This window comes from Bradyrhizobium sp. HKCCYLRH2015, from assembly GCF_051168215.1.
Taxonomy (GTDB): Bacteria; Pseudomonadota; Alphaproteobacteria; order Rhizobiales; family Xanthobacteraceae; genus Bradyrhizobium.
Genome location: NZ_JBNPUO010000003.1, coordinates 568,170 through 682,263 on the forward strand (window position 1 = coordinate 568,170; position 114,094 = coordinate 682,263).

General features: G+C 66.6%; 99 protein-coding genes and 1 tRNA gene (2 of these 100 only partly in view). 46 read left to right on the forward strand and 54 right to left on the reverse strand.

Going from position 1 to position 114,094, the window contains the following annotated elements; translation table 11 throughout:
• On the reverse strand, positions 1-625 hold the 5' portion of the coding sequence (locus ACQR1H_RS10590; RefSeq protein ID WP_434892651.1) for a methyl-accepting chemotaxis protein. Its footprint begins 806 nt before the window's first position; the window shows 625 of its 1,431 coding nt (coding positions 1-625); the start codon lies at positions 623-625; its stop codon lies beyond the left edge, outside the window.
• 45 nt (positions 626-670) lie between these two features.
• Positions 671-2,419 (reverse strand): methyl-accepting chemotaxis protein, encoded by a 1,749-nt coding sequence (locus ACQR1H_RS10595; RefSeq protein WP_434886750.1) that lies wholly within the window; start codon positions 2,417-2,419, stop codon positions 671-673.
• A gap of 220 nt (positions 2,420-2,639) precedes the next feature.
• Here ACQR1H_RS10595 and ACQR1H_RS10600 point away from each other — a divergent pair, with 220 nt between their 5' ends.
• The 7 genes from ACQR1H_RS10600 to ybgC all read left to right on the forward strand — a co-directional run bounded on the left by ACQR1H_RS10600 (position 2,640) and on the right by ybgC (position 7,626).
• On the forward strand, positions 2,640-3,386 hold the full coding sequence (locus ACQR1H_RS10600) for a YebC/PmpR family DNA-binding transcriptional regulator (RefSeq protein WP_315804796.1): 747 nt from the start codon (positions 2,640-2,642) through the stop codon (positions 3,384-3,386).
• Between the two features lie 74 nt (positions 3,387-3,460).
• Positions 3,461-3,988 carry a crossover junction endodeoxyribonuclease RuvC gene (gene ruvC, locus ACQR1H_RS10605; RefSeq protein ID WP_012046730.1) on the forward strand — a complete coding sequence of 176 codons (528 nt, stop codon included), beginning with the start codon at positions 3,461-3,463 and terminating at the stop codon, positions 3,986-3,988.
• Positions 3,985-4,602 (forward strand): Holliday junction branch migration protein RuvA, encoded by a 618-nt coding sequence (gene ruvA, locus ACQR1H_RS10610; RefSeq protein WP_315804797.1) that lies wholly within the window; start codon positions 3,985-3,987, stop codon positions 4,600-4,602. The genes ruvC and ruvA overlap by 4 nt, the downstream gene beginning before the upstream one ends.
• A 40-nt stretch (positions 4,603-4,642) precedes the next feature.
• Positions 4,643-5,062, forward strand: a complete 420-nt coding sequence (locus ACQR1H_RS10615) for a cytidine deaminase (protein ID WP_015664393.1) — start codon at positions 4,643-4,645, stop codon at positions 5,060-5,062.
• Positions 5,059-6,105: a Holliday junction branch migration DNA helicase RuvB gene (ruvB, locus tag ACQR1H_RS10620; RefSeq protein WP_315804799.1), complete on the forward strand. Its 1,047-nt coding sequence runs from the start codon at positions 5,059-5,061 to the stop codon at positions 6,103-6,105. Before ACQR1H_RS10615 ends, ruvB begins: the two co-directional genes overlap by 4 nt.
• Positions 6,106-6,189: 84 nt before the next feature.
• The gene (locus tag ACQR1H_RS10625) at positions 6,190-7,110 is read left to right on the forward strand and encodes a metallophosphoesterase (RefSeq protein ID WP_434873338.1); all 921 of its coding nucleotides are present in this window, start codon (positions 6,190-6,192) and stop codon (positions 7,108-7,110) included.
• Between the two features lie 66 nt (positions 7,111-7,176).
• On the forward strand, positions 7,177-7,626 hold the full coding sequence (gene ybgC / locus ACQR1H_RS10630) for a tol-pal system-associated acyl-CoA thioesterase (RefSeq protein ID WP_316216520.1): 450 nt from the start codon (positions 7,177-7,179) through the stop codon (positions 7,624-7,626).
• A 304-nt stretch (positions 7,627-7,930) separates the two neighbouring features.
• On the opposite strand, the gene ACQR1H_RS10635 is transcribed toward ybgC, so the two are convergent.
• Positions 7,931-8,233, reverse strand: a complete 303-nt coding sequence (locus ACQR1H_RS10635) for a hypothetical protein (RefSeq protein ID WP_316238127.1) — start codon at positions 8,231-8,233, stop codon at positions 7,931-7,933.
• A 334-nt stretch (positions 8,234-8,567) separates the two neighbouring features.
• Positions 8,568-9,095, reverse strand: coding sequence for a ParB N-terminal domain-containing protein (locus ACQR1H_RS10640; RefSeq protein ID WP_315804803.1), 528 nt, complete (start codon positions 9,093-9,095; stop codon positions 8,568-8,570).
• A 276-nt stretch (positions 9,096-9,371) separates the two neighbouring features.
• On the opposite strand from ACQR1H_RS10640, the gene ACQR1H_RS10645 reads away from it, so the two are divergent.
• Positions 9,372-10,352 (forward strand): catalase family peroxidase, encoded by a 981-nt coding sequence (locus ACQR1H_RS10645; protein ID WP_434907518.1) that lies wholly within the window; start codon positions 9,372-9,374, stop codon positions 10,350-10,352.
• Positions 10,353-11,166: 814 nt separating this feature from the next.
• A complete protein-coding gene (locus tag ACQR1H_RS10650) occupies positions 11,167-12,705 on the forward strand; it encodes an outer membrane protein (RefSeq protein ID WP_434886745.1) in 1,539 nt (512 codons plus the stop codon).
• Between the two features lie 84 nt (positions 12,706-12,789).
• Here the strand turns inward: ACQR1H_RS10650 and ACQR1H_RS10655 are convergent, their stop codons facing one another.
• The gene (locus ACQR1H_RS10655) at positions 12,790-14,979 is read right to left on the reverse strand and encodes a methyl-accepting chemotaxis protein (protein WP_434873336.1); all 2,190 of its coding nucleotides are present in this window, start codon (positions 14,977-14,979) and stop codon (positions 12,790-12,792) included.
• Between the two features lie 325 nt (positions 14,980-15,304).
• On the opposite strand from ACQR1H_RS10655, the gene ACQR1H_RS10660 reads away from it, so the two are divergent.
• The 4 genes from ACQR1H_RS10660 to ACQR1H_RS10675 all read left to right on the forward strand — a co-directional run bounded on the left by ACQR1H_RS10660 (position 15,305) and on the right by ACQR1H_RS10675 (position 20,236).
• The gene (locus ACQR1H_RS10660; protein WP_434907519.1) at positions 15,305-16,318 is read left to right on the forward strand and encodes a helix-turn-helix domain-containing protein; all 1,014 of its coding nucleotides are present in this window, start codon (positions 15,305-15,307) and stop codon (positions 16,316-16,318) included.
• A 147-nt stretch (positions 16,319-16,465) separates the two neighbouring features.
• A complete protein-coding gene (gene adh / locus ACQR1H_RS10665; RefSeq protein WP_315804808.1) occupies positions 16,466-17,983 on the forward strand; it encodes an aldehyde dehydrogenase in 1,518 nt (505 codons plus the stop codon).
• Between the two features lie 443 nt (positions 17,984-18,426).
• The gene (locus ACQR1H_RS10670; RefSeq protein ID WP_434907520.1) at positions 18,427-18,948 is read left to right on the forward strand and encodes a PAS domain-containing protein; all 522 of its coding nucleotides are present in this window, start codon (positions 18,427-18,429) and stop codon (positions 18,946-18,948) included.
• A complete protein-coding gene (locus tag ACQR1H_RS10675; RefSeq protein WP_434907521.1) occupies positions 18,926-20,236 on the forward strand; it encodes a methyl-accepting chemotaxis protein in 1,311 nt (436 codons plus the stop codon). Before ACQR1H_RS10670 ends, ACQR1H_RS10675 begins: the two co-directional genes overlap by 23 nt.
• 66 nt (positions 20,237-20,302) lie before the next feature.
• Here the strand turns inward: ACQR1H_RS10675 and ACQR1H_RS10680 are convergent, their stop codons facing one another.
• The 9 genes from ACQR1H_RS10680 to ACQR1H_RS10720 form a co-directional block, all read right to left on the reverse strand.
• Positions 20,303-20,641 carry a Rieske 2Fe-2S domain-containing protein gene (locus ACQR1H_RS10680; protein WP_434907522.1) on the reverse strand — a complete coding sequence of 113 codons (339 nt, stop codon included), beginning with the start codon at positions 20,639-20,641 and terminating at the stop codon, positions 20,303-20,305.
• A gap of 118 nt (positions 20,642-20,759) precedes the next feature.
• Positions 20,760-22,637, reverse strand: coding sequence for a DNA translocase FtsK (locus ACQR1H_RS10685; protein ID WP_434907523.1), 1,878 nt, complete (start codon positions 22,635-22,637; stop codon positions 20,760-20,762).
• Positions 22,619-24,736, reverse strand: coding sequence for a hypothetical protein (locus ACQR1H_RS10690; protein WP_434907524.1), 2,118 nt, complete (start codon positions 24,734-24,736; stop codon positions 22,619-22,621). The genes ACQR1H_RS10685 and ACQR1H_RS10690 overlap by 19 nt, the downstream gene beginning before the upstream one ends.
• The gene (locus tag ACQR1H_RS10695) at positions 24,733-25,497 is read right to left on the reverse strand and encodes a hypothetical protein (RefSeq protein ID WP_434907525.1); all 765 of its coding nucleotides are present in this window, start codon (positions 25,495-25,497) and stop codon (positions 24,733-24,735) included. The genes ACQR1H_RS10690 and ACQR1H_RS10695 overlap by 4 nt, the downstream gene beginning before the upstream one ends.
• 238 nt (positions 25,498-25,735) lie before the next feature.
• Entirely contained in the window at positions 25,736-26,683 is a 948-nt protein-coding gene (locus ACQR1H_RS10700; RefSeq protein WP_316177367.1) for an ABC transporter substrate-binding protein, read from the reverse strand.
• A 100-nt stretch (positions 26,684-26,783) separates the two neighbouring features.
• Positions 26,784-27,824, reverse strand: a complete 1,041-nt coding sequence (locus ACQR1H_RS10705) for an ABC transporter permease subunit (protein ID WP_315804813.1) — start codon at positions 27,822-27,824, stop codon at positions 26,784-26,786.
• Entirely contained in the window at positions 27,817-29,340 is a 1,524-nt protein-coding gene (locus ACQR1H_RS10710; protein ID WP_434838623.1) for a sugar ABC transporter ATP-binding protein, read from the reverse strand. Before ACQR1H_RS10710 ends, ACQR1H_RS10705 begins: the two co-directional genes overlap by 8 nt.
• A 149-nt stretch (positions 29,341-29,489) precedes the next feature.
• On the reverse strand, positions 29,490-30,935 hold the full coding sequence (xylB, locus tag ACQR1H_RS10715) for a xylulokinase (protein WP_316216529.1): 1,446 nt from the start codon (positions 30,933-30,935) through the stop codon (positions 29,490-29,492).
• 243 nt (positions 30,936-31,178) lie between these two features.
• Complete coding sequence (locus ACQR1H_RS10720) at positions 31,179-31,640, reverse strand: hypothetical protein (RefSeq protein ID WP_316216530.1); 462 nt, start codon at positions 31,638-31,640, stop codon at positions 31,179-31,181.
• A 333-nt stretch (positions 31,641-31,973) separates the two neighbouring features.
• On the opposite strand from ACQR1H_RS10720, the gene ACQR1H_RS10725 reads away from it, so the two are divergent.
• The 4 genes from ACQR1H_RS10725 to ACQR1H_RS10740 all read left to right on the forward strand — a co-directional run bounded on the left by ACQR1H_RS10725 (position 31,974) and on the right by ACQR1H_RS10740 (position 37,160).
• Entirely contained in the window at positions 31,974-32,786 is an 813-nt protein-coding gene (locus ACQR1H_RS10725; RefSeq protein WP_434873332.1) for an SDR family oxidoreductase, read from the forward strand.
• A gap of 172 nt (positions 32,787-32,958) precedes the next feature.
• Entirely contained in the window at positions 32,959-34,095 is a 1,137-nt protein-coding gene (locus ACQR1H_RS10730; protein ID WP_434873331.1) for a diguanylate cyclase domain-containing protein, read from the forward strand.
• 94 nt (positions 34,096-34,189) lie between these two features.
• A complete protein-coding gene (locus ACQR1H_RS10735) occupies positions 34,190-35,524 on the forward strand; it encodes an acyclic terpene utilization AtuA family protein (RefSeq protein ID WP_434873330.1) in 1,335 nt (444 codons plus the stop codon).
• A gap of 85 nt (positions 35,525-35,609) precedes the next feature.
• On the forward strand, positions 35,610-37,160 hold the full coding sequence (locus ACQR1H_RS10740) for a GMC family oxidoreductase (protein ID WP_434907526.1): 1,551 nt from the start codon (positions 35,610-35,612) through the stop codon (positions 37,158-37,160).
• A gap of 3 nt (positions 37,161-37,163) precedes the next feature.
• Here the strand turns inward: ACQR1H_RS10740 and ggt are convergent, their stop codons facing one another.
• Positions 37,164-38,837, reverse strand: a complete 1,674-nt coding sequence (gene ggt, locus ACQR1H_RS10745; RefSeq protein WP_434907527.1) for a gamma-glutamyltransferase — start codon at positions 38,835-38,837, stop codon at positions 37,164-37,166.
• 217 nt (positions 38,838-39,054) lie between these two features.
• On the opposite strand from ggt, the gene ACQR1H_RS10750 reads away from it, so the two are divergent.
• Together ACQR1H_RS10750 and ACQR1H_RS10755 are read left to right on the forward strand one after the other, a co-directional pair.
• Complete coding sequence (locus tag ACQR1H_RS10750; protein ID WP_434907528.1) at positions 39,055-40,548, forward strand: amidohydrolase family protein; 1,494 nt, start codon at positions 39,055-39,057, stop codon at positions 40,546-40,548.
• Complete coding sequence (locus ACQR1H_RS10755; protein ID WP_434873327.1) at positions 40,545-41,474, forward strand: CobW family GTP-binding protein; 930 nt, start codon at positions 40,545-40,547, stop codon at positions 41,472-41,474. Before ACQR1H_RS10750 ends, ACQR1H_RS10755 begins: the two co-directional genes overlap by 4 nt.
• A 16-nt stretch (positions 41,475-41,490) precedes the next feature.
• On the opposite strand, the gene ACQR1H_RS10760 is transcribed toward ACQR1H_RS10755, so the two are convergent.
• Positions 41,491-42,627 (reverse strand): GGDEF domain-containing protein, encoded by a 1,137-nt coding sequence (locus ACQR1H_RS10760; RefSeq protein WP_316238115.1) that lies wholly within the window; start codon positions 42,625-42,627, stop codon positions 41,491-41,493.
• Positions 42,628-42,720: 93 nt separating this feature from the next.
• Positions 42,721-43,785: a J domain-containing protein gene (locus ACQR1H_RS10765; RefSeq protein WP_315804822.1), complete on the reverse strand. Its 1,065-nt coding sequence runs from the start codon at positions 43,783-43,785 to the stop codon at positions 42,721-42,723.
• Between the two features lie 129 nt (positions 43,786-43,914).
• Here ACQR1H_RS10765 and ACQR1H_RS10770 point away from each other — a divergent pair, with 129 nt between their 5' ends.
• From ACQR1H_RS10770 to ACQR1H_RS10780, 3 genes are all read left to right on the forward strand, one after another.
• A complete protein-coding gene (locus tag ACQR1H_RS10770; RefSeq protein WP_315804823.1) occupies positions 43,915-44,082 on the forward strand; it encodes a hypothetical protein in 168 nt (55 codons plus the stop codon).
• A 183-nt stretch (positions 44,083-44,265) separates the two neighbouring features.
• Positions 44,266-45,141 carry a dihydrodipicolinate synthase family protein gene (locus tag ACQR1H_RS10775; protein WP_434907529.1) on the forward strand — a complete coding sequence of 292 codons (876 nt, stop codon included), beginning with the start codon at positions 44,266-44,268 and terminating at the stop codon, positions 45,139-45,141.
• 216 nt (positions 45,142-45,357) lie between these two features.
• Positions 45,358-47,691: a xanthine dehydrogenase family protein molybdopterin-binding subunit gene (locus tag ACQR1H_RS10780; protein ID WP_434907530.1), complete on the forward strand. Its 2,334-nt coding sequence runs from the start codon at positions 45,358-45,360 to the stop codon at positions 47,689-47,691.
• Positions 47,692-47,777: 86 nt separating this feature from the next.
• Here the strand turns inward: ACQR1H_RS10780 and ACQR1H_RS10785 are convergent, their stop codons facing one another.
• The 4 genes from ACQR1H_RS10785 to ACQR1H_RS10800 all read right to left on the reverse strand — a co-directional run bounded on the left by ACQR1H_RS10785 (position 47,778) and on the right by ACQR1H_RS10800 (position 52,136).
• The gene (locus ACQR1H_RS10785) at positions 47,778-48,863 is read right to left on the reverse strand and encodes a tetratricopeptide repeat protein (RefSeq protein ID WP_434907531.1); all 1,086 of its coding nucleotides are present in this window, start codon (positions 48,861-48,863) and stop codon (positions 47,778-47,780) included.
• A gap of 8 nt (positions 48,864-48,871) precedes the next feature.
• On the reverse strand, positions 48,872-50,044 hold the full coding sequence (locus ACQR1H_RS10790; RefSeq protein ID WP_315804827.1) for a tetratricopeptide repeat protein: 1,173 nt from the start codon (positions 50,042-50,044) through the stop codon (positions 48,872-48,874).
• 72 nt (positions 50,045-50,116) lie between these two features.
• Complete coding sequence (locus tag ACQR1H_RS10795; protein ID WP_434907532.1) at positions 50,117-51,496, reverse strand: sensor histidine kinase; 1,380 nt, start codon at positions 51,494-51,496, stop codon at positions 50,117-50,119.
• Entirely contained in the window at positions 51,471-52,136 is a 666-nt protein-coding gene (locus ACQR1H_RS10800) for a response regulator transcription factor (protein WP_315713962.1), read from the reverse strand. Before ACQR1H_RS10800 ends, ACQR1H_RS10795 begins: the two co-directional genes overlap by 26 nt.
• Positions 52,137-52,255: 119 nt before the next feature.
• Here ACQR1H_RS10800 and ACQR1H_RS10805 point away from each other — a divergent pair, with 119 nt between their 5' ends.
• The 6 genes from ACQR1H_RS10805 to ACQR1H_RS10830 all read left to right on the forward strand — a co-directional run bounded on the left by ACQR1H_RS10805 (position 52,256) and on the right by ACQR1H_RS10830 (position 57,193).
• Positions 52,256-53,035 carry an ABC transporter ATP-binding protein gene (locus ACQR1H_RS10805; RefSeq protein ID WP_316177392.1) on the forward strand — a complete coding sequence of 260 codons (780 nt, stop codon included), beginning with the start codon at positions 52,256-52,258 and terminating at the stop codon, positions 53,033-53,035.
• A 16-nt stretch (positions 53,036-53,051) separates the two neighbouring features.
• Positions 53,052-53,918, forward strand: coding sequence for an ABC transporter permease (locus ACQR1H_RS10810; RefSeq protein ID WP_315804830.1), 867 nt, complete (start codon positions 53,052-53,054; stop codon positions 53,916-53,918).
• A 40-nt stretch (positions 53,919-53,958) separates the two neighbouring features.
• Entirely contained in the window at positions 53,959-54,972 is a 1,014-nt protein-coding gene (locus ACQR1H_RS10815; RefSeq protein ID WP_434907533.1) for an ABC transporter substrate-binding protein, read from the forward strand.
• A 178-nt stretch (positions 54,973-55,150) separates the two neighbouring features.
• Positions 55,151-55,762 carry a LemA family protein gene (locus ACQR1H_RS10820; protein ID WP_434890368.1) on the forward strand — a complete coding sequence of 204 codons (612 nt, stop codon included), beginning with the start codon at positions 55,151-55,153 and terminating at the stop codon, positions 55,760-55,762.
• A gap of 16 nt (positions 55,763-55,778) precedes the next feature.
• On the forward strand, positions 55,779-56,678 hold the full coding sequence (locus tag ACQR1H_RS10825; protein WP_434907534.1) for a TPM domain-containing protein: 900 nt from the start codon (positions 55,779-55,781) through the stop codon (positions 56,676-56,678).
• Between the two features lie 17 nt (positions 56,679-56,695).
• On the forward strand, positions 56,696-57,193 hold the full coding sequence (locus tag ACQR1H_RS10830; RefSeq protein ID WP_434907553.1) for a TPM domain-containing protein: 498 nt from the start codon (positions 56,696-56,698) through the stop codon (positions 57,191-57,193).
• 241 nt (positions 57,194-57,434) lie between these two features.
• On the opposite strand, the gene ACQR1H_RS10835 is transcribed toward ACQR1H_RS10830, so the two are convergent.
• Positions 57,435-58,418, reverse strand: a complete 984-nt coding sequence (locus ACQR1H_RS10835) for a helix-turn-helix transcriptional regulator (RefSeq protein WP_434907535.1) — start codon at positions 58,416-58,418, stop codon at positions 57,435-57,437.
• 87 nt (positions 58,419-58,505) lie between these two features.
• On the opposite strand from ACQR1H_RS10835, the gene ACQR1H_RS10840 reads away from it, so the two are divergent.
• Positions 58,506-59,150, forward strand: a complete 645-nt coding sequence (locus ACQR1H_RS10840) for a glutathione S-transferase family protein (protein ID WP_434907536.1) — start codon at positions 58,506-58,508, stop codon at positions 59,148-59,150.
• A 117-nt stretch (positions 59,151-59,267) separates the two neighbouring features.
• On the opposite strand, the gene ACQR1H_RS10845 is transcribed toward ACQR1H_RS10840, so the two are convergent.
• Positions 59,268-60,128, reverse strand: coding sequence for a hypothetical protein (locus tag ACQR1H_RS10845; protein ID WP_434882904.1), 861 nt, complete (start codon positions 60,126-60,128; stop codon positions 59,268-59,270).
• Between the two features lie 206 nt (positions 60,129-60,334).
• Between ACQR1H_RS10845 and ACQR1H_RS10850 the strand changes: the two genes are divergently transcribed.
• Positions 60,335-60,553, forward strand: a complete 219-nt coding sequence (locus tag ACQR1H_RS10850; protein ID WP_434882903.1) for a hypothetical protein — start codon at positions 60,335-60,337, stop codon at positions 60,551-60,553.
• 192 nt (positions 60,554-60,745) lie between these two features.
• Here ACQR1H_RS10850 and ACQR1H_RS10855 read toward each other — a convergent pair whose 3' ends face one another.
• Both ACQR1H_RS10855 and ACQR1H_RS10860 read right to left on the reverse strand, forming a co-directional pair.
• Complete coding sequence (locus tag ACQR1H_RS10855) at positions 60,746-61,687, reverse strand: HNH endonuclease (protein ID WP_434882902.1); 942 nt, start codon at positions 61,685-61,687, stop codon at positions 60,746-60,748.
• A 40-nt stretch (positions 61,688-61,727) separates the two neighbouring features.
• Positions 61,728-61,967: a hypothetical protein gene (locus ACQR1H_RS10860; protein WP_434882901.1), complete on the reverse strand. Its 240-nt coding sequence runs from the start codon at positions 61,965-61,967 to the stop codon at positions 61,728-61,730.
• 1,217 nt (positions 61,968-63,184) lie between these two features.
• On the opposite strand from ACQR1H_RS10860, the gene ACQR1H_RS10865 reads away from it, so the two are divergent.
• Entirely contained in the window at positions 63,185-65,158 is a 1,974-nt protein-coding gene (locus tag ACQR1H_RS10865; RefSeq protein WP_434907537.1) for a hypothetical protein, read from the forward strand.
• A 130-nt stretch (positions 65,159-65,288) separates the two neighbouring features.
• The gene (locus ACQR1H_RS10870; RefSeq protein WP_316238103.1) at positions 65,289-66,857 is read left to right on the forward strand and encodes a hypothetical protein; all 1,569 of its coding nucleotides are present in this window, start codon (positions 65,289-65,291) and stop codon (positions 66,855-66,857) included.
• 1 nt (position 66,858) lies between these two features.
• On the opposite strand, the gene ACQR1H_RS10875 is transcribed toward ACQR1H_RS10870, so the two are convergent.
• From ACQR1H_RS10875 to ACQR1H_RS10885, 3 genes are all read right to left on the reverse strand, one after another.
• Positions 66,859-68,067, reverse strand: a complete 1,209-nt coding sequence (locus tag ACQR1H_RS10875) for a CaiB/BaiF CoA transferase family protein (RefSeq protein WP_316177414.1) — start codon at positions 68,065-68,067, stop codon at positions 66,859-66,861.
• Between the two features lie 252 nt (positions 68,068-68,319).
• The gene (locus ACQR1H_RS10880) at positions 68,320-68,520 is read right to left on the reverse strand and encodes a cold-shock protein (RefSeq protein WP_315713975.1); all 201 of its coding nucleotides are present in this window, start codon (positions 68,518-68,520) and stop codon (positions 68,320-68,322) included.
• Positions 68,521-68,772: 252 nt separating this feature from the next.
• The gene (locus ACQR1H_RS10885; RefSeq protein ID WP_315803177.1) at positions 68,773-70,497 is read right to left on the reverse strand and encodes an adenylate/guanylate cyclase domain-containing protein; all 1,725 of its coding nucleotides are present in this window, start codon (positions 70,495-70,497) and stop codon (positions 68,773-68,775) included.
• A gap of 226 nt (positions 70,498-70,723) precedes the next feature.
• Between ACQR1H_RS10885 and ACQR1H_RS10890 the strand changes: the two genes are divergently transcribed.
• Positions 70,724-72,229, forward strand: a complete 1,506-nt coding sequence (locus ACQR1H_RS10890; RefSeq protein ID WP_434907538.1) for a glycosyltransferase family 39 protein — start codon at positions 70,724-70,726, stop codon at positions 72,227-72,229.
• Between the two features lie 3 nt (positions 72,230-72,232).
• Here the strand turns inward: ACQR1H_RS10890 and ACQR1H_RS10895 are convergent, their stop codons facing one another.
• Together ACQR1H_RS10895 and ACQR1H_RS10900 are read right to left on the reverse strand one after the other, a co-directional pair.
• The gene (locus ACQR1H_RS10895) at positions 72,233-73,261 is read right to left on the reverse strand and encodes a YcjF family protein (RefSeq protein ID WP_315803179.1); all 1,029 of its coding nucleotides are present in this window, start codon (positions 73,259-73,261) and stop codon (positions 72,233-72,235) included.
• Positions 73,258-74,721, reverse strand: a complete 1,464-nt coding sequence (locus ACQR1H_RS10900; protein WP_315803180.1) for a YcjX family protein — start codon at positions 74,719-74,721, stop codon at positions 73,258-73,260. Before ACQR1H_RS10900 ends, ACQR1H_RS10895 begins: the two co-directional genes overlap by 4 nt.
• Before the next feature lie 191 nt (positions 74,722-74,912).
• Between ACQR1H_RS10900 and trhA the strand changes: the two genes are divergently transcribed.
• Complete coding sequence (trhA, locus tag ACQR1H_RS10905; RefSeq protein ID WP_315759485.1) at positions 74,913-75,608, forward strand: PAQR family membrane homeostasis protein TrhA; 696 nt, start codon at positions 74,913-74,915, stop codon at positions 75,606-75,608.
• Between the two features lie 24 nt (positions 75,609-75,632).
• On the forward strand, positions 75,633-76,427 hold the full coding sequence (locus tag ACQR1H_RS10910; RefSeq protein ID WP_315803181.1) for an SDR family oxidoreductase: 795 nt from the start codon (positions 75,633-75,635) through the stop codon (positions 76,425-76,427).
• A 530-nt stretch (positions 76,428-76,957) separates the two neighbouring features.
• Here ACQR1H_RS10910 and ACQR1H_RS10915 read toward each other — a convergent pair.
• Complete coding sequence (locus tag ACQR1H_RS10915) at positions 76,958-77,194, reverse strand: hypothetical protein (protein ID WP_315803182.1); 237 nt, start codon at positions 77,192-77,194, stop codon at positions 76,958-76,960.
• The gene (locus tag ACQR1H_RS10920) at positions 77,191-77,664 is read right to left on the reverse strand and encodes a MarR family winged helix-turn-helix transcriptional regulator (protein ID WP_315803183.1); all 474 of its coding nucleotides are present in this window, start codon (positions 77,662-77,664) and stop codon (positions 77,191-77,193) included. Before ACQR1H_RS10920 ends, ACQR1H_RS10915 begins: the two co-directional genes overlap by 4 nt.
• 85 nt (positions 77,665-77,749) lie before the next feature.
• On the opposite strand from ACQR1H_RS10920, the gene ACQR1H_RS10925 reads away from it, so the two are divergent.
• Positions 77,750-78,547: an SDR family NAD(P)-dependent oxidoreductase gene (locus ACQR1H_RS10925; RefSeq protein WP_316238097.1), complete on the forward strand. Its 798-nt coding sequence runs from the start codon at positions 77,750-77,752 to the stop codon at positions 78,545-78,547.
• Between the two features lie 430 nt (positions 78,548-78,977).
• Positions 78,978-80,666, forward strand: coding sequence for an outer membrane beta-barrel protein (locus tag ACQR1H_RS10930; RefSeq protein WP_316238096.1), 1,689 nt, complete (start codon positions 78,978-78,980; stop codon positions 80,664-80,666).
• A gap of 398 nt (positions 80,667-81,064) precedes the next feature.
• Here ACQR1H_RS10930 and ACQR1H_RS10935 read toward each other — a convergent pair whose 3' ends face one another.
• The 7 genes from ACQR1H_RS10935 to ACQR1H_RS10965 all read right to left on the reverse strand — a co-directional run bounded on the left by ACQR1H_RS10935 (position 81,065) and on the right by ACQR1H_RS10965 (position 89,396).
• Entirely contained in the window at positions 81,065-82,906 is a 1,842-nt protein-coding gene (locus ACQR1H_RS10935) for a hypothetical protein (protein WP_434907539.1), read from the reverse strand.
• Between the two features lie 329 nt (positions 82,907-83,235).
• Complete coding sequence (mdlC, locus tag ACQR1H_RS10940; protein WP_434907540.1) at positions 83,236-84,858, reverse strand: benzoylformate decarboxylase; 1,623 nt, start codon at positions 84,856-84,858, stop codon at positions 83,236-83,238.
• Positions 84,859-84,969: 111 nt separating this feature from the next.
• Positions 84,970-85,818 carry an FAS1-like dehydratase domain-containing protein gene (locus ACQR1H_RS10945; protein WP_434846154.1) on the reverse strand — a complete coding sequence of 283 codons (849 nt, stop codon included), beginning with the start codon at positions 85,816-85,818 and terminating at the stop codon, positions 84,970-84,972.
• Between the two features lie 2 nt (positions 85,819-85,820).
• Positions 85,821-86,933, reverse strand: coding sequence for a CaiB/BaiF CoA transferase family protein (locus ACQR1H_RS10950; RefSeq protein WP_434907541.1), 1,113 nt, complete (start codon positions 86,931-86,933; stop codon positions 85,821-85,823).
• Between the two features lie 8 nt (positions 86,934-86,941).
• Positions 86,942-88,108, reverse strand: a complete 1,167-nt coding sequence (locus tag ACQR1H_RS10955; protein WP_316238091.1) for an acyl-CoA dehydrogenase family protein — start codon at positions 88,106-88,108, stop codon at positions 86,942-86,944.
• Between the two features lie 161 nt (positions 88,109-88,269).
• A complete protein-coding gene (locus ACQR1H_RS10960) occupies positions 88,270-88,851 on the reverse strand; it encodes a thiamine pyrophosphate-dependent enzyme (RefSeq protein ID WP_434907542.1) in 582 nt (193 codons plus the stop codon).
• Positions 88,851-89,396 carry a phosphonopyruvate decarboxylase gene (locus tag ACQR1H_RS10965; RefSeq protein WP_434873308.1) on the reverse strand — a complete coding sequence of 182 codons (546 nt, stop codon included), beginning with the start codon at positions 89,394-89,396 and terminating at the stop codon, positions 88,851-88,853. The genes ACQR1H_RS10960 and ACQR1H_RS10965 overlap by 1 nt, the downstream gene beginning before the upstream one ends.
• A gap of 191 nt (positions 89,397-89,587) precedes the next feature.
• Here ACQR1H_RS10965 and ACQR1H_RS10970 point away from each other — a divergent pair, with 191 nt between their 5' ends.
• A complete protein-coding gene (locus tag ACQR1H_RS10970; protein ID WP_316238088.1) occupies positions 89,588-89,842 on the forward strand; it encodes a hypothetical protein in 255 nt (84 codons plus the stop codon).
• Positions 89,843-89,908: 66 nt separating this feature from the next.
• Here the strand turns inward: ACQR1H_RS10970 and ACQR1H_RS10975 are convergent, their stop codons facing one another.
• Both ACQR1H_RS10975 and ACQR1H_RS10980 read right to left on the reverse strand, forming a co-directional pair.
• Entirely contained in the window at positions 89,909-91,180 is a 1,272-nt protein-coding gene (locus ACQR1H_RS10975) for a cytochrome P450 (RefSeq protein WP_434886719.1), read from the reverse strand.
• A gap of 313 nt (positions 91,181-91,493) precedes the next feature.
• Positions 91,494-92,789 carry a cytochrome P450 gene (locus ACQR1H_RS10980; RefSeq protein WP_316216574.1) on the reverse strand — a complete coding sequence of 432 codons (1,296 nt, stop codon included), beginning with the start codon at positions 92,787-92,789 and terminating at the stop codon, positions 91,494-91,496.
• A gap of 224 nt (positions 92,790-93,013) precedes the next feature.
• Between ACQR1H_RS10980 and ACQR1H_RS10985 the strand changes: the two genes are divergently transcribed.
• The 3 genes from ACQR1H_RS10985 to ACQR1H_RS10995 all read left to right on the forward strand — a co-directional run bounded on the left by ACQR1H_RS10985 (position 93,014) and on the right by ACQR1H_RS10995 (position 96,648).
• Positions 93,014-94,186, forward strand: coding sequence for an isovaleryl-CoA dehydrogenase (locus tag ACQR1H_RS10985; protein ID WP_315803196.1), 1,173 nt, complete (start codon positions 93,014-93,016; stop codon positions 94,184-94,186).
• 208 nt (positions 94,187-94,394) lie between these two features.
• The gene (locus tag ACQR1H_RS10990) at positions 94,395-95,528 is read left to right on the forward strand and encodes a DUF898 family protein (RefSeq protein WP_434898607.1); all 1,134 of its coding nucleotides are present in this window, start codon (positions 94,395-94,397) and stop codon (positions 95,526-95,528) included.
• Entirely contained in the window at positions 95,503-96,648 is a 1,146-nt protein-coding gene (locus ACQR1H_RS10995) for a M48 family metallopeptidase (protein WP_315803197.1), read from the forward strand. Before ACQR1H_RS10990 ends, ACQR1H_RS10995 begins: the two co-directional genes overlap by 26 nt.
• A gap of 238 nt (positions 96,649-96,886) precedes the next feature.
• On the opposite strand, the gene ACQR1H_RS11000 is transcribed toward ACQR1H_RS10995, so the two are convergent.
• On the reverse strand, positions 96,887-97,624 hold the full coding sequence (locus ACQR1H_RS11000; protein ID WP_316177662.1) for a DUF2927 domain-containing protein: 738 nt from the start codon (positions 97,622-97,624) through the stop codon (positions 96,887-96,889).
• 120 nt (positions 97,625-97,744) lie between these two features.
• The gene (locus ACQR1H_RS11005; RefSeq protein WP_434883545.1) at positions 97,745-98,317 is read right to left on the reverse strand and encodes a L,D-transpeptidase; all 573 of its coding nucleotides are present in this window, start codon (positions 98,315-98,317) and stop codon (positions 97,745-97,747) included.
• A 278-nt stretch (positions 98,318-98,595) separates the two neighbouring features.
• Between ACQR1H_RS11005 and ACQR1H_RS11010 the strand changes: the two genes are divergently transcribed.
• Together ACQR1H_RS11010 and ACQR1H_RS11015 are read left to right on the forward strand one after the other, a co-directional pair.
• Complete coding sequence (locus ACQR1H_RS11010) at positions 98,596-100,143, forward strand: acetolactate synthase large subunit (RefSeq protein ID WP_316177445.1); 1,548 nt, start codon at positions 98,596-98,598, stop codon at positions 100,141-100,143.
• A gap of 138 nt (positions 100,144-100,281) precedes the next feature.
• The gene (locus ACQR1H_RS11015; protein WP_316177447.1) at positions 100,282-100,797 is read left to right on the forward strand and encodes a hypothetical protein; all 516 of its coding nucleotides are present in this window, start codon (positions 100,282-100,284) and stop codon (positions 100,795-100,797) included.
• 177 nt (positions 100,798-100,974) lie between these two features.
• Here ACQR1H_RS11015 and ACQR1H_RS11020 read toward each other — a convergent pair whose 3' ends face one another.
• The gene (locus ACQR1H_RS11020; protein WP_434890390.1) at positions 100,975-101,175 is read right to left on the reverse strand and encodes a hypothetical protein; all 201 of its coding nucleotides are present in this window, start codon (positions 101,173-101,175) and stop codon (positions 100,975-100,977) included.
• A 429-nt stretch (positions 101,176-101,604) separates the two neighbouring features.
• On the reverse strand, positions 101,605-101,769 hold the full coding sequence (locus tag ACQR1H_RS11025; protein WP_434907543.1) for a hypothetical protein: 165 nt from the start codon (positions 101,767-101,769) through the stop codon (positions 101,605-101,607).
• A gap of 152 nt (positions 101,770-101,921) precedes the next feature.
• Here ACQR1H_RS11025 and ACQR1H_RS11030 point away from each other — a divergent pair, with 152 nt between their 5' ends.
• From ACQR1H_RS11030 to ACQR1H_RS11040, 3 genes are all read left to right on the forward strand, one after another.
• A complete protein-coding gene (locus tag ACQR1H_RS11030; RefSeq protein ID WP_434907544.1) occupies positions 101,922-102,368 on the forward strand; it encodes a GreA/GreB family elongation factor in 447 nt (148 codons plus the stop codon).
• 29 nt (positions 102,369-102,397) lie between these two features.
• On the forward strand, positions 102,398-102,814 hold the full coding sequence (gene rnk, locus ACQR1H_RS11035; protein ID WP_434895038.1) for a nucleoside diphosphate kinase regulator: 417 nt from the start codon (positions 102,398-102,400) through the stop codon (positions 102,812-102,814).
• Between the two features lie 249 nt (positions 102,815-103,063).
• Positions 103,064-104,413: a ferredoxin reductase family protein gene (locus tag ACQR1H_RS11040; protein WP_434873302.1), complete on the forward strand. Its 1,350-nt coding sequence runs from the start codon at positions 103,064-103,066 to the stop codon at positions 104,411-104,413.
• An 86-nt stretch (positions 104,414-104,499) separates the two neighbouring features.
• On the opposite strand, the gene ACQR1H_RS11045 is transcribed toward ACQR1H_RS11040, so the two are convergent.
• From ACQR1H_RS11045 to ACQR1H_RS11085, 9 genes are all read right to left on the reverse strand, one after another.
• Positions 104,500-105,558 (reverse strand): nickel/cobalt efflux transporter, encoded by a 1,059-nt coding sequence (locus tag ACQR1H_RS11045; protein WP_434873301.1) that lies wholly within the window; start codon positions 105,556-105,558, stop codon positions 104,500-104,502.
• Between the two features lie 7 nt (positions 105,559-105,565).
• Positions 105,566-105,844 (reverse strand): metal/formaldehyde-sensitive transcriptional repressor, encoded by a 279-nt coding sequence (locus tag ACQR1H_RS11050; protein WP_315803205.1) that lies wholly within the window; start codon positions 105,842-105,844, stop codon positions 105,566-105,568.
• Positions 105,845-105,950: 106 nt separating this feature from the next.
• Positions 105,951-106,667: a Spy/CpxP family protein refolding chaperone gene (locus ACQR1H_RS11055; protein ID WP_434882945.1), complete on the reverse strand. Its 717-nt coding sequence runs from the start codon at positions 106,665-106,667 to the stop codon at positions 105,951-105,953.
• Between the two features lie 147 nt (positions 106,668-106,814).
• Complete coding sequence (locus ACQR1H_RS11060; RefSeq protein WP_434873299.1) at positions 106,815-109,985, reverse strand: efflux RND transporter permease subunit; 3,171 nt, start codon at positions 109,983-109,985, stop codon at positions 106,815-106,817.
• A complete protein-coding gene (locus tag ACQR1H_RS11065) occupies positions 109,982-111,406 on the reverse strand; it encodes an efflux RND transporter periplasmic adaptor subunit (RefSeq protein ID WP_434873298.1) in 1,425 nt (474 codons plus the stop codon). Before ACQR1H_RS11065 ends, ACQR1H_RS11060 begins: the two co-directional genes overlap by 4 nt.
• Positions 111,407-111,482: 76 nt before the next feature.
• Positions 111,483-111,875: a FixH family protein gene (locus tag ACQR1H_RS11070; protein ID WP_434873297.1), complete on the reverse strand. Its 393-nt coding sequence runs from the start codon at positions 111,873-111,875 to the stop codon at positions 111,483-111,485.
• Between the two features lie 96 nt (positions 111,876-111,971).
• Positions 111,972-112,337 carry a hypothetical protein gene (locus ACQR1H_RS11075; RefSeq protein WP_434873296.1) on the reverse strand — a complete coding sequence of 122 codons (366 nt, stop codon included), beginning with the start codon at positions 112,335-112,337 and terminating at the stop codon, positions 111,972-111,974.
• A 171-nt stretch (positions 112,338-112,508) separates the two neighbouring features.
• A tRNA-Val gene (locus ACQR1H_RS11080) sits at positions 112,509-112,583 on the reverse strand.
• 241 nt (positions 112,584-112,824) lie between these two features.
• Positions 112,825-114,094, reverse strand: partial view of a hypothetical protein gene (locus ACQR1H_RS11085; RefSeq protein WP_434873295.1) — the 3' portion only. Its footprint extends 17 nt past the window's final position; 1,270 of the gene's 1,287 nt are visible here — the last part of the coding sequence; its start codon lies beyond the right edge, outside the window; the stop codon is at positions 112,825-112,827.

The window sequence follows — 114,094 nt, forward strand, 5'->3', positions numbered from 1 at the left end:
ACGAGGCCTGGCCGCTCTCGCCGAGCAGGCTCTTCACCTGCGAGTCGAGCCCACGCAGGGTATCGCCGATCTCCTGGGTGGCTTGGCGGGTCGCCTCGGCGAGCGACTTCACCTCGCTCGCGACGACGGCAAAGCCGCGGCCGGCGCTGCCGGCGCGCGCGGCCTCGATGGTGGCGTTCAGCGCCAGCAGGTTGGTCTGCTTGGCGATCGCCTCGATCGCCACCGAGACCTTGGCGACCTGCGACAGCGCATCGCCGACCGAGCCGAGCCGCTGCTCGATGCGCTCGACGGACTCGACCAGTTCGGCGATGTGCCGCACCGCGGTGTCGACCACGTTGCGCGACTGGGTGATGTCGCCGACCGCGGCGGTCGTGGCCGATTGCACCGCCTGCGAGGCGGTGGCGATGTCGTGATTGGCCGCGACCATGGTCTTGGCTGTGGCCTGCAGATGCCCGAACCGCTGCGACTGGTAGCTGACGCGGTTGGCGACCTCCTGGACGTTGCCGGCGACGTCGGCGAGCTCGACGCCGAGGCCCCCGATGCGGTCGGCGATCTCGTCGATCAGCCGCTCGGCGCCGGTGCGCGCGTCGTGACTTTCCAGAATGGCGCGTTGCGCGACCGACATGTCCAGACTCCCGGGCTTGATAGGATCAGAAAATCGCCGCTTGGCTCACAATTTGTAGGCGGTGCGGAAGCCGCCCCAGTGCCGGCCGCGGACGCGGATCGGTACGTCGATTTCGCGCATCATGATGGTGTTGCCGTTGCCCATGTCGCGCGCGTAGCTCTGGATCAGATAGGGCCGCTGGTTGCGCCCGGCCGCGAGCCCGGCCGGATCGTTGAAGATGCGGCGGTTGCGGCTGTTGGCGGTATTGAAGGCGACATCGCCCGGCCGCTGCGGATGCGAATAGATCTTGTTGTGCACCGGCAGATAGCCGTTGCGGTCGATCGCGACGCAGAACGCCAAGCGCTGATCCTTGGCCAGGAAGGCCTCCTGGAACGCAGGCAGCGCGCGCTCGGCCCAGTCGAGGATCCGGCTGCGATGCTGCTGCGGATTGGTGCCGGGGATCTCGACATAGTTGGTGTCGAACATGTCCTCGATCGTGACCTCGCCGCGCGCGACGGCGCTCTCGAACATCCGGTTCAGCTCGGTGCCGGCTTCCATGGCGCGGGTGACGAACTCGTTGTTCTCCTCGTGCAGCGCCCAGAGCTTGTCCTCGATCTTCTCGCGTAGTTCGGCACTTGGCGCATCGAACCGCGCCTGGGCGCCGGCCTTGACCTGCTCGGTGACGCGCAGGCGGCACGGACCGACGTCCTCCAGCACGGCGTCGAGACGCTCGTTCACGGGCAGGCGGCTGGCATCTGGGCCGGTGATCAGAAGGCCGTCGTTGGAAATCTCATAGACCGGCGCATCGATCGTACGTGCGCCCGACTTGATCTCGAGCTTGAGGTGACAGGGCAGACGCTCGCTGCCGCTGCGCACGGGCCGATCGCCCTGCCGCAGCAGCACGGCGCAGCGCGCCTTCAGCTTCTGGGCGTACATGGTCACGGCGCGCCCGGCGTTCGTGACGCGCTCGCCATAGCTCTCGGCCTGCTGGGTGGCGCTGCCGATGTCGGCGGCGCTGTCGACCACCGAGGATATGAACTGCGAGGCCTGGGCCGCATTGTTCGACATCTCGCCGGTGGTCTGGTTCTGTTCGGCGACGGCGCCGTTGACGTTGGTGAAGACGGGGCGGATCGCCTCGATCGCCTGGGCGATGCGGTGGACGGCGTCGGCCGAGCCGGCGGCGTCCTTCTGCAGTGCCTCGATCTTGCGCGTGATCTCCTCGGTCGCGTTCTGGGTCTGCACGGCGAGGGCCTTGACCTCGGTCGCGACCACCGCGAAGCCGCGGCCGGCCTCGCCGGCGCGGGCGGCCTCGATGGTCGAGTTGAGCGCGAGCAGGGTGGTCTGGCGCGCGATCTGGGAGATCAGGTTGACGACGTTGCCGATCGCCGCCGAGGATTCGCGCAGGCGGTCGACGTTGGCCTGGGCTTCCGTGGCGGCGGCGCTGGCCTGGTCGGCGAGCTGGCCGGCGTCCTGGACCTGGGCACGGATACCGTGGGCGGACTGGGTCACCTTCTCCGCGGCGTGGGCGAACGTCGCCGCCGTTCCTTGCGCGGCGCTGCTGCGCCCGCTCAGCGCATCGGCGCGCTGGCGAATGTCCGTCAGCGTCCCCGCCGTCGCCTCGGCGCCGCTGGCGACCGCATCGGCGGCGCGCTCGAGCTGACGAATCATGCCGCCGAGTTCCAGCTCCAGCAGGTCGAGGATGGCCTTGGCCGAATCGGCATCCGACGACGTCGGCGGCTCCGGCGCGGCCACCGGCTTCGGTTCGGCCACCGGATCGGGCGCAGAGGGTTGTCTTGCAAAGAAACCAAACGCCATGGGGTGGGCCCCGGTGCGGGTGAAAAGGTGCAGAGGGGCGGGATCGTTGCACTTGACTGTGAAGCCATGGTTAACATTGGCTTATGCTGCAGGGCACCCGGCCGGCTTCCCGAAGGGGGCAGCCACCGCAGAATCCACCTCAAATCTTTGATTTTGCCGATTCCCGGCCTATAAGGCCGCGCTTCCCCCATTGATCCCCTACGATTGCAAGAGACCTCGCATGGCCGGCCATTCCCAATTCAAGAACATCATGCATCGCAAGGGCCGGCAGGATGCGATGAAGTCCAAGCTGTTCGGCAAGCTGGCGCGCGAAATCACCGTCGCCGCCAAGCTCGGCACGCCCGACCCGGCGATGAACCCGCGGCTGCGCGCCGCCGTGGTCGCCGCCCGGGCCGAGAACATGCCCAAGGACAATATCGAGCGGGCCATCAAGAAGGCGCTCGGCGGCGAGGGCGACAATTATGCCGAGATCCGCTACGAGGGCTATGGCCCGGGCGGCGTCGCCGTCATCGTCGAGGCGCTGACCGACAACCGCAACCGCGCCGCCTCCGATATTCGCTCCTATTTCACCAAGTCCGGCGGCAATCTCGGCGAAACGGGTTCGGTCTCGTTCATGTTCGACCGCGTCGGGATCATCGAGTTCGACCGCAGCGTCGCCTCTGACGACGCGGTGCTGGACGCCGCGATCGAGGCCGGCGCGGATGACGTGATCTCGGGCGAGGGCGGCCACGAGGTCTATGCCTCGCCGGACAGTTTCCACGAGGTCGCCAAGAACCTCGAGGCCAAGTTCGGCGAGCCGCGCAAGGCGGCGTTGACCTGGAAGCCGCAGAACACGGTGGCGGTCGACGACGAGACCGGCGAGAAGCTGTTGAAGCTGATGGACCTCCTGAACGAGCACGACGACGTCCAGAACGTCTACGCCAATTTCGAGATTTCGGACGCGCTGATGGCGAAGATGGGCGGTTGACGGACGCTTGACCACGTCGTTCGTGCGTTCCGTTTATGTTTCCATCGGTGCGGCGCAAGGCTATCTCTGAACCCATGAAAGCCCAGCCGATTCGCGCAGCCGTCCGCATCATCGGGATCGATCCTGGCCTCCGCCGCACCGGCTGGGGCGTGATCGAGAGCGAGGGCAACCGCCTGATCTATGTCGGCTGCGGCTCGGTCGAGCCGCCCGACGACCTGCCGCTGGCGAACAGACTTCTCGCCATCCACGAGGGTCTCGCCAAGGTCCTGAATGACTTCCAGCCGCTGGAGGCCGCGGTCGAGCAGACCTTCGTCAACAAGGACGGCGTCGCCACCCTGAAGCTCGGCCAGGCTCGCGGCATCGCGATGCTGGCGCCAGCGATGTTCGGAATTTCGGTCGCCGAATACGCCCCCAACCAGGTCAAGAAGACCGTGGTCGGCGCCGGGCACGCCGACAAGGGCCAGATCGCGGTGATGCTGAAGATCCTGCTGCCGAAGGCCGAGCCGCCGTCGGCCGACGCGGCGGACGCGCTCGCGATTGCGATCACCCATGCCCATCACCGCCAGGGCCAGGCGCTGCGCATGAAGGTGGCCGGGCTATGATCGGCAAGCTGAAGGGGCTGATCGACTCCTATGCCGAGGACTTCGTCATCCTCGATGTCGGCGGCGTCGGCTACCAGGTGCACTGCTCGGCGCGCACCTTGCAGGCCTTGCCGTCGCCCGGTGAAGCCGCCACATTGTCGATCGAGACCTATGTGCGCGAGGACCAGATCAAGCTGTTCGGTTTTCGCTCGGATGTCGAACGGGAATGGTTTCGCCTTTTGCAGACCGTGCAGGGCGTCGGCGCCAAGGTCGCGCTCGCCGTCCTCGGCACTCTGCCGCCGGCCGATCTCGCCAACGCCATTGCGCTGCGCGACAAGGCCGCGGTGGCGCGCACGCCGGGCGTCGGTCCGAAGGTCGCCGAGCGCATCGTGACCGAGCTGAAGGACAAGGCGCCGGCGTTCGCCGATGTCGATCCCGGCGTGGTCCGGCTGTCCGGCGCCATCGAGGAGTCCCGCGCGCCGCAGCCGATTGCGGACGCGATTTCGGCGCTCATCAATCTCGGCTACGGCCAGCCGCAGGCGGCCGCCGCCATCGCCGCCGCCTCGCGTACGGCCGGCGACAAGGCCGAGACCGCCCAACTCATCCGCCTCGGCCTCAAGGAGCTGGCGAAGTAGGTCGCCGCACCGGGCGAGCAGAAGGACAACGATCTTCACCATGGTGAGCAAGAAGGACAAGGAGCTGATCGAGGCGGCCGCATCAGCGGTGAAGAGCCGCTATCGCAACGATTGGCAGGAGGTCGGCGCAGCCATGCGCACGCGCGACGGCCGCATCATCACGGGCGTCAACATCGATGCCTATCTCGGCCGCAACGCCGTCTGCGCCGAGGCCATCGCGATCGGCCGCGCCATCACGGAGCACGGCGACCACGGCATCGAGACCATCGTCGCGGTGCGCCATCCCAAGCCCGGCGAGCCCGGCGAGGTCGCCGTGGTCTCGCCCTGCGGCACCTGCCGCGAGCTGATCCACGACTATGATGCCAAGGCGCGCGTCATCGTGCCGTCGAACGGCAAGGGGCCTGCGGCGGTGACCATCGGCGAGCTGCTGCCGAACAAGTACAGGCGCGGCAACGAATGAAGCCGCCTGCGCGCATGGTCAGTCCTGAGCGGCGCTCCGATGATGTCGGCGACACCGCGCTGCGTCCGCAGCAGCTGTCGGAGTTCGTCGGCCAGCAGCAGGCGCGCGCCAATCTGTCGATCTTCATCGAGGCGGCGCGCAAGCGCGGCGAGGCGCTCGACCATGTGCTGTTCGTCGGCCCGCCCGGCCTCGGCAAGACGACCTTGGCGCAGATCGTGGCGCGCGAGCTAGGTGTCGGCTTCCGCGCTACCTCGGGTCCGGTCATCGCCAAGGCCGGCGATCTCGCGGCGCTGCTGACCAATCTCGAAGAGCGCGACGTGCTGTTCATCGACGAGATCCATCGTCTCAGCCCGGCGGTCGAGGAGGTGCTCTATCCCGCGATGGAGGACTTCCAGCTCGACCTCATCATCGGCGAGGGACCGGCCGCGCGGTCGGTGAAGATCGATCTGTCGAAGTTCACCCTGGTCGGCGCCACCACCCGCGCGGGCCTGCTGACTAATCCGTTGCGTGACCGCTTCGGCATCCCGATCCGCCTGAACTTCTACACCGTCGAGGAGCTCGAAGGCATCGTCACGCGCGGTGCCCGCGTGCTCGGAGTCGGCATGACCGCGGACGGCGCCAACGAGATCGCGCGGCGCGCCCGCGGCACCCCGCGCATCGCCGGCCGGCTGCTGCGCCGTGTGCGTGACTTCGCCTCGGCGGCAAACGCGGACGCGATCGATCGCGCCATCGCCGATCACGCGCTGAGCGCGCTGGAGGTCGATGCCGCCGGGTTGGACGCGATGGACCGGCGTTATCTCTCGACCATCGCGCTGAACTACGGCGGCGGCCCGGTCGGCGTCGAGACCATGGCGGCGGCGCTGTCGGAGCCGCGCGACGCGATCGAGGACATCATCGAGCCCTATCTGATCCAATGCGGCTATCTGCAGCGCACGCCGCGCGGCCGGCTGCTGACCACGCACGCGTTCAAGCATCTCGGCCTGGCCGAGCCGAACCGCGATCCCAGCCAGTTCGGCCTGTTCGGCAATGAGGACGATGATTAACGAAACTGCTGACAATCTGCACAGACGCACCCGAAATCGGTTGCAATGATCAGGGAGAAGGGAGCCGCTGCGAGGAGTTTATCGATGCTGTCACGCCGTCGCTTTCTGTCATTCTCAGGCGGTCTTGCCGCGACCGGTTTTTCGACTGCGACCTATGGCGTCGGCGTCGAGCCGCTCCGTCTCGGCGTCACCGACTATCACGTCCATCCGCACAACTGGCCCGCTGGGCTGAGACTGAAGATCGCGGCCATCGCCGATATCCATGCCTGCGATCCTTGGATGTCGCTGGTGCATATCGACGGGATTGTGCAGCGTGCCAACGCGCTGCAGCCGGATCTGATCGTCCTGCTCGGCGACTACGTCGCCGGTCATCGTCATCACATCGGACGCATCGACGCCGCCGCCTGGGCGCCGGTGCTCGGCGGCCTGAAGGCGCCGCTGGGCGTGCACGCCATCCTGGGCAATCATGATTATTGGGATGATCGAACCGTGCAGCGCGACGGCCGCGGCGCGCCGTATGCCCAGAAGGCGCTCGAGGCCGCCGGCATTCCCGTCTACGAGAACGACGTCGTGCGTCTCACGAAGAACGGCCATGCCTTCTGGCTTGCCGGCCTCGGCGATCAGTTGGCCTACATGCCGGCGCGCCGCTTCCGGCCGATGCCGCGGATCGGCATCGATGATCTCGCAGGGACGCTGCGCAAGGTGACGGACAGCGCCCCGCTCATTCTGCTGGCGCACGAGCCCGACGTCGCGCTTCGGGTGCCGCCGCGCGTGGCGCTGCAACTGTCGGGGCATACGCATGGTGGCCAGATCCGCCTGCTCGGCTGGTCGCCGGCCGTTCCCGCGCGCAATGGCGTCAATCTGGCCTACGGCCACATCCGCACCCAATGCGACGTGATCGTCTCCGGCGGCCTCGGCTGCAGCATCATGCCAGTCCGGATCGGCATGCCGCCGGAAATCGTGCTGGTCACCGTCGGCAGGGAACCCGTCGAGGTGACGTCCTAGCCTGCTCTTGCGCTGGCCGTTGAACTGGGCGAAACGATCGCCATTTCCGGCTATCGAGGGCGTCCCTTGACCCATCACCATCTCGACGGCGAGATCCGCGACGGCCGTCACCACATGCAGGTCCGCGTCTACTACGAGGACACGGATTTCTCAGGCATCGTCTACCACGCCAACTACCTTCGTTTCATGGAGCGCGGCCGTACCAATCACCTGAGGCTGATGGGCGCCGAGCAGCACGCGCTGTTCGCGGAGGCGGCAAGCGAAGCCCCGGGTTTCGCCTTCGTGGTGCGCTCGATGACGCTCGACTTCCTGCGGCCGGCCCGTATGGACGACGTGCTCGACGTCGTCACCTGGCCCGTGGCGGTGAAGGGGGCGTCGATCACGCTGGCGCAGGAGGTCAGGCGCGGCGAGGAGGTGCTCGTCAAGGCCGACGTGAGAGTCGCGTTCATCAGCGGCGGCAGGGCGCAGCCGATACCGAAAGCGCTGCGCGACCTGATGAAGGCGGACATCGCCTAAAGGCGTGCTAACGGCGGGGCGGGCGGAGGGATGAAGATGCGCCTGCCGGCGATCGCGACCTCGCCGCCGTCCAGTCGGCCGCGCCATTTGCGCCGCGAACGCGGCGACAGCTCCGAGAATAGGCTCTTTCAGCCGAAGGCGGCTGCGACGGAGGGACGTGGCGGCCAACGTCGCTGCCATTGGCATGCTCGCAGTGCTTGCCGCGCCCGTCGCATCGCGCTGAGTCGGACGGGCGTGATCGGAGTTGCCTAGCCCGTCCAGCACTGTCCTCCGCGGAGCAACGAGCGGGACGGACACGCGGCGCCTACGGGCAGAACCAGGCCGGTCCGATCTGCATGCAGCCCCGGCGGTGATGGTCGTGCGGGCGGAAGCGATAGCGGTGCCAGCCGGCAGGAGGACCGTGACGCCGTCCGTCGTGGCCGCGATAGCCGTGACGTCTTTGCTCGTGCTGCCAGCGACCGTCTCCGTTGCCGTGATCCCGCTGCGCAAGGCGCATCGGAGAAGCAGCCGCTTCGCCCTCATCTGCCGCGACGGCCATCGGCGCCGCCGAGGCTCCGACGGAGCTGACGAGAAGGATGGCGGAGAGTGCAACGATGGTTGCTCGCATCAGGGGCTCCAATTCATTGTCGAGGCTGGGTTGTGCCGGTTGAAGGACGCGGGTCGGCTTGGCTGCACGGCAACGCCGCGCCGGCTTTGCGGATTTCGTTCCCGCGAGTGTCGGCAACGTGCGGCCGCAGGGCGCGTTCCCCACGGATCGCCGCGAGAGGCGCGTCAAACTGCCCCTGCGCGGGCCGGGGTCCAGCGCTGCTGCGCGCATGTGCGGGGATGGACGTGACTGTGCTGAACTGCGACGCGAGGCGGCGGATCACGCTGCGCTGATCCGCCAGACGGACTGCCGCTCAATCAGACCGCGGCCGGGGGGCACTCGCGCGTTGAAACCGTCAGTATCGCCCGCCGCTGCGCTCTTGTTGCTTGATCCAATCCGACAAGGTCCGGGGCGACGATCCTTGTCCGGGGCGCGATGGCTTCGCGGTGGCAGTCCTGTTGCTCCGGTTCGTCGTCTCGGTCGGCCCGCGCGGGCGCGTCGCGGCATGGGCGCCCGAGACGCCTCTCGGGGCCGTTGCGAGCTTCTCCGCTTCCTCCTTCTCCAGCCGCAGCTTGCGCAGCCGCTCCATCTTCTCGCGCTCCGGATCGACCGGCGGCGGTGGCAGCTCGCGCTGGCGGGCTTCCTCGGCGGAGATCAGCAGACCCATGATGGCGCTTTCGCCGAGGGCCTTGCAGGCTTCGAGGCGGTGCAGACCTTCGACCAGGACAAAATGGTCCTTGTCGCGGCGGACGAGGATCGGCTCGCGCTGGCCGGCCTCCAAAATGCTTTCGGCCAGCGCGTCGACCGCGTCCTGCCTCAGCGCCTTGCGCTTCTTGTCGGGGACGTGGATCCTGTCGATGGGGAAGCTTTCCGGTGCGGACACAGTCGAAACTCCGTCGTGGGCGCGCCGTCCGGCGTCAGGGTCGGAGGGGGCACGATCCCCCGATCCGCACCGCGGAGGGAGGCAGACCGGACACGCGCGACTACAATAGAGACATTCGCCATCTCGCCGCAAGGAGCGGGTGACGGGGCGTAATGGCTCCTGTCAGACGGCAAGGTGGATCATGCGGTGAGGGCGCCCATCGGCCGCGCTCGAAAGTCGCTCGCGCGTCAATTCATGCTGCTATGCTGCATCCCTCATACAAGGAGGACGCCGCTCATGACGACACGCACACTCGTTGCCGCGCTGGCCGGGATTGCCCTCGCGTTGCCGGCCGCTGCCCTCGCGCAGGAGCCGCCGGTCGAGGAGCAGCTCGTCAATGCGATGAACAAGGTGTTCGGCGTGCACGCCGGCTTTCGCGCCAATCACGCCAAGGGCGTCGTCGTCGAGGGCAAGTTCAAGCCGTCGGCCGAGGCGGTGACCTTGAGCAAGGCGTCGCTGTTCAGCGGCGGCGAGGTTCCGGTCACGGTGCGGTTCTCGGACTCCACTGGCGTGCCGAACCTGCCGGACGGCTCCGGCGACGCCAATCCGCACGGCATGGCGGTGAAGTTTCATCTCGCCGACGGCAGCGACATGGACCTCGTGATCAACTCGCTGAAATTCTTCCCTGTCTCGACGGGGGCGGAGTTACGCGATTTGTTCCTGGCGATCGCGGACTCCGGACCGAGTGCGGCCAAGCCGACCAGGCTCGAGCAGTTCATCGCCAGCCATCCCTCGGTGCCGGCGGCGCTCGGCACCATCGCGACGCCGGACAGTCTTGCCGACGAGGCCTATTTCGGCGTCAACGCCTTCGTCCTCGTCAACAAGGCCGGCGAGAAGCAGGCGGTGCGCTGGCAGATGCTGCCGGAGAAGGTCGTGCATATCGACAAGGAGGACGCGGCGAAACGCGCGCCGGACTTCCTGATGGCCGAACTGCCGGCGCGGCTGAAGCAGGGGCCGGTGACGTTCCGCTTCAAGGCGCAGCTCGCCGCGGCCGGCGACGACACCAGGGATCCGGCAAAGCCGTGGCCTGACGATCGCAAGCTGGTCGAGCTCGGCGTGCTGACGATCGACAAGGCGGTCGAAGACAGTGACGCCGCGCAGAAGAAGCTGCTGTTCCTGCCGGGCCAGCTCACCGACGGCATCGAGGCCTCCGACGATCCGATGATCGACATCCGCAACGGCGCCTATGCCATCTCGTTCTCGCGGCGCAATCCGTGATGCCTATGGCATGACACGAAATCTGCCGCGCGCCGCCGCGCTACATCCGGCCGCAATCATGGATGTTTCGCGGCGCGCTGCTCCGATGAATTGCCCCGACGTCGACGAAGGTCCGCCTCATTCGGTGCGATCGCGGCGGCCTTTGCCGCTTTCTCTTCCGATCGATGACGTCGCGCGGGCCGCGCAATAGCGGCGAAACCACGGGCAGGACTTGTCGGCGCGCATGGATAGCCGAGCGTCGGCGCGTCGACGGCGAAGGCGACCGCACAGACCAAGTGCCGCCCTCTTCGCTGTAGTGCAATCGGAGCGTGTGGTTGACGTGAAGGCCGACGATCGCGAGGTGCGCGCGATCAGGACGCATGCCGCCGAGCGCGCTCTGCGCCTGCTGTGAGTTCGGTGCGGACGTTCGTCTACTACGAACTCATGAGCCGCTGCGGCATCGCGTGTCGCGCCGTTTGTCGCAATCGTGTCGCGCGCTGCTTCATTTTGCCAGAATCCTGCATCTTGCGTGCAACAGTCAAAGCCGAATTTCGATCGCGTAGGCGTCGCGATCTGCATTCCTTCCGAATGACATTTTTCAATTCAGTTCGCGACACAATCTCACCCTCCTGATGCGGCCGCCGTTTGTTGCGGCACGTGTTCAGGAGTTGTGAGTTCGATGCGTCGCGTATTTGGCGTATGCCTTTGCCTATCTACTTTCGCAGGAAGTACGACATCGGTCTGGGCGACTGATCTCGCCTTGCCTCCCCCGCTCCCGCCGCCCGACGTCTTCGCCTACAGGTGGAGTGGCTGCCATGCCGGCGCGAACGCCGGGATGGCCTGGTCGCGTCAGCAGCAGACGTGGAGCCAGGTCGCCAATGCCGCCGCCGCGCCGGTTCAGCCCGTGCAGCAGCCCGTCGGCAACGCAAACAACCCGCCGGTGGTCAAGCCGCCTGTGGTTGCAAACCCCGCGCCGAACCCGCCGCCGCCGAACAACCCCGGCGGGAACAACGGCGGATGGAAGCCGCCGCCGCATAAGCCGCCGGGCAAGCCTCCGATCTGCGAGCGCAACGACAAGGGCTGGTGGCAGCCCGGCAAGCAGTATCATGGCGACAAGGATCACGGCTGGCCGAACGACAAGCCGTCCTACAAGCCCGATCACGACGGTGGTCATCATTGGCCACAGGTTGGATCGAAAGGCGGCGACAACAAGTCTTCCTGGCCGTCGGCTCCATCCAAGAACAAGGACGACAATTACAACGACGTCAAATATGGCAGCGGCTGGTTCGACAAGCCTCACGACGACGACCATGGCAAGTCGAGCGGCTGGTCGCAGCTGCATTCGAGCGGTTACTCCGACCGATCGGCTTGGCTGCACCGTGATCGGCAGGACGATCACGACAAGCCGGCTTCCGGCTGGGGTGGGAAGAAGGACGACGGCACCGACAAGCCGCTTGGTTTCGGCTGGTCGAAGCAGCCGATGAAGAGCGAGCGTGACAGCTACGCCTGGATGAAGCCGGATGACCGGAACGACGACAAGCATGGCGGCTACGGCTGGGGCGGCAAGCCGCACGACAATGACGACGGCAAGGGCGGCTATGGCGACAAGCAGCCCGACAAGGATCATTGGCAGCAGCAGGGCGGCAACTACCATCATGGCGGATGGCCGCATCATCCGGACAAGCCCTGGCCGCCGAAGAATCCGCCGCCGAACAATGGCGGCGGTCAACCGAACCCGCCGCCCCAGGGCAACAATGGCAATCCGCCGGCGCAGAATCCGCCGCCGGTGGCCGGCGGTGGCAACGTGGCGCCGCTGCCCGTCGCGGCCGTGCAGATTCCGACCGCCATCTCCAGCAATGGCAGCGACGTCGTCGGCGGCCTGCAGCTCGGTTGCGACTACCAAATGGACCGCTTCGTCGTCGGCATCCAGGCGATGGCCGATCTCGGCATCATCAACGCGTCGAGCCAGCTCGGACCGGCGCTGACGATGAACACGCGAACCAGCAACCTCTACACCGCCACGGTGCGTGCAGGCTATCTCGTGACGCCTGAGATCCTGGCCTATGTGCGCGGTGGCGCGGCGTGGACACGGACCAATGTTTCGGTCGTCAACACCGCCACCGGACAGTCCGCCAGCGTGGCGTTCAACCGCAGCGGCTGGACGGTCGGCGCCGGCGTCGAGTGGATGTTCGCGCGCAACTGGTCGGCCTTCGCCGAGTATGATTACGCCGATTTCGGCACGGTGACCGGCACGCTGCCGGGCGCCGCCGCGATCACCGGCGGGCCGAACGTCGTCAGCCAGAAGACCCAGCTCCACACGGCGATGATCGGCGTCAACTACCGCTTCGAGATGCTGTCGCGCGGCGGCCGCTGAGATCAGCGGCGGACGCATCGCATCCAACACGATAAAGGCCGCCTGGATCATCCAGGCGGCCTTTTCGCTTTTGTCGGTCGGCGTTCAGCTGGCACGCACCGAGGTCAGGAACTTGCCGACCTCCTCCCTCAGTCGGCCGCTGTCGCGCGACAGCAGCTTGGCCGCGGACAGCACCTCGGATGACGCCGTCCCGGTGTTGCTGGCGCCGCGCTGCACGTCGGTGATGTTCGACGAGACCTGCTGCGTGCCCTGGGCCGCCTGCTGGACGTTGCGCGAGATCTCCTGCGTCGCCGCGCCCTGTTGCTCGACGGCGGCGGCGATGGTGGCCGAGATCTCCGACAGCCTTTCGATGGTCTCGCTGATCTCGCGGATCGCGCCGACGGACTCCTGAGTGGCGGTCTGGATGCCCGCGATCTGCTGGCCGATGTCCCCGGTCGCCTTCGCGGTCTGCTCGGCGAGCGCCTTGACCTCGGTGGCGACCACGGCGAAGCCGCGTCCGGCATCGCCCGCCCGCGCCGCCTCGATGGTGGCGTTGAGGGCGAGCAGGTTGGTCTGGCCGGCGATGCTGTTGATGAGCTCGACGACGTCGCCGATGCGCGCCGCCGCCTTCGAGAGCTCGCCGACCCGTCCGGTGGTGGAGCGTGCCTGCGTCACGGCTTCGTTGGCCATGCGCGCGGATTGCTGCACCTGGCGGCTGATCTCGGTCACCGAGGAGGCCATCTCCTCGGTGGCGGACGCCACGGACTGCACGTTGGTCGACGCTTGTTCCGAGGCGACAGCGACCGTGGTCGCGAGCGACTGCGCCCGCTCCGCGGTCGCGCTCAACGATCCGGCCGACGTCTCCAGCGTGCCCGAGGCGGCCGACACGGTTTCGACGATGCCGCCGACCGACGCCTCGAACTGATCCGCCATCGCGTTCATCGCGTGGCGCCGCTGGGCGTCGGCGGCCGCCTGGTCCTCGGCGCGCTGCGCGATGCTCTGCTTCAGGTCGCCCTGCATCGCCTTCAGGGAGGTGGCGAGGGCGCCGACCTCATCCGCCTGCTCGATGGTCAGGGTCTGGTTGAAGTCGCCTTTGGCGATGCCATTGGCGAATACGGCGCAATCCCGGATCGGACGGGCAATGCCCCGTGCCGCGACCCAGATGAGGAAGATCGCAAGCGCCGTGATCACCGCTCCGACCCCGAGCTGCCACAGCGTGTTGCTGGTCGAACGGCCGCTGAGCGAGGCGTCGAGCTGCCGTGCCGAGGCGAGTACCACGTCGCGCGGGATCGAGATCACGACCGACCAGGGCGTGTCGGTGAGACCGAACGTGATCGGGGCGTAGATGTCGACATTGGGATTGCTGGGCTCGTCGAGGACGGTGCCCTTGCCGGTGCGGACGATGGCGGCGCTGTCGGTCCAGCGCGAGTCGGCCTCGGCGGCGGGCCTGCCGATGACGTTCTGATTGGCGCTGTCGGCGACGACGAGGCCGGTGTCGTTCAGGATCACGACCTTGCCCTTGCCGTCGAACAGGGAGGTGTTGATCTTGACCGCCAGCCTCTGCACGAAGTCCAGATTGTAGTCGGCGCCCGCAACGCCGCGGAATTTGCCGTCGATCATGACGGGCACCGACATCGTGGCCAGGAACACCGGCTTGCCCTGGACGATGTAGGGCAGCGGCCCGAGAATGTTCTCCTTCCCGGTAGTGCTCGGGTTGATGTACCAGGCGCCCTTCACGAGGCCATTCTGATGGCGCTCGCTGCTGTCGTACTCGACCAGCGGCTGGACGGCGATCGCGCCGCCGGCGCTTCGCGTCCAGTAAGGGAGAAAGCGGCCGGTGTGATCGGAGCCCATCTCCTTGTTGGCCTTGAAGGTGCTATCGTTGCCGTCGAGCGCATCGGGCTCCCAGGCCGAGTAGGTGCCGTTGAAGGCGGGATTGAGCTCCAGGACACGCCGCAGCACGGCGTTGAGCTGCGCGCGGCGTGCGCTCGCGGCGGTCCCGGTCTTGGCATCGGCCAGAACCGCAAAGGACTGCGCCAGCGTGCGCGCCGCGTCGAACCCGACCTCCAGCTCGGCCTTGATGACGTTGGCCTCGGTGGATGCCCGGTTCATCAGGCTCTCCTTGGTCTGGCGATCGACCAGCTGCATGACCTCGTGGTTGACGTACTGGTTCATGCTCTGCGTCGAGAACAGGCCGTAGCCGATCAGGATGACGCAGGTGAGCGCGAGGCAGAAGCCGGCGATCAAGGCAATCTTGGTCTGGATGGAGCGTATTGCCGCAAAGGATAGGCGCATGTTTCCCTCTCGTGGTTGCCTCGCTGGACCGGCAATGACGTTCATCGGTGCGAAGCGCGTGCGGGAACCATCCGGAATTGGGATTAATGCGCTTTAAGGCACTGGCGTCCTTTCAGGGCGGCTGGCCCAGTTCGGCCAACGGAGTGTCGCAGCGTTGCGACACCCCCGTAGTCATCCGGGCATAAGGGCGGAGGCAGTTGCCACACCCAAGGGGAGAGGGCGCTCCAGTCCCCGTTCCTTGACGCCGGTCAAACGGCGGTGCTGTAGTTGCGCTAATCTGATTGTAAGCTGCGCCAATCGCGGCAGGAAAGCCGGGAGGACGGACATGGGGCGTTCGCCCGGGAATGCCCATTCGGATCGCGTCCTGGAGGCCTTGGCCAAGGGGGATGCGAAGGCTGACGCTGACGGCAAGGCCGATCACAGAGCCGACAGAGGCGCGCCGGCGGTCTCGGCGCTCGCGGCCTCATGGCGGCGCTCCGGCCACCTCCATGCGCTCGATCCCGCCACGCCGAAGCTGCCGGCCCGGCTGACGGCCGCCGAGATCGCTGATGCGCGCGCCCGGCTCGGGCGGCTGCTCGCGATCGCGCAAGCGAGCCTCGACCGGCTGTTCCTGGCGGTCGGGGGCGTCGGCTGCTCGGTGCTGTTGGCCGATGCCGAGGGCACCGTGCTCGAGCGCCGCGGCGCGCGCGGCGACGACGCCACCTTCGAATCCTGGGGCCTGTGGACCGGCGCGGTGTGGAGCGAGCGGCACGAGGGCACCAACGCGATCGGCACCTGCCTGGTCGAGAAGCGGCCGCTGACCATCGACCGCGACCAGCACTACCTGTCGCGCAACGCGCGCCTGTTCTGTACCACGGCGCCGATCTTCGACGAGCATGGCCAGCTCAAGGCCGCGCTCGACGTCTCCTCCTGCCGTGCTGATCTGACCGAAGGCTTCAGTCGGCTGATCGCGACCACCGTCGCGGATGCCGCGCGGCTGATCGAGGCGGAGAATTTCCGCCAGGCCTTTCCACACGCCCGCATCGTGCTGACGCCGGACAGCGAGCGCGAGATCAACTCGCTGCTGGCGGTCGATCGCAACGACCTCGTCATCGGTGCCACACGGGCGGCGCGGCGGGCGCTCAACCTGTCTCCGTCCGCGCTGGCGCGCCCGGTGCCGGCCGGCGACCTGATCAAGGACACGACCACCGGTGGCGACGACATCGACGCCGCCGAGCGCGCGGTGCTGAAGCGCGCGCTGGCGCGCGCCGGCGGCAACGTCTCGAAGGCGGCGAAGGAGCTCGACATGTCGCGCGCCACCCTGCACCGGAAGATGAAGCGGCTCGGGCTCGAGCGATGAACGCGCCGCGACTGTCGAATCGCAGCCAACATGTCGCAGAACTGCGACACTTGTTCGGACGCGCTCGTTTCAGCCTCTGGTCTGTCGTGCCGGTTTGATCGAGCCTCCCTGCAACGCCGTGTGCATCGGCGTGAATGGGAGAGAGAGATGACCAAGGTTGACGTCAATGCGGCGCTCAAGCCGCCTTTCGCTGCGCGTTACGACAACTTCATCGGCGGCGCCTGGAAGGCCCCCAACGCCGGCAAATATTTCGACAACATTTCGCCGATCACCGGCCAGCCGGTGTGCCAGATCGCGCGCTCCGATGCGTCCGACATCGAGGCCGCGCTCGACGCCGCGCATGCCGCCAAGGACGGCTGGGCCCGTACCAGCGTGACCGAACGCGCGATGGTCCTCAACAGGATCGCCGACCGCATGGAGGCCAATCTCGACAAGCTCGCGCTCGCCGAGACCTGGGACAACGGCAAGCCGATCCGCGAGACCACCGCCGCCGACATCCCGCTCGCCATCGATCACTTCCGTTATTTCGCCGGCGTGATCCGCGCCCAGGAAGGCTCGATCGCCGAGATCGACCACGACACCATCGCCTATCACTTCCACGAGCCGCTCGGTGTCGTCGGCCAGATCATTCCGTGGAATTTCCCGATCCTGATGGCGGCGTGGAAGCTCGCGCCGGCGCTCGCCGCCGGCAATTGCGTCGTGCTCAAGCCGGCCGAGCAGACGCCGGCCTCGATCCTGGTGCTGATGGAAATCGTCGGCGACCTGCTGCCGCCGGGTGTGCTCAACGTCGTCAACGGCTTCGGCCTCGAAGCCGGCAAGCCGCTGGCGTCGTCGAACCGCATCGCCAAGATCGCCTTCACCGGCGAGACCTCGACGGGGCGCCTGATCATGCAATACGCCTCGCAGAACCTGATCCCGGTGACGCTGGAGCTCGGCGGCAAGTCGCCGAACATCTTCTTCAAGGACGTCTGCGCCGAAGATGACGACTTTCTCGACAAGGCGATCGAAGGCTTCGTGATGTTCGCGCTCAACCAGGGCGAGGTCTGCACCTGCCCGAGCCGCGCGCTCATTCACGAGTCGATCTACGAGCGCTTCATGGAGCGCGCGCTGCAGCGCGTCGGGGCGATCGTGCAGGGCAGCCCGCTCGATCCGGCGACGATGATCGGCGCGCAGGCCTCCTCCGAGCAGATGTCCAAAATCCTGTCCTACATCGACATCGGCAAGCAGGAGGGCGCGCAGCTCCTGATCGGCGGCGAGCGCAATGTGCTCGGCGGCGATCTCGCCGGCGGCTACTACGTCAAGCCGACGGTGTTCAAGGGGCACAACAAGATGCGCGTGTTCCAGGAGGAGATCTTCGGACCCGTGGTCTCGGTCACGACCTTCAAGACCGAGGACGAGGCGCTGGCGATCGCCAACGACACGCTCTACGGCCTGGGTGCCGGCGTGTGGAGCCGCGACGCCAACACCTGCTACCGCTTCGGCCGCAACATCCAGGCGGGGCGCGTCTGGACCAACTGCTATCACGCCTACCCGGCGCATGCGGCATTCGGCGGCTACAAGCAGTCCGGCGTCGGACGCGAGACCCACAAGGTGATGCTCGACCACTACCAGCAGACCAAGAACATGCTGGTCAGCTATAGCCCGAAGAAGCTCGGCTTCTTCTGAGGCAGGGGGCGCCGGGCCGGTCGGGCATGAGCGCCCCGACCGGCCCGTGCGCGTCTCATGAGGTTGCGGGGCGTCACGTACGCACCTCCTGGTCCTTGTGCCACATCTTCCAACAAGGCGACGGCCGACGCGATCCTCCGGCCAGCGGTCCGCACCGATCGCCGGCCATCGAGCCGGCGCGCCCCGTCCCCGCCGCGGGCGCCACCTGTATTCTGGCGGGGGCTCCCAGTTAACGCGATGTTTCACAGTTAACGTCAGATTGAGGCCGGGAGGCGGACAGCCTTCTCCTGGGCCCGGCGAAAGCCGGCCGATGGGGTCCTGGCGACACCTGGCCGCACGCCGGGCGGCGCCGGTTGTGCCCGCGCGTCGACCGGACCGGCCGTACGGGCCGGGCCATCCCGTCTGTCCGCCCCGCATCGTGATGACCGCAAGGAGGACCAGCCATGGCCCACATTGTGAAACCGACCGGCATCGAGCACATGCTCGGCGAAGAAGACCTGATCGTCTCGAAGACCGACCGCAAGGGACGCATCACCTACGCCAACGACGTCTTCGTTCGCATGGCCAGGTACAGCTATGACGAGCTCCTGGGAGCGCCTCACAGCCTGATCCGCCATCCCGAGATGCCGCGATGCGTCTTCAAGCTGCTGTGGGACACGCTGGAGGCCAAGCGCGAGATCTTCGCCTATGTCGTCAACCTGGCCAAGGACGGCAGCCATTATTGGGTGCTCGCCCATGTGACGCCGACGCTGGACGACCAGGGCAATATCATCGGCTACCATTCCAACCGCCGCAGACCCGAGCGTGGGCCGATCGAGAGCCTCAAGCCGATCTACAAGACGTTGTGCGACGAGGAGGCGCGCCACGCCAATGCCAAGGACGGCCTGCGCGCAAGCTTTGACATGATGGTCGCGGCGATCAAACAACAAGGCGTTGAATATGATGAGTTCGTGCTCTCTCTCTAAGGCCCAGATCGCGATCGCGGCCGCGGCGCTGCTGGCACTCGGCGGGCTGGCCTGGCTCGTCGTCGCCGGCGCGACCCCGCCCGCCGCAGGCGGAGCGCTGCTCATCGCTGTTGCGCTGCTGCTCGGCCTTGGCTTGTGGCAACTGCGGGTGGCATCTGCCGTGATCGCGGAGGCGGCCAAGGTCTGTCACAGCGCAGCCAAGGGCAATCTCGAGCCGCGGCTGCTGAGCCGGCGCCAGCACGGCGACATAGGTCTGTTGCAGAAATCGATCAACGACATGCTCGACATCACCGACGCCTTCGTGCGCGAGGCGTCGGCGTCGATGGACTATGCCAGCCGCGGCAAGCATTTCCGCAAGATCATGGTGCGGGGCCTGCCTGGCGCATTCCGCCGCTCGGCGGCGATCATCAACCAGGGCACCGACGGCCTCGGCCGCCGGGTGGTCGACATTGCGGGGCTGGCACGGCAGTTCGGCACGCAACTCGATCAGATCGTCGTCAGCCTGGTCGGCGCGGCGGCGGATCTCGAGTCCGACGCCGGCCACGTCGCGACGGCCGCGACGGAAACCAGCCGCCGCACCGAGGATGTGATCGCGGCTTCGGGGCGCGCGTCGTCCAATGTGCAGACGGCGGCGGGCGCGGCCGATCAGCTCGCGTCCTCGATCGCCGAAATCGGCCGGCAGGTCTCACGCTCCACCGAAAGCGCGGGACGTGCGGTCGGTGAGGCCAACCGTGCCGGCGGCGAGATCCGCGAGCTTGCCGATGCGGCGGTCCGGATCGGTGACGTGGTCAAGCTGATCAGCGAGATCGCTGAACAGACCAATCTGCTGGCGCTGAATGCGTCGATCGAGGCGGCGCGGGCCGGCGATGCCGGGCGCGGCTTTTCCGTCGTTGCGGCCGAGGTCAAGAGTCTCGCCGACCAGACCGCCAAGGCGACCGACGAGATCAGCGCCAAGGTCAACGAGATGCAGCACTCGACCTCGACGTCGGTCGCGGCGGTCGAGGCGATCGCGCGGACGATCGCCGAGATCGACGAGATCGCGTCCACCATCTCGGCCGCGGTCGACCAGCAGGCGGCGGCGACGCAGAACATCGCGCACAACGTTCAGGAAGCCTCGTCCGGCACGGCACGGGTCGCGTCAGACGTCGGCGCGATCAGCAGTGCTGCCGCCGACACCGGCCGGATCGCATCGCGAGTCAACAATGCCTCCGAGCGGGTCCATGGTGAGGTCGAGACGCTGCGTCGCGAGGTTGACCAGTTCATGAAGCGGCTGATGGCGACCGGATAGCCGGCGCTACATGCGGCCAGATGTCTGCCGCGCGACCGTCGAGCGCCCGTGGCCGGTCTTGCCCGATCAGCTTGCGGCGCGTGCCAGCTTCACCGGTCCGACATCCACCAGGATCTCGTCGCCCTCGACTTGCAGCGGGTAGACGTGCAGCGAATTGCGGACGAGGTGGGTGACGCACTTGCCATGGGTGGCGTCGAAGCCCCATTGATGGTGCGGGCAGGTGATCGTCCGGCCGTCGAAGGTCGCTTCCATCAGTGGCACGTCGGCATGCGGGCAGCGGCCGCGATAGGCCTTCAACTCGCCGCCACGGGGCCAGAGCAGCAGCACGCTCTTCTTGCCGACCTGGTACAGACCCATGCCGCCTTCGGTCATGGCGCTTGTCGGACAGACTGCGGTGAATGCCATCAGATCGCCTGCTGATTGATGCCGTCAGGCAGGCTCACGCAAGTTCCGGACCAGCGCAAATCGGGACAAACAGAGGAATCTTGTCGCAAACGCGACAACCACGCTGAATGAGGCGCTCCTATTTCTGGCCGAGCGCGGAGAGGAATTCCTGCTGCGGAATGAACAAGCCCTGCGCGCGCACCAGGCCACGGCCGAGGTCGCATAGCAGGTCGCCCTTGCCGAACAGGCTTTCGGCGCCGGGCTCGTCGAGCACAATCTGCGCGTTGACGGCATTGGCGACCTTGAGGCAGATCTTCAGCGGAAGATTGGATTTGATCAGGCCGGTGACGACGGCGCGGTCGGGGCGCTGGGTCGCCAGCACCAGATGGATGCCGGCGGCGCGGCCCTTGCCGGCAATGCGCGCGACCAGCGCCTCGAATTCCTTCTTGTCGTCCCGTCCGGCCAGGATCAGGTCGGCGAACTCGTCGAAGATCAGCACGAGAAATGGCAGATCGCTCTTGCCGGCCTTGATGTAGTCGCCGAGATTGACGACGCCGGCGGCATTCAGAACCTGATAGCGCGCATCCATTTCCTTGACCGCGTCGCGCAGGATCCTCAGCGCCTCGGCCAGCGTGGTGGCGACCGGGCGCCACAGATAGGGACTGCCGCCGACGCCCGAGAATGTCAGGATCTTGGGATCGATCAGGGCGATCTTCACCTGCTGCGGCGAGCCGCGCAGCAGCATGCTCGCGACCATGGCCTTCAGCCATTCGCTCTTGCCGCTGCCGGTCGATCCCGCGACCAGCGCATGGCAGGTGTTGGGATCGGCGAAGTCGGCCACGACCGGATGGCCTTCGACATCGATGCCGATCGGAAAGCTCACGGTGCTTTTCAGCGCGGAGGCGAGCGGTCCCGCCAGCGCGTCCGTCAGCAGGCAGGGTTTCGGATCGGGCCGCGGCAGGTCGAGGATCACGAAGCCCTTGCCGGCCTTGATCAGCGGCGGCTCGGCGAGGCCGAGCTTCACCTGCAGGTCCGCGGCGCGATTGGCGAGCGAGGACACCTTGACGCCGGGGCCGGGCGTGAGCCGCAGCCGGATCAACTGAGGTCCCTCGATGACATCGGCGCATTCGACAGCGAGATTGAAGCTGCGGAAGGCCTCGGTGACCGCCCGGCCCAACGTGCTCGGGTCTGAGCCCGTGGCGGCGCGGCCATTCTCCTTGGCCGGCATCGTCTTTGTCGCCTTCGGTGCGGCGATCTCAGCCGAGGCGGGCGGCGCGGCTTGCCCGCCGCCGAACATCTCCTGCAGCACCGGCGCGACCATGCCGGTGAAGATGTCTCTCAACTCGTCCGGCGCCACCGCCACTTCCTGGAACGCAGGCAGGTAATATTCCAGCGTGCCGGAGAATTCGCAGCCCGGCCGCCAGATCGGCAGCAGATGCGCATAGATCGCGAGCTGCACGAGGTCGGCCTTCTGCCGCGCGCCCTGGCTCAGCTTGTAGTCCACGACCTCCAGATGCCGTTCCGGATGGATGCGGATGGCATCGACCCGGCCGCGGATTTCCACGATGCTGTCGCCGATCGGCACGGCAACGCGCGCCAAGTCCTGCTCGGCGCCGACGAAGATGTCCTGCCAGTTCTCGAAGCTGCGGGTCTGCTGCCTCAGCCCGATCAGGCGCGCGCAGAAATGGCGCATGCGCTCGGTGAACGCGGCGGCATCCTCGCCGCGCCCGGCCGCGAACAGCTTGTCCGTCAGGTCCTGCAAGGAGGTGGTCCAGACGTGATCGACCAGCGCATCGACCGTATCGATCCGCGCCGCCGCTTTCAGACTGTCACGGGCCGTCAGCCAGCCGACCAGCGCCTCGACCTCCCTGTGAAACTGCACGCCCATCGCCCGCGCCGTCCCCGCCGGAGCGAAGCTCTTGGTCGACGGCTTCTCGCCCCGGAGCCACCTTGCGCGCCATTCCGGATCGAGCACGGCGAAGGTCAGCTCGGTCGCCGTTATGCTGTGATGCGCCATTGCAGGAAGATGGTCTTGGGGCCGGGATGGGCCTTGAGATTGGGATGCGCCTCAACGCTGCGCAAGAGCGGATCGCGCAGCTCCGCGCGCCCGAGCTGGTCGAGGACGACGGAGATGTCGACGATGCGCTGCTCGCGGACGATGTCGAGCACGCGGCGCAGACTGTCGCCGTCGAGGCCGTCGGACGAGGCGTTGGCCTGTCCGGCTTTCGGCGGCTCCTTTGCGGCCGGTCCGCCGGCATCGACGCTGCGGACCTGGATCGGCACTCCCGCGGCGGCGATGTCGGAGAGGAAGGGAGCGAAGCGGGTCTGCAGCCAAGCCAGTGTTGCGCTGCCGGAGAAGGCAATGTTGCCCTGGAGCGCGTTGGAATAGAGCTCGCGTGCGGCGTGGAGCTCGCAGACCTGATCGATCGTCAGTTCGACGATGCGAAAGCCGTGGCTGCCGGCCTGGTCCATGGTCGCCTTCGCAACCGCCCATGACGGCCGCGGCACGCGGGCGAGATCTGGCGTGCGGAACACATAAGCGAGGATGCGGCGCTCACCCTGTGACCTGCTCGGGGGGGTGGCCAGCGCGATGGCTTCGTCGGCAATCGCTTTCCAGCGCCGCCAATGGTCGCCACCCTCGAAGGCGAAATAGACGCTGCGGTCCGGCCAGCGCCATTCGAACGAAAAGTAGCGCCGCCCCGAGGTGCGTCCGACCTTCACGCCGGCCATGGCCTGGCCGACGTCCTTGGCGAACCACATCAGGCAGTCCTGATTGTAGGCCTGCAGCGCCTTCTGGGAGCGGATGCCGTTGAGCTCGACCTGGTAGAGATCGTCGAGCGTCTGCGGCGGAGGTGGTGCGGCATCGGGGCGCGCCAGAGTCCTGAAGCGGTCTTCCGCGCGCATCAGGAGGGCGCGCACGCCAAGCTCGACAAGCGTCGAAAACAGATCGTCGAGCCAGTTGTCGGCGAAGAACCCCGCGACGCCTTTTGCCGGCATCCCGCAACCCTTCAACCGCGCTTCGATCAGTTCGCGGGCGCCCGCCTTGTTGATGCCTTCGAGCGCGATCTCCTGCGAGAAGCGATCGCGATGGGCGGGCTCCAGATGCGGCTTGATGTCGTCGACCCAGTTCCGCTGGTTCGCAGTCACGACCGTCAGGTGATTGCGAAGCTCCGCATAGAGCTGCTCGATACAGTTCCCGAGCGCCTTGATCAGCATCGGATCGCTGGCATAGCACTCGGTCTGGTCGAAGCAGAACACGAATGGACGATAGTACGACGCCAACTGACACAAGCCCTGCAGCCGACGAAAGCTCAGGGCATTGATTTCCTGCGGGCTGGCGTCGCCGCGTCCATCATTGTCGGCCTGGTCCAGTCTTAGTTGTTCGATTTCCTCCAGCTCCAGTGGCTCGGCCCGAAGCCATTTGAGCGCCGCGCGTCGGCGCTCGCCGTCGGCCTCGTCGAACGCACAGGCGACGAGGACCTTGAGCCAAGCCTTTTCGTGCCCGTGCAGATCGATATGCCGCTGTTTCAGCAGCCCGGCCAACCGATTGATCGGGCCGTTGCCGGCAAACAGCGCGCCAAGCCATGCCAGCCGGCCCGGCGTCTCGGTCGCGGGAAGCGTCCCGCTCGCGAGACGCCGCAACGCAGGTACTGCTGCCGTGATCTCGGGGTCTCCGTTCTGGGCGAAGTCCGCGACGATATGTGCCAAGGTTCCAACGGCAAGCGAGCTGAGCTGGCTCGGTGACTCCCGGGTCTCGTCGTCGGGCCGGTCGAGCTCCTGCAAAGTGAGGAGCAGAATGGATTGCCAAGCCTTGTACGGGTCCTGGAAGGGACGGAGATAGACCTTGGTAGCCTTGCGGCCCAGGGCCGTGAACAGTCGGCCCAACAGGTGCGATTTGCCGTAGCCGCGATCGGGCGACACCACGAGCTGGGCCCGGTCGGGTTTCACCGGAGAGCTGCGTGGCAGTTCGCCCCGGTCGAGCGCGGCGAATTTGGTCAGAACACGGTTGAGGGGAGCATCATTGAGGCCGTTGACCGAAAACGACACGTCGCGGGGCTCGCGGACGATGGCATCCTCGAACGGATTGACCTGCATCTCGGTATAGGGGTTCGTCATGGCTCGTTCTTGACGACGACGGTCACGAACGGCTCGGGAAAACCTGCGAGCCTGATGCCCGCGTCGATCTCCTCCCTTGGGAGATCAACAGTCGTCGTGGGGTGGATCGTGACGCGTCCTGCTCTGGTCTCATCGATCAGCAGGCGGTGCAGATTCTCTCTTGTTTGGCCGCTGGCCTTCATGAGATCGAAGATCTTCACCGCCGAAAAGCCGCCTTGTTCCGCCCTGAGCCGGCGGTAGGCAGGCAACAGGTCTTCCAATGTGAGCGTTGCAGCGGTGGCCGGGGTGCCGTCACGCGGCCGCGGCTCCTGACTGGTGGCCTCAAAGCCGAAATAGTCTGCCGCGACGTCGCGATGCAGGAAATATTTCGAGCTGCCGCAGGTCAACTCCACGATCGCTTGGCTCGCCACAGCGTGCTTGAGGCCATCGGGAAAGAACTTCTTGTTCATTCCGGTGACCTTCTTCTCCAACCCTGGCTTTGATAGCAGCTTGACGCCGGATGACGCGATCAGCGTCACGATGGCATGGCTTGCCGTCTCGATCGAAGGACCGTGCCCGGGACCAAAGTAGTAGACCGATCGTCCAGATTTGAAGGGTCCTCGAATTGCGCCGTCTCGGACGAGCGCACTGAGCTTGTCGCGGAGCTCGGCCGCCCGCTCTTTGGCTTTGCCGCCAAATTTCTTGTCGATGTCGCCCTTCTTTAACCCGGCGCTGCCGGCCTTGGTGATCGCGGGCAAGAGGTCGTCGAGCTTGGCTGGCATCGGAATCCATCCCTCGGGAGGACCGCCAGCTCCAATGTCACCAGCGCAGGTTGAATTCCTCCGTCGAGACCGTTGTTTGCCACATCTCTTGTCGGCGCGCGAGTCCGCGGGGCATGGGTCTTTGGAGGCAGGCGACTCAAACGGCTGCGAGACCGCAGATGGTTCCAAGCACAACGCCGCCCCAGAGAGGGCGGCGCTTCTCAATGCTTTCAATCGGATGCGGATCGACGATCGAACGCTATTCCTTCCGCTCCGAGGTCCAGCCCTTGTACTCGCCGACATTGTCGCGCGTGATCAGCTTGGAGGGCAGCAGCTCGACGGTCGAGGCGGGCTTCTGGCCGTTGAGCAGGCCGACGCCGATCTGCACGGCGCGGCGCGCCATGAAGAACGGATCCTGCGAGGCCGAGGCCTGGATCTGCTGCGAGGCCGGATCCTTCAGCGCGGCTTCGATGTCGGGCGCGCCGTCGACCGCGGTGATGACGATGCCGGTGCGCCCCTGCTGACGCGCGGCGAGATCGGTGCCGATCGCCTGCGGATCGTTGATGGCGAAGATCGCGTCGATCTTGGGGAAGCGCGTCAGATAGCCCTGCGTCACCGTGAGGCCGCCCTCGCGCGAACCCTTGCCGTCCTGGTCGCTCGACAGCACCTTGATGCCAGGAGCCTTGGCGAACACGCTCTTGCAGCCGTTGACGCGGTCGATCACGGCCGACACCTGCGGCCCGTTCTCGATGATGACGTCGCCCTTGCCGCCGAGCTTGTCGACGATGTACTGGCACGAGATCTCGCCGGCCTGCACGTTGTTGGTGGTCACGGTGGCGTCGGCGCCCTCGGCCGCGGTGTCGACCGCGACGACGATGATGCCGGCGGCCTGCGCCTTCTTGATCGCAGGACCCACCGCCTTCGGATCACCCGGATTGAGCAGGATCATGTCGACGCCCGCGGCGATGAAGTTGTCGATCTGGGTGACCTGCTTGCCGAGATCGTATTCGAAGCCGACCGCGGTGATCTTGACGTTCGGGTTGGTCTTCTTGGCCTCGAACTCCGCGCCCTTCGACAACGCGACGAAGAACGGATTGCCGAGCGAGCCCAGCGAGACGCCGATCGATTTCAGCTCCTTGGCCGACGACGGCGCGGAGCTCATCACGAGCGCAAGCGCGGCACCGGCAAACAAAACCGACTTCAACATTGGTTTCCTCCCTGGCCCTTCCTGTTCGTCTACGCACGGCGGACCAGTGGCCGTGGAAGAATGCGTTGCGGCGGGCCCCGGTGGAGCCCGCCATGTCGTCTCAGGTGCGGGCCGAGCCCTGCAGCCGGTAGCGGTCGAGCGCGACGGCGCCGATGATCACGAGGCCCTTGATGACGTATTGCCAGATGTCGGACACGCCGACCAGGATGAGCCCGTTCGACAACACCGCGATGATGAGCGCGCCGACCAAGGTGCCCCAGATCGAGCCGATGCCGCCGACGAACGACGTGCCGCCGAGAATGACCGCGGTGATGGCGTCGAGCTCGTAGGACTGGCCGAGCTGCAGGCCGTTCGCCGCATAGAGCCGCGCCGCCTGCATGCCGCCGCCGAGGCCGGCGAGCAGGCCGGACATGCCGTAGACGAAGATCAGCACCGCCCAGACCTTGATGCCGGCGAGCCGCGCCGCGCTCTCATTGCCGCCGACGGCATAGATGTGCACGCCGAGCACGGTCCGGCGCAGGATCAGCCAGGAGCCGAGGATCACGAGCAACGCGATTACCGACAGCCAGGGGATCGAGACGACGCCCGGAATGATCGTCAGCGAGGCGTTGCCGATGAAGGCATAGGGAATGGACGGGTTGAACACGGTGGTGTCGCCACCCATCAGGCGGGCGAGACCGCGCACCGCGGTGAGCGATCCGAGGGTCACGATGAACGGCGGCAGCCGCAACAGCGCGATCAGCGCGCCATTGACGACACCGAAGGCAAGGCCCGTCAGCACCGCGGCCGGCAGCCACAGCGCGCCGAGATCTGGCATCTTCGACAGTGTCAGCCCGGCCATCGCCGCGGCGGCCAGGATCGAGCCGACCGAGAGATCGATGCCGCCGGTCAGGATGACAAAGGTCATCCCGGCGGCGAGCACGGTGTTGACCGCGGCCTGCTGCAGCACGATGCCGAGATTCTGTCCGGTGAAGAAGCGTCCCTCCGACAGCAGGTGGAAGCCGACGCAAAGGATGAGCAGCACCGGCAGCATGCCGGCGGCGCGGATCATCAGCCGCAGCCGCTGCTGCTTGTTGTCCGACGCGGACGGCAGGCCGGATGAAGGCGCGGTCTTGGCTTGCGACGAACTGTTGTCAGGCATCGACGTGCTCCGTCCCGGTGGCCAGCGCCATGATGTCTTCCTGGGTAATGGGTGATGTCGTGCTCTGCTGCAGCTCGCCGGCCAGGTGCCCTTCGCGCATCACCAGCACGCGGTCGCAGATGCCGAGGATCTCCGGCAAATCGGACGAGATCACCAGGATCGCGGTGCCCGACTTGGCGAGATTGTCGATGATCGAATAGATCTCGGACTTGGCGCCGACGTCGACGCCGCGCGTCGGCTCGTCCAGGATCAGGACCTTCGGCGCGGTCGCAAGCAGGCGCGACAGCAGCACCTTCTGCTGATTGCCGCCCGACAGCCCGCCGACGGTGACGCCGGGATTGGGGGCGCGGATGCCGAGCGCGGCGAATGCTTCGTCGGCGCGCGTCTTCGCCTTGTCGCGATCGAGAATGCCGCCGAGCTTCGCGTCGCGTCCGATCACGGCGAGGTTGATGTTGTCGGCGCAGGACATGTCGAGAAACAGGCCCAGCGCCTTCCGGTCCTCGGTCAGATAGGCGATCCCGGCATCGAGCGCATCGCGCGGCGTGTCGATGCTGACTTTCTCGCCGTCGAGCTCGATGTGTCCGGTCGTCTTCGGCGCGGCGCCGATGATGAGATGCGCGAGCTCGGTGCGTCCGGCGCCGATCAGCCCGGCGAGGCCGACCACCTCGCCGGCATGAACGGTCAGCGAGCAGTTCTTGACGCGATGGCCGTCGCCGAGATCGACGGCGCTGAGCACTGCGCGGTCACGCTTGGCGTGCGGGTCGTGATCCTTCTTGTAGAACGACGACACGTCGCGGCCGACCATCATGCGGACGATGCTGTCGGCGCGGATCTCCGGCTTGTCGAGCGAGCCGACCAGCCGGCCGTCGCGGAGCACCGTGACGCGGTCGCCGAGCGCATAGACCTCGTCCATGCGATGCGAGATGTAGATGATGGCGAGCCCCTCGGCGCGCAGCTGGCGGATCAGCGCGAACAGCTTCTCGCTTTCGCCGGCGGACAGGGAGGTCGTCGGCTCGTCCATGATCAGGATCTTGGATCGTGCATGCAGCGCGCGGGCAATCTCCACCAGCTGGCGCTGGCCCATCGACAACTCGGCCACCAGGGTGGAGGCTGTGAAATCGGCGCCGAGCCGGTCCAGGATCGGTCCAGCGCCCTCGTGCATGGTGCTGCGCGCGAGCAGGCCGCTCTGCGACAGCTCGCGCCCGAGATAGATGTTTTCGGCAACCGTCAGGTTCGGCGCCAGCGACAACTCCTGGTAGATGATCGAAATGCCGGCGTTGCGGCCGCCCATCGGTCCCTCAATGCGCACCGGCCGGCCCTCGATGCGGATCTCGCCGCCGGGATCGGGGCGATAGGCGCCGGAGAGAATCTTCATCAGCGTGGATTTGCCGGCACCGTTTTCGCCCATCAGCGCATGGACTTCGCCGGCATAGACGGTGAGGTCGACCTTGTGCAGGGCCTTGATGGTGAAGAATGACTTCGACACCCCTCGCATCTCGAGGATCGGACCGCTCATCGTGCCTCCCAATGCACGTCGTCTTGTCGTCCGCGGCTCGTTGATCGCTGGCGCGGGGTAGCCATTAAACTAGAGGCTGTTGCCGAATACAATATGAAAGAGACGCCGCTGCAACGCGTCGCCGCGACGAATGCCTTTCGGAGATCGGGTTAGCTCGGCCGACGATAGAGCTGTTGCCAGCGCGGCCGCCGCTCGGCATAGGCTGCCGACAGCGCGACGTCCGGCGCGAAGGTCCGCATGCGCGCGGGCGGCGTGCAGACCGCGCCGATGTCCTCGCCGGTAACGGCAAGACGTGCCAGCCGGGCCGCGCCGAAGGCGGCGCCGGTCTCGCCCTCGGCCAGCCGATGAACGGGAATGCCGAGGACATCAGCCAGGATCGCCAGCCAGAGGTCGGAGCGCGATCCGCCGCCGATCGCATCCGCTTCGGCAATCACGAGGCCGGTTTCCCTCAGCGCGTCGCGGCAGTCGGCCAGGGCGAAGGCAACGCCCTCGAGCACCGCCTGGACGATGACGCTGCGATCTGTCGCATGACTCAGGCCGTCGAGCAGGCCGCGGGCATGGGGATCGTCATGCGGCGTCCGCTCGCCCGCGAGATAGGGCAGGAAGCTGACCGGCGACGGCGCGGCGGGCCGTGCGCCCAGCGGGGCAAGCAGCTCCGTTTCGCTCGCGCCAAGCAGCCGCGCGACCCAGGCGAGGCATGAGGCCGCCGACAGCATCGCGCCGGCCTGCAGCCACATCGCAGGGACGGCATGACAGAAGGTGTGAACGACGCGCTCGGGATTGGCCGTGACGGCGTCGACCGGCGTGATCACGGCGCCGGACGTGCCGAGCGTGATGAAAGTGGCGCCCGGCCTGACAGCGCCGATGCCGACGGCACCGGCCGGGTTGTCGCCCGCGCCGCCCGCGAAGGCCGGACGCTTCGTCATGCCCCAGCGTTCCGCGAGGTCGCTGCGCAACCGGCCCGCCGGCGCGCAGCCTTCGACGAGGCGCGGCATCTGCGCACGCGTCAGGCCGGTGGCGGCGAGGCCCTCGTCCGACCAGTCGCGCCCGACGACATCGAGCCAGAGCGAGCCGGACGCATCGGACATGTCCTCGATCACATCGCCCGTCAGCACCAGCCGGACATAGGCCTTTGGCAGCAGAACCAGCCGCGTGGCCGCGAAGATCTCGGGCTCGTGCGCCGCGATCCACATCAGCTTCGGCGCGGCAAAACCAGGCATCGCCTTGTTGCCGGTGATCATGCGCAAGGCGGGCCAGCGCTGCTCCAGCGCGAGGCATTCCCGCTCCGACCGCCCGTCGTTCCAGAGAATGCAGGGCCGCAACGGATTCATCGCGGCATCGAGCAGCACCGGGCCATGCATCTGGCCCGACAGGCCGATGGCGTCCACCGCCGTCAACGCGCCGGGATGATCGGCCTTGAGCGCATCGAGCGTGGCGAACACCGCGGCGATCCAGGCGGCGGGGTCCTGCTCGGCCCAGCCCGGTCGCGGCACGTCCATCGTCAAGGCGCGGCTGCGGCTCGCAACGACGCGCTGCGCGTCATCGACGATGATCGTCTTGACCGCGGATGTTCCAAGATCGATGCCGAGATACATGAAGGACCCGCTTGCCGCTCGTTGGCCCGCGCGCCCGCCACGGGTCTTCGTCGCGAACGTCCGAGGAGTCGTTGTCGACGAAGTGCGGACAAGCAGCGCCGCAGGCGATGTCGACGACCGCCTGCGGGATTGACCGTATCGCGTTGTATCGCGAAGTCCAGCGCGTATGCCTTGGACGGGGTCGTCGGAGGTGAGGCTGCCGCCGCGGCGGGAGCCCGTAACTGAAGATGGGTGGCCTGAACTTCAAGTCTGGATTTTCTGCGCTTGCCAGCGCTGCCGCCCGGACCCATCATCATCCTTGATGAGGTTCACCTGCTTGCCGTCCGAGGTGCAACTCAGATAGACGCGGCCGCCACTGGTCCCACCGACCACGATGATCTGGTAGTATTCGCAGATCGGCGAATCTGCGGGAACGAACCGCCAGCGCTGCCGCCCGCTGAGATCGTCCTCGGCGATCAGGTTGACTGTCTCGCCGTCGGATGTGCAACTCAGATACGTATATTTGGGCTCAGTGCCACCCTGCACCCTGATGTTGTACACGCCGGGAAAATCGGCAACGGGCACCAAGTCCCAGCCTTGGAGCTCACCTGCCTTGCCGTCCTCGCTGGACAAGCTGACGCTGCCGTTGGTCGCGCCGCTCAGCAGCGAATTGGCCGAAGTGAGGCCACGAAGGACTTGGAAATTGTGCAGGCCGGCTTCGATCATAATCGTCCTCCTCAATATCGGATGGTTGGAAACGCAAGGATTGTAGTCCAGTGGCGGCGCGTCGAACCGTGAAGCGGTTCACACATTCAGCAATCTTAGATTGTAGAACCGTTTTGAAGATCGCGGTAACCTTTCCTCAATGGTCACGTGGGCGAAGCCCGAATCGCAGGCACCATTGCGATCCAAGCTCTACTGCACCGATGCTCCCCGTTCGTCCGATGCAGACTGGTCTTGATGGGGCGCATCCGTGTGGATAACAGATGGCCGGAGCAGATGATCGTATGGTGATCCTCGATTGTCGTTTCGAGCGTCAACCGATCCCCGGAGGAACCCATGCAGCAGCCATCGCGTCTCGCCGGACATTACGCGCTGGTGACCGGTGCGGCCCAAGGCATCGGCCGCGCGATCGCGGTGCGCTTTGCCGAGGAGGGCGCGCATGTCGCGATCAATTTCGGCGGTCCGTCGCCATCGGGCGATGAGACCCTGGCGCTGGTGCACGCGGCCTCCGCCGCGCATGGTCACGGCGCGCGCGATCATTTCGCCGTGAAGGCCGACATCGGCGTCGAGGCCGAGATCGCCGAGATGTTCGAGACCGTGCTGACGCGCTGGCCCCGGCTCGACTGCCTGGTCAACAATGCCGGCTTCCAGCGGGAATCGCCGAGCGAGGCGCTCGACGTCGACGCCTATCGCCAGATCCTCGAGGTCAACCTCAACGGCGCGGTGCTGTGCGCGCGTCATGCGCTGGCGCATTTCGTCGCGCGCGGCGGCGGCAACATCATCAATACGTCCAGCGTGCACCAGATCATTCCGAAGCCCGGCTATCTCGCTTATTCGATCAGCAAGAGCGCGATGGCGGGCCTCACCCGGACCCTCGCGCTCGAATTCGCCGGCCGCGGCATCCGCGTCAATTCGGTCGGGCCCGGCGCGGTCGACACGCCGATCAACGCCGCCTGGACCGGAGACCCGGCCAAGCGCGCGGCGGTCGAGTCCCACATTCCGATGGGGCGGGTAGCGAGCCCGGAAGAGATCGCCGGCGTATTCGCCTTTCTCGCCTCGTCCGAGGCGAGCTACATCACCGGACAGACGATCTATGCCTGCGGCGGCATCACGCTGTTCGGCGAGTTCCGCGACAATTGGGCGAGCTGATCCGACGCCCTGTGTCGCTCTGGCGCGTCATGCGCTGACATCATTCGCATTTTCAGGGTTGCGGTGAGCATCTCTTAAGCATCCGCGGCGCATGGCAGCCCTTCGCGGGTGCAGCGAGATTTCGTTAAGGCGTGGGTACGAGAGTGCGCGCAATTGCCGAAACGGAATCGCGATGCATCGATTGGACCCGGACATTCGTCGCGACCTCGCGCACCTGCTGTACAGCTCGATGCCGCTGGTCGGGACGATCGCGGTCGCGGCCGTCGTGATCGGCAGCGTGATGGCCTGGGTGGCGCACGATCCGGGCTACGCCGCGATCACGGTGGCGCTGCTGGTGATCGGCGCGCTGCGCGTGGTCAAGCTGCGGATGTTCGCCGCGCGCTTCGATCGGCTCGATCACGACGCCATCATTCGCTGGGAACGCCTCTACGGCCTCGGCGCCGCCGCCTTCGGTCTGGCCATCGGTGCGCTGTCGGCCCGCGCGTTCCAGATCGGCGACGGGCCCGGGATCTGGATGTGCTTCGGCCTGTCGATGGCGTTCTGTGTCGGCATCGTGTCGCGCGTCAGCCCGTGGATCGTCATGACCTCGTCGGCGGTGCTGCTGATCCCGACCGTCATCGCCTGCCTGATGCAGCCCGAGCCGGTCTACCGGATGGGCGCCGGCATGGTCGTGCTGTTCTGGATCACGCTGCGCGGGACGTCCTATCGGCTGACGGCCGCCTTCACCGAGCGGATCATGGCCGAGCAGGCGCTGGCGCGGCAGGCGCTGCGCGATTTCCTCACCGGCCTGCCGAACCGGGCTGCATTCATCGCCGCGCTCGGCCGGTGCGATCGTCCCGTGGCGATCATTGCGGTCGATCTCGACGGCTTCAAGCTCGTCAATGACCGGTTCGGCCATCAGGCCGGCGACGAGCTGTTGTGCCAGGTCGGCGCACGCCTGCAGGATTGCCTCGGCGAAGCCGGCCTGGCGGCGCGGTTCGGCGGTGACGAGTTCATGCTGCTGCTGCCCGCAGCCGGACGTGACGCTGCGCTCGCGCTCGCGCAAGCCGCGGTGACGGCGCTGTCGCGTCCCTTCACGCTGGCTGGAACGCGCGTGCAGATCGGCGCCAGCGCCGGCGTTCTGGTCGCGGGGGATCGGCGGGCGGATACGGAAGCGCTGCTCGGCCAGGTCGATCGCGCGCTCTATGCCGCCAAGCGCGCCGGCGGCCAGCGATGGTGCTGGGCCGACGAGCACATGGCCGTTGCCGTCGCATGCACGGCGAGCAGCGAGGTCCCGACGCTGGCGCTCGCGGATGAGCAGCATGCCTGATCGTCTGATGCGGACGTTGGCAAGGTCGCACCGCGGCCGCTAATGTGGCCGGCAGAAGCCGACGAACGGCGCATGATGTCAGGAGGAGCGGCCGATGCGAAGCATCAGGATCGGCGCCGGCGCGGGCTATTCCGGCGACCGGATCGAGCCCGCGGTGGAGCTCGCGGCGAAGGGCGGCCTGAACTATCTCGTGTTCGAATGCCTTGCGGAGCGCACGATCGCGCTGGCGCAGCAGACGCGCATGAAGGATCCGGCCGCCGGCTATGATCCGCTGCTGGCGGCGCGCATGCAGGCGGTGCTGCCGATCTGCCGCGCCAACAAGGTCCGTATCGTCACCAACATGGGCGCCGCCAATCCGGTCGCCGCGGCCGAAGCCACCCGCGCCATCGCGCGCCAGCTTGGATTGACGGGGCTGAAGATCGCGGCCGTGACCGGCGACGATGTTCTGGAGCCGTTGAAGACAGCGGATGTCGTGCTCGACACCGGCGACATGATCCATGCCCTCGGCAATCGCGTCGTCTCCGCCAATGCCTATGTCGGCGCGGGCGCGATCGCGGAGGCGCTCGCGGGCGGAGCCGATGTCGTGATCACCGGGCGCGCCGCCGATCCGGCGCTGTTCCTCGGCCCCCTGATTCATGAGTTCGGCTGGGCTTTGGACGATTGGGACCGGCTCGGGCAGGGCACCGTCGTCGGTCATCTGCTCGAATGCGCCGGCCAGATCACCGGCGGCTATTTCGCCGATCCCGGACTCAAGGACGTTCCCGATCTCGCCCGGCTCGGCTTTCCGATCGGTGAGGTGCGCGAGGATGGCGAACTGATCGTGACCAAGGTCGCGGGCTCCGGCGGCTGCGTCACGCCGGCAACGGTGAAGGAGCAGTTGCTCTATGAGATCCACGATCCCGCGCAATATTTCCAGCCCGACGTCGTGGCGGATTTCTCGCAGGTGACCGTCGAGGAGCTCGGTGCGGACCGGGTCAGGGTGGTCGGCGGCCGCGGCCGGCCGAAGACGGGACTGCTGAAGACCTCGGTCGGCTATCTCGATTCCTATGTCGGCGAGGGGCAGATCTCCTATGCCGGTCCCGGTGCCGTCGCGCGCGGCCGCCTCGCGCTCGACATCGTCCGCGAGCGTCTCGCGCTCACCGGCGTGGCGGTGAGCGAGCTGCGCTGCGACCTGATCGGGCTGAATGCGCTGCATGGCGACGAGCGCGCAGAGGGTGCCGAGCCCCATGAGGTGCGCATTCGTGTCGCCGGGCGGACCGAGACGATGGCGGAGGCGATCCGCATCGGCAACGAGGTCGAGACGCTCTACACCAATGGCCCGGCCGGCGGCGGCGGCGCCTGGAAATCGGCGCGCGAGGTGATCGCCGTGGCCTCCTGTCTCGTGGCCGAGGATGCGCCGCAGCTCTGCGTCGGCATGCTGGTGGCCTGAGTTTTCGAGGGCTTCACGGATCGCTCGCGGCAGCGCAAGCTGGCCGTCATGATTGCGATGCCAGAGAACAGCGGGAATTCAGTTCATGCATGACGTCATTGTGGTCGGCGGCGGCTCCGCGGGGGCGGCCGTGGCTGCACGCCTGTCAGAAGACGCCCGGACGCGGGTCCTGCTGCTCGAGGCCGGCGCCGACTGGCGGGCGGACGAGGCGCCGTGGGAGATCGTGACGCCGAACCCGATTCCGATCATCCATGATCGCGCCTTCCAGGAGAAGTGGCAGTGGCCGCAGCTGATGTCCCGCCGCGTCGCCGGGCAGGACATGCGCTTCTACTGGCGCGGCAAGGGGCTGGGCGGCAGCTCGATGATGAACGGCCAGATCGCGATCCGCGGCGTGGCCGATGCGTTCGACGAATGGGCGGCCAATGGCTGCACGGGATGGTCGGCCAAGGACATCATGCCGCTGTTCGCGATGATCGAGGACGATCTCGCGCTCGGTGATCGCGAGGGCCACGGCCGCGGCGGGCCGCTTCCGGTCTACCGCGCACCGCCTGACACATGGGGGACGATCGACCGCGGCCTGCGCGATGCCGCGCTGGCGAGCGGTTATCCCTGGTGCGACGATCTCAACGGACCCGACGGCGAGGGCGTCGCCTGCTATCCGATCAACAGCCGCAATGGCCGGCGCATCTCCACCAACGAGGCCTATCTGGAGCCGGCCCGCGGCCGTTCGAACCTCGAGATCCGCGGGCGGGCGCTGGTCGAGCGGCTGCTGATCAGCGACGGCAGGACGACCGGCGTGCGCGTCCATGTCGAGGGTGAAGGCGTGAAGGACATCGCGGCGCGCGAGGTCGTGCTGTGCGCCGGCGCCATCCATAGTCCGGCGATCCTGCTGCGCTCGGGCATCGGCCCCGCGGCGGATCTTCAGGCGCTCGGCATCGCCGTGCTGCGCGATCTTCCCGTGGGACGGCACTTCTTCGATCATCCGCTGTTCCGCACCACCATTCAATTGCGCGACGCGCTGCGTCCGACCGATCGCGACACCCGCCACACCAATTGCTGCGTCACCTACTCGTCGGGCCTCGCCGGCGGCGGCAAGCGCGACATGATCCTGATCGCGTTCAATCATCGCGGCATCGGTGTGCCCGGCGCGATCGGCGCCGGCCTGTTCAACGCCTTCTCGCGCGGTACGTTGAAGCTCGCCTCGACCGATCCGCGCGTGGATCCGATCGTCGAGGAGAACATGCTGGCCGATCCGCGCGACATCGCGCGGATGCGCGATGCGGTGAAGCGGCTGGCGCCGATCACGGTGCAGCCGGCGCTGCACGACATCGCCGACTGGATTCGCCTCGGCGATACGGAGTTCACCCTGCCGCAGGCGGCTGCGCTGCCCGATGCCGAGCTCGATGCGCTGCTCCGGCAGGTCACCGGCGACATCCAGCACGCCGCCGGGAGCTGCCGCATGAGCGGCTTCGACGACGCCGATGGCGTGGTCGATCCGGACGGCCGCGTGAAGGGCATTGCCGGCCTGCGCGTCGCCGACGCCTCGATCATGCCGTCGGACTGCCGCGCCAACACGCATTTCACCACCGTCGTGATCGGCGAGGCGATCGCGCGGATGATGCGAGAGCGCCTGTAGAGCTCACGCGATGGCGAAGCGGAGCCCGGCGCGGGCGCGCCCGCCGGAGATCGCGATCGGCGTGCCGTCGGCGCGCCAGCACGCGGCACCCGTCAGCGTGCCGTCGTCGCCGAACGCGATCGCGTTCATGCCGCCGGCCACGACCGGCTCGCGCTTGATCTCGTGGCCGCGTCCGGCGAGCTCCCGCGCCACATGGTCGGGGAAAGCCGGCTCCAGCTCGAGCGCGCCGCCCTGCGTCCACAGCCGCGGCGCCTCGACCGCCTCCTGCAACGACATGCCGTGGTCGATCAGGTTGACCAGCGCCTGGAAGGCCGAAGGAAAGATGCGCAAGCCCCCGGGCAGGCCGAGCGCATAGCGCAGGCGGCCGTCGCGCAGCGCCATCATCGGCGCCATCGAGGTGAAGACGCGCTTGCCCGGCTGGATCGACAGCGCGCGGCCCGGATGCGGATCGAAATTGTACATGTAGTTGTTGGCGGTCATGCCGGTGCCCGGGATCTGTACGCAGGCGCCGAACAGGCCGTTGATGGTCTGGGTCGCCGCGACGACGTTGCCCGCGGCATCGGCGACCGTGACATGGGTGGTGTTGGCGGACTCCGTCGGCGCAAGCCCAGGACCGAAGCTCCGTGCCCGGCGCATGTCGATCTCTGCCCGCCGCTCGGCGGCATAGGTCTTGGATGTCAGGCGCGCGACCGGCACGTCGACGAATGCAGGATCGGCGGTGGCGACCGCCCGATCGGCGAAGGCGATCTTCAGCGCTTCGGCGAGCAGATGGGCGCCGTCGGCCGAGCCGAAGCCGAGCCCGCCGACGTCGAAGCCCTCGAGGATGTTCAGCATCTGCACGATGTGCACGCCGCCGGACGAGGGCGGCGGGGGGCCGATGATCTCATGGCCGCGATAGAGCCCGCGGATCGGCGCGCGCTCGATCACCGCGTAGGCGGCGAGGTCGGCCGCATCGATCAGGCCGCCACTTTGGGCCATGTAGTTGGCCAGCGCGATCCCGAGCGGACCGCCGTAGAGAGCGTCCGGACCGTGCTCCGCGATCAGCCGCAGCGAGCGGGCATAGTCGGTCTGGATCACGCGGGCGCCGGGCCTGACCGGCGTGCCGTCCGGCAGGAACAGCGCGGCGAGATGCGGATCGCGCGCGAGGTCGTCCGCGACCAGCCGCACGCAATCGTTGAGATAGGGACTGGCGACGAAGCCGTGCTCGGCGAGCCGGATCGCCGGCGCCATCACCTCGGCCAGCGGCAGCCGGCCGAAGCGCGCCAGGGCCTCGCACCATCCCTTCAGCGCACCGGGCACGGCGACCGCGAGCGCGCCTGCGACATTGCGGCGGCCGCGCGTCTCGCGCGCCAGCGCGATCTCGTCGGAGACCGGATCATACATTCCTGGCGTGGCGCGCCGCGGCGCGGTGCTCAATCCGTCGAGCACGATGTGCCGTCCATCCGCAAGGCGGATGTGCGACAGGCCGCCGCCGAGAATGCCGACCATCATCGGCTCGACCACCGTCAGCGCGAACAGTGCGGCGACCGCGGCATCGATCGCGTTGCCGTCGCGCATCAGCATCTCGGCGCCGGCGCTGGAGGCGAGCGGATGATTGGTGACGACCATCCCGCGCGCGCCGGTCGCCGGCTGCTTCTCGCAGGTGAAGTCGGCGATGCGCCGTGTGGGCGAATCCATTCGGGTCTCCTCTGTCGAACGGCGGATGCCGAGAGGTCGTTTTTCGCAATCCTGACCGATCGCTTGCGCAAGGGGAAGAGCGGGGGCGGCAGGTCGACGAACTGATAAGTGCGCCACGCATGGCTCGGAGAGAATCGATCTCTCCCGCCGCGTTCTCATCGTCGCGCATCTGTGTTAGGGCTTTCAGCAGTTCCACTTCGCGAGCCCAGCTGATTTCATGCCTCACTACGATCTGATCATTCGCGGCGGTCGCGTGCTCGACCCGGAAACGAAGCTCGACGCCACGGCCGATGTCGCCATCAAGGATGGCGCAATTGCTGCCGTGGGCGATGTCGGCGGGGCTGCCGATCAGGTGGTCGATGCGGCCGGCCTCGCCGTCGTACCCGGCTTCATCGATCTGCACGCCCACGGCCAGTCGCTGCCGGCGGACCGCATGCAGGCGTTCGACGGCGTCACCACGACGCTCGAGCTCGAGATCGGCGTGATGCCGGTGGCGCGCTGGTATGACGAGCAGGCGGCGATCGGCCGCCTTCTGAATTACGGCGCAGCGTCGGGCTGGGTGTTCGCGCGCATCGCGACGATGACGACCCAGCAGACCGCGTCCAACATCGCCGGCATGGGCGAGGCGATGCGCGACAAGCGATGGGTCGAGGAGGTCGCGACCGCGGCCGAGACCGCCGAGATCGTCGAGCGCACCCGGCAGGGTCTGGAGCAGGGCGGTCTCGGCATCGCCTTCCCGAATGCCTACGCGCCCGGCACCGGCATGAAGGAGCTGTCGGAGCTGTGCAGCCTGGCGGCCAGGCACGACGTGCCGACCTATACGCACATCGCCTACATGTCGAACGTCGATCCGCGCAGCTCGGTCGATGCCTACACGCGGCTGATCGGGCTGGCCGGCTCGACCCGCGCCCACATGCACATCTGCCATTTCAACAGCACGAGCCTGCAGGATGTCGAGCGCTGCGCCGAGCTGGTGCAGACCGCGCAGAAGCAGGGCCTGAAGGTCACGACCGAAGCCTATCCCTACGGCACCGGCTCGACCGTGGTTGGCGCCGGCTTCTTCGCCGACCCCGCGTTCTGCCAGCGCATGGGCACCGGCTATGACGCGATCGAGATGGTGGCCGAGCGCCACCGGCTCGGCAGCCGCGACGAATTGCTCGCGCGGCAGCAGGACGATCCTGGCGCATTGGTGCTGATCCATTTCCTCGATGTCGCCGTCAACCAGCGCCACCGCGACCTGCTCGACGTCTCCGTGCTGTTTCCGGGCGGCGCCATCGCTTCCGATGCAATGCCGTGGATCCTGTCCAACGGCACCGATTACACCGGCGACGCTTGGCCGCTGCCAGATGACGCGGTGTCGCATCCGCGCTCATCGGCGACGTTCACCAAATTCCTGCGCGAATGGGTGCTGGACCGCAAGGCGGTGCCGCTGATGGAGGGCCTCGCCAAGTGCACGCTGATTCCGGCCCGGATTCTGGAACCGTCGACGCCCGCGATGCGCAAGAAGGGACGGCTGCAGGCCGGCTGCGACGCCGACATCGCGGTGCTCGATCTCGTGGGCCTGCGTGACCGCGCCGACTTCCTCAACATGAACCGGCCGTCCGAGGGCGTGAGGCATCTGCTTGTCAATGGCCGCGCGGTCATCGCCAGTGGCGAGCTCGTTCGCGACGTCAGGCCGGGACAGGCCGTGCGCCGTCCTGTCCTGTCATGAACGTCCCGGTCCTGCTGGTTGCCGGCTCGCTCGGCGCCGGCAAGACGACCCTGCTCAATCATCTGCTCGCCAATCCGGGCGGGCGGCGCATCGCCGCCGTTGTCAACGACTTCGGCGCGGTCGACATCGACGCGCAATTGCTCGGCACTGTCACGGAAGGAGTGATCAGCCTCAAGAACGGCTGCATCTGCTGCTCGCTGCAGGGCGACCTGCTGCGCACGCTGTCCTCCGTCATCAAGCGCGATCCGGCACCCGATGCGATCGTGATCGAAACATCGGGCATCTCCGATCCCGCCGAGATCATCCGCAGCCTGATGGATCCCGTGATCTTCAGGGTCGCGCCGCTGGAGACCGTGGTCACGCTGGTCGATCCGCAGCGGCTGCGCGATGATCCCGGGATCGAGCAGGACGCGCTGTGGCGCTCGCAACTGCGCGCCGCCGATTTCGTGCTGCTGACCAAGGCCGATCTGCTCGACCGCGCCGCGCTCGATGCGGTCCGCGGCGTCGTCGGCGGCATCAAGCCGCAATCGGCGATCTTCGAGATATCGCATGGCGTCGTCGCGCCGGACCTGCTGTTCAGCCGCGACATTCGCGCGCCGCGAGAGCTACCCAAGCAGGTGCCGACGATGTCGCAACCTTTCGCAACCCTCACCTGGACCTCCCGTGCTCCGCTGTCGCTGGCCCGCTTCCAGCAGGTGATCGGAAAGCTCGCGCCGCGCACCCTGCGCATCAAGGGCATCCTGCTGTTCACCGACCATCCGGGACAGCCGATCCTGTTTCAGTCGGTGGCGACGCGTGGCACCTTGGCGCCGTCGCCGGTGTCGCCCGCCGATGGCCTCACGGCGCAGCTCGTGCTGATCGGACGCGAAGGTGAGCTCGACGCCGGGGAGATCGACGCGCTGCTGCGCGAGATGATCCTCGCCTGAGATCGAAGGCCGCGCGTCAGCCCGCCTGCCGCAACGCGCCGTCCGCAGCTTCGGCCCAGGTGCAGCAGCCGCCCCCGGCGCGCTTGGCGGCGTAGAGTGCGCTGTCGACCTGGCGCAGAACCTCGTCCATGGACTCGTCCGTGAGCGGCCGGTCGTTCACCAGCAGGCCGGCGCTGGCGCCGATCACCACGGGAATGTCGGACAGCAGGAACGGCATCGACAGCGAGCGGACCGCCTCGCGCGCGAGCGCCAGCGCCTCGTCGCGTCCGTCCGCGCCGCTCGCCACCGGCTTCAGCAGCATGAACTCATCGCCGCCGAAGCGCGCGGCGAGACCGCCCCGGCCGACACAGCTCGACAGCCGGGCTGCGACCTGACGCAGCAGGTCGTCGCCGGCGTGGTGGCCGTGGCGGTCGTTGACGGGCTTGAAGCCATCGAGATCGATGGCAACGATCGCGACAGTCCCGGTCGTGCGTTCAAGCGCAGCCAGGAAGGCCGCCCGGTTGGGCAGGTCGGTCAGGAAATCATGGTTGGCCTGGCGGGCCAGCGCGTGCTTGGCCTCGAGCCGCTCGATGAACGCGGTGCTGAGATGGCGCGAGGCTTCGCGGATCGAGAACCAGAACAGCACCAGCAGGACGGCCCCGAGCTGATAGGGCAGCTCCGGGCGCATCAACCCGGCGACGAGCGTCGGGGCGAGCAGCACGGCGGTTGTCGTCAGCACGACCCACGGGCGGATCGCCGCGCGCGACACCATGCCGACGCAATAGGACATCGACAGGCCGAAGGCGATCCATGCGCCCGGAGCATCGTTGAGCTGGAACGCGCGGAAGGTGAGAGCGCCGAGCGCAAGGCCGAAGGCGGCGGCGCCCGCGGCGTACACCTTCTCCCACAGGATCACGTCGCGATCGGACAGGCGTCCCGCATATTGTTTGTAGCGCAGCAGGCTGACCACGCGACCGATGGCGTTGACGATGATCGCGAATGAGATCGCGATGTAGCCGGGATCGCCGTGCAGGACCGCAAGCGTGACCGAGCCGGTGATGGCGGCCGCGTTGATCGACATGACCTGCGGCAGAGACGTGTACAGCAGATCGACGAGCTCGCGCCGGATCGCCGGGTTCGGATGGATGAATCTGGAAAGCAGCCCATGTCCCATGGGACCACCATGGGACACCTTTCCTAACAGTTGATGGGCGCGAACGATTCGCGCGACGAAGGTTCGGAGTTACCTTAAATCTTCGTCAATCGCTCAGGGCGCGCGGCTGGGGTCGCTGGTTGGATAGACCGGCGTCGCCGTCGACATCCGCGAGGGCATCGGCGCCGCCGCCGCCATTTTCGGCGCCTCTGCCCTCGGCGTTTCCGCCTTGATGTCGGATTTTGGCGGGTCGAGCTTCAGCGGCCGCAGCGGCTGACGCTTCGCCATCGCGTCGAGCACGGCGCGGTTCGTCTTCTCGATGCGCTTTGCGGCCGCGACGTCGGCAAAGGCCCGGTCGAATTTGCGCATGCGATAGAACACGATGCCGCGGTCGATATAGGCCTCATGGTAGCGGGGATCGAGCTGGATCGCCGCGTCGAGATCGGCCAGCGCCGCCGCGAAATCGCCTTTCTGGAACGCGGCCATGCCGCGATCGTGATGGGCCTGGGCCTCGTTCGAGGCCGTACCCCCGGCGAGCATGGCATCTGCTCCGCATGGTGCGGTGGCGCCTGCCGCACAGGGCGCGCGATCCTGCTCGGCCGAATAGACCACGTCGACCTTGCTGGCCCGCAGCGGCAGTGGCTCGGTGGACGCCGCGTTGTTGCTGCCCGATGCGTTTCCGACCGTTGTGCCGGCAGCCGCCTCGTTGCCTGCGGCCGCGTCGACGGCCGTCGCCGCATCGGTGGGGCCATCGATCGGCTTGGCGGGAACCTCGTTCGGCTTCACCTTGTTGGTGGCAACCACGATCGGCTCGAGCGGCGCGACGGACGCCGAGGACATGTGCGTGAACAGCAGGTAGCCCGTCAGCGCCAAGGCGGACGCCCCGGCCAGCGCCATCACGCCGGACGCGACCGTGTGAACCCTGGCGACGACCGCGAGCTTGGAATCCTGCCGATGCTCGTCCTGCGCGGCGCCGAGCAGCCGGTCATAGGCCGTGCGCTGCTCCTTGTCGCCGAGAATGTCGTTGGCGCGGATGATCTGTCGAAACCGCAGCGCGGCGTCCGGATCGCCGGGATTGACGTCGGGGTGGCTCTCTTTGACCGCTTTGCGGAAGGCCGCCCGGATATCGTCAGCGTCATCGTCCGGAAGAGCTCCGAGTAAATCGTAAAGCGTCTTCATCGCCGTTCTCGCTGCAGGCTTCCCTCGTCTCCGATCGAAATTCCTACGGCGAATTTACGCTGGAGCACTCGTACTAACTGTTTCCGCTTGGCATGATGGTTGGTCAATCCGGCGGAAAAATGACTGAAAATGGCGAAGTTCGTAGCCATTTTTGCCGTGTTTGACGCCACCGCGTTCGCCCTTCCTCGTCATGGTGCGCGCAATCGCAGATTGAATCGCTGCTTTCTCATCGCCTCTGCCGCCGGACCTTCCTCCATGGTGAAGAAGAAGTTTGAAGCTGGGTTTAACGCGAACTGATCGGCAGGTCAGTTGTGAGCGACAACATGCGATTGCTGCAGCAGTGTGACACCGTTGCACCCTCCCGCGCGAGCCAGGTTACGCCCGGACGGACGCGTCGCTGGAAGCACTCAGTGCCGAGGGGGCTGCCCGCGATCATGCGCGTGCTTGCGGAGGCGGCGGCCCGGCCGCTATACCCGCTGCATGACTGAATTTCATGGTGTCTTCCCCTATCTGGCCTCGCCGATCGGCGCGGATGGAACGATCCGGACGGAGGTGCTGGGGCGTCTTTGCGACGATTTGATCCTTGCCGGTGTGCACGGCCTGACGCCGCTCGGCTCCACCGGCGAGTTCGCCTATCTCGATCGTGCCCAGCGCATGACCGTCGTGGAGACAACCATCGATGCCGCCCAGGGCCGCGTTCCCGTGATCGCAGGCGTGGCCTCGACTGCGATCGCTGACGCGGTGGCGCAGGCCAAGGCTTACCAGAAGCGCGGCGCAACCGGCATCCTGGCCGTGCTCGAAGCCTACTTCCCGGTCAACGACGCCGGTATCAAGGCGTACTTCCGGGCGATTGCCGATGCCGTCGACATTCCCGTCGTCATCTACACCAATCCCCAGTTCCAGCGTTCCGACCTGTCGCTCGACGTCATCGCTGATCTCGCCGAGCATCCGCGCATCAACTACATCAAGGACGCGTCCACCAACACCGGCCGGCTGTTGTCGATCATCAATCGCTGCGGCGACGCCATCAAGGTGTTCGCGGCGTCCTCGCACATTCCGGCGGCGGTGATGCTGATCGGCGGCAAGGGCTGGATGGCCGGGCCGGCCTGCATCATTCCGCGCCAGAGCGTCGAACTCTACAATCTCTGCAGGGCGACCTGCTGGGACGATGCGATGCTGCTGCAGAAGAAGCTGTGGCGCGTCAACGAGGCCTTCGCCCGCTTCAACCTCGCGGCATGCATCAAGGCCGGCCTGTCGATCCAGGGGTACGACGTCGGCGATCCCGTGCCGCCGCAGGCCCCGCTCTCGCCCGAGCAGCGCAAGGTCGTCGAAGAGGTGCTGCGCAGCCTGGCGTGACGCTGGTCGGGCTTGACCCGGCCATCCATCCCAAACGGAAACGGGATTGTGGATGCCCGGGCCTTCGCTGGGCCGAAGCGGTTTCGGCTGCGCAGGCGGGCCAAGCCCGGGCATGACAGTGCGGTATGACGCACCAGCACAATCATGGCTTGGCCAGCGGAACATCGATCCGCTAAAACCCCATGCAATTACATTGAACTGACCAAGGATTCCCGAATGAACATTCTTCCCAACAATATGCGGTTTGGTGCGGGGCAGCCCGTCAAGCGTCTGGAGGACCAGCGGCTGCTGACCGGGAAGGGGCAGTTCATCGACGACAAGGCGGAGGACGGCGCGCTGTGGCTCTACGTGCTGCGCTCCCCGCATGCGCATGCCAGGATCCTGTCGATCGACACCGCCGCCGCCCGCGAGATCGCGGGCGTGCAGGCGATCTACACCGGTGCGGACCTCGTCGCCGACGATGTCGGCACCATTCCGACATTGGCGATCTTCAAGCGTCCCGACGGCAAGCCGATGACGGTGCCGCCGCGCCGCCTGCTCGCCCATGAGGTCGTCCGCTTCACCGGCGAGGCGGTCGCGGCCGTGGTCGCGGCGTCGCGCACGATCGCGCAGGAAGCGGCGGAAGCGATCGCCGTCGACTACGAGGTGCTGCCGGCGGTGACCGATCCGGTGAAGGCGCTCGAGCCGGGTGCGCCCGTCGTCTGGGCCGAGGCGCCGGACAATATCGTTGCCGCGATGAGCTATGGCGATGCCGCCAAGGTGGAAGAGGCCTTCTCCAGCGCCGCGCACAAGGTGTCGCTCGACATTGCCAGCCAGCGCCTGGTGCCCTCGGCGATGGAGCCGCGCTCGACCATTGCCGAGATCGAGAAGAAGACCGGCCGGCTGCTGCTGTACGTGCAGTCGCAGACGCCGGCCTCGACCCGTGACGTGCTGGCGGAAGCCGTGCTGAAGCGGCCGAAGGAAAGTGTGCGCGTGCTGGTCGGCGACATCGGCGGCGGCTTCGGCCAGAAGACCAACCTCTATCCTGAGGACGGCATCGTCGCCTATGCCGCGACCAAGCTCGGCAAGAAGATCCGCTGGCGCGCCGAGCGCACCGACGAGTTCGTCGGCGGCACGCATGGCCGCGACCTCACCTCGACCGCCGAGTTCGCTTTGGACGCCAAGGGCAAGGTGCTGGCCTATCGCGTGCGCTCGATCGGCGCCACCGGCGCCTATTCATCGGGTGCGGCCAACATCATTCCACTGGTGCTCGGGCCGTTCGTGCAGACCGGTGTCTATGACCTGCCGCTGGTGCATTTCGAGGTGAAGACCGTGATGACGCATACCGCACCGGTCGGTGCCTATCGCGGCGCCGGGCGTCCCGAGGCGGTGTTCATCGTGGAGCGCCTGTTCGACACGGCCGCGCGCCAGATCGGGATCGATCCGCGCGCGATCCGCAAGGCCAACTACATCAAGCCGGCGCAACTGCCCTACACCAACGCCGTCGGCCAGGTCTATGATTCCGGCGCCTTCGCCCACATGCTGGAGCGCGCGTCCAAGCTTGCGGACTGGGACGGCTTCAATGCGCGCAAGCGCGAAGCGAAGAAGCGCGGCATGCTCTACGGCCGCGGCCTCACCTCCTACATCGAATGGACCGGCGGCCGCGCCCACACCGAGAAGGTGTCGCTGCACGCGACCTCCGAGGGTCGCGTCATCCTGCACTCCGGCACCATGGCGATGGGGCAGGGATTGCAGACCACCTACACCCAGATGATCTCCGACACGCTGGGGATCCCGCTCGACAAGATCGATGTCGTCCAGGGCGACACCGATCTCGCCACCGGCTTCGGCAGCGTCGGCTCGCGCTCGCTGTTCGTCGGCGGCACCGCGGTGGCGGTATCCTCCAACGATCTCATCAGCAAGGCGCGCGAGAAGGCGTCGAACCTCTTGGAGACCGCGGTCGAGGACATCGAGTATCGCGACGGCGTCCTCACCGTCGTCGGCACCGACCGCCGCATCAGCCTGTTCGAAATCGCGCAGAAGGAGCAGGGCGCCAAGCTGTCGGTCGACAGCGAGGGCGAGGTCGACGGTCCGAGCTGGCCGAACGGCACCCATATCTGCGAGGTCGAGATCGATCCGGAGACCGGCATCAGCCGTGTCGTGCGCTACACCACCGTCGACGACGTCGGCGTTGCCGTCAATCCGATGCTGGTGGCCGGCCAGATCCATGGCGGCGTCGCCCAGGGCATCGGCCAGGCGCTGTACGAGAACGTCGCCTACGATGCCGATGGCCAACTCCTGACCGCGACCTATCAGGACTACTGCATTCCGCGCGCCGACGACGTGCCGCCGATCGCCGTCACGCTCGATGATTCCGCGCCCTGCAAGACCAACCCGCTGGGCGCCAAGGGCTGCGGCGAATCCGGCGCCATCGGCGGCCCGCCCTGCGTCACCAATGGCGTGATGGACGCACTGTTCGAGCTGGGCATCACCAATCTGCAGACCCCGCTGACGCCTGAGAAGGTATGGGCGGCGATCCGGGATGCGAAGGCCAAGAAGGCGGCGGCGTAAGCATAACTTCGCTTCTCAGACCGCCGCATCCGTCTGCCGCTTGCCGGCATTGAGGATGCGGCGGTCAGGCCACCGCAGACGAGATGCTACCCGCGGATGGCGATGCCGCGGCCACATGCACTGTTGATGAAGCAGGCGCGCAGCGCGTCGTCGAGCTGGTCGGACCGTTTGCCGTTCAGAGCGAGGTCCGGAAAGCCATGACCCCGCAGGTAGACCTGCATCTGCAGGATCGCGCGATTGCCGCCCAGCGCGACGATGGTTTCGAGGTCCTGCCTGGCATCCGGCTCTCGTCCGGTGCGGGTGAGGATCAAGGCGCGCTGCACGAACATGTTGACGAGGTCGGGTCGGGCCGGGCCGGGAAGCACCCGCTGTCCGGGCGGACCGAGAACCTTGTTCAGGTCGGCAAGCGCTGCGCTGTCGTCTCCCAGCCCGGCCAGTATCGTCGCCCGCATCTGCAGCGCCTGGAGATCAGACCCCGCCGCGAGGATCGCATCGAGATCCTCCTTGGCGCCAGCCGCCTTGCCGGTCTGCAGCCTGATCTCGGCGCGTGTCATGCGGCTTCGCCGATCGTCGGGCTCGATTGCGATGGCCCGATCGAGATCCGCCTCCGACTGCTCCGGCCGGCCGCTTCGGTTTGCAAGGATGGCCCGGATCCAGAGCGCATCGACCGATGGCGGGTTGCGGACGAGGGCGTCGGTGGCCAACTGAAGCGCGGCCTGATCGTCCTGACCGATGAGGATGAAGGCCATGGTCGCCAGCGCGTCGGCATTCTCAGGGGCGGCCTGCAGCGCCGCCTTCACGTCGCGCGTGGCCTCGGTCAGCTGGGCGGGTATCCTTAGGCGGGCGCGGAGCAGCAGCGCCGGCACGTTGCCGGGCTGCTCGGTAATGGCGGTATCAAGCTCGGCGATCGCCTGCGGCAGCCTGGCGATCTCGGTGAGCTGACGCGCGCGAACGACGCGCTGCGGCGAACGGACATCCGCCGGCAGTGTTGCTGAAACTTCCGGCGGATCACATTCGCCGCGGGCTCTCGCCGGATAGGGCAGCTTGCATGTTCCGAAGCCGAAGGAGCGGATCGGGCCCGCCGTTCCAAGCATGTCTTCGGCGAGAGAGGGCGTGCCCAGCAGCCCGGCGATCAGGATGAGCGGGATGGCGGAGCGAATGAGGGATGTCATCGGAGGACTCACTTGCAGAGCTTGTCGAGCATGCAGGCGCGGATCGCGTCCTTGAAGTCGGGCGTCAGTTCGTCAGGCGCCTGGTTCGAGCGCCAATAGCCGGCGGTGCGCAGCGCCAGAACGGTCCGCTTGAGCACCGACTCTTCGATGCTCACGGCCAGCACCATGTCGTCGAACGCCAGATCGGTCTCGTCGAGTTCCCGATGCATCAGTGCACGCATGCGGAACGCCTCGCCGGATGGCGGATCAATCGCCGCGGCACGATCGAATTCGGCGATCGCCTCGCGGAATTGCTGACGCTTGGCGTGGATGAGCCCGAGGTCGAAGAAGGTCTCATATTGCTCGGACCCGAGCGATTTGGCTTCCTGCAGGTCGGCAAACGCCTCCTGCTCTCGTCCGGGTCTGTAGGTGAGCAAGTGGCCCCGTGCCGTGAGCGACAGGGGAATCCGTCGATAGGTTACGGCAGCGTTCAAGTCCTGCTCTGCACGGTCAAACTGGCCGACTGTCCAGTAAATGCGCGCGCGGTTCTTCAGAGCGACGATGTAGAAGTCGAGCCGGTTACCATAGCCGTCGAAATAGGGCTGCAGATTGATCTCGTCGGGACCGAGCGCAACCAGCGCGTCAGCGGTCTTCAGCGCTTCGTCGAAGCGGCGCAAACGCTGATGACTGTCGCTGCTGAGCAGCAGCGCATACTGGTTTCTCGGCGCGATCGCCAAGGCCATGTCATAATAGCGGATCGCGGAGCGGTCGTCGCCGGCGTCTGCATAGGAGGCGCCGACGCGCCAGATCGCATTCGGATTGGACGGATTGAGCGTCAGGACCTTCTCGATGAGTGAGTGGCTCAGTGTGAGATCGCCGAGACGGGACGCCGTCGTCGCGCGGGACAGCAGCAGTTCTTCATCGGTCGGCATCAGCGCGATAGCGGCATCGTAATCCTTCGCTGCAAAGTCCCACCGCTTCGTGTGATAGTAGCCCGAGCCTCGAACCGAGAGGGCGCGGCCACGCTCGGCCGAGGATGTGTTGGGCTCGGCAAGGATTCGGGAGCAGGCCGCAATGACGATCTCGGGGGAGGTCCTGAGCAGGGACTTCGCGCATTCGCCGTCCTGATCCGCGGCGGTTGCCGGTGCGGTGCATGAGAGACTGGCCGCTGCAACAATTCCTAGAACGGCAAGCCGTACCATGGTGGTTCCCCTGATGCTGGGAACGACATACCGTTGATTTCAGAACGGGCGTGTAATGAAACAACTAAAGGTTTAGCCATGGGGCTGGGGTGGTAGTTCCAGGATCACGCTGAAGTCGCCCGCGCTGCCCGCAAACCGCAGGTTTCCGCCGTGGGCCTCCGCGACGTCCTTGGCGATCGCAAGCCCAAGCCCCGATCCATGCGAGCCGTCGCCCTTCTGAAACGGCGCCAGCAGTCCGGTCTGCGCCTCCTCGGCGATCCCCGGCCCATCATCCCAGACGACGATCGCGACATGCGCCGCCGTTCGCTCCACCCTCACCATCAGCCGCGTCCTTGCGCCATGCGCCAGCGCGTTGTGGATGAGGTTGGCAAGCGCCTCGCGCAGGCTGATGGCGTCGGCGGCGACCACCGCGTTCTCCTCCGACGCCACGAAGCTGACCGAGACCTCCCGATCCAGCGTCAGCGGCACGCTTTGCGACAGCACCGATTTCGCCAGCGCATTGATATCGGTCGCCGCGAAGCGCGGCGCCTGGGCGCGGTGCTGGATCATGGCGTGATCGAGCAACTGGCTGGTGAGACGGGCGAGGTCGGCGATGCGGCCGCGCAGCCGGTCGAGCGCCTTCGGGTCCTTGGTCTGATCGCTCAGCAGCTCGACCTCGGCGTCGATGGCCGCGAGCGGCGTGCGCAGCTGGTGCGTGGCGTCGGCGATGAAGCGCTGCATCAGCGCGATGCGCTCGGCGAGGCGCTGCATGAAGCCGTCGATGGCGCCGACCAGCGCGCGCACCTCGCGCGGCGGCGTGATCGCGATCGGGCTGAGATCATCGGGACGCCGCTTGACGATCTCGGCCTCGATCCGCGTCAGCGGCGCGAACACCAGCCGCAGGCACAGCGCGGTCGCGACCAGCGCCAGCAGGCTCATCGCCGCGATCAGGCCGATCGCCTTCGAGGCAAGATCCCAGGTCAGCGCGTCGCGGGCGCGCAGGGTCTGCGCCAGCACGATCTGGCTCCAGCCATCGCCGGGCGCGCCGTCGAGCTTGCGCGCCACCGCGGCGATGCGCACGGCCTGGTCGCGATAGACACCGTCGCGCAGCACCACGCCCTCGCGCAGCGCCCTGGCGGGCACGGTGACGGCGAGGTCGTCATAGCCGGCGATGACGACGCCGCGCGGGTCGGTGACGCGATAGAACACGAGGTCATAGGCCGACAATGTCGCGAACGCTGCCGCCGGCGGATCCAGCGTCACGACGCCGCCCTGCATGTAGATGTTCTCGGCGATCTGCACGGCGCCGCCGGCGAGCAGCTTGTCATAGGCGTCGCGCGCGGCGGTCGCGGCATATTGCCAGGCGGCGAGGCTGAGCACGACGGCGCCCACGGCCAGGATCGCGCCGATCGCGATCAGCAGCCGCGCGCGCAGCGAGGTCCTGAGGTCACGAAGCGTGGAGCTGATAGCCAAGGCCGCGCTCGGTCTTGATTTCGACTGACGTCGCCGCCAGCTTGCGCCTGAGACGTGCGACGAACTGCTCGACCGCGTTCGGGCTCGGGTCCTGGTCGAAGCTGAAGAGCTGCTCGACCAGCTCCTCCTTGGCGACGTAGCGTCCGGGGCGTGCGGCGAGGATTTCCAGCACGGTCAGCTCGCGCCGCGTCAGGTCCAGCGGTTGGCCGGCGACGCTGGCGGTGCGCCCGGCGCGGTCGATCACCAGCGGCCCGAGGGTCAGCAGATTGTCGGACTGGCCGGCCGCACGCCGGAGCAGCGCACGGGCACGCGCTTCGAGCTCGCGATAATCGAACGGCTTGATCAGGTAGTCGTCGGCGCCGAGATCGAGCGCCCCGATCCGGTCGTCGACTGCCGAGCGCGCCGTCAGCACGAGCACCGGCGTGCGCAGGCCGCGCTTGCGCAGATGCTTGAGCACGGCAAAGCCGTCCATGTTCGGCAGCATCACGTCGAGCACGATGAGGTCATAGGTCTGCACCTCGATCAGCTCGCTCGCGGTGCGGCCGTCCTTCTCCCAGTCGACGGCATAGCCGATCCGCTCGAACCGGCTGGTCACGGCGGCGCCGATCTCGGGCGTGTCTTCCACCAGCAGGATGCGCAAGGTCTCGTTGTCCGCCTCGGAGTCAGGTTCGCGTCAGTCTCCTCCTCTATCACTTCGAATAAGGGCGCCGAAGTGCACCAGGCGAAATTTCGCACTGCAATATAGAGGAGGGGAGGACGATGACCGTCCATCAATCGCCATCTCAGTTCGAGCCGCTGCTCTCGGTCGAGGGCGTGACGCTCCAGTACAAGACGCCGGACACCCTGGTCACGGCGACCTACCGCGTCGATTTCAAGGTGTTCGATGCCGACCGCTTCGTGCTGCTCGGCCCTTCCGGCTGCGGCAAATCCACGCTTCTGAAGGCGATCGGCGGCTACCTGAAGCCGACCGAGGGCCGCATCCGGCTCAAGGGTCACGACGTCAGCGAGCCCGGGCCGGACCGCATGATGGTATTCCAGGAGTTCGACCAGCTGCTGCCGTGGAAGACGGTGCGCGAGAACGTCGTATTCGCGCTGACCGCCAGCGGCCGGCTCGGCACGGCCGAGGCCAACGAGCGGGCGAAGTCCTATATCGACAAGGTCGGTCTCACCAAGTTCATCGACTCCTATCCGCACATGCTCTCCGGCGGCATGAAGCAGCGTGTCGCGATCGCCAGGGGCATGGCGATGGAGCCCGACGTGCTGTTGATGGACGAGCCGTTCGCCGCCTTGGACGCGCTGACCCGGCGCAAGATGCAGGACGAGCTCTTGCAGCTCTGGCAGGACACCCGCTTCACCGTGTTGTTCGTGACGCATTCGATCGAGGAGGCGATCAAGATCGGCTCGCGCATCCTGCTGCTGTCGCCGCATCCCGGCCGCGTCCGCGCCGAGCTCAACAGCGTGCCGCCGGGCACGATGGGCTCGCCGGAGCAGGTCGCGCTCGAAGGGCGCATCAACGACATGCTGTTCGGCCATCACTGAGACGAGGAGAGCATCCATGAGCGAGACGCTGGCGCTGCGCCCCGAAATCGTCAATGCAGACACGCCCCTCGGTGACGTCAAGGTCGAGGCGAGCCTGTCCTGGCTGGAACGCATCTACCGCATCGGTGCGGTCCGCAAGGCCATCATCCTGATGGCGCTCGCCGCGCTGTGGCAGGCCTATGGCCTGTGGCTCGGCAATCCCCTGTTGTTTCCGACCTTCACCGACACGCTCTCAGCCTTCTTCGAGAACATCGGCAACGGTATCATCCCTGCGCGCACCCTGGTGTCGCTGGAGACGCTCTTGATCGGCTACGGCATCGGCATCGCGCTGGCGGCCGTGCTGACCACGATCGCGATCGGCTCGCGGATCGGCGCCGACATGCTGGAGGCGCTGACCTCGATGTTCAACCCGCTGCCGGCGATCGCATTGCTGCCGCTGGCGCTGATCTGGTTCGGCCTCGGCAAGGGCAGCATCATCTTCGTGCTGGTGCATTCGGTGCTGTGGGCGATCGCGCTCAACACCCATTCCGGCTTCCGCTCGGTGTCGAACACCTTGCGCATGGTCGGCCTGAACTACGGCCTGCGCGGGCTGAAGCTGGTGCGCTTCATCCTGATCCCCGCGGCCTTTCCGGCCATCCTCACCGGCCTGAAGGTCGGCTGGGCCTTCGCCTGGCGCACCCTGATCGCGGCCGAGCTGGTGTTCGGCGTGTCCTCCGGCTCGGGCGGGCTCGGCTGGTTCATCTTCGAGAACCGCAACCAGCTGGAGACGGCGAACGTGTTCGCCGGGCTGTTCACCGTGATCTTCATCGGCCTCGTCGTCGAGAACGTCGTGTTCGCCACCATCGAGCGCAAGACGGTGCGGCGCTGGGGCATGCAGCACTGAATTTCGAGTTATAAGCACAACAGCAAGGAAGGAGACGACCATGTCCTGGAGCAAATCATTCACGGCCGCCGCGCTCGGCCTCGCCGCGCTGCTCGGCGCCACCGCCGCGCAGGCCGAGGTCAAGGAGATCAGGCTCTCCAAGGGCTACGGCATCCTCTATCTGCCGCTGATCGTGATGGAAGATCAGAAGCTGATGGAGAAGCAGGCGGAGAAGGCCGGGCTCGGTCCGTTCAAGGTGAACTGGCAGATGCTCGACGGCGGCAACATCATCAACGACGCGATGATGGCCGGCTCGCTCGACATCGCTGGCACCGGTGCGCCCGGCTTCATCACCTTGTGGGCCAAAGCCAAGGGCATTCCGGCGGTGGAGGTGGTCGGCGTCAGCGGCCTCAGCTCCACCTCGCTGTGGATGAACACCAACAATCCCGAGATCAAGTCGCTGAAGGATTTCAAGCCGAGCGACAAGATCGCCCTGCCGGGCATCAAGACCTCGCTGTCGGCGGTCATGCTGCAGATGATGGCAGCGCAGGAGTTCGGCAAGGAGAACTACGCCAAGCTCGATCCGATGACCGTCGGCCTGCCGCATCCGGAGGCGCTGGCGGCGCTCACCTCGGGCAAGACCGAGATCACGGCGCATTTCACCTCCCCGCCGTTCTCCTACATCGAGCTGAAGGATTCGAAGATCCGCCGCGTTGCCAATTCCGCCGACGTGCTCGGACGGATGACGATGGACGTGGTGTTCGCGCCCAAGCGCTTCGTCGACGCCAATCCCAAGGTCGTGCAGGCGTTCCTCGACGCGCTCGACGAGGCCTGCACGCTGATCGCCAACGACAAGGCTGCCGCGGCCGAGATCTACGCCCGCACCGCCAAGGTGAAGACCACCAAGGAGGACGTGCTGGAGATGCTGCAGGACAAGGACACTTGGTTCTCCGCGACGCCCGAGGGCGTGCTGAAGATCGCCGACTTCATGCACGGCGTCGGCTCGATCAAGGTCAAGCCGGCGAGCTGGCAGGACATGTTCGTGACCCAGCTGCGCGACCGCAAGGGCAGCTGAGCGAGGCCGCGGTGGCCTGCGACCTTTCGCAGGCCCGGGAACTTTCCGCAGAAGCCGTGCGTTTTCCGCCGAGATGTGATGGCCGCCGAGAGATGTGCCCGGCGGCCATCGTCGTCATTGCGTCTCCGTCCATGCTATGCTGTGACGGGGGACGATCGGGGTACCAGGGGGACGTATCATGCGGAAAATTCTGACCGTGCTCGCGGCTCTGATGACGCTGAGCCTGACCAATTGCGGCTATAACGCCATCCAGACCAATGACGAGCAGGTGAAGGCGGCCTGGTCGGAGGTGGTCAACCAGTATCAGCGCCGCGCGGATCTGGTGCCCAACCTGGTCAACAGCGTGAAGGGCTTCGCCCAGCAGGAGAAGGACGTGCTGCTCGGCGTCACCAACGCCCGCGCCAAGGTCGGCAGCGTCCAGGCCACGCCCGATGTGGTCAACGATCCCGCCGCGCTGCAGAAATTCCAGGCGGCCCAGAGCGAGCTGACCAGCGCGCTGTCGCGGCTCCTGGTCGTCACCGAGAATTATCCGCAGCTCAAGTCGGACGCATTGTTCCGCGACCTGATGTCCCAGCTCGAAGGCACCGAGAACCGCATCACGGTGGCGCGCAACCGCTACATCAAGGCGGTGCAGGAGTATAATGTCGGCATCCGCACCTTCCCGAACAACCTGACCGCGATGGTGTTCGGCTACAAGGAGAAGGCGAACTTCACCGTCGAGAACGAGCGCGAGATCTCGGTAGCGCCGAAGGTCGACTTCAACGCGCCATCGCCTGCGCCGTCGAAATAGCCGGAGCTAAGGACCCGTGCGCGCGCTGCCGCTCGTCAAGGCGCTGCTTGCGACGCTGTTCGTCTGCCTCGCGACGATCGTGCTGGCCGATGTTGCGGTGCCGCAGCTCACTGGGCGCGTCGTCGACCAGACCGGCACGCTGTCCTCGTCGGATATCGCCGGCCTCACGCAGAAGCTGAAGGACCTCGAAACCCGCAAGGGCAGCCAGGTCGCCGTACTGATCGTGCCGACCACGCAGCCGGAGACGATCGAGCAGTTCTCGATCCGCGTCGCCGAGGCCTGGAAGATCGGGCGCAGGAAGATCGACGACGGCGCGCTGCTGGTGATCGCCAAGAACGACCGCAAGCTGCGCATCGAGGTCGGCTACGGCCTCGAAGGCAGCCTGACCGATGTCACCGCGCGGCGCATCATCGACGAGGTCATCACGCCGAAATTCCGCACCGGCGATTTCGCCGGCGGCATCGACGCCGGCGTCGACCGCATCATCGGCGTCATCAACGGCGAGACCTTGCCGGTGCCGCAGCCGCAGGCCTCCCATGGCGACGACTTGGACTTCGATTCCATCAGCTCGTTCGCGCCGGTGGCGCTGTTCGGCGCGCTGGTGATCGGCGGTTTCCTGCGGACGCTGCTCGGCCGCCTGATCGGCTCGCTGGCGACCGGCGGCGCCATGGGCGTGCTCGCCTGGCTGGTGGTGGGATCGGTTGGGCTGGCGGCCCTGTCGGCGATCGCCGGCTTCGTCATCGCCTTCGTTGCCGACGCCTTCGGCGCGATGACGCCTGGCAGCGGCCGCCGCGGTGGCGGCTGGTCGAGCGGCTCGTCGTCATCGGGCTGGAGCAGCGGCAGCTCGAGCGACAGCGGCAGCTTCTCCGGCGGCGGCGGCAGTTTCGGCGGCGGCGGCGCCTCGGGCAGCTGGTGAGGACGGGGCGCGTGACGATGGGCATCAGGCGGATCGGCCGGCATCTCCTGCAGCATCACTGGCAGCTCAAGCGCATCTTCACGCCGGAGGTGCTGGCCCGGATCGAGCAGGCGATCAGGGACGGCGAGCGCACCCATGCCGGCCAGCTTCGCTTCGTCGTCGAGGGCGCGCTCGACGGCCGGCCGCTATGGCGCAACCAGTCGCCGCGCGAGCGGGCGCTCGACGTGTTCTCGCAACTGCGCATCTGGGACACCGCTGATAACAACGGCGTCCTGATCTACCTGCTCCTGGCCGACCGCGACGTCGAGATCATCGCCGACCGCGGTATCCACGATCGCGTCGGCGCGGAAGGCTGGGAGACGATCTGCCGGGCGATGGAGGCGCAGTTCCGCGCGGGGCGTTTCGAACAGGGCGTGATCGAGGGCGTCGCCGCAGTGTCGCGCGAGCTCGCCAAGCACTATCCGCCGCATGCCGGCGAGACGAACGAACTGCCCGACGCGCCGGTGGTGATGTAGTCCACCTCAGTTCCCACGCTCTTGCTCACGCCAGATGCGCGTCAGAAATCGCATGCTCTCACCACGTCATTCCGGGGCGCGCGGCACGCGCGAGCCCGGAATCCATAGCCTCGAAACATCGTGGGGCGCGAGATCGCCGTGGCGCTCATCTTCGTCCCATCACCGTTCGGGATTATGGATTCCGGGCTGGTCGCTGCGCGCCGCCCCGGAATGACAAGCGGACAGAGTCTTTGTCGGCAACTCACACCTTCGTCTCAGCCGCGCCGTAGCGCTTCGTCATCGCCTGCGCCAGCTCGGTCATCTTCGCGCGCAGCTCTGGCGGATCGATCACCTCGGCCTCCGGGCCGAACCGCAGCAGCTCGCCCGCGGCGTGCCACAGCGTCGTCCCCGTCGGGATCGTCGCGATGCGCCAGCCGTCCGCATCTGCTTCGTCGGCGAGGCGGGTGCGGGCACGTACGTAAGGCTGGCTCCACACTTCCAGCAGTTTCACACCGAGCGGTGACAGGCGCACCGTGGCCGTCTTCGGATGCAGCTCCGCCTCCAGCCGCTCCGTCGCGGCGCGCCAATAGGCGGCAAGGTCGAAATCGGCGGGCCGCGCGAAACTCTCGTTCGTCACCGTGCAGTCAAGGATGCGCGCGACGCGATAGGTGCGCACGCTGCGCTCGACCCCTCCTGCGAGATACCAATTGCCGCCCTTCAGCACGAGGCCGAGCGGCGCGACGTGGCGGCGCTTCTCGGCGCGCCAGGTCTGATAGCGGACGTCGACCATGACGTCGCGGAGCAGGGCGTCGGCAATGACGCGCAGATGCGGCGGCTCCTCGGACTCGCCGAACCAGCCAGGCGCGTCGAGATGGAACCGCGCCTGCATGCGGCCGGCATTGGCGCGCAGGCTCTGCGGCAGCGCTGCCACCAGCTTGGTCTGCGCCGCGCTCATCGCGTCGTCGAGCCCGAGGGCTGCGGCGGGGCCGGGCAGGCCCGCCATGAACAGCGCATCGGTCTCGGCCGGGGACAGCCCGTTCAGCCGCACGCGATAGCCGTCGAGCAGGCGGAACCCGCCTTCGGCGCCGCGCTCGGCATAGACGGGGATCCCCGCCGCGGCGAGCGCGTCGATGTCGCGGTAGATCGTGCGCACCGAGACCTCGCAGGCGGCTGCGAGTTCGGGCGCCGTGACCTGTCCCTTGGCCTGCAAGGTGGTGAGGATGGAGAGCAGCCGGCTCGCGCGCATGACGTTGTTTAAACATACCTGACACGCCTTGTCAGGTATGGTGTGCGACAAGCCCGCCACCGCAGCCGGCAATGGGAGGAGACCATCATGACCACCGACGACAAGATCACGCTGTATTACTCGCCGCAGACCCGCGCCGCGGGCGCGCGCATCCTGCTCGAGGAGCTGGGCGCGCCCTACGATCTGCATGTCCTCAATATGAAGGCGGGCGAGCAGCGCAAGCCGGAATTCCTGGCCGTCAATCCGCTCGGCAAGGTGCCGACGATCGGACATCGCGGCCAGATCGTGACCGAGCAGGTCGCGATCTTCATCTATCTCGCCGATCTGTTTCCCCAGGCGGGGCTGACGCCGGCGGTCGACGATGCCCTGCGCGGGCCCTATTTGCGCTGGATCGCCTATTACGGCGCGTCGTTCGAGCCGGCCGTGATCGACCATTTCATGAAGCGCGAGCCCGCGCCGGTCACGCAGTCGCCCTATGCCGATTACGACACGATGCTGGGTGCGCTGGAGCAGCAGCTCGCCAAGGGGCCGTATTTGCTCGGCGAGCGCATGACCGCCGCCGACGTGCTGTGGGGCGTCGCCTTCAACTGGACCATGATGTTCGGCGTGGTGCCGCGCAAGGAGGTGTTCGTGCGCTACGCCCAGCGCATCACCCAGCGGCCGGCGCTCCAGCGCGTCACCGCTGCGGATGCCGAGATGGCGGCCCAGCACGCGGCCGCCGCCGGCGTCTGAGCGCCAGCATCGAGGCAATCGAGCGAGGTCTCGCCGGCAACAGGACCTCGCTGATGTGATTGCATGATGTCCGCCAGGCCCCGGTCGCCAGATGCCGGGCTGCCCGCAACGGCCTCGCTAGTTCAGGCTGATCCCCGTGAGCGGCGTGCCATCGACGCCGTTGTTGCTGATCGCGTTGTTCTTGAAGGACGAGACGGAGCCGCCGCCGGTCTGGACGACGCCGTTGGAATTGCCCTGGATGACGGAATTTCCCAACGTCACGATGGCGCCGTTGCCGCTTGCCAGAACGCCGGTGTTGTTGAACTCGGAGGTCAGCCGATCGAGAAACACGCCCATCCCCGGCTTGCCGGCCGGGACCGTGGCGGATATTCCGGCATTGCCATTTTCGATGGTCCTCGTGTTCGAGACGAGCACGCTGATCGCGCTGCTCGAATTCGCGGTCGAGACCGTGACGCCGAACGCGGACGCCTTGAGCGAGGAGTCCGCGATCACCACCTGCGCGGCGCCGGACGGCGTGACCGAGATTGCGCTTTGCGAGAAGTTCTCGACGGTACAGTTCTCGATGACGAGCTTCCGGCCGGCGAGGAAATTGACGCCGTTGAGGCCGAGGGTCGTGCCGGCGCCGTTGATGCTCAGATTGCGCAGGATGATGACGTCGTTGGCGCCGGCATTCACGTTGATGCCGTTGGTCGCCGACGCCAGGACCGAGGCCATGGTCCCCCCGCCGTCGATGGTGATCGACTTGGTGATCGTGACGGCGCCGTAGCCGCCGGGATCGAGCACGTCGATCTCACCGCCGGCTGCGGTCTTCGAAATCGCGCCGGCGAAGGTCTTGCAGGGCGCCGTGCGGCTGCACGGGTTGACGTCGTCGCCGACGCCGGACACCCAGGTCCGCGTCGCCTGCGCGTGCGCGTCTGACGAGGCAAGGATCAAAAGTGCGGCGCACAAAAATCCGATCGAAGAAATGAGCTTTCGCATGAGCGCTCCCCTTGAAATGCTGAAAATGAAAAATAGCCCGAACAAAAATAGCCCGAACACAGGGTATTAGTCTACGAAAGCAACCAGAGCGTTCATTTAAAATGACGGGAGAGCGCAGCAGAATTCCGAATCGGCGCGCTCGATACCCACTAAGCTGGAGATGCACAAGACGCTGCTCGAGGATCTGGGAACGTAAGCGGCACACGGTGCTGTTCGTCGCGCAAGACCTCGGCGGGGCGCTGACGCTCGCGAGCCGCATCATCCTGCTATCGGCGCGCCCCGGCCGGCTGAAGGATGATTTCGAGGTCTCGTTCTCCCGGCCCCGGGATGCCGTCGGGTTGCGCGAAACGGCCGAGTTCGGACGACTCTATTCCCACATCTGGCATTCGCTCGGCGAAGAGTTTCGCCGCACCAAGGCAGACTGAAAAAGGCCGACTGATCATGTCGACGCGCCGCAATTCCGTAATTCGTAATTCCGAAGAAGACCGGATTGCCGCCCGCGCCATCAAGATTCGAGATACGGAATTTATACTTGAACTAGGTCGTCGTGGTGATCTTGCCCTAGTCGGGTGATGCGGCGAACACATGCGACCAGAGCCGGCGCCTTCTCTGTTATGTCAATCTGCATACCAAAACGGTAACGGCCACACGCGAGGAGACCAGTGGTCTTCTTTGCTGATAGCGGCGCTGCTGGATGTTTCGCCTATATGCTTAAACGGCCCAATCCGGGATAGAACCGCCAGGACTTGCTCACGGCCGCTCACGTCCCCGACCACGACGTGATAGGTTGGTGTCTGGTTATTTGAGAAGAGTCGAATTTCAGCGACGAGCATTAATCTCTCTAGCGATCCGAAGGCAGCCGTAGCCAGCCGGTAACCGACAGTATCGGGAGGCGCGTCGTCGAGGGTGCCTCCGACAACAAAGGACGCATTGGGCTTGGTACCCAGAATGTAAGGCAAGCAGATCGGCCGAAACGTTCCGGGTTCCAACTCAGTCAAGAGGTGGCAATAGCCGATCTTCGCCAGCATGCGGGCGAAGCTCTTTGGCACATGCCGGAAGCGAGATGGTACTTTCATGCCGTACTTTGCGATGAAGACATTCGCCTTTTCCTGGTCGGAGATGGCAACCAGTTTCCAGACCGAAGAGACATCGACGTGTTCGGGAAGCCCTTCGAGCAATCCGGCTTTGCCCATTTTGTAGAAGACCATAGCAGCCGGGTACTCGCTGTAAGGTACCTTGACAGTACGCTCGGGCCGCTCAGGATCGGCCAGAATGATATGGCTGGGCCGCTCCTTCTTGCGCCGGCTCGGAGCGTTGTAGCTGTTGCGCGGCGAACCCCATAATTCGCGAGCGACGTCCTGCTCGAATATCTTGGTAATATCGGCACAGCCGTCACAGCTCGCTCCTTCGAGAATGTGCTGGCCGCCGAGTGCGAGGGGAACGACGTGCTCATCGGTTAAACGAACGTCGTTTCTGCGGCAGTAGATGCAGAAGCCGCGTGTCGGAATTCGGGTGTGGCCGTGTGACATTGCTGAGGCAGTCGCTGATGCTTTCGACAAGGTGGAAGTCCGACTTTCGTCGGACTTCCTTTTCTGATGCTCACTTTGGATTGTGGTCCGCGTAGACGATCAAGCGCCAGCGGATCGATCCTTGCTCCGCAGTGTGCGCGTGATGACCTTGTGGCGGGAGGATGTGTCCCGATGCAATGCCGATCTCGCGATGACAGCCCATGCACCGGTATATGCCGGCGAAAGGGGCCGCTTCTCCCGGCCCATGGTCCTGATCAAAAGCGTCGTGCGTGGATTGTGCAAGATAGTTGCCGTACTTGTAGCTAGCCATTCGACATTCTCTCGACTGAGACAATGCCGGACTTGACCTGTCGGTGATGACCGAATGTAATGCTGGTGCTGTGAACACCAGCAACTGGCCCGCAGTCCGGCTGGATTGCGCGGGCAATTCGGGGCCGCCAGTCGCAAGCTGGCGGTCCTCCCCGAATCGTCAGAGCTAGTGGAACATGCTTCCCCGTCGGCAACCGTAAATCGTAGACATTATCCCAGCTATTCACAGGCGCATCCTGTGGAGAACTAAAGAACCTGTGCAGTTTCGGATAACATCGACGCAGCGTGATCGAACTGGCGCTGCAGCCGCCGGGAATTCGCCTGCGGCGTGCCCAAGAGTTAGAGTCCCCAGAGCAAAGCTGACAGACAATGGAGATTACGGGGAAATTACAGTAACGCTGCACAAGACGGAATGAACGTACAACCACCTTTCATTCCCACGCAGCCCGACGGGCAATTCCCGCAATCCCGTCATGCGCCAACTGCCCGTCGAGCCAGTTTGTCGCACGCTTGCCGACTTGTCGCGTCGGGCAAATCACGACGATGATCCCGGCCATCCCGCCTGCGATGAAGAGGGACGTTTCGGCCGATCGTCACGAGGCGTAGCAGCGGGGAGCGGTGGCCGTATCGGGCTTGGGGCTTTGCGCAAGCGGGCCGGCGAGCAAGCGCGGTACGGACGGTCAAGTCGTAGGGTCCTGGCATCCCGATGCCGATGCCAAGTTCGCATGCAGGCTTCGCCTCGTGCGGATGACGGTGACCAGAAAGCCCGGCGCACCGGGGAGACTACGAAGCAGCCGTAACGCCATCGCGCAGGGAAGGCCGGGTCGCTCCGGCTGAACCTGTGGTTCCTGCCCCGTGCAATCTTTCCGCACGGGGGCCACGGGTGCCAGTCGGCACCCGGCCTTCCCTGCGCCCTCCGACCGATGCGGAGGGAATGATGGTCAAAGCTCGGGTGCAATCGCGCCGCGAGAGCGGCTCTGTTTGACTCCGCGTCGACCACGCTGCGCCGCGTGCCAATCGTGCGTGCTGCTGCCGGATGGGGCCCCCAGAGCTGAATATTCGGGCACCGCCCGCCACATCTGCTCCACTTTGTCGGCGCAAATCCGCCCGGTATGAATCCCTAAAACTCAGGTAAGCCCTGCAAAAGTAAGATTTTGGCAATCAATCGAACGCTAACTAAGGTTACCAAGTGCTCAACGTCATGCGGAGACTCTGAACGTGAGCGACCAAAAGCCCGAACGGGCCAGCCTTGGCGTGGCCGGTACGACTGGCGCGGCCCCTGCGAGCGTCGACCCGGCCCTGACGACATCCGCCTCCCCGGACGCAGTCGATCCGGCCGTGCCCACGATCGCCGCGGTGGCCCCGCCCATGATCGCGCCGGATCACGAAGCGCCGGCGGCTGATCGTCCGGGCATCGACCCCAAGGTGGCAATCGTGGAAGCGGTGACCGCGCCCGAGCCGCAGCTCGACACCAAGGCCGGACCGGTTGCATTGGACGGCGCCACGACCGACGCCAAGTCTGCGCCCAACAGCCCTGGGCTCAACAGCCCAGCGATCAACAGCTCTGCGATCAATACCGGGATGACGGCCGGCACCGAGATCGGAACGATCAAGCCCGAGCAGGCCAAGAGCGAAGCCGTCACGGCCGAGCCGGAGAAGATCGAGCCCGCCAAGATCGAGGCGGTGAAGCTGGAGCGCGCCAAGCCCGAGCCTGCGCGGCTCGACCTGGTCAAATCCGACAAGGGCAAGTCCGACAAGGTCAAGCCCGAGCTGACAAAGTCGCAGGCGGCAAGGGGCACGGTGCCGGGCAAGGTCGAAGCCGGAGCGATCCCGAGTGCTGCGAAATCTCCCTCGACGATCCTGGATCTGATCAGGACCGAGCCGGTCAAGTCGGAGCCGATCAAGGCGGCGGCGGCCGGCGAGCTCCTCAAGGTCGAGACGCCGAAGCTGTCGGCGCTCGCGGCCAATGCGCCGAAGGTGGGTCCGATGGCGGCGACCTCGCCGAAGCCGGACGCGCCCATCAAGCCGGATGCGCCGATCAAGCCCGTGACTGCCACCAAGACGGAAGCCGTCATCCGGCCCGAGCCGGCCGCAAAGCCCGAGCCGGCGGCGAAACCAGAGACGGTTGCCAAGCTGGAGCCCGTTGCCAAGCCGGCATCGGCAGCCAAGCCAGAGGCGTCCGCGTCGCGTCCGGTCACGCCGGTCCAGGCGGCCGCCGGACCGCTGACCAAGGCGAGTGCTCTTGCCGCCGTCGACAAGGCCGCAGCCTGGGCCAGGGCGAAGTTCAAGACCGAGCCGTTCAAGGTCGATGCGGCGCCCAAGCCGGCGGCCGCCGCGACGGCAGCTCGCGCCGCTGGGGCGTCGCCGCCTCCGCAGGCGCAGACCCTGCCGCATGCCGCGAACGGGAGGCTCGGCCTTCCGGCCATGGCCGCGATCCTGCTGCTGTCGATGGTCGTCGGCGGCGTTGCCGGTGGTCTGGTCACCGCCAAATTCGTCACGCGCTCCGGCGGTGGTGACGTGGCCGATGCGACCGCCGGCGAGGCTGCGGATTCCACGCTTGGCGCGACGGTGGCGCGGATCGACAATGATGTCGCCGCGCTGAAGGCGAGCCTCGACCAGACCAATCAGACCAGCCTCGTCGAGCTCAACAAGTCCGCCGAGCGTCTCGACCGGCTCGAGAAGATCCTGGGTGACCTGTCGACGAAATCGTCGGCCAAGCCGAGCGAGCTGCAGCGTCTGAGCGAGGCCGTGGACCGGCTGCGCGCCGCGCAGGCTTCCGCGACATCGCAGCAGGCGGCGTCACGTGATAGCGCGGCATCCGTGCCGCAGGCGGTGGGCGCGATCAATGCGGCGGCCCCGCCCGCGGGGGTGGCGAGCCGCCAGGAGGCGAACCGCGCCGAGGCAGCCAGGACCGAGGCAGCAAGGGCAGAGGCGAGCCGGACCGAGCCGGCGCGGGCGGAGGCCGCTGCTCGTCCGGAGCCGAACCGCGCGGAGGCCGCCAAGCCCAAGGTCGTCGAGGGCTGGGTGCTGCGCGACGTCGGTCGTGGCGGTGCGCTGATCGAGGGCCGCGGCGGCCTCTACGAGGTCTATGCCGGCGATCCCGTGCCGGGCCTCGGCAAGGTCGACGCGATCCGCAAGCAGGACGGCCGCTGGGTGGTCGTCACCACCAAGGGGCTTGTCGTCTCGCGCTGACCGACCATGTGTTTTGGGAGACGAATCTGACGAGGCGCCTCACCGCGACGTGAGGCGCCTCGTCGCACAATTGTCCGAAGCCGCCCGCCTTTCGGCTATCTTCGAGGGCTAGCAGGCCGTCAGTTGCGCCATGGAATCGAGGAGGCGGATCTTGCGACTGTCGGTATTCGGCCTTGTGATGCTGTGCTGCGCCCCGTTCGCCCATGCGGACGAGAGCGCGCCGATCGAGCGCGGCGCCGCCATCCTCGAGCCGTTCGCGCTGCGTGAGCTCGACAACGGCGCGTTCGGCCTCGGAAAGATGCTCGCGCGCGCGAGCGATGCGCCGCTGACCGACGCGGCATTGTTCGCGCTGCCGTCGATGGCCCCCGTGCGCAAGGCGCTCGAGGCGGAGTTCGACCGCTACGTCGACAAGCACAAGACGACGTTGCCGAACGAGAGCATCGGCGTCGGCACGTCCTACGCGTTCCAGCTGTTCGACCGCACCGTGCTCGATTCGTCCGATGCCCGCTTCGTGCTGGCCGGTGTCGTCAATCGCATGGATCGCGCCTTCGTCGATCCCGACCATTGCGGCGAGGTGCGGCTGCTGTACCGCCTGACGCGGACGACGCCGCCCGAGGCCAAGGACGGCGAGGTCGCCTCGCCGCGGCTGCCGATGACGCTCAACATCGTGCTCAAGGCGCGCAGCGACGCGCAAGCCAAGAGCAACTCCCCGAGCTGCGCCGAGATCGCCAAGCGGTGGCTGGCGACGTCCGATCTGCAACTGACCGGGCCGGAGCTTGCCGCGAAGCTGACGGCGCCGGACGGGCCGCTGGCGCTGATCAGGCCGGAGAACATCCACCGCATCGAGACCAACCTGCAAATCGCGCATGCGCCGAAATCGGCGATCCGCGATTTCCGCACCGACTACATGATGAAGGTGTTCGACTATCAGGCCGCGAGCGGGACGTTCGAGGAGGCGGTGCTGGAGGATCAGGTCGATCGCGACCGGCTGCTTTCGGATGCCGCATTGGCGCGCGAGTTCAAGGCCTGGCTGCTCGACCCCGTCCATCTCGGCGAGCTCGACCGCGGCACCGCGGTGATCCCCGACCAGTTCCTGGCCAAGGTTGCGGTGGCGCCGACCCCGGTCGGCTTCGTCAATTCCGATCTGCTGCCGGCCTACGGGCTGGTGCAGGGGAGCGCGGACGGGCAGGGTGCGGTGTTCACCGAGGCCGATGTGGTCGGCGCGCTGGAGAAGGCGGCCGCGCAGGGCATCGTGCTGCAGAACATCCAGTCGGTCGCGGGCTTCGAGCGTCGCCTCAACGATTCGAGCTGCGGCGGCTGCCATCAGACCCGCGGCATCGGCGGCTTCCACTTCCCCGGTGTCGACTGGATGGCGGAGAAGCCGTCCAACACCGTGGTGGTGCCGGGCTCGCCGCATTTCTTCGGCGACCAGGTCCGCCGGCGCGACATCCTCAACGCCTTTGCCGAGGGCCGTACGCCGGATTTCTCGCGCGGCTTCGCCAGCCGCCCGCAGCTGCGCGGCAGCGATGAGCTCGCCGGCACGGTCTACAATGACGGCTGGGGCGGGCATTGCTACGCGCGCCACGCTGACGCGACGGACAACGACAGGAGCTTCTCGACCTGGACCTGCGCCGCGAACCTTTCCTGTCAGACCGGGCCGGCGACGCGGTTCGGCATGTGCTTCATCGCGACGCGCTAGCTCAGGCTACTGCGCCGCGCGCGCGCAGGTCGCGGATGGCCTCGTCGTCGAAGCCGGCGCTGCGCAGGATCTCGTCGCTGTGCTGCCCTATGCCGGGCGGCTTGCGCGGTGCGACCTTGCGCTGGCCGTCGATGAAGATCGGGCTGTTGACGGTCAGCATGGTGTCGTTCTCGAACGGCACCAGCACATCGTTCTCGATCATCTGCCTGTCGTTCGGGATGTCGTCGAGAATGCCGACCACGCCGAACACGAGCCCGCTGCCGTCGAGGATCCGGCGCCAGTCGGCCAGCGGCCTGGTCGCGAACACCGCGTCGAACTCATGGATCAGCTCGACCGAGCGGGCGTGGCGATCGGCCTTGGTGACGAAGCGCGGATCGTCGATCAGCTCCTCCCGGCCGAGGCAGCGGGCGAGGATCGGCCACTGCCTCTCCTCATTGAGGAGCGACAGCATGATCCAGCGGCCGTCCTGGCATTTGTAGTGATTGGCGACCGCGTTCAGCGCGCGCTCGCGCGGCCGCCGCTCGACGAAGGTCGCACCGCAAAGCTTGGCCTGGGCGAGCACGGAGGCTGCCCAGACCCCGTTGGCCATCAGGTTGGAGGCGACATGGCAGCCCTTGCCGGTCTTCTCGCGCTGGTAAAGCGCCGTGACGATCGCGCCATAAAACGCCATCGCGCAGGGGTGGTCGCCCATGCCGGCGACGGAGCGGGCGGGTGTCGTGCTCTCGTCGGCACGGACCAGGTCCATCAGTCCGGAGCGCGCCCAATAGGCATTGCTGTCGAAGCCGGGTTTGTCGGCTTCCTCGCCTTTCTCGCCATATCCGGTGAACGACGCGTAGATCAGCCGTGGATTGAGCGGCGCGAGCTTGTCGTGGGTGAGGCCGAGCTTGGCGCGGACCGACGGCGGAAAGTTGGTGATGAAGACATCGGCCTCACCGACCAATCTATGCAGGACGGCCTGCGCTTCCGGCTTCGACAGGTCGAGCGCGAGGCTGCGCTTGTTGCGGGCTTCAAGATACCACGCGTAGTTATGCTCGCTGCGCGGATAGCCCGGCAGGTTCGGCAGGTTGCGGTAGGGATCGCCGGCGCCGGGCGGCTCGATCTTGATGACGTCAGCGCCGAAATCGGAAAGCACGGTGGCGGCTGCGGGAGCCGCGATGAAGCTCGCGCAGTCCAGCACCTTCAGGCCATGGAAAATGCCCTTGTCGTCCATGATGCGTCGCTCCCGTCGCTTGTTTCCGCGCGCTGGAATTCTGTTGTCGGCGCGGTTCGAGGCGCATTTGACCCGGGTCGGGCGGGCGAGGCAATGGCGGGGAGGGAGCTGAAACTACAAACAAGCGTAAAGATGTGATCAGGAGCGGGCACCGCTCCTGTCTATTTCGACGTGTCGACAATCATGCTGGCTTGGTGAGGGGAACGATCGCGCCGAAAAGCCGCGAGGCGGAATGGCGCGCCAATTGATCCGCTACACTTTCAGGTTCTCGGCCGAACTCCTGCCGCGGTTGGCAATCTCGTCGTACTCGATGGTCTGGCCCTCGTTGAGGGTCGCCAGCCCGGCCTTCTGCACGGCGGAGATGTGAACGAAAATGTCCTTGCCCCCGGCCGCAGGCTGGATGAAGCCATAGCCCTTGGTCGGGTTGAACCACTTGACCGTACCTTTAGCCATACGTCGCCTCCGCGGGATCAATCCAATTCGAACCGGCGGTCCCCGCAAACCGTCAGGCCCGGAATTCGAGAATACTGCGGTTGTGACAGGCGTGATAGCGCAAACAGCGGGCGGTTTTGGCCCGAAATGATCGATATCGTGGCGGCTTTGCGGCTTTTGACCGCAACGCCACCGTTCCGCCCGTCGCCGCGGACCCGCTGCAACCGTTCTCGGTATGACAGCGCAGGCTGCAAACAGGTTCAACGCAACTCGTCATGCAGCCGTCCCTTCGTCCGAGAGCATCGCGAGTTCGGCGGCATCCATGGCCGTCCTGACGCGCATCGGCTCAGCGCGGCCGCGAATCTCGACCTCGCGCTGCGGCAGCACGTCGGCGGCAAGTCGCGCCCGCGCGTAGACCTCGTCCGAGATGATGACCTGGCAGCCGAGGGTCTTCGTCATGTCTTGCAGTCGTGATGCGACGTTGACGGCGTCGCCCAGCGCGGTGAACACCATGTGGTCGCGATAGCCGATCTCGCCCACGATCACCTCGCCGCCGTGAATGCCGATGCCGAAGCGGATCGGGTCATGCAGATCATGGCTGAGGAACGCGTTCAGCTCGGCGATGTTGGCCGCGATGTCGCGCGCCGCCTGGATCGCCTGGCCGCACGCGACATGTGAATCGGTGGCTAGTCCGAACAGCGCGAGCATACCGTCGCCGACGAACTGATTGGGCTGCCCGCCATTCGCCAGCACGGCCTGGGAGACGGCGCTGAGGAAGCGGTTGACGATGAACACGACGTCGAACGGCAGCCGTTTCTCAGCGAGGCCGGTCGATCCGCGCATGTCGACGAACAGGCTGACGAGGTAGCGCTCCTGCCCGATTCCGGCGCGCGAGCTAGTGCGCTCGCCGGGTGTCGGGTTCGGCATGAACAGCTGAAAGAATGAAAGATCGCCGGTGGGGCGCAACTGGCAGGCCAGCCTGACCGACGGGTCGGCCGCGCCGATCTGCGCGAGCACGAAGGCTTCGCGAGGCGAGGGTGGCGGCAGCGCGCCGGGATCTCCGATCACCCTGATGCGGCAGGTCGAGCAGCGCGCGCGGCCGCCGCACATGCTGGCATGCGGTACGTTGTTGCGCAGACTGGCCTCGAGCACCGACAAACCCTTTGGCACCCGGATGGAGCGGCCATTGTTGTAGGATAGCGTGACCATGCCGCCACGTCGCTCATGCACCGCTCGCACGCCGCGCGCGGCGAGCGCCAAGCCGATCAGGCCGCCATAGCCGATCAGGAAGCCGTTCATGATGGTCTCGAGTACTGCCTGCTCCAGGGGCGTGCCCATCTGCCGCGACAGATTCTCGACCCGCCACTGCGGCGCTGCGCTTGCCGCGATGACGTCTCGGCCTCCACGGTAGAAGCCGAGCAGCGCCAGCGCCGGGATCAGCACGGCGCAGGCGAGCAGCCACGGCGCCGCGCGCTTGTAGAACGGCTTGAGCCGCAGCCAGAAGTGCAGCCCGATGCAGCCATGCGCCCATGACGTCAGCAGCGCGGCCGACATCAGCCAGATCCGCCAGGACGGGCCGGTCCAATAGGAGTACAGAACCTGCGGGTACAGCTTCTCTTGTCCGTACAGGGCCTGCCCGATGCGGACGCCGGCGATGTGGCTGAAGATCAACGCGGGGATGCTGAGGCCGAGCAGCAGCTGCAGCGGCTCCATCGTGCTGCGGCTGAATTGCCGGCGCTGATAAAGCGCCCACACGCCGAGCCCGCCATGGGTGAGAGCGGCCGCATAGAACAGCACGGCGATCGGAGGAAACTGCCAGAACGCCACATGATAGGACACGCCCTCGGCGAGGGCCTGCAGCGAGATGTTGCCGAGCGCATGGTTGAGAAAATGGCTGAGCAGGTAGCTGAAGAGGATGAAGCCGCAGATCAGCCGTACCTGCCGCACACCGATGCCGCGCCGGGCGGACTGTAAACGATGGGAAATCGAAATGGTCATGTGGTCCGTATGATCTGGAGCCGCAATGCTAGAGATTTATTCCCTGTTGTCCTAGAGGGCTGATGGCGGTGGTCATCCGGCGGCGCGAGCTGCGCGCGCGAACGTTGACTCGCCCGGCGGAGTCGGGGAAAAGCACCGCGTGACGGCCATTCCCCCAGGCATCGACAGCCCAAAGTTTCGGTCCACGCGCGCTGCGTGGCTGATGGCGGCGGCCGTGATCACGAGCATGACGATCATCCGTCTCGTCTACGCCGCTGCGCTCGATCTGCGCACCGACGAGGCCTATTACTGGACCTGGTCGAAGGAGCTGCAGCTCTGCTTCCTCGATCATCCGCCCATGATCGCCTGGTTCATCCGGCTGGGCACTGCCCTGTTCGGCGATACCAATCTCGGCGTCCGCTTTGCCGGCATCCTCGCGATGGGCGCGACGCAGCTCCTGCTCGCCGACATCGTTCGCCGCGCCACTCACAATATGCGGGCGGTGATCATCGTGGTGCTGCTGCCAGAGGCCGCGCTCTATTATGGCCTGCTGATGGCCAAGGTGGCCCCGGACGTCGCGGTGATCCCGTTTGCGCTCGCGATGATCTGGGCGCTGGTGCGGCTCGCCGAGAGCGACGACGGCCGCTGGTGGCTCGCTGCCGGACTGTTCGGCGGGCTGGCGCTGCTGTCCAAATTCACCGTCGTCATGCTGCTGCCCGCCGTGGCGGCGTTCCTGCTCGTGCCGGCCTGGCGCAGCCGCTGGCTGCTCAGTCCCTATCCATGGTGCGGAGCATTGATTGCGCTGGCCGTGTTCTCGCCGGTGCTGATCTGGAACGTACAGCACGACTGGGCCTCGTTCCGCTTCCAGTTCGTTCGCGCCACCGCGCCGCATGAGTTGTCGTTGCGGACGCTCGGCGATTACATCGGATTGCAGTTCGGACAGGTCGGCTTCGTGCTGCTGCCGGTCACGCTGTCGGCGCTGAGTTTCACGGCCTGGCGCGGCTATCGCACGCGTGAGCCGGTCGCGATCCTGCTGTCGACGGCGGTGCTGGTGCCGTTCCTCTACTTCCTCTGGAAGTCGTTCACCTTGCGGATCGGCGACACCTGGCCGATGTTCATGTGGCCGATCGGGTTTGCGGCGGTCGCGATCAACATCGTCAAGCTGCCGCAGGACGGCGCGCCCGCCTGGTTCGTCCGATCCACCGTGCGCTGGGCGCGCATCGCCGTCGTCAGCGGCATCGCCATGGTGGTCCTGATCTTCCTCTACTACGTCGCCGCGCCCTGGAATTTCCTCGGGCGGGCCGATCCGATCGGCGCCGAGGCGGGCTATCAGCAGGTGGCGGCGCGCGCCGAGCAGGAGCTCAAAAGCAGCGGTGCCACCTGGATCGCGACCTCCGACTATCGCACCTACGCGATGATGCGGTGGTTCTTTCGCGGCCGCGTGCCGGTGATCCAGATCAACGAGCGTGCCCGCTTCATCGGCTTTCGTGATCCCGGCATGAACCTGATCGCGGGACATGCCGGCCTCTACGTCGTGCGCGAGCCGGACAATGCCGGCCCGCTGCTGGCGGACACGACCGCGCACCGCGAGCCGCTCGGACGCGTCGAGCGGAGCTGGCGCGGCCGCGTCATGGACACCTACGTTTTCGGCAAGTTGACGGGCTGGACGCCCGAACTGGCGCCGCCGCCGGACTCGCCATTGTACCAATGGCGCTGGCTCGCCGGTGAGTTCGATTCCGCGCCGCAGGCCTGAGCCTCATTCCTGCTCCTCCTGCTTGCGCAGGAGATCCTTGGCGAGATCCGCCAGCGCCGGTCGCGGCAGCGCGGCAAACGGCATCGGGCGCGTCACGTCGATGGCCGCGAGGCCGAGCCGCGCCGTGAGCAGTCCGTTGAGCACGCCCTCGCCGAGCCGCTGCGACAGCTTTGCCGCGATGCCATGGCCCAGCACCTGCTGGATCAGGCTGTCGCTCGCGGCCATGCCGCCGGTGATGGCGAGGTGGGCGACGACATGGCGCAACAGGCTGATCATGCCGAGCGCGCCGGGACGGCCGCCATAGAGCCGCGCGAGCTGCCGGATCATCCGCAAGCTTGCCACGAAGACGAACAGCACGTCGATCAGCGCGCGCGGGCTGACAGCCGTGACTACGGAAACCCGTTGCGCCGCGACCGACACCAGGCGCCGTGCCTCGATGTCGAGCGGCGCCATCAGCTCGCGCTCGGCAAGCTTGATCATGTCGCCGCCATCGATGATGTCGTCGGCGTGGCCGGCGAGCGCGGCACGCGGACGCGCCAGCCGGGGATTGGCATGTGCGATCCGCAGCAGCTCGGCGACCACCTCCCGGCTCTCGGCGCGATCGTCGGACAGCAGCACGGCGGCCGCGCGCTGATGCAGCTTCTCGATGGTGGCGAGACGCACCAGGCCGTAGGTCTCTCGGGCAATGACGACCGCCAATGCGATCGCGGCTGCGGCCGCGAATCCCGCGCCGACATAGCCGAGCGCCTCGCTGCGCGCGAACAGATCCTCGATCAGCCGGGTGACGCCGAGGCCGAGGCCGAGCAGGACGAGGCCGGTGACCGAGCCCCAGAAAACGGCGCCCCAGCGAAAGCCGCGCCGTGCCGGCAGCACGGTCTCGACCGGCACCGGCAATTGCGCCGGGTCGGCCTCAGGCGTGATCTGGATGGTGCCCCGGCCGGGCCGGGCGGCGTCCTCGGCATCGACCACGACGACGTCGGGATCATCGAGCCGGAAGGTCTGGGGACGACGAGGCTTGGCGCGTTCGCTCATTGCAGCCGGTCTCCGATCAGGAACTGAAGGGCGCGGTCCATGCGGATATGGGGCAAAGCGGGCTCGCCGCCAGCATCGGGGGCCAGCAAAGGCGGGCGGAAGCGCAGAAAGCGGAAGTCGGTGCCGTCGGCAGCAGCGCTCGACAGGCCGCGGTAGGCGCCGCCCTTGAACAGCTCCTCCGGATCGGCCGGCAGCTCGCCCGGAAACGTCGCCACCTCGGTGTCGCCGTCGAAGATCTCGCCATTGGCGCTTTCGCCGGCGGCCGGCGTGCCGAGCAGCGACGGCAGCTTGTCGCGGCCGCGGGCGACCAGCGCCTCGCGTGTCGCCCTGACGGCGGCCAGCGCCACCACATCGATCGCAGCGCCCGTGCTCTCGGCCCGGGCCACCGCGCGGTTGACGGCGCGCCGCAGCACGGCTTCGAGCCGGTCGTGGCTGGTGTGATGCAGATGGTCGGCCTTGGTCGCCGCGAACAGGATGCGGTCGATATGCGGCCGGAACAGTGCGGTCAGCAGATTGCCGCGTCCGACGCGGAAGCAATCGAGAATGCCGGTCAGCGCCGCCTCGAGATCGTGCAGCGCCTCCGGTCCGGCATTGAACGCGGCCAGCGCGTCGACCAGCACGATCTGGCGGTCGAGCCTGGCGAAATGGTCGCGGAAAAATGGCCTGACAACGATGTCCTTGTAGGACTCGTAGCGGCGCGCCATCATCGCCCACAGCGAGCCGCTCGGTGCCTGGCCGTCGGCCGGCACGTCGAGCGGCGCAAAGGTCAGCGCCGGCGAGCCCGCGAGATTGCCCGGCATCAGGAAGCGTCCGGGCGGCAGCAGGCTCATGGCGAAGCGCTCGTCGCGGCAGGCGCGCAAGTAATCGGTGAACAGCCGCGCGGCCTCGAGCGTCGCCGACTCGTCCTCGCGGCCCTCGGGGGCGAGCGTCGCCAGATGCGCGTGCCAGTCCCTGGCGACATGCGCGCGCGGCTCGCTGCGCGACAGCGCGAGGCTTTCCCGCGCCCATTGCTCATAGCTCTTGTTCAGCAGCGGCAGGTCGAGCAGCCATTCGCCGGGATAGTCGACGATGTCTAGCGTGAGCGTCCGCTCGGCGCCGTTGGCGCGCTGGAATTCGATCACCAGCCTGAGCTCGCTGATGTCGACGGTCGAGCTCGGCCAGCGTCGCTCGGTGACCAGCGCCCGCACGTGGCTCTCATAGGCAAAGCGCGGCACGCCGTCGTCGGGTTGCGGCGTCAGATAGGCGCGGGCGATGCGGCCCGAGGCCAAGGCCTCGAACACCGGCATGCGCCCGCCGCGAACGAGGTCGTGGATCAGCGCCGTGATGAACACGGTCTTACCGGCCCGCGACAGCCCGGTGACGCCAAGGCGGACGGTCGGGTTGAGGAAGCTCTCGCCATAATCGAGCAGGGCACGGGCCGAGAGCCGCGCTTCCTCGACGAGTTCGGAAAAGGTCACCATGGGAGGAGGGGAATTCGCCAGTTGAAAAGGGCGTGAGCGATTGTTGACAGGTGGCGATGCAAAACACCGGATTCAAGCTCACAATTCCGGCCCGTTTCCGGATAGAACCAGACTTTGAACGGAACGTTGACCACTGGAAACCATAATCCTTCCGGCACAATTGTCCCGGAAAACCGGCACCAGGCTCTGACATGACCGTATTTCAACTGAAGCAGTTCGCCTCGACCTCCGTCCATGCCGCCACCGGCGCGATGCGCTGGAACTACGACAAGGTCGAGATGATCGCGGACGGCGTCGTCCACGTCGTCGGCATCGCCGCCGGGCTGGTCGCCGCAACCGTGCTCGTCGTGCTGACCTCGATCTATGCCAGCGCCGTCGACATCGTGGTGGTGTCGATCTATGTCGCGGGACTGCTCTCGATGCTGACGCTGTCGGCAACCTATAATCTGTGGCCGGTGTCGCCGACCAAATGGGTGCTGCGCCGCTTCGACCACTCCGCCATCTACGTGCTCATCGCGGCCACCTATACGCCGTTCATCGCCGCCCTGAAGGACACGGTGTTCTCGGCCGCGCTGCTGCTCGGGGTCTGGGGCGTCGCCATCTTCGGCATCGTTCTGAAGCTGCGCTGGCCGGGCCGCTTCGACGCGCTGTCGATCGGGCTGTATCTCGCGCTCGGCTGGAGCGGCGTCATGATGTACGACCGGGTGATCTCGGTGATGCCGGCCTCGGTCCTGGCCTGCGTGCTCACCGGCGGCATCCTCTACAGCCTCGGCGTCATCTTCCACTCGTGGCGGCGCTTGCGCTTCCAGAACGCGATCTGGCATGGTTTCGTGTTGCTGGGCGCCGGCTTTCATTATACGGCAGTGCTCGACTTGGTCTTGACCTAGAAAATTCCACGAGGAGGGCTTTGCATGAAGGTGACCGGCAAGATTGTTGTGGTCACCGGCGGAGCCCGCGGCATCGGCAAGGCGCTGTGCGAGGCGTTCGCGGCTGCTGGGGCGGCCAAGGTGATCGTGGCCGATCTCGACGAAGCCGGCGCCAAGGCCGTCGCTGATGGCATCGGCGGCGCCGCCTTCAGGTGCGACGTCTCCCAGGAAGCCGACATCCGGCACGTGATCGAGGAAACCGAGCGGCAGTTCGGCCCGATTGCGCTGTTCTGCTCCAATGCCGGCATCGGCGGTGGCTTCGACCCGCTGTCGGTCAATGTCGGCGGCATGTCCGACGAGCCGTGGGCGCGGAGCTGGGCCATTCACGTGATGGCGCATGTCTACGCGGCGCGGCATCTGATCCCGCGCTACAAGGCGCGCGGCGGCGGCTATTTCCTCAACACGATCTCGGCGGCCGGCCTGCTGTCGCAGGTCGGCAGCGCGCCTTATTCGACCACCAAGCACGCCGCGGTGGGATTTGCCGAGAATCTCGCGATCTCGCACAAGGCGGACAACATCAAGGTCTCGATCCTGTGTCCGCAGGGCGTCGACACCGACATGCTGCGCGCGATTCCGAAGGGCCCGCAATCCGGCGACGGCGACCTGACGCCGGAGCAGGTCGCGCAGGACGTGCTGAAGGGCCTTGCCGAAGAGAGCTTCCTGATCCTGCCGCATCCGCAGGTGCTCGGCTACATGCGCAAGAAGACCGAGAACTACGACCGCTGGCTCGGCGGCATGGCGAAGATCCAGGCGAAGGTCCGCGAGGAGTTCGGCAAGTAGGTCCGTGGTCATCGTCGGCCGACGTTGACGGCGAACTGCCTCAACGCCCTCCGCCGTCGTCGTCGCGAATGCGGCGACCCATAACCCCAGGGAGCAGTTCGAGGCACGCGCGTCGACCATCTCGCTCGACGATTTCGGCCGCGGCGTATGGATCCCGGCGTTCGCCGGGATGACGATGGGGAGAGATTGTCTGCACACCATCAGCAGCGGACATGATCAAACATCGCTGGACGTCATTGGGCCTTCTCGCGGCACATCATGCCCGAGCTCTACGGCTGACTTGTCCCTCCGAACAAACGAAGGGCGCAGGGAATGCCGGGTGAGGGCCTCACCCATGGCCCGCCTGCAGAAAAAAATGCAGGCGGCAGGTACCACAGGCAAAGCCGAACACTCCGGCATTCCCTGCGCGACGGTCTTTAACGCTTATACGCAGTCTCCCTGGTGCGCCGGGCTTGTTGGCCACTATGCCGCGACAATGCTTGCGCATTGCGCGGGTGATACCAGCGTCGGGGTATCAGGACCCTGCGACTTCACGTCCGCAAGTTGCCGTTCGTCCGCGCGCAAGCACGCTGCGACATCTCGCGGCCATCGCTCCCCGCCTCGCGTGTCGTGACGATCGCGCGCAACGCCCCTTCGTGTGAGGCGGGATGCGCGGAAACATCGTCCTGATTTGCCCGACGGTGCAAGGCCACGTGCTGCGGCATTTCAACACGACGGGCAGTTTCGTCATGACGCGCATGCGCAATCTGCCCGTCGGGCGCGCTCATGGCTCCGACGGCTGCATGTCCTGCTCTGCCGCGCGCCAAGCTTCGAGCGCGCGGGCGTACAGCAACAGGCCCTCGCGCACCGTGCGCTGCTCGGCCTTCGACAGCGACGACAGGGCGCCGCGAACCTGCTGGCGGCCGAAGGCGTGCAGCGCCGCCAGCGTTTTCCGTCCCTTGGTTGTGAGGCAGAGCGGCTTGATGCGGGCGTCGCCGGCATCGATCGTCTCCTGCAACTCGCCGCTGTCGATCAGCTTGCGGACCATGCGGCTGATGCTGGATTTCTCCAGATGCAGGATCGTGCCGAGCTGCATCGCCGTCAGCGGGCCGCGCAGGCCGATCTCCAGGATGGTGTGAACCGCCGACGGCGGAAGGTCGGTGGCGGCCAGCGTCGCTTCCATGAAGCCGAGCTCGCGCACCATCAGGCGCGCGGCGGCGCGGATGTCGTCGACGAGCGTGAGATCCGGGTCGGGCATCTTGACTCCTGCCATATAGTTGTATCATACAACAAATAGACGATGCAACGTGGCATCGACGACGCCGTACAGCGGAGGGTCGGAGATGAGTGATACGCAGCTCACGGCCGGGGCAAGCGCGCCCGCGGCGTCGCGGATGCAGGGGCAGGTCTGCCTCGTCACCGGGGGCGGCTCCGGCATCGGCCGGGCCGCCGCCTTGAAGCTCGCCGCCGGCGGCGCAGAGGCAGTCGTCGTCGCCGGACGGCGCGAGGCCGAGCTGGCCGATACGGCGGCACGATGCCGGGCGCTCGGGGCCGAGGCGCTCGCGGTGAAGGCCGACGTCACGCGCGAGGACGACGTCGCGAACCTCGTGCAGGCCGTGCTGGATCGCTATGGCCGGCTGGATGCGGCGTTCAACAATGCCGGATTCCAGGAGCGCCGGGCGCCGATCGAGCAGCAGGGCGACGGCGTCTATGCGGACGTGTTCGACACCAATGTGCGCTCGGTGTTCCTGTGCCTGCGCGCGCAGTTGCCGGTCATGTATGCGCAGGGCCGCGGCCGCATCGTGATCAACGCCTCCGTGAGCGGCGTGCGCAATCCGAATGCGGGGCTTGCGCTCTATTCGGCGTCGAAGGCCGCCGTGATTTCGCTGACGCGATCGGCCGCGATGGAGGCGGCGCCGCGCGGCGTCCGGATCAACGCGATCGCGCCCGGACGCGTCGTCACCGACATGATGCTGCGCGCCGGTGTCGGCGACATCGCGACCGTCGCCGCCGGCCTGCCGCTGCGGCGGATGGGGCAGCCCGAGGACATCGCCGAGGCCGTGCTGTGGCTATTGTCGGACGCGTCGTCCTATGTCGTCGGCCACGTCCTGGCGGCCGATGGCGGCTTCCTCGCGTCCTGAATCCGAGAGGCGTCGGCCGTCGCCGACGACGCAGCGCCCGCGATCGCCGCAGCCGTCTCGGACCCTTGATTGTCGTCGAAAGAGGATCATGCCGAGGTCCGAATTTCGCCGGCTTCCGCGCAGCGATCGTCTTCGTTTCAACTAATTAGTTTGGTCTGCGAACGCCAAGACACCGCTGCGCGGCTTCGCGGCGACTCATTGCGAACAGCTCTCAATCTCGCCTGAAATCATCCCGGCTCGGCAAAACTTCCGCCGACGTTTTCCGGCTATCTGCCAGGCAAGGGGAGCTCGTCGCGTGCATGCGCTGCGTATTCATTGCGACGGCGCCCTGACCTGACGTCGTCGCGTGATATTGGCATACCCCGGCATTGCTTTGCAGGCTCATTCACCACACAAGACCGGCGCGTTCGCGGTGCGGACCAAGCGGCTCATGGTGACGCGATCCCACCGCGGGGTCACGCTCGCGCTCGTCGAGGTGCTGCTGTTGACCGTGATGGTGGTGGACGGCGCGTCCGCGCAGCAGACCATCAAGGCCAAGCCGACGGACGTCGTTCCGGGACGCGCCGACCGGCTGTTCTTCCGTCACGTGACGGCGCGCAGCATCTACTACAACGTTCCGCGGATCACCAACGACAGCCGGACGCTGATGATGCGCCAGGACCCGCGTGGCGTCAGCGCATTGCTGCGTCCGGTGCGCGAGGCCGGTGCGCCGTCGCTGGCCGCGCCGGGCAAGCGCGACGCGGCGGTCGGCAGCTTCGGATTCGCCGCGTTTCAGCCCGCCCGTGGCGCGCGCGTCGCCACGGCCGAGCCGGCGGGAGACGCTCAACGCGCCGCGCCGCAACCCGCCGCACGGCAGATCGCAGCAAAGCCAGCCGCCGAGGCACAGCCGGCCAAGCCGGACGAGACCGTGGCAGCAGCCCAGCCCGCGGCCGTGCTGCGCAACCGCGACGTTCTTCCCGATCGCAATCTGAACACGGTGAAACCGCAACCGGTGACCGCCGATGCGAAGCCCTACGATCCGACGGGTGTGATGGTCGGGTCGTTCCTGGTGAAGCCCGCCGTCGAGATCCAGGCCGGCTACGACACCAATCCGACCCGGCGAAACGGCGGGCAGGGCTCACCGGTCGCCATCGTGGCGACGGAGGTCGCGGTCCGCTCGCAATGGGAGCGGCATCAGCTCAACGCCGATTTCCGCGGCGCCTACACCGAGGACACCAACGTCCGTTCGCTCAGCCATCCGACCTTCGAGGCGCGGGCGCAAGGGCGCTATGACGTCACCGAGGGCACCGCGATCACCGGCGAGGCGCGTTTCGTCAACGATGCATTGGCGCTGCCGGGCGCGCTCAAGCTGCCCCGCGCCACGACGTTCGGCGGCAGCGCCGGCGTGCTGCAGAAGATCGGTCCCGCCGAGATCGCATTCAAGGGATCGGCCGACCGCGTCGTGTTCAACGACGCGCTGATCGTCGCCAACGTGCCGCTGCGGACGCAGGACCGCAACTACACCCAGCCGGGCGCGCAGGTCCGCATCACCTATGCGCTGACGCCGAACATCTCGCCGTTTGTCGACATGAGTTTCGATCGGCGCAACCACGATCTGCAGGTCGACTTCAACGGCCAGCGCCGCGATTCCAGCGGCATCACCGCGCGCGGCGGCGCCGTCGTCAACGTGGGAACGCTGACCGGCGAAGCCTCGGTCGGCTATCTCACGCGCCGCATGGACTCGCCGCTGATGCCGAACATCAACGGCGTGATCGCGGATGCGACGCTCGCCTGGGCCGCGACCGACGCCACCACCTTCGTGCTGGTGGCGCGCTCGCAGGCCTCCGAGACGCCGGCGATGAACGTCTCGGGCATCCTGTCGCGCGACGTGATCCTGCAGATGGATCATCAGTTCGAGCCGTGGCTGATCGGAACGCTGCGCGGCGGCTACGGCCAGGATCAGTTCGTCGGCATCGGCCGCGTCGACCAGCGCATGTTCGTTGCCGCGGGCGGCACCTACAAGATGAACCGCAACGTTCAGCTCAAGAGCGAGGTCCGCACCGAATGGACCCGCTCCAACATCGCGCTGAACAACTTCATGGCGGTGGTCGGCGTCGTCGGCGTGCGATTCCAATATTGAGCGGGCAACAGGGCGGGTGGACGACAGTCGCCGCGTGCACCTCGGCCCGTCGTTCCGCGCGAGCCGCGCGACAGCGAGGGCGCGAACGCGAACCCGCGCTTCCGACGCGGCGACGTCTGTCCGACCGGATTTGCGGACGATGCGCGCGGTCTGCATCGCCGTCGAGGGCGGGCTGGCCCATCTCGCGCAAAAAAGAAAGGCCCCGCAGGGGACGGGGCCTCGAGGCAATGCATGCCTGACGGGTGGGGTGACCGGGGAGTCTCACGCGGCGGGATGAGGTCAGGTCGCCGACGCGTGCGCCATCCCCGGTCGGTTCGGCATGCGGCTGGTGATGGTCTTGTTATCGTTATCGGTGTCCGCGCCGCCCGGCGTAACCCGAGCGGCGGCGCGGAGCGGTCTTACTGTTCGAGCGCGGCCAGCGCGGCGTTGCCGATCTGCTGCGCCTCGGCCCAGGCGGCCTGGGTGGCCTGCTGGGCGGCGGTGTAGCCGGCCTGGATCTGCTGCTGAGCCGTGGCTCGCAGCGCCTGCTCCTGCTGCTCGCCGGTCTCGCGGGCCTGGGTCAGGGCCTGGTTGTCGGCGTTCAGCGTCGCGTTGGCCTGGTTGAAGGCGTTGGCGGTGGTCTGCGCCTTGGCCTGGGCGGCCGCCAGCGCAGCCTGGTTGGCCGCATTGTTGGCGCGCTCGAGGACCTCGGCGGCCTCCTGTGCGTCCTGCTTGGCCTGTTGCGCAGCCTGGCGCGCCTGCTCCAGGGCCTGCCGGTCGGCGTTCACCTTCTGCTCGGCCGCTTCGACGGTCGCATCGATCGTGCCGATCTTCTGGTTCAGCGCAGCCTCGACCGTCTTCTGGTTCTGGGTCGCGGCCGCCTGCGCGGCCTGGGTCTTCTGCTGGGCCACCGCGCGTGCCTGCTCGCCGGTCTTCAACGCCGCCTGCAGCGCAGCCTGCTCGGCGGCTTCCTGGGCCGCCTGGTTCTGCTGGTTGTTGTTATTGTTGTTGTTGCCGCCGTTGCCGGCCGCCGCTCCGCCATTGTTGGCATTGCCGCCATTGTTGGCGTTGCCGGCCGCCTGGCCGGCCTGCTGGGCCGCCTTGCCGGCGGCCTCGGCCGTCTCGCGCGCGGTGTCCTTGGCGGCGTTGGCGGCTTCCTTGGCCTCGTTGGAGACGTCGATGTCCTTGTCGAGCTTCTGGAACGCGGCCTGCAGCGCGGCCGAGGCCGCGCTTAGCTTCGCGGCGTTCGCGGTCGCCGCGGCCTGGTTGGCGGCTGTCGGGTTCTTTTCAGCCTGTTCCTGCGCCTCGATCGCGGCGCCCTTCGCGTTCTGCTCGGCCTGACGGGCGACGTCGATCGCCTTGCGGTCGGCAGCGACCTGCGCCTCGGCGGCGGCCGCGGTCTGCGCCGCGGCTGCTGCGGCGGCATTGGCCTTGGCGACGGCATCGCTGCTGCTCGACGCTGCGGCGGCCGCCTTGGCCGGGGTCGCTGCGGCTGCCGGCGCCGCGGTGGCCTTGGCGAGCGCGACGGTGGTCGTGGCCGCCGCGGCCGGCTTGGCGGCGGTGGTGGTCGTGCTCGTGGTGGTCGCGGCGGCGGTCTTGGCCGTGCCGGTCGTCGTCGTTGCCGCGGTGGCGGCAGCAGCGGGCTTGGCAGCGGTGCTGGCGGCGGCGACAGGCTTGGCGGCCGTGCTGGTCGTCGCAGCCGAAGTGGTGGTGGCAGCAACCGGCTTGGCGGTGGTGCTGGTCGTCATGGCCGCGGCCGTCGTCGTTGCAGCCGCAGTCTTGGCGGCACTGCTCGCCGCGGTCGCCGCAGCGGCGGTCGCAGCCGTGGAGGCAGCCGTGGAGGCAGCCTTGGCGGCGGCGCTGGCCGCGGCCTTCGCAGCGGCGTTGGCTGCAGCCTTCGCAGCCGCGTCGGTCGCCGCCTTCGCAGCAGCCTGCTGCGCGGCCTTGGCGGCCGCTTGCTGCGCGGCCTTGGCGGCCGCTTGCTGCGCGGCCTTCGCGGCGGCAGCAGCCGCGGCCTTGGCAGCGGCATCCTGGGCAGCCTTGGCGGCTGCCTGGGCCGCGGCCTTTGCCGCCGCATCCTGCGCCGCCTTCGCGGCGGCGTTGGTGGTGGCCGACGTGGCAAGGGCGGTGGTCATCGCCTGCGCATGGGCCTGATGCGGCAGCGCCGTCACCGCCAGAGCGGACATCAGGGCCAGCACGCTGACATGGCGATAGAGATCGGTCCTCGACGCCGCGGTTTGAAGATTCTTCTTATCCGCCATCAGCTCAACTCCCTTGGTACGCTGGATTGGATGATGGAACCTTTTGAAAATGATTTTGGCTTGCAGAATGGTCGGACCTTGCAAGCAGCAAGGCGTCTGCCTGCGAGCTGACGGCAGGATTTCGCGATGTTTGCGGCAAGCCGGCCGCGGCGAGATGGCGCGGGGGAGCAGAAAGCTTTGGAAACAATCGGTTGCGCTCGACACCGCCGGTTGCACGGTTGCGGCGGGCCGATGAGCATTTCGCGGCGAGCCATGCTGCCGCCATTGAAGATGCGACGCATTGTCGCATACGGCGCAGTTGACAGAACGTCCGCTGTACGAACGCGGGCTCAGCTTTTCTGGGCGTAGAGCAGCGGCACCGCGGCGTCGACCATCACCTCGATGAGGCTGGTGCCGGCATGGGAGAGGCCTCGCGCCAGCGCACCTTCGAGCTCGGCGGCATGGCTCACGCGCATCGCGTCGCAGCCCATGCCCTCGGCGAGCTTGACGAAATCGAGGCCGGGCAGCTCGAGCCCGGGCACGTTGCGCACCTGCATGACCTGGCTGAACGAGCGCATCGCGCCATAGCCGGAATTGTTGATGACCACGACCGTCAGCGGCAGCCGGCGCTGCGCTGATGTCCACAGCGCCTGCAGCGAATACATCGCCGAGCCGTCGCCGATCAGGCACACCGTGCGGCCGGTGCTACGGCCCAGCGCCATGCCGACCGCCGCCGGCAGGCTGTAGCCGAGCCCGCCGCTCGCCATCGTGTAGAACGAATCCGCGCCCGGCATCGGCATGTACTTGTGCATCACCGGCCGGTGCGAGGGGATCTCCTCGACCACGGCGCTGCCCGCCGGAAGCGCCTGCGCCAGCGTGTGCAGGAGATAGTCGACCGGGATCGGATCGGCTGGCTTCGGCGCGGCCGGCAGTACGCGGCCCTTCGGCGCCGCGCGCCCGGTCTCCGGCAGCAGCTCCAGCAGCAGCGACAATGCCGGACGCATCGTCGCGATGATGCTGGTGCCGATCGGCGGCACGGCCGCGCCCTCGGCATCGTCGGTGATCTGATAGAGCGTGGCGGCGCCGTCGAAAATCGCGGCATGGCCTTCGACATGGAAGGTGAAGACCGGCGCGCCGATCACGACGACGAGGTCGTGCGGCTTCAGGGCGTCGGACAATTGACCGGGCGAGGCGTGCAGGAAGCCCTGGAATTGCGGATGGCGCTCGGGGAACGAGCAGCGCGCCGAGAACGGGCTGACCCAGACCGCGGCCCTGGCCTTCTCGGCGACCGCAACCATCAGGTCGACGCAGCCGGCGCGATCGATGCCGGGGCCGACCACGAGCGCGGGATTCCTCGCGGCGGCGAGCGCGCCCACCAGCTCGTCCATCGCGGCGCGATCGGGGCCGAGCTCGCGGCTGACCTTGCGTGCGGCGATCGGCTGCGCCGGATGCATCCAGTCGTCGATCGGGATCGAGACGAAGGTCGGCCCGCAGGGCGGCTGCATCGCCGTGTAGTAGGCGCGCGCGATCGCGCCCGGCACGTCCTCGGGCCGCGCCGGCTCGACGCTGTATTTGACGTAGGGGCGCGGAAACTCCGAGGGACGCTCAGCATAGAGAAACGCCTGCAGCGGCAGGATCGAGCGCGCCTGCTGGCCGGCCGTGATGACGAGCGGCGTCTGGTTGCGGTGCGCGGTGTAGATGTTGCCGAGCGCGTTGCCGACGCCGGCCGCCGAATGCAGATTGACGAAGCCGGCATTGCGCGTCGCCTGCGCGTAGCCGTCGGCCATGCCGACGACGGAGGCCTCCTGCAGGCCGAGCACGTAGTCGATGTCCTCGGGCCAGTCGCTGAGGAACGGCAGCTCGGTCGAGCCGGGATTGCCGAACACCTTTTTGATGCCGAAGGCGCGGAGCAGCGCGAAGGTGGCCTGCTTGACGGTCACGGGCTTGGTTGTTGTTTTGGTTGTTCTTGCCAAAGGCGTTTCCTCGAATTGCCGTCATTGCGAGGAGCGAAGCGACGAAGCAATCCAGAGTCCCGGGTGCGGCCCTGGGTTGCTTCGCTTCGCTCGCAATGACGATAGCCTATCTCACCACGTCGCGGTGCCCTTCATGGTCGGCTGCCCCTCGGCGTTGGCCGTCCACAGCTCGAGGCCGCCATCTTTGTCGTTGGCGTTGACCGAGAACTCGCTGCCTTCGAACAACGGCTGCACGCCGCGGTAGGTGAACCTGGCCGGCGGCTTGCCCTTGAGCCTGGCGGCGAACTCGACCAGCAGCGCGGCCTGCAGCGGGCCGTGAAAGATCAGCCCCGGATAACCCTCGACCCTGGTGACGTAGTCGCGGTCGTAGTGGATGCGGTGGCCGTTGAAGGTCAGCGCGGAATAGCGAAACAGCAGCACCGCATCGGACACGCGCGTCTCGCTGTGCTGCGCGACCGGCGGAGGCGGCGGCGCTTTTGCCGGCGCAGCCTGCGCGCCGCCCATGTCGCGATAGACAATGTCCTGGCGCTCACGGATCGCGACACCGCGCGGCGTCGATACGACATGCTCCACCGACACGAAGCAGAGCTGGCCGGTCGAGCCGCTCTTCAGGGTGACGTCGGTGATCGTCGAAACACGCGTCGCGACATCGCCGACGCGCAGGGGATCGATGAACTGCACCTCGCCGCCGGCCCACATCCGCCGTGGCAGCGGCACCGGCGGCAGGAAGCCGCCGCGCGTCGGATGGCCGTCGGGGCCGAGCTGATCGTGCGGAAACACCGGTTGGCCCAAACACCAGTGCACTGTGTAGGGCGCGATGTCGCCGGTCGTCGGTTCGCCGATGTCCAGAAAAAGCGTCGCGCGCAGGCCCTTGGTGAGCTGCGGGGTGACGAGGTCGGTCGCCTCGGCGCTGCGGCCGATCCATTGCCGGAGGTGATCGAGATCGAGCGTGTCCGTCATGATCATCCCTTTCGCTGATGGGGCGAGGCGGCCTCGCCGATCGCGGGCACGGCGCCGTAACGCCTGTCGTCGCCGACCACGATCGCCGCCGGTGCGGGATAGCTGACGACGCCGTTTGGCGTGTCGACCTCGATCCGCCGCAGATGCGGGTGGACCGCGAGATCCGACATGCTGTTGACCTCGGCAAAGGCGATGTCGGCGCTCGCGAGCTTGCCCAGCAGCTCATCGCGCGACAGCGCCGCGAAGCGCTCGGCGACGATGCCGTCGGTCAGCGCACGATTGCGCACGCGCGCGACCATGTTGGCGAAGCGCGGATCGTCGGGCAGGGCAGGCTGGTCCAGCACCTTGGCACACAGCGTCTTCCACTCGCGCTCGCTCTGGATCGAGATCAGGATGTCCTTGCCGTCCTTCGAGGTGAACACGCCATAGGGCGCGATCGAGGGATGGGCGAGGCCGATGCGCTTCGGCGCATTGCCGGCTTCCGCGTTGAGCAGCGGCACCGTGAGCCAGTCGGCCATCACGTCGAACATCGAGATCCTGATATCGGCGCCGTCGCCGGTGCGGCCGCGCTTGATCAGCGCCTCCAGGATCGCGGCATGCGCCGTCGCGCCGGTGGCGACGTCGACGATCGACATGCCGACGCGCGACGGACCATCCGGCCCGCCGGTGATCGAGGCGAGCCCGCTCTCGGCCTGGATCAGCAGGTCATAGGCCTTGCGGTCGGCGTAGGGACCGGTGTCGCCGTAACCGGTGATGGTGCAGCAGATCAGCTTCGGATAGTCCTTGCGCAGCCGCTCGCGGGCGAAGCCCATTCTGTCCATCGAGCCGGGCTTGAGGTTCTGCAGCAGCACGTCGGCGCCGGCGATCAGCTTCTCGAGCTCGGCGCGGCCTTCCGGCTTGGCGAGATCGACGACGCGCGAATCCTTGCCGCGGTTGAGCCAGACGAAGTAGCTGCTCTGCCCCTTGGCGGCGCCGTCATAGCCACGGGCGAAATCGCCCTCGGGCCGCTCGATCTTGATGACATGAGCGCCGGCATCGGCCAGCCGCGACGAGCAGAACGGCGCGGCCACCGCCTGCTCGACGGCGACGACAGTGATTCCCTCAAGCGGCAGCATCGCAGACCTCAATACGACCGGGGCATGCCGAGCACGTGCTCGGCGACGTAGGAGAGGATGAGGTTGGTCGAGATCGGCGCCACCTGATACAGCCGCGTTTCGCGGAACTTGCGTTCGACGTCGTATTCCTCGGCGAAGCCGAAGCCGCCATGGGTCTGGATGCAGGCATTGGCCGCCTCGAACGAGGCGTCGGCCGCGAGCATCTTGGCCATGTTGGCTTCGGCGCCGCAATCCTGCCCGGCCTCGTATTTGCGGGTGGCTTCCTTGACCATCAGCTCGGCGGCCCGCATCGACGCATAGGCCTTGGCGATCGGGAACTGGATGCCTTGATTCTGGCCGATCGGACGGCCGAACACGACGCGCTCCTTGGCATAGGCGGTGGCCTTGGCGATGAACCATTTGGCATCCCCGACGCATTCGGCCGCGATCAGGATGCGCTCGGCATTCATGCCGGAGAGGATGTAGCGAAAGCCCTTGCCTTCCTCGCCGATCAGGTTCTCCGCCGGCACGCGCATGTCGGTGAAGAAGACTTCCGTGGTGGCGTGGTTCATCATCGTCCGGATCGGGCGGATGGTGAGCCCGGCCTTCTTGGCCTCGCGCATGTCGACGATGAAGACGGAGAGACCCTCGGTGCGCTTCTGCACCTGGTCCTTTGGCGTGGTGCGCGCGAGCAGGATCATCAGGTCGGAATATTCGGCGCGGCTGGTCCAGATCTTCTGGCCGTTGACGATGTAGCTGTCGCCGTCACGCTTCGCGACCGTCTTCAGCGAGGTCGTGTCGGTGCCCGAGGTCGGCTCGGTGACACCGAACGCCTGCAGCCGCAACTCACCGCTGGCGACCTTGGGCAGCCATTTGGACTTCTGCTCGGCCGAGCCGTGCCGCAGCACCGTGCCCATCGTGTACATCTGGGCATGACAGCCGCCGCCATTGCAGCCGGCGCGCTGGATCTCCTCGAGGATCGCCGCCGCCGCCGACAGCTTCAATCCGGCGCCGCCATACTCCTCGGGGATCAGCACGGAGAGATAGCCGGCCTGCGTCAGCGCATCGACGAAGGCGGAAGGATAGGCCATCTCGCGATCGAGCTTGCGCCAGTATTCGCCGGGGAACTGCGCGCACAGCTTGGCCACTGCGTCGCGGATGTCGGCGTAATCGTCGTGCTGATGCTGGTCTGTCATGTGTTGCTCCGCGGGCCGCCGTGACGCGGCCTGGGCTCTCTCCCTGGACTTGTTCCTGATAGCCTATGACCAAGCGGGTCACGCTTGGCAAGCTTGGAATGCCAGCGTTGCAGCCGAGCAGCCTTGCCGGAGCGACAGAGCAGGCGGCCTGCGGCTGCGTTCTAGCTGACGGGAAATCCGAGATGACCGCGGAAACGGTTCTTGAGGAAGACACCGTCGCGTGCGGGCAGCGCGCGGTCGACGTGATCGGTCGAGATCGCGACGCGGGCGAAATGCGGCCCGGACAGATCTTGCAGCTTCGGCCGAAAGGCATCGAGCGCCGCGCTGTCCTCGATGGTGCTGACCGAGGGAAAGCCGGCTCCGGTCGCGATCAGCTCGAGATTTGCGCCGAGCCCGGAATGGCTCATCTGCATCCCGGTCTCGCCGAAATGGGCGTTGTCGAGCACGACGATCGCAAGATTGCGCGGCCTCTTCGCAGCCAATGTCGCGAGGCTGCCGAGCCCCATCAACTGCTCGCCGTCACCGGTGATGACGACGACCGGGCGCGATGGCTGCGCCAGGGCGAGACCCAGGCCGACCATGGCTGCGCCGCCCATCGCGCCCCACAGATAGAAGTTCGCATCATGGTCGCCGGCGGCGAACACGTCGTAGGACGATGAACCGAGGCCGCTGACGACCAGCAGGTCGCCGCGGTCCTGCAGCAGCGCCTTGACGGCGGTGCGGCGGTCGAGCGGTGCTCTCATCACTTCACCTCCGTCCACTTCTTGGCGCCGATCATGCGCTGGGAGATCAGCACCGCGATCGGCTGATCGCTGTCATAGGCAAGCTTGGCGGCGGCGGCCGCCATCTCGCCGGCGTCCTCGGGATGCTCGAGCCGGAACACGGTGACGCCCATGATCTCGAAGGCGGCCTGCGTGGCCTTTCCCATCGGCACCTGCCACGGATTGAACTCGGCCCATTCGCCGCGCATCGTCACGAAAGTGAGGAACGGGAAGCGGCAGCTCTGAAGCAGCGAGAGCATGTTGACGCAATTGCCGACGCCGCTCGATTGCATCAGCAGCACCGCGCGCTGGCCGCCGAGCCAGGCGCCGGCGGACAGCGCGACGCCTTCCTCTTCGGTGGTCAGGACCGTGGTGGCGATTGCGGGATCGTCATGCGCAAGGCCGATCAGACGGGAATGGCCGGCGTCCGGGACGTAGCAGAGTTGCCGGACGTCGGCGGCCTTCAGCGCCTCGTAGATGGCAAGCGGCCAGTCGGGGCCTGTTGTCGGCGGGTCGGATACTGCCATGACGACTTTCGGTAAATGAGCACCCGCAAAGGGTGCGAGGAATGATCTGGTCAAAGCACGCGTTGCGCCTCATCACATGAGGTCATCATGTCTCCCCGTGATTTTATGGGCAACCCCACGCTTGTGCTTGCGATCGTGCTGGCTATTGTTCCCGTGTTTGATCTCACATGACATCTCAAGGGAATGATTTGATGAAACTGCTTGGTTTTTTCCTGGTATCGACCGCGCTCTTCGCTTCCAGCGTTGCAAACGCCAGAGAGCGCAACGACAGTCCTCACTCTCAAGCCTGCATGGCAAAGAACGGCTTCTCCCTCGACATGTGGCGTGCCCATCGTGCCGGGACCGACGCGCAGGTTCTGAAATACATCATGTGTCGCGATCGGGTATCGAAGGCCCAAGCGCTCGAGATTGGGCGGGCTGACGGCAATTTCAGTCGCGGCTTCTAACTCGAATCGCGCCGCCGGGTTGCGACGACGGGCGATCGAACAGGTGGGAGGCCTCAGGCGTGGCCCTCACCCCGGAATCCTCACAGGAAGCGACTCGTAACCTCGCACGAAGCTGGAATAGACCCGCTTCGGCTCGCCCACGACCTCGATTCGGTCGAAGCGCTTGAGGATCTCCTGCCAGACGATGCGCAGCTGCAGCTCGGCCAGCCGCATGCCGACGCAGCGGTGAATGCCGAAGCCGAACGAGAGATGAATGCGCGGCCGCTTGCGGTCGATGATGAAGGCGTCGGGGTTCTCGATCACCTCCTCGTCGCGATTGCCCGAGACGTACCACATCACGACGCGATCACCCTTCCTGATGGTCTTCCCGCCGAGCTCGGTATCGACCAGCGCCGTGCGCCGCATATGGGCGAGCGGCGTCTGCCAGCGGATCACCTCGGGCACCATGGTCTCGATCAGCGCCGGATTGTCACGCAGCTTCTGATACTCGGCCGGGTTCTCGTTCAGCGCCAGCACCGAGGCGGTCATCGTATTGCGGGTGGTGTCGTTGCCGCCGACGATGAGCAGGATCAGATTGCCCATCAGATTGTCCGGCGTCATGTGGCGCGTCGCCTCGCTATGCGCCATCATCGAGATCAGGTCGCGGCCGGGCTCGGCCTGGCGTTGCTTCCACATCCGGCCGAAGGTCTCGGCGCATTCGGCGAGCTCGCGGCGGCGCTCCTCCTCCGACGAGACGATGCCGCTCTTGGGCAGCGCGGTCGAGACATCCGACCAGCGCGTCAGCTTGCGGCGCTCCTCGAACGGGAAGTCGAACAGGGTCGCCAGCATCTGCGTCGTCAGCTCGATCGAGACCTTCTCGACCCAGTTGAAGGTCTCGTTGCGCGGCAACGAATCCAGCACCTTCGCCGAGCGCTGCCGGATCAGCACCGCCATCTCGTCGAGATGCTCCGGCGTGAACATCGGCTGCACCGTCTTGCGCTGCTCGCCATGGCGAGGCTCGTCCATCGCGATGAAGCTCGGCCATTCGTAGCCGGGCGGCACGTCGCGGATCATGATCCCGCCATTGCTGACGTCCGAGGAGAAGAGCGCGTGGTTGGTGTCGACATGCATGATGTCGTGATAGCGCGTCACCGACCAATAGGGCTCGATCGGCGCCTTGGTGCAGTAGTGCACCGGCGCCTCCTTGCGCAGCCGCTCGAACCACGGCCAGATCGTGTCGCTCTGGAACAGCCTGGGCGCGCCGGGATGGAAGTCCTCGATCGGGGTGGAATAGGCCTCGAGGCGCGCGTCGCGCAGCAGATCGGCCTTGTCGGAACGTAGCGCGGCCTGGACGGTCATGAGGTGGTCCTTTTGTTCAAATAATCATTGCGCCCGTTGTGGATCGGCAGGCGCGGTGCTCATGAATGCGCCCTCTCCCCTTGTGGGAGAGGACATGTAGGAAAGTCCTGCGAACTCGGTTGGGTGAGGGGTATGCCTCCACGAGGGTGGTTTGCTGAGAGATACCCCTCACCCAACCGAGTGCGCGGATGGGCCGGAGATGCCCTCTCCCACCCTGGCGAAGCTTCGCTTCGCCTTAGGGGAGAGGGCACTGTATCGCACAGCTACTGGACCGTTCGAGCCGGCGCCAATTGGATTCGCCTTCAAACACAACTTAAGCCGCAATCGTGACCGGCAATGTCTCATATCCCTTCACGAAGCTGGAATAGACGCGCTTGGGCTCGTCCATCACGTCGATATGATCAAATCGCTTCAGGATCTCCTCCCAGATGATCTTGAGTTGCAGCTCGGCCAGTCGCAGGCCGACGCAGCGGTGGATGCCGAAGCCGAACGACAGATGCTGTCGCGGACGGGCGCGGTCGATGATGAAGTCGTAGGGGCGCTCGATAGCGGCCTCGTCGCGGTTGCCCGAGACGTACCACATCACCACCTTGTCGCCCTTCCTGATCTGCTTGCCGCGGAACTCGATGTCCTCCAGCGCGGTGCGGCGCATGTGGGCGAGCGGGGTCTGCCAGCGGATGACCTCGGGCACGAAGCTGTCGATCAGCGCAGGGTTGTCCTTGAGCTTGCGGTACTGATCAGGGTTCTGACTGAGCGCATAGATGCTGCCGGACATGGTGTTGCGCGTGGTGTCGTTGCCGCCGACGATCAGCAGCACGAGGTTGCCGAGGAAGTTCTTCGGGTCCATGTTCCGCGTCGCCTCGCTGTGGGCCATCATCGACAGCAGGTCGCTCTTCGGCGGCTGGCTGGCGCGCTCCTGCCAGAGCCGACCGAAATAGCGCGCGCAGTCCATCAGCTCCGCCTGCCGCTCGTCCTCGGTCGCCACCAGCCCGTCGGGGCCGGGAATCGTGGTGGCGATATCCGACCAGCGCGTCAGCTTGCGGCGGTCTTCCCAGGGGAAGTCGAACAGCACCGCCAGCATCTGCGTGGTCAGCTCGATCGAGACGCGATCGACCCAGTCGAATACCTCGCCGACAGGCAAATTGTCCAAACATTCGGCGGAGCGCTTGCGGATGTTGATCGCGAGCTCGTCGAGATGCGTCGGCGTGAACATCGGCGCCACGGTCTTGCGCTGCGCGGCGTGGCGCGGCGGGTCCATCGCGATGAAGCTCTCGCGGCGGAGATCCGGATCGACGTCGCGAATGGTGATGCCGCCGAGCGCGGACGCCGAGGAGAACACCGCGTGATTGGTCTCGATCTCCATGATGTCGTCGTAGCGGGTGATCGACCAGTAGGGGCCGAACATCGATTCCTTGCAGTAGTGCACCGGATCCTCACGGCGCAGCCGGTCGAAATACGGCCAGTGCGTGTCGGTGCGGAATAACTCCGGATGACCGGGGTCGAATTCGGCGAGCGGCAGCGATGCGGCGCGGCCGGCGGCAGCGTCGATGACGCGCTCGCCCTTCGCGGCGTGACGATGTGCCTCGGCCGTCGTGCTGGTCCCGTGCATGGACGTCTCCCTGATGGCCGGATTCGCGCTGTCCGGCGATGCTTGGCGCGATTACATCCTGCCCGGGAGCGCGGGGCAAGCGCCGAGTTTGACGGGGGCTGACCCGTCAAGTCTTGCGTCGCAAGGCTGGTGTTCGGCCGGACGTCGGGCGTGACAAGCGCCACGCCACGGAATATGGCTTTGAGCCATTGTTGCAAAGCAGAAGACTAGCAGGAGGCCGCCCCATGATCGCCAACGCGCAGCGCATGTTCAATTTCGATCTCGGCGAGACCGCGGACGCGATCCGCGAGACGGTGGCGAGCTTTTCGCAGGAGCAGATCGCGCCGCGCGCCGCCGAGATCGACCGCTCCAACCAGTTTCCACGCGACCTCTGGCCGCGGATCGGCGAGCTCGGCCTGCACGGCATCACGGTCGAGGAGGAGTATGGCGGCGCGGGCCTCGGCTATCTCGAGCACTGCATCGCCATGGAGGAGATCTCGCGCGCCTCGGCCTCGGTCGGCCTGTCCTACGGCGCCCACTCCAATCTCTGCGTCAACCAGATCCGCCGGAACGGCAACGAGGCGCAGAAGCGCAAATATCTGCCCAAGCTGATCTCGGGCGAGCATGTCGGCTCGCTGGCGATGTCCGAGCCGCAGGCCGGCTCCGACGTGGTGTCGATGAAGACGCGCGCCGAAAAGAAAGGCGACCGCTTCGTCCTCAACGGCAACAAGATGTGGATCACCAACGGTCCGGTCGCGGAGACGCTCGTGGTCTATGCCAAGACCGATCCGCAAGGCGGCCCGCGCGGCATCACCGCGTTCATCATCGAGAAGGGCATGAAGGGGTTCTCGACCGCGCAGAAGCTCGACAAGCTCGGCATGCGCGGCTCCGACACCTGCGAGCTGGTGTTCGAGGATTGCGAGGTGCCGGAGGAGAACGTGCTGGGGCAGGTCGGCCGCGGCGTCAACGTGCTGATGTCGGGCCTCGACTACGAGCGCGCGGTGCTCGCGGCGGGTCCGCTCGGCATCATGCAGGCCTGCATGGACGCGGTGCTGCCCTATGTGCACGAGCGCAAGCAGTTCGGCCAGCCGATCGGCACCTTCCAGCTCGTCCAGGGCAAGGTGGCCGACATGTATACGACGATGAACGCCGCGCGCGCCTATGTCTATGCGGTGGCCAAGGCCTGCGATCGGGGCGAGACGACACGCGAGGACGCCGCGGGCGCCATTCTGTTCGCCGCCGAAAAGGCGACGCAATGTGCGCTGGACGCGATCCAGCTGCTCGGCGGCAACGGCTACATCAACGACTATGCGACCGGGAGGCTGTTGCGCGATGCCAAGCTCTACGAGATCGGCGCCGGCACCAGCGAGATCCGCCGCATGCTGATCGGGCGGGAATTGTTCGAGAAGACGTCCTGAGGCGCCGACCTAACGGTTGGCGTATGCGGGACATGCGTTCGCCAACCGGCCAGTTGCAGATATTTTAATCATCCCCACCCAGGCCGGTGTTTTTTTCCGGCCGACTTAAGTAGAAAATGCGTCGAACCTCGGAGTCGTCCCGGCGACGAACCATCGAGGCATATTGTAGATCTTTTTGCGTGTGTCGGAGGCCTGAGCCGTGAACCAGATGAGTTACGTTCCGGAGCAGCCGCCGCCGCTTCCGCCTCTCACCGCTACCTTCTCGGGGGCGCGTGGCGAGTTCTTCCGGCTGGTCAGCCGCGGGGCGGCCATCGAACTGATCACACTGGGCTTCTACCGCTTCTGGCTCGCGACCGACATCCGCCGGCATCTCTGGGTCAACACGGCTGTCGACGGTGATGCCGCCGAATATACCGGGCGCGGCAAGGAGCTCCTGATCGGCTTCCTGTTCGCGATGGCGATCCTCGTCCCGATCTATCTCGCCTATTTCCTCATCGGCGTCGAGGCCGAGCGCTACCAGGGCTTCGCCAGCGTGCCGCTGGTGATCGCCTTCTACGCGTTCGGCCAGTTCGCCATCTTCCGCGCGCGCCGCTACCGGCTGACGCGCACGGTCTGGCGCGGCATCCGGTTCTGGATGACGGGTTCGGGCTGGGCCTATGCCGGCCGCGCGATGCTGTGGACCTTGTTGGCGGTGGTCACGCTGGGGCTGGCCTGGCCGTGGCGCGCCGCCGCGCTCGAGCGCTACAAGATGCGGCACTCGCATTACGGCGATGTCAGCGGCGATTTCGAGGGACGCGGCTGGGAGTTCTTCAAGCGCGCCTGGTATCTGTGGCTGGTCGCGCCGTTTGCACTGCTGCTGTTTCCGCTGTTTCCATTCGTCTATGCGCAGTTCAAAGCGATCGAGTGGCGCTGGTGGCTGTCGGGCATTCGCTTCGGCGGCGTGCGGCTGGAATCGGACCTGCCGAACAATGCCTTCTACGGTCTCTACTGGAAGGTGATCGGCTGGTGGTTCCTGCTGTCGATCGCCTCCGGCGCCTATTTCAGCGGCGTCGCCGCGCTGATGATCAAGCTGCTGGGGCCGGGAAGCGACGGCCTGCCTCAGGTGCAGGCGCTGTCCGACAATGTGCCGATGCTGGTGCTGGTCGGATTGGGCTACATCGCCTGGATCCTGGCGCTCAACGTCGTGATGCGGCTCTATCTGGTGCGCGACATGTGGGCGAAGGTGCTGCAGTCGGTTCACGTGCATGGCATCGAGGCCATGGCCAATGTCGCTGCCAAGGGCGATTTGGCCAGCGCGCTCGGCGAAGGGTTTGCCGATGGACTCGACGTCGCCGGATTCTGATCCCGGGCCGGCGGGCGCTGCTGCGCCAGCCAACGCCACGCCGGTCGAGCCGGCTGCTCCGCTCGGCGGCCCCGCGGTCTATTTCGACGGACTATCCAACCGGCGGCAGACGGTCACGATCGGCCTCGCCAATCAGCTGGTGATGCGCAGCGCCGACAATTTCGTCTCCTGGCCCTATGAGGACATCCGCCGTGTCGATGCGCCGAGCGGCACGCTGCGCGTGAGCTGCCTGTCGGCGTCGCCACTGGCGCGGCTGGAGATCCGCGACGCGGCGCTGTCGGCCGAACTGATCGCGCGTTGCGGCCACATCGACCAGAACAGGATGACCCGCGGCGCCATCGCGCGCATCGTCGGCTGGTCGCTGGCGGCCGCGGCCTCCATCGTCGCCGTCGTGCTGGTGGTGATTCCGTTCGCCTCCGACCGCCTGACGCCGCTGGTGCCGCCGACCATGGAGCGGCATCTCGGCGAGGCCGCCGTGGTGCAGATCCAGACCGTGTTCGGCGACAAGCTCTGCACCGAGGCGGCCGGGCAGGCCGCCTTCGCCAAGCTGGTGACGGCGCTGCGCCGCCCCGCCGGCCTCGACGACGGCATCGCGTCGCAGGTGCTGGACACGCCGATCCCCAACGCCTTCGCGCTGCCGGGCGGGCGGTTCTTCCTGTTCAGGGGGCTGCTCGACAAGGCCAACGACCCCGACGAGGTCGCCGGCGTGCTGGCGCATGAGCTCGGCCACCTCAAGCATCGCGACAACCTGCGGCAGCTGATCCACAATGGCGGCAGCTCGTTCCTGATCGGCCTGCTGTTCGGCGACGTCACCGGTGCGGGCGCGGCGGTCTTCGCCTCGCGGGCCATGATCAACGCGTCCTATTCGCGCGAGGCGGAGGCGGCCGCGGACGGCTTCGCGATCGAGGTGATGCACAAGCTCGGACGGCCGACGCGGCCGATGGGCGAATTGCTGTTCCGCATCACCGGCAAGGAGGACGGCAAGCGCCCGTCGCTGTGGGCCAGCCATCCGCTCAGCGAGGACCGTCTCGCCCGCATGCGCGCCGAAGACCGGCCGCCGAGCGGCCCGCCGCTGCTGAGCGCGGAAGAATGGCGGGCGTTGAAGGGGATTTGCAAGTAGCGGAGTTGCCGCCGCCGCTACTGAGTTGCCGGGTCCGTTTCGGCAAAACCGGTGTCGTCCCGGCGAACGCCGGGATCCATAACCACCGAGTTTGATTGTTGGAAGAAGGTCTCGCCCAGCGTGCTTCATCGCAGGGCCGCGGCGTATGGGTCCCGGCGTTCGCCGGGACGACACCAGAGTTTGACGCGCGATAGGAACCTCAACTAAGGGCCAAGACCCCCCGCGAACTCAACCCCTCTCACTCCGCCAGATTGTTGGTCTTCCTCACCCAGGCCCGCACATCCGTCAGCACGTCCGGCAGCACGGCCTTGACCTCGGCGAGCGTCATGCCGGCCTTGACGCGCGGGTCGTACAGCATGTTGAGGATGTACTGGTCGTAGACGTCGAAATAGCCCATCGAGACGTTGTCGTTGAACATCGTCCAGGGCACGCTCGCGGTGTCGTTGATGGGCCCGAGCGACTGCAGCAGCTCCTCATAGGCGCAATCGAGAAAGACGAAGTCGCCGTTGTCGACGGTGAGGATGACGTCGGAACGCTCGATCTCGAACGCCTCGTTCTTGCGGAAGCCGGACAGGCATTGCGGATCCAGCGAGGTCTTGATCTCGCGCGCGCGCTCGCTGCCATAGGCCTGGCTGATGGTGTGGTAGAGGTCGCGGTCGCGCACCAGCTTGACGCGGACATTGGCGTCGCCGTCGGTCTCGGTCATCGCGATGTCGAGGTTGCGGATGCGGGCGGCGATGTCGCTGACGACCTTGGCGAGCTGCGCCTTGCGGTCGGCGCGGCGGCCGTCGGCGAACACCCGCACCGGCGCGCTGTACTTGCGGATGCGGTCGACCCGGCCCGCCAGGTGATACTCGGCGCCGAACGCGGTCTTGAAGAAGCCGTCGGTGATCTCGGCGTCGGTGAAGCTCTTCTTCTCGACGCGCTGGCGGGCGGCGATCGCCGGGATCTCGGCGGCGGACGCCGGCAGCGGCATGGTCACGAGCGCAGCCAGCGCGGCCACCACCGCGCTCCGCACGGGGCGCCAGGAGTGGGGCCGCTCCTGGCGAGGATGCGCGCTGGGACCTTGCTTCATCGTCGCGGTCGCGTGCGGCGCTCAGTTCTTGACGATCACGGTGGTGCCGACCGAAACGCGGTCGTAGAGGTCGGCGACGTCGTCATTGGTCATGCGGAAGCAGCCCGACGATACCGCCTGGCCGATCGTCTCGGGCTCGTTCGAGCCGTGGATTCGGTACAGCGTGGAGCCGAGATACATCGCGCGCGCGCCGAGCGGGTTCTCGATGCCGCCGGCCATGTGGCGCGGCAGGTCGGGCCGGCGCCGCAGCATCTGCGACGGCGGGGTCCAGGACGGCCATTCCTTCTTGGCGGTGATGCGGTGCACGCCGCTCCAGCGGAACCCGTCGCGGCCGACGCCGATGCCGTAGCGCAGCGCCTGGCCGCCGGGCAGGACCAGATAGAGCCGGCGCTCGCTGGTGTTCACGATGATGGTGCCCGGCGCATACTGGCTCTGGAACATCACGGTCTCGCGCGGGATCGGGCTGACGGCGCCCTGGTAGAAGTTCGGCCCGCCGCCGAAGATGTCCCTGGTGTCGAACATTTCCGCCCGCGCCATCCCGGCGCTTGCCACCGACGCCACCGCAGCAATTCCCAAAGCCAAACAGCGCTTCATTTCCATCCCCTGGCAAACATCAAATTCCGTTCGCAGACAGGCCATAAACGGTTGCACTTCGCAACCCACGGCGGCGTGAGGCCGGTATGTGGCGACGGTCCGTGACCCAAATCCCACGGAAAATCGCCCGCGTCCTGGACCAACATCCTGTTAGCCAAGCCCGCGCATGAGCACCGTGGCGATGGCAGCAATGCGGCCAGCCCCTTTGACGCCGCGGGCGAACAATGATTGATCTGCCCAGCATTGCAAATGGCGCGCGGAATCAGCAGGAGAATAGGATGAACGGTGCGGAAAGCCTGGTGCGGACCCTGGTCGCGGGGGGCGTTGACGTCTGCTTTACCAATCCGGGCACGTCCGAGATGCACTTCGTCGCCGCGCTCGACCGTGTCGAGGGCATGCGCTGCGTGCTCGGCCTGTTCGAGGGCGTGGTCACCGGCGCCGCCGACGGCTATTTCCGCATGAAGGGCACGCCGGCCTCGACGCTTCTCCATCTCGGCCCCGGGCTCGCCAACGGCCTTGCCAATTTGCACAACGCCAAGAAGGCCCGCTCGGGCATCGTCAACATCGTCGGCCAGCACGCCACCTACCACATCGGCTTCAACGCGCCGCTGACCTCGGACATCGAGGGCCTGGCGCGGCCGATGTCGGACTGGGTGCGGACCTCGCCGAGCGCCAAGGCCGTGGCCGCCGACGGCGCCGCGGCGATCGCCGCCGCCAAGAGCGCGCCGCCGCAGATCGCGACCCTGATCCTGCCCGCCGACACCGCCTGGAACGAGGCCGACGGCATCGCCCAGGTTCCGGCGGAGACGCAGCGCCCGAGCTACTCGGCCGATGCGGTCGAGAAGGCCGCCAAGATCCTGCATGCCCACGGTCCCGAGACCCTGGTGCTGATGACCGCGGGCGCGCTGACCGAGCAGGCGCTGACCTTCGCTCAGCAGATCGCCGGCAAGACCGGCTGCCGCGTGATGGGCCAGACCTATCACCCGCGCATGGCGCGCGGCGCCGGCCGGTTCTCGATCGACCGCATTCCCTACGTGATCGAGCAGGCGCTGCCGATCCTGAAGAACTACAAGCACATCGTGCTGGTCGAGGCCAACGACCCCGTCGCCTTCTTCGCCTATCCGAACAAGCCGAGCATGCTGAAGGCCGAGGGCACCGAGGTCCACCGCATGACGGCGTGGGGCGAGAACTCGGCCGCCGCGCTCGAGGCGCTCGCCGGCCATCTCGGCGCCAAGGCCGCGGACGTCAAGCCGCAGCCGCTCGCCGAGCTGATCAAGCCCACCGGGGCGCTCAACCACGCCACCATCGCGCAGGCGATCGCCTATGCGATTCCGGAGAACGCGATCGTGGTCGACGAATCCATCACCACGGGTCGCGGCTTCTTCCCGCCGACGGCGGCCGCCAAGCCGCATGACTGGCTGCAGAACATGGGCGGCTCGATCGGCTTCTCGACCCCCGTGGCGACCGGCGCCGCGGTGGCCTGCCCGGATCGCAAGGTGATGTGCCTCGTCGGCGACGGCAGCGCCATGTACACGATCCAGTCGCTGTGGACCCAGGCGCGCGAGAACCTCAACGTCGTCACGGTGGTGTTCGCCAACAGGATCTATCAGATCCTGCGCGGCGAGTTCGACGGCGTCGGCGCCGGAGAGCCCGGCCAGCGCGCCCAGGACATGCTCAAGATCGACCGCCCGACGCTCGACTTCGTCGCCATGGCCAAGGGCATGGGCGTCCCCGGCCGCGCCGTGACCTCGGCCGACGAGTTCAATGCCGCGCTGGCCGAGGCCAATGCCGAATACGGTCCGCGCCTGATCGAAGTGCAGATGTAGGTTCCTCCGCCCGCAACCCGGCGGCCGCAAATCGGCCGCCGGTTGATGGCAGCGTCATGTCAGCATTTATGTGGTTGGCGACTCAGCACGATCGCGTGTTGATGGTGACGTCTCCATCGTTTGTTTTGTTTGGGCGGCATGCACAGCGAATTGAACCGGCTGATCTCCGCGTTGCAGGAGTTCTATGCGCGCGAGCGCTTCATCCTCGACCGCGATCTCGGTGAGCGCGCTTTGACGCACCGGCTCTCGGTGCATCTGGAGCGCAACTTCCTCGGCTGGGACGTCGATTGCGACTACAACCGGCTCGGCGACCGCGCCATGCTGCTCCCGCGCGGCACCATCGTCTCGACCGACGACGAGCTGGGAAAATCGATCTACCCCGACATCGTCGTGCACAAGCGCGCCGTGCCCGACAATCTGCTGGCGATCGAGGTCCGCAAGGCCGGCAACCACCAGCCATTGGCGCACGACCGCCACAAGCTGATGGCGCTGACCGACCCGCATCTGTGGTTTGCCTATTGGATCGGCGTGCTGGTGATTCTCGACCGCCGCCACGTGATCACGCCGGAGGTCTATGTCGGGGCCCGAATCGACCCGGTACTGTCGGCCTGGTTCGCGGGGCGATTGCAGCAGATGGGGCTGGCGGCCGCATAGACACGTCAGATCACGGGCGCTGAGACCCGCATCGTGAGAGGCGCCGCCAGCGGCGCGTCCATGAGGCGCGGGAAGAAGAGATCAGACGCGATTGCGCTCTCCAGACGGGACCGGGACCGACCGGTCCGAGCCACTGGCAGCGCCGGGCGTGCCCCTTGAGGCACGCCCGCGCTGGATCTACTTCGACATGCCGTCGCCGGACGTCTTCTTGGCCGACTTCTTCTTGGTCTTGCTCATCTTCATGCCGTCGCCCCCGCCCATGGCGTCGCCGCTCTTCGCCGACTGGCCGGTGGTCGTCATCGGCTTCTCCGTGGACTGGGCGAGAGCGGCCGACGAGACGAACGCGAGGGCAGCGGTAGCGATGATCAGTTTACGCATGCGGAAAAACCTCCGAGGGTTGGAAACGCGCCGGACCATAGGCGAATTCGTCCCGCGGCGTTCTGACGCACGAATCAGGAAAACGTGAGAGTTCCGCCCCGCAAAAGCCGACTTGCACCGCCGGTGCGGGCAGCGGCTAGGGCATTCTGTGACGATTGTGCCGGGCGCAGGGAGCCCATGCGCGGGTGAGCGAGGCCAATTTGGCCGAGTGCATCTACGCAGCCGCCTCCACCTGCGGCTGCGGGCTGCGGGCTCCGGGCTCGCATCGCGATGCGGTGGCTTCGCAGGTCATGGGAATGAATGTCATGCCAAAGGGGGCAGCGCGGCTCTCTCTTCCAAGGAAGTCGCGAGGCTCGCGCACCGCGCTCTCGCTGACGCTCAGGCGGAACGCCGTGACATGGCGTTGCAGAAGTGGAGACAGCTGGCGGCCTAAAGTTTCACTACACTTGGATTAAAGGCCGCGATGTACGTCGCGGCCCGGTTGGCGATGCGCGCTTTCGCCGCAATGGTGAGAGCGCAACGACGGTCTATGTTCACTACGTCATGACCTATTTCGTCGACATCGACCCGCGTCTCGCGCGTCTTCATCTTCACGGCGGTCGCCTGCAAGCAGGCATTTAGCCGGACGGCCGCACGCGCCGTCCGGATTTTCCTTCCTCTGACAGATCCGCGTCGTGGCTCCCGCTTGGGGGCCGCTTCGACCAGACCAGAAGGAGCCCGTCGTGTTGCCTCTTCCGAAGATCACATTGACCGCGTCCGACTATCCACGTCTCGAGCAGCTCGCGCGCGCTGCGGCCCAACAGGGGAATATCGACGCGATCTTCCTGATGGCCGAGATCAACCGCGCCGAGATCGTGCGCGACGAGTCGAAGGACGTCGAGCCGTTCGTGACGGTCGGACCCTGGGTGACCTACTGGATGAACTGGGGCATCCCGCGAAAGACGGTTCATCTGGTCTGGCCTGAAGATCGGTCGTCTGATCTCGCTGCTGTATCGGTTCTGTCGTCGCTGGGGGCAGCCTTGATCGGGCTGCGAGCGGGCGATCAAATGCCCTACCGCGCTGGCGGCAGCCTGACCGTCGTGACGATCCACAGCGTGGAGCGGTCCGACCGGAATGTCACTCCCCTGATCCGCGCAAAGGCATCCGCAAGGGACAAGCCGTTCGACGATGACCCGGGGCCAACCGCCGCCTAGACAGGGCGGAAATGACAATTGGAGCTACCATGACCAAGAGCAATCATCACTCCCGGCAGGAAGCAATGCCGCTGCCGCCCATCAAGGTGATCGAGGAAGAAATGCGTCGTCTCAACGCGCTGGCCAATTTGAGCGCCGAGCTCTTCCCCCGTGTGTCTCATTTCCTCGCAAGGGAAATGGAACGTGCGACCGTCGTCACCGACGACACGGACATGCAGGGAGTCGTCAGGATGGGTTCACGCGTGCGCTATCGAGATGACAGGACGGGCGAAACCCGTGAGGTGATGCTCGTCTACCCTCACGAGGCCGACATCAAGCTGGACCGGATCTCAGTTCTGACGCCGGTCGGAGCAGCGCTCATCGGCTTGTCGGTCGGGCAAAGCATCGAATTCCAGACGCCGGGTCATCAGATCCGGACGCTCACCGTGCTCGGCGTGTCAGGATGACGGAAGGCTCGACGATGGGCCACCTTGTTGTATTCAAGCCGGCGTCGTTGCACATGCGGCGCCGGAAGGAACTGAATTCGAGCTGAAGCGGCTCCGGCGGCGTCGTCAGCCAAACTAACCGAACGAGAACACCCTGCGAGCCCTGTTGAAGTTGGCTTGCAGCTCATGACGATCAGCCTTGAGCCAGCTCAAGGCTGCGCCGCCTAATCAGTCCAGGATTGCGTCGATGTCGTCGTGAGAGAAGCCCGCATGCAAAATCTCAAGCGAGCATTTTGGGGGACCCTGGCGGTTCTCTCGCTGCTGTGGCTGGTTGCGGAACCAGATCCATTTGGACCGGGCGCCTTCTTTCCACTCCGTGAAAGGATGGTGCAGCTGAGTGGCGTCCTGGCAATCGGTTGCATGAGCATGGCGATGATCCTCGCATTGCGACCGCGCTGGCCGGAGGCATGGCTGGGCGGCCTCGACAAGATGTACCGCCTGCACAAATGGTTCGGCATCGCGGCCCTTGTGACCGCCATCGTCCACTGGCTCTGGGCCAACGGTCCGAAATGGGCGGTCGGCTGGGGTCTGCTGGCGCGGCCGGAGCGTGGGGCAAGGCCGCCCATCGCGAATCCCGTTGAGTCTCTGTTTGCGAGCCTGCATGGATCGGCCGAGGGGCTCGGCGAGTGGGCCTTTTACGGCACGGTGGTGCTGATTGCCTTGGCGCTCGTTCAGTCCTTCCCCTATCGGCTGTTCTACAAGACACATCGGCTTCTCGCCCTGGCGTACCTGGTGTTGGTCTTTCATGCGGTCACGCTGACAAAGTTCAGCTACTGGATGTCGCCGCTCGGCTTGACCATGGCGGCGATGCTTGCCTGCGGGACGTGGGCGGCCGCGATTACGCTGCTGCAACGCGTCGGCGCCGGGCGGCAGGTCAAAGGCAGGATCACGTCGCTCAAATACTATCCCGGCGTCAGAGCCATGGAGACCGAAATCGAGGTGTCCCATGGCTGGCCCGGGCACAAGCCGGGCCAGTTCGCCTTTGCCACGTCGGACGTCTCCGAGGGCGCCCATCCCTACACAATTGCGTCCGGCTGGAACGCTGAGGACCCCAGGATCACCTTCATCACCAAGGAGCTCGGGGACCATACGAGCCAGTTGCGGGAGAAGCTCCATGTCGGGCAGGAGGTGAAGGTCGAAGGCCCCTATGGCTGCTTCACCTTCGACGACGATTGCACACACCAGATCTGGATCGGCGGTGGCATCGGTATCACGCCTTTTGTCGCCCGCATGAAAGAGCTGGCGATGCGGAAGGGGAGCCCCGATTGCCCTGTCGCGAGGGTGGACTTGTTTCACACCACGGCGGATGTCGACGAGGAGGCCTTGGGAAAGCTCGCTGCGGACGCGCGTTCAGCCAATGTCCGCCTGCACGTTCTCATCGACGCCCGCGACGGACGACTGACGGGCGACCGTGTTCGCCGGGCGGTGCCGGACTGGCAAAACGCAAGCATCTGGTTCTGCGGTCCGACCGCCTTCGGCGAGGCTCTCAGGCGCGATTTCGCTGCGCAAGACTTTCCTATCAGAGAGCGATTCCACCAGGAGCTCTTCGCGATGCGCTGAGAGGCTTGCGCTCAGGGCATGTCCTTGGCGCAATTGGACCCGCTGCGAACGTGCTGCTCGGGCCCGCCCACCGGAGCGCCTCCGCTTCAGATCATCAGTTCGTGCAGGCCCAGCCAACCCGTATAGGTCCCGACCAGCACGATCAGAGCAGCCGAGAGATAGGGCGCTCGGTGCGCGAAGCGGCTGAAGCCGGACCAGTGGCGCTCGACATGCCGAAGGCTGAGTGCGGCGAGCACGCCGGCGGACACCATGGTGATGGCCAGGCCGATGCCGAAGCACAGCACCAGGACGAAGCCCAGGCTGAACTGCTTCAGTTGAATGCACAACAGCAGGACCGTGATGGCGGCGGGGCAAGGGATCAGGCCGCCGCTCAGTCCGAACAGGACGATCTGTGCGGTCGTGACCGTACGGCCGGCGAAGCGCCTGCGAATGTCGTCGGCGTGGGCGCGCGCATGGGCATCGTCCTCGTCGCCGAGGTCCATGTGATCGTGCGTGTGCTCCTCGAACAGCATCTCCACGGACTCGCCGGCAAGCGTGATGCGTGCCTTGAAGGCGTGCGGCTCCGGGATCTCCTCGATGCTCTCCAGGACGTCGCCGCTGGTCCGGAAGCTGAACCGCTGCTCGCGGCCGTCGTCACGGACGGTCGTGACGTGGAGCGTGTCGGCGGCCGGGAGTGCGGTCTCGTCCCGGATCCGCCAACGCGGCGGCACGCCGTCTTCGAAGATCTCGACCGACAGCGCGTGGCCGGCGAGCGCGACCGATCGCGGCTCGTCGTGATAATGATGGTGATGGTGCCCATTCTGGTCGCGCCAGGTGCGCCAGACCATCCAGGCCGCGATGCCGATGATGATGACGGCCGAGATCAGTTGCAGGAAGGCTTCGCTGCGCGCGCCCGAAAGCTCCCGGCCGAAGTGAAGGCCGGCGAGGGCAACCACCCATACGATCGCGGTGTGGGAGATGGTCGCCGAGAGGCCGAGCAGCACGGCCTGCAGGACGGTGCCGCGGATCGCGACGATGAAGGCGGCCATCATGGTCTTGGAATGACCGGGCTCCAGGCCATGCAGCGCACCCAGGGCAATCGCGCTGGGCACGAACAGCCACGCATGCGCGCTGCCTTGCTGGAGCAGTTGGGACAGATCGGTCATGACAGTTTCACTTCAGATAGGTCCGCACGACCTCGATCAGGTCGGCGGCACCCTTGGCCCTATCGGGATCGCTTTCGTGCGCGGGGTCGACGACATGGTGCCGGATGTGATCTTCCAGCAGCTCGGTGGTCAGGCCTCCGATGGCGCCCCGGACCGACGCAACGAGCATCAGCACGTCGGCGCAGCCGAGCTCCGCCTCGAGCGCGCGCTCCACCGCGTCGATCTGGCCCTTGATGCGCCGGACGCGCGCGAGAAGCTTGGACTTGTGCTTGATGGTATGCGACATCGAGATAATATAGGGGGGTACCCTATATTAGTCAACTTCACATGTCGACCGCAGATGTCGAATGCGACGCTCGCGGCGTATCCGCTTGTCGATCGGCCCTCGGCGGCTAATGGCCCCGCTGCATCCGCATGGAGCTCATTCGCCCGCCCTGCATCCGCATCGGCGTCATGCCGAGATTGGGCGCGAGCAGTTCGTCGGCCGCCTTTCGCTGCTCGTCGGAAAAGGTTGCGACGAGGTCGCTCAGGGTGGTCTTGATCGCTCGCGTGGCGTCGAGGCGAGCCGATAGCGATTTTTCCTGTGCGGTCAGCTGGTCGAGCACCGTCTCCGAGCCGGACTGCGACATCATCGCAATCCTGAGATCACCGAGCGTCTTCGCACGCGCGCGAAACGCGTCGGCGAAACCGTTCCATGCCGGCATCTGGGCGTCCGTGATCTTGAGCTCCGCCCGCAGGAACGCGATCCGTCCCTCCACATGATCGAGCACCTCCATGCCGCCCATGCCATCGTCGGACGGCCGCGTCATGCCGGACATCATCGGCATCATGTTGGACATCGGCATGCCGTCCATCATCTTCATCATGCCGCCGCCCATCATGGTCTGTGACGAACTCGCCCCGCTGGTCGATTTCTCGGCATCCGTTGCTGGCGCTTCCTTCTGATCAGGATGATGGGCCGAATGGTCCGTGGAGGATTGAGCAAAGGCGGGATGCGCCAAAGCCGAAAGCGCCAACAGAAAAGCCAGGGGCAATCTTTGCATGACCAAGTCCTCCTTCAGGGGGCGATCAACAATGGCCGGACGTAGGCCATTCAGGTTGATCCACATCAACGACCGGCGGGCTCAGGGGGGGACGATCGTTCGTCTTCAGCGCCGGTACGGCTAGTCGCTGACCATGATCGGGCGCCTTCGCCTGCGACCACCGGGGCTCCTGTCGCGAAATTTTTCATCGTCTCTCCTCTCGCTGTCGGTGGATCAGGCTGCCCTTTGCACGCCCTGCGACCCGCTTAAGGCGTCCGCCGTCGTCCCTGTTCTGGTCGACAGGCTGCGTCCCTTCACCAGACCGAAGATGGCCGGAATCACGATCAGGGTGAGAAGGGTCGACGAGATCATGCCGCCGATCATCGGCACGGCGATGCGCTGCATGATCTCCGAGCCCGTGCCGGTGCTCCACATGATCGGCAGGAGGCCCGCCATGATGGCGACGACGGTCATCATCTTCGGGCGCACACGCTCGACCGCGCCCTCCATGATCGCGTCCTGGAGATCCTGCCGGTTCAGGGGGCGACCTTCGGCATCGCGCCTCGCCTTCACCGCAGCCAGCGCGTGATCGAGATAGATCAGCATCACCACGCCGGTCTCTGCGGCGACGCCGGCAAGCGCGATGAAGCCGACGGCGACGGCGACCGACAGATTGAAGCCGAGCCACCACATCATCCAGATGCCACCGACGAGCGCGAAGGGCAGCGACAGCATCACGATCAGGGTCTCGGTCATGGCCCTGAAGTTCAGATACAGCAGCAGGAAGATGATGGTGAGCGTCACCGGAATGACGATCTTGAGCCGGGCCGCCGCGCGCTGCAGATACTCATACTGCCCGCTCCAGAGCAAATAGGTGCCGGCCGGAAACCGGATGCTCTCGGCGACGGCACGCTGCGCGTCCGCGACGTAGCTGCCGATGTCGCGGTCACGGATGTCGACATAGATGTATGTCGCGAGCTGTCCGTTCTCGGTCCGGATCGACGTGGGACCCCTGGCCGGCTCGACCTTCGCGACCTCGCCGAGCGGCACGGCGCCGCCGGACGGCATCGGCACCAGCACCTCGCTGGCGATGGCCTTCGGATTGTCGCGGAGATCGCGCGGATAGCGCATGTTCACGCTGAAGCGCTGGCGGCCCTCGACGGTCGTGGTGATCGTCTGGCCGCCGAGGGCCGCTGCGATCGTATCCTGAACGTCCTGGACCAGGAGGCCGTAGCGGGCGAGAGCCTCGCGATCGGGCGTGATCTCGAGGTAATAGCCGCCGATGCCGCGCTCGGCATAGGCCGAGGAGGTTCCGGGAACGGTCTTGATCACCCGCTCGATCTGCTTGGCCAGACGATCGATCTCGGCGAGGTCCGTGCCCATCACCTTGACGCCGATCGGCGTGCGGATGCCGGTCGAGAGCATGTCGATGCGCGCCTTGATCGGCATCGTCCAGGCGTTGGAGACGCCAGGGAATTGCAGCGCCTTGTCCATCTCGGCAACGAGGCCGTCGATGGTGACGCCGGGACGCCACTGCTCCCTCGGCTTGAGGTTGACGACCGTCTCGAACATCTCGGTCGGCGCAGGGTCGGTGGCGGTCGCCGCGCGTCCGGCCTTGCCATAAACCGAGGCGACCTCCGGGAACGACTTGATGATCCGGTCCTGCATCTGCATCAGCTCTGCCGCCTTGGTCACGGAGATGCCGGGCAGGGTGGTCGGCATGTAGAGCAGCGTGCCCTCGTTCAGGCTCGGCATGAACTCGGTGCCGAGCTGGCGCGCCGGCCAGATGGAGACGGTAAGAACGACCATGGCTGCGAGGATCACGAGCGTTTTCGCTTGCAGCACGCCCTTGATGACCGGGCGGTAGATCCAGATCAGGAAGCGGTTGATGATGTTGCGATGCTCGGGAATGATCCTGCCGCGGACGAAGATCACCATCAGCGCCGGCACCAGCGTCACCGAGAGCAGCGCCGCTGCCGCCATCGAGAACGTCTTGGTGAAGGCGAGCGGGCTGAACAGGCGGCCTTCCTGCGACTCCAGCGTGAAGATCGGCATGAACGACACGGTGATGATCAGCAGGCTGAAGAACAGGGCGGGACCGACCTCCGCGGCGGCGTCGATCAGGATCTGGACACGCGACTGGTCGGGCTTGGCGCGCTCCAGGTGCTTGTGGGCGTTCTCGATCATGACGATCGCCGCATCCACCATGGCGCCGATCGCAATCGCGATGCCCCCCAGGCTCATGATGTTCGAGCCTAGGCCGAGCAGCTTCATCGCGCCGAACGCCATCAGCACGCCGACCGGCAACATCAGGATGGCGACCAGGGCGCTGCGCACGTGCAGCAGGAACACGATGCAGACGAAGGCGACGACGATGCTCTCCTCGAGCAGCGTGTGCTTGAGCGTGTCGATCGCGGCATAGATCAGGTTCGAGCGGTCGTAGACCGGAACGATCTCGACCGATCTGGGCAAGCTGCTCGCGATCTCATGCAGGCGCTTCTTGACGTTCTCGATGACGTCGAGGGCGTTGACGCCGAAGCGCTGCAGCACGATGCCGCTGGCGACCTCGCCCTCGCCGTTGAGCTCCGCGATGCCGCGCCGCTCGTCGGGACCGAGCTCGACATTGGCGACGTCGCGCAGCAGCACCGGCGTTCCGCCGGACGTCTTGAGCACGATGTTGCCGAGATCGTCGATGCTCTTCAGATAGCCCTTGCCGCGGATGACGTATTCGAACTCGGACAGCTCGACCGTGCGGCCGCCGACATCGGCATTGCTGGCGCGGATCGCGTCGCGGATCTTCTGCAGGCTGATGCCGCGGTCGCGCATGCGCTGCGGGTCGAGCACGACGTTGTATTGCTTGACGAAGCCGCCGATGCTGGCGACCTCGGCGACGCCCTCGGCCCTGGCGAGCGCGAATTTCAGGTTCCAGTCCTGGATCGTGCGGGTGTCGGCGAGATTGAGCTCCTTCGACATGACCGCATATTGATAGACCCAGCCGACCCCGGTCGCGTCCGGGCCGATCGTCGGTGTCACCCCCGCCGGAAGCCGCGAGGCGGCGCTGTTCAGGAATTCCATCACGCGCGAGCGTGCCCAGTAGATGTCGGTGCCGTCCTCGAAGATGACGTAGACGAACGACACGCCGAAGAACGAGAAGCCGCGTACGACCTTCGACTTCGGCACCGTGAGCATGGCGGTCGTGAGGGGATAGGTGACCTGGTCCTCGATGACTTGAGGCGCCTGACCGGAATATTCGGTGTAGACGATCACCTGGGTGTCCGACAGATCGGGGATCGCGTCGAGCGGGAGGTGAATGAGCGCGTAGAAGCCGGCCGCGGCGGCGAATCCGGTGCCGAACAGGACCAGCAGCAGGTTGCGTGCCGACCAGGCGATGACGCGGGCGATCATTTGTGCTCTCCCATGCCGGCGTGGTCGCCGCCGGCCGATTGCGCTCCGTCGGCGTCCGCGAAGCTCTTCAGCGCGGCCTTCAGGTTGCTTTCGGCGTCGATCAGGAAGTTGGCGGAGGTCACGACCACCTCGCCATCCGACAGGCCGTCGCGCACCTCGACATAGCTGGCATCGCGGCGGCCGAGCCTCACGGCGCGCGGCTCGTAGCGACCGTCGCCCTTGTCGATCAGGACAGCCTGGCGGCTGCCGGTGTCGAGCACGGCATCGGCCGGCACGGCCAACAGCGGCGCCGGATCCGCGGTGTCGATCTCGGCGTCGACATACATGTCCGGCAGCAGCGCGAGGTCGTGGTTGGTGAGCTCGATCCGCACCCGCACGGTACGCGTGTCCTTGTTCACCTGGGGATAGATCACCGCGATGGATCCGGCGAAGGTCCGGCCCGGGAAGCTGCGCGCGCGGATGGTCACGGGCTGACCCACCGCGATGTTGCCGAGGTCGCGTTCGGCCACGTCGACGAGCGCCCACACCACGGATATGTCGGCGATCCGGAACAGCACGTCGCCCGGATTGGCGCGCATGCCTTCGATCGCGTTGCGCTCGAGCACGATGCCGTCGCGGGGCGCCGACCATTGCACCGTGACCGGTGCGATGCGCGACTTCTCCATGGCGGTGATCACCGGCTCCGGGACATCGAGATTGGTCAGGCGCTGGCGCGAGCCGCGTCCGTAGACTGCATTGCCGCCGACGAGGTTCGAGTTGATCGTCGAGAGATATTCGGCTGCGGCGGCAGCGATCGCCGAACTGTAGATCTCCATCAGCGGCTGGCCGGCCTTCACGCGCGTGCCCGTGGTGACGTCGGTGACCTTCTGTACGAAGCTCTCTGCCCGCATCGCGATCACCGAGACGCGCCGCTCGTCGAGCTGGATCGTACCCGGCGCCTTGACCGCGATGCGAAGCGTGCGCCGCTCGACCGACGTGGATCTCACGCCCGTTCGCTGGATCTTGCCGGGCGACAGCTTGACCACGCCATCCTCGGCATCGTCGCCTTCGTACACGGGCACGTAGTCCATCCCCATCGGGTCCTTCTTCGGGGAAGGCGACGTGTCCGGCAGCCCCATTGGATTGCGGTAGTAGAGAATCCGGCGCGAGGAGTCGGCCTGCTGCTTCGGCTTGGCCGGCTCCGGCGTGGCCTGATCGTCGTCGTAGACCGGCAGGTAGTCCCGCCCGCGATCGTCTTTCCTGGGGCCCGCCGACCAGGCAGGGGCGCCGCTGGGATCGCGGTAGTACAGCGGCATTCGCTCTGCCGCCGCCGCTGCGAGATGCGTGCGAAGCGACGGGAGCGAGCTCTCGATCGACCAGAGACCGGCCATACTAATTCCGGCGCCGAGTGTGACGGTCGCGAGCAGGCGAAAAATGATCATGGCATCACCGTGAGGCGCGCTGGCGCGCGCTATCCATTGGAAGGGTGGGGCGCCTGTCGGGGAGCGCCCCGCAGGCTCACTTGGTCGCCTTGACGATGACCTTGCCGGTGACCGTCTCCGGCTCGCCCTGCACCTTGGCGGAGAGCGTGACCTGGTAGCGCCCGGCCATCGGCAGGTCGGTCTTGAAGGCGTAGACGCCGGGCTCCCTGGACGGCAGCGGCGCCACGTCCGACACCATGTCGGCCATCCCGTCCGGCGCCATGTCGACGCGGGTCTTGAAAATGACCGCGTCGGTGACGGCCTTGCCGGTCTGCTTGTGGGTGAGACGAACGGCGACCGTGACGTCGTCGCCCTTCTTCATCTCGGCGGTGACGGGCTCGAAGCTGTAGTCGGCAGCGCCGGCGGTGGCGGCCGATGCGGCGAGCGAAAGGGTGGCGGCGAGAGCCGCGGTGCTGATTCTGGAAAGCATGGTCCTGTCCTCATGAATGGATCTCGGCCGTGGCGCTCCGCGGCGCGCACGTCGGTCATCGGCGCGCAGGCGTTGCGCGCGTCGGCTCGTGCGAGATCAGATTCGAGGAGGTCGGAACGGAGGACTGCCGCTGTGAAGAGCAGCGACCTGGTCGGCGGGAATGGCGATCCTGGTCGCGCTCACTGCGAGGGGTGTGAAGGCAACGGCCCTGACATCGCCGAGCGCAACCGTCCCGCCCGCGCAGCAGAAACCCATGCCGCATTTGTAGGTGTGCGAAGGCGAGCCGGTGCCCTTCATGTCGTCGGGACAGCATTCGTCCATCGACATGCCGGCCCCGTCGTCCATCTGCATGCTCGTCTGCATCTCGTCCGACGACGCCATCGCAGCCGCCGATGCGCCGATCGGCAGCATCGCCAGCGACAGGGCAATCGCGAACGCCAGGATGGTACGGACGAGCCGCATCGAGATGGAGATACCTTTCGGGCCGCGGAACGAGACGACTAACATAAGCGAGGCGCCGACGCAGTCGTTGATCCCGCTCAATCCTGCGTGACCATCGCGTCGCCCGAGGCATGACGACAGGCCAGACCAGCCCAAGCGATCGCATGAAAGGAAAGGGGTGGCGGCGGCAAATGGTGGGCGCACAAGGGATCGAACCTTGGACCTCTCCCGTGTGAAGGGAACGCTCTCCCGCTGAGCTATGCGCCCGGTTGCCGGTGGCGGTCGTGGCTGTGAGCCAGCGAGGCGCCCGAAGCAGTCCGTCGGAGCCCGCGATTTACGAAGCGCGGGCAGGGGGTGTCAAGGATTTGCGGCGGAGATGGCGAGGAAAACTGCTGGTGCGCGCCGGGCTGTCCTCGATTGGGGCCGAAACCGGCCCCATGGCGTGCCGGCTTCCATGCTGAACTGAGGGGCAGATCCGCCGCGCACTCCGCGCCCCGCTGGCCCGTTCTCAGGCCCCGATCTGCCTTGCCCGCGAGGCGTGCGACTGCAGCGCGCGGATGCGGTCGGCCAGGGTGCCGCCCTGGGGCGCACCGCCGGCCGCAGCAGCCGGCGCCGCGGCGACGCCATTGGCGTTGGCGGGCTTGGCGGGGGCCGGTTCGGCGGCGAGCATGGCCTCGATGGTCGAGTTCGGGCCCTCGATCTGCATCGCGAGCTTGGCGACCTCGGCGGCGATGTCGTTGATGCGCTCGCGCAGCAGCGCGTTCTCCATCCGCTCCTGGGCCCAGGTGCTCTCGGCCTGCTGCTGGATGGCGTTCATCTCGCGCTGCAGCTTGGTGCGCTCGTCGCGGGCGGCCTGCAGCTGCTGTTCGAGGGCGGCCTTCTCGGATTTGAGCCGCTCGAACGCGGCCGACTTGCCGCTGCCCATGCCGGCCAGCTCCTCGCGCAGCTCCTTCAAGGCGCGGTCGGCGGCCACGTTGGCCTCGCGCAACTGGTTGTTCTCGAAGTCGCGCTCGGCGAGCAGCTTGCCCTGGGTCGACAGCCGGCTTTCGAGGTCGGCGACGCGCGTCGCCAGCATCTCGGCTTCCTTGACCTGCACGATCAGCTGGCGGTCGAGCTCGGTGACGCGCTGGCTGAGATTCTCGACCCGCGCGCGGGCGTCGTTGAGCGCCTTGGTCGCGGTGTCGGATTCGTCGCGCTCCAGCGCGAGGCGGGCCTGGGTCGCGGAGAATTCCTTCTCGGCGTCGGAGACGCGGCTGCGCAGCTCCTCGACCTGGGTCCTGACCGAGACCAGTTCGACCTGGCGGCTGTCGGCCAGCAGCGCCTTGTCGTTGAGCTCGGCGGTCAGGCGGACCTGCTCGGCCTGCTTCTCCTTCAGCGCCTGCTCGGCGGCGCGCAGCGCCTCGGTCTTGGCGGCGAATTCTTCCTCGGTGGCGCGGAGCTGGTCCTTGAGCGCCTTCTCGCGCGCCTCGAGGGCGAAGATCGCGGCGTTCTTCTCGCCGAGCTCGATCTTCATGCGGTTGATGGCGTCGGTCTTCTTGCCGAGGTCGGCGAGCTGGCCGGTGGCCTTGTTCTTGAGCGCGTCGACGCTCATCTCCAGCCGCCGCGCCGACATCGCGAACTCCGCGCGCAGCTGGTCCTTGTCGGCCTGGATCTCGGCCATCGACAGCGGCGTCGCCGCCTCGAGCCGTCGCGTCGTCAGCCGCACCGCACGATTGTGCACCAGCGGCACGACCATGAGGGCACAGAGCATGGCGATCAGAAAACCGATCGCAAAATAC

Coding starts and splice junctions, on each gene's coding strand:
- ACQR1H_RS10595 (WP_434886750.1), bottom strand. CDS start 2,419: ATGGCGTTTGGTTTCTTTGCAAGACAACCCTCTGCGCCCGATCCGGTG.
- ACQR1H_RS10600 (WP_315804796.1), top strand. CDS start 2,640: ATGGCCGGCCATTCCCAATTCAAGAACATCATGCATCGCAAGGGCCGG.
- ruvC (WP_012046730.1), top strand. CDS start 3,461: ATGAAAGCCCAGCCGATTCGCGCAGCCGTCCGCATCATCGGGATCGAT.
- ruvA (WP_315804797.1), top strand. CDS start 3,985: ATGATCGGCAAGCTGAAGGGGCTGATCGACTCCTATGCCGAGGACTTC.
- ACQR1H_RS10615 (WP_015664393.1), top strand. CDS start 4,643: ATGGTGAGCAAGAAGGACAAGGAGCTGATCGAGGCGGCCGCATCAGCG.
- ruvB (WP_315804799.1), top strand. CDS start 5,059: ATGAAGCCGCCTGCGCGCATGGTCAGTCCTGAGCGGCGCTCCGATGAT.
- ACQR1H_RS10625 (WP_434873338.1), top strand. CDS start 6,190: ATGCTGTCACGCCGTCGCTTTCTGTCATTCTCAGGCGGTCTTGCCGCG.
- ACQR1H_RS10635 (WP_316238127.1), bottom strand. CDS start 8,233: ATGCGAGCAACCATCGTTGCACTCTCCGCCATCCTTCTCGTCAGCTCC.
- ACQR1H_RS10645 (WP_434907518.1), top strand. CDS start 9,372: ATGACGACACGCACACTCGTTGCCGCGCTGGCCGGGATTGCCCTCGCG.
- ACQR1H_RS10650 (WP_434886745.1), top strand. CDS start 11,167: ATGGCCTGGTCGCGTCAGCAGCAGACGTGGAGCCAGGTCGCCAATGCC.
- ACQR1H_RS10655 (WP_434873336.1), bottom strand. CDS start 14,979: ATGCGCCTATCCTTTGCGGCAATACGCTCCATCCAGACCAAGATTGCC.
- ACQR1H_RS10660 (WP_434907519.1), top strand. CDS start 15,305: ATGGGGCGTTCGCCCGGGAATGCCCATTCGGATCGCGTCCTGGAGGCC.
- adh (WP_315804808.1), top strand. CDS start 16,466: ATGACCAAGGTTGACGTCAATGCGGCGCTCAAGCCGCCTTTCGCTGCG.
- ACQR1H_RS10670 (WP_434907520.1), top strand. CDS start 18,427: ATGGCCCACATTGTGAAACCGACCGGCATCGAGCACATGCTCGGCGAA.
- ACQR1H_RS10675 (WP_434907521.1), top strand. CDS start 18,926: ATGAGTTCGTGCTCTCTCTCTAAGGCCCAGATCGCGATCGCGGCCGCG.
- ACQR1H_RS10680 (WP_434907522.1), bottom strand. CDS start 20,641: ATGGCATTCACCGCAGTCTGTCCGACAAGCGCCATGACCGAAGGCGGC.
- ACQR1H_RS10685 (WP_434907523.1), bottom strand. CDS start 22,637: ATGGCGCATCACAGCATAACGGCGACCGAGCTGACCTTCGCCGTGCTC.
- ACQR1H_RS10690 (WP_434907524.1), bottom strand. CDS start 24,736: ATGACGAACCCCTATACCGAGATGCAGGTCAATCCGTTCGAGGATGCC.
- ACQR1H_RS10695 (WP_434907525.1), bottom strand. CDS start 25,497: ATGCCAGCCAAGCTCGACGACCTCTTGCCCGCGATCACCAAGGCCGGC.
- ACQR1H_RS10700 (WP_316177367.1), bottom strand. CDS start 26,683: ATGTTGAAGTCGGTTTTGTTTGCCGGTGCCGCGCTTGCGCTCGTGATG.
- ACQR1H_RS10705 (WP_315804813.1), bottom strand. CDS start 27,824: ATGCCTGACAACAGTTCGTCGCAAGCCAAGACCGCGCCTTCATCCGGC.
- ACQR1H_RS10710 (WP_434838623.1), bottom strand. CDS start 29,340: ATGAGCGGTCCGATCCTCGAGATGCGAGGGGTGTCGAAGTCATTCTTC.
- xylB (WP_316216529.1), bottom strand. CDS start 30,935: ATGTATCTCGGCATCGATCTTGGAACATCCGCGGTCAAGACGATCATC.
- ACQR1H_RS10720 (WP_316216530.1), bottom strand. CDS start 31,640: ATGATCGAAGCCGGCCTGCACAATTTCCAAGTCCTTCGTGGCCTCACT.
- ACQR1H_RS10725 (WP_434873332.1), top strand. CDS start 31,974: ATGCAGCAGCCATCGCGTCTCGCCGGACATTACGCGCTGGTGACCGGT.
- ACQR1H_RS10730 (WP_434873331.1), top strand. CDS start 32,959: ATGCATCGATTGGACCCGGACATTCGTCGCGACCTCGCGCACCTGCTG.
- ACQR1H_RS10735 (WP_434873330.1), top strand. CDS start 34,190: ATGCGAAGCATCAGGATCGGCGCCGGCGCGGGCTATTCCGGCGACCGG.
- ACQR1H_RS10740 (WP_434907526.1), top strand. CDS start 35,610: ATGCATGACGTCATTGTGGTCGGCGGCGGCTCCGCGGGGGCGGCCGTG.
- ggt (WP_434907527.1), bottom strand. CDS start 38,837: ATGGATTCGCCCACACGGCGCATCGCCGACTTCACCTGCGAGAAGCAG.
- ACQR1H_RS10750 (WP_434907528.1), top strand. CDS start 39,055: ATGCCTCACTACGATCTGATCATTCGCGGCGGTCGCGTGCTCGACCCG.
- ACQR1H_RS10755 (WP_434873327.1), top strand. CDS start 40,545: ATGAACGTCCCGGTCCTGCTGGTTGCCGGCTCGCTCGGCGCCGGCAAG.
- ACQR1H_RS10760 (WP_316238115.1), bottom strand. CDS start 42,627: ATGGGACATGGGCTGCTTTCCAGATTCATCCATCCGAACCCGGCGATC.
- ACQR1H_RS10765 (WP_315804822.1), bottom strand. CDS start 43,785: ATGAAGACGCTTTACGATTTACTCGGAGCTCTTCCGGACGATGACGCT.
- ACQR1H_RS10770 (WP_315804823.1), top strand. CDS start 43,915: ATGGCGAAGTTCGTAGCCATTTTTGCCGTGTTTGACGCCACCGCGTTC.
- ACQR1H_RS10775 (WP_434907529.1), top strand. CDS start 44,266: ATGACTGAATTTCATGGTGTCTTCCCCTATCTGGCCTCGCCGATCGGC.
- ACQR1H_RS10780 (WP_434907530.1), top strand. CDS start 45,358: ATGAACATTCTTCCCAACAATATGCGGTTTGGTGCGGGGCAGCCCGTC.
- ACQR1H_RS10785 (WP_434907531.1), bottom strand. CDS start 48,863: ATGACATCCCTCATTCGCTCCGCCATCCCGCTCATCCTGATCGCCGGG.
- ACQR1H_RS10790 (WP_315804827.1), bottom strand. CDS start 50,044: ATGGTACGGCTTGCCGTTCTAGGAATTGTTGCAGCGGCCAGTCTCTCA.
- ACQR1H_RS10805 (WP_316177392.1), top strand. CDS start 52,256: ATGACCGTCCATCAATCGCCATCTCAGTTCGAGCCGCTGCTCTCGGTC.
- ACQR1H_RS10810 (WP_315804830.1), top strand. CDS start 53,052: ATGAGCGAGACGCTGGCGCTGCGCCCCGAAATCGTCAATGCAGACACG.
- ACQR1H_RS10815 (WP_434907533.1), top strand. CDS start 53,959: ATGTCCTGGAGCAAATCATTCACGGCCGCCGCGCTCGGCCTCGCCGCG.
- ACQR1H_RS10820 (WP_434890368.1), top strand. CDS start 55,151: ATGCGGAAAATTCTGACCGTGCTCGCGGCTCTGATGACGCTGAGCCTG.
- ACQR1H_RS10830 (WP_434907553.1), top strand. CDS start 56,696: ATGGGCATCAGGCGGATCGGCCGGCATCTCCTGCAGCATCACTGGCAG.
- ACQR1H_RS10835 (WP_434907535.1), bottom strand. CDS start 58,418: ATGCGCGCGAGCCGGCTGCTCTCCATCCTCACCACCTTGCAGGCCAAG.
- ACQR1H_RS10840 (WP_434907536.1), top strand. CDS start 58,506: ATGACCACCGACGACAAGATCACGCTGTATTACTCGCCGCAGACCCGC.
- ACQR1H_RS10845 (WP_434882904.1), bottom strand. CDS start 60,128: ATGCGAAAGCTCATTTCTTCGATCGGATTTTTGTGCGCCGCACTTTTG.
- ACQR1H_RS10860 (WP_434882901.1), bottom strand. CDS start 61,967: ATGGCTAGCTACAAGTACGGCAACTATCTTGCACAATCCACGCACGAC.
- ACQR1H_RS10870 (WP_316238103.1), top strand. CDS start 65,289: ATGGAATCGAGGAGGCGGATCTTGCGACTGTCGGTATTCGGCCTTGTG.
- ACQR1H_RS10875 (WP_316177414.1), bottom strand. CDS start 68,067: ATGGACGACAAGGGCATTTTCCATGGCCTGAAGGTGCTGGACTGCGCG.
- ACQR1H_RS10880 (WP_315713975.1), bottom strand. CDS start 68,520: ATGGCTAAAGGTACGGTCAAGTGGTTCAACCCGACCAAGGGCTATGGC.
- ACQR1H_RS10885 (WP_315803177.1), bottom strand. CDS start 70,497: ATGACCATTTCGATTTCCCATCGTTTACAGTCCGCCCGGCGCGGCATC.
- ACQR1H_RS10890 (WP_434907538.1), top strand. CDS start 70,724: ATGACGATCATCCGTCTCGTCTACGCCGCTGCGCTCGATCTGCGCACC.
- ACQR1H_RS10895 (WP_315803179.1), bottom strand. CDS start 73,261: ATGAGCGAACGCGCCAAGCCTCGTCGTCCCCAGACCTTCCGGCTCGAT.
- ACQR1H_RS10900 (WP_315803180.1), bottom strand. CDS start 74,721: ATGGTGACCTTTTCCGAACTCGTCGAGGAAGCGCGGCTCTCGGCCCGT.
- trhA (WP_315759485.1), top strand. CDS start 74,913: ATGACCGTATTTCAACTGAAGCAGTTCGCCTCGACCTCCGTCCATGCC.
- ACQR1H_RS10910 (WP_315803181.1), top strand. CDS start 75,633: ATGAAGGTGACCGGCAAGATTGTTGTGGTCACCGGCGGAGCCCGCGGC.
- ACQR1H_RS10915 (WP_315803182.1), bottom strand. CDS start 77,194: ATGAGCGCGCCCGACGGGCAGATTGCGCATGCGCGTCATGACGAAACT.
- ACQR1H_RS10920 (WP_315803183.1), bottom strand. CDS start 77,664: ATGCCCGACCCGGATCTCACGCTCGTCGACGACATCCGCGCCGCCGCG.
- ACQR1H_RS10925 (WP_316238097.1), top strand. CDS start 77,750: ATGAGTGATACGCAGCTCACGGCCGGGGCAAGCGCGCCCGCGGCGTCG.
- ACQR1H_RS10930 (WP_316238096.1), top strand. CDS start 78,978: ATGGTGACGCGATCCCACCGCGGGGTCACGCTCGCGCTCGTCGAGGTG.
- ACQR1H_RS10935 (WP_434907539.1), bottom strand. CDS start 82,906: ATGGCGGATAAGAAGAATCTTCAAACCGCGGCGTCGAGGACCGATCTC.
- ACQR1H_RS10945 (WP_434846154.1), bottom strand. CDS start 85,818: ATGACGGACACGCTCGATCTCGATCACCTCCGGCAATGGATCGGCCGC.
- ACQR1H_RS10950 (WP_434907541.1), bottom strand. CDS start 86,933: ATGCTGCCGCTTGAGGGAATCACTGTCGTCGCCGTCGAGCAGGCGGTG.
- ACQR1H_RS10955 (WP_316238091.1), bottom strand. CDS start 88,108: ATGACAGACCAGCATCAGCACGACGATTACGCCGACATCCGCGACGCA.
- ACQR1H_RS10960 (WP_434907542.1), bottom strand. CDS start 88,851: ATGAGAGCACCGCTCGACCGCCGCACCGCCGTCAAGGCGCTGCTGCAG.
- ACQR1H_RS10965 (WP_434873308.1), bottom strand. CDS start 89,396: ATGGCAGTATCCGACCCGCCGACAACAGGCCCCGACTGGCCGCTTGCC.
- ACQR1H_RS10970 (WP_316238088.1), top strand. CDS start 89,588: ATGAAACTGCTTGGTTTTTTCCTGGTATCGACCGCGCTCTTCGCTTCC.
- ACQR1H_RS10975 (WP_434886719.1), bottom strand. CDS start 91,180: ATGACCGTCCAGGCCGCGCTACGTTCCGACAAGGCCGATCTGCTGCGC.
- ACQR1H_RS10980 (WP_316216574.1), bottom strand. CDS start 92,789: ATGCACGGGACCAGCACGACGGCCGAGGCACATCGTCACGCCGCGAAG.
- ACQR1H_RS10985 (WP_315803196.1), top strand. CDS start 93,014: ATGATCGCCAACGCGCAGCGCATGTTCAATTTCGATCTCGGCGAGACC.
- ACQR1H_RS10990 (WP_434898607.1), top strand. CDS start 94,395: ATGAGTTACGTTCCGGAGCAGCCGCCGCCGCTTCCGCCTCTCACCGCT.
- ACQR1H_RS10995 (WP_315803197.1), top strand. CDS start 95,503: ATGGACTCGACGTCGCCGGATTCTGATCCCGGGCCGGCGGGCGCTGCT.
- ACQR1H_RS11000 (WP_316177662.1), bottom strand. CDS start 97,624: ATGCCGCTGCCGGCGTCCGCCGCCGAGATCCCGGCGATCGCCGCCCGC.
- ACQR1H_RS11005 (WP_434883545.1), bottom strand. CDS start 98,317: ATGAAGCGCTGTTTGGCTTTGGGAATTGCTGCGGTGGCGTCGGTGGCA.
- ACQR1H_RS11010 (WP_316177445.1), top strand. CDS start 98,596: ATGAACGGTGCGGAAAGCCTGGTGCGGACCCTGGTCGCGGGGGGCGTT.
- ACQR1H_RS11015 (WP_316177447.1), top strand. CDS start 100,282: ATGCACAGCGAATTGAACCGGCTGATCTCCGCGTTGCAGGAGTTCTAT.
- ACQR1H_RS11020 (WP_434890390.1), bottom strand. CDS start 101,175: ATGCGTAAACTGATCATCGCTACCGCTGCCCTCGCGTTCGTCTCGTCG.
- rnk (WP_434895038.1), top strand. CDS start 102,398: ATGACCAAGAGCAATCATCACTCCCGGCAGGAAGCAATGCCGCTGCCG.
- ACQR1H_RS11040 (WP_434873302.1), top strand. CDS start 103,064: ATGCAAAATCTCAAGCGAGCATTTTGGGGGACCCTGGCGGTTCTCTCG.
- ACQR1H_RS11045 (WP_434873301.1), bottom strand. CDS start 105,558: ATGACCGATCTGTCCCAACTGCTCCAGCAAGGCAGCGCGCATGCGTGG.
- ACQR1H_RS11050 (WP_315803205.1), bottom strand. CDS start 105,844: ATGTCGCATACCATCAAGCACAAGTCCAAGCTTCTCGCGCGCGTCCGG.
- ACQR1H_RS11055 (WP_434882945.1), bottom strand. CDS start 106,667: ATGTGGATCAACCTGAATGGCCTACGTCCGGCCATTGTTGATCGCCCC.
- ACQR1H_RS11060 (WP_434873299.1), bottom strand. CDS start 109,985: ATGATCGCCCGCGTCATCGCCTGGTCGGCACGCAACCTGCTGCTGGTC.
- ACQR1H_RS11065 (WP_434873298.1), bottom strand. CDS start 111,406: ATGATCATTTTTCGCCTGCTCGCGACCGTCACACTCGGCGCCGGAATT.
- ACQR1H_RS11070 (WP_434873297.1), bottom strand. CDS start 111,875: ATGCTTTCCAGAATCAGCACCGCGGCTCTCGCCGCCACCCTTTCGCTC.
- ACQR1H_RS11075 (WP_434873296.1), bottom strand. CDS start 112,337: ATGCGGCTCGTCCGTACCATCCTGGCGTTCGCGATTGCCCTGTCGCTG.